Annotated in this window: 103 protein-coding genes and 1 pseudogene (1 of these 104 running past the window's edge); 32 read left to right on the top strand and 72 right to left on the bottom strand. The window is 59.4% G+C overall.

The features are described 5' to 3' along the window. Positions 1-55 carry the beginning of a UvrD-helicase domain-containing protein gene (locus tag HMPREF2681_RS01140; protein ID WP_070545727.1) on the bottom strand. The gene continues 2645 nt to the left of window position 1, outside the view, so only the first 55 of its 2700 coding nucleotides appear in the window; its start codon is at positions 53-55; the stop codon falls past the left edge of the window. Positions 56-120: 65 nt separating this feature from the next. Between HMPREF2681_RS01140 and HMPREF2681_RS01135 the strand changes: the two genes are divergently transcribed. After that, positions 121-495 carry a chorismate mutase gene (locus HMPREF2681_RS01135; protein WP_005509925.1) on the top strand — a complete coding sequence of 125 codons (375 nt, stop codon included), beginning with the start codon at positions 121-123 and terminating at the stop codon, positions 493-495. A gap of 22 nt (positions 496-517) precedes the next feature. Here the strand turns inward: HMPREF2681_RS01135 and HMPREF2681_RS01130 are convergent, their stop codons facing one another. Next, entirely contained in the window at positions 518-1999 is a 1482-nt protein-coding gene (locus tag HMPREF2681_RS01130) for an NAD-dependent succinate-semialdehyde dehydrogenase (protein WP_070545724.1), read from the bottom strand. A 224-nt stretch (positions 2000-2223) separates the two neighbouring features. On the opposite strand from HMPREF2681_RS01130, the gene pgi reads away from it, so the two are divergent. From pgi to HMPREF2681_RS01105, 5 genes are all read left to right on the top strand, one after another. Further along, entirely contained in the window at positions 2224-3861 is a 1638-nt protein-coding gene (pgi, locus tag HMPREF2681_RS01125; RefSeq protein WP_070545722.1) for a glucose-6-phosphate isomerase, read from the top strand. A 168-nt stretch (positions 3862-4029) separates the two neighbouring features. After that, positions 4030-4785: a 3'(2'),5'-bisphosphate nucleotidase CysQ gene (locus HMPREF2681_RS01120; protein ID WP_038627816.1), complete on the top strand. Its 756-nt coding sequence runs from the start codon at positions 4030-4032 to the stop codon at positions 4783-4785. A 16-nt stretch (positions 4786-4801) separates the two neighbouring features. Then, positions 4802-5638 (top strand): thymidylate synthase, encoded by an 837-nt coding sequence (locus HMPREF2681_RS01115; RefSeq protein ID WP_070545720.1) that lies wholly within the window; start codon positions 4802-4804, stop codon positions 5636-5638. Positions 5639-5661: 23 nt separating this feature from the next. Continuing rightward, on the top strand, positions 5662-6192 hold the full coding sequence (locus HMPREF2681_RS01110; protein WP_070545717.1) for a dihydrofolate reductase: 531 nt from the start codon (positions 5662-5664) through the stop codon (positions 6190-6192). 139 nt (positions 6193-6331) lie between these two features. Beyond that, complete coding sequence (locus tag HMPREF2681_RS01105) at positions 6332-6610, top strand: mycoredoxin (protein ID WP_038627805.1); 279 nt, start codon at positions 6332-6334, stop codon at positions 6608-6610. Between the two features lie 122 nt (positions 6611-6732). Here the strand turns inward: HMPREF2681_RS01105 and HMPREF2681_RS01100 are convergent, their stop codons facing one another. Then, positions 6733-8142, bottom strand: a complete 1410-nt coding sequence (locus tag HMPREF2681_RS01100) for an NAD(P)H-quinone dehydrogenase (protein WP_038627803.1) — start codon at positions 8140-8142, stop codon at positions 6733-6735. Between the two features lie 75 nt (positions 8143-8217). Beyond that, positions 8218-9444 (bottom strand): M20 family metallopeptidase, encoded by a 1227-nt coding sequence (locus HMPREF2681_RS01095; RefSeq protein ID WP_070545714.1) that lies wholly within the window; start codon positions 9442-9444, stop codon positions 8218-8220. A 196-nt stretch (positions 9445-9640) separates the two neighbouring features. On the opposite strand from HMPREF2681_RS01095, the gene HMPREF2681_RS11000 reads away from it, so the two are divergent. Further along, positions 9641-10324 (top strand): hypothetical protein, encoded by a 684-nt coding sequence (locus HMPREF2681_RS11000; protein WP_141746264.1) that lies wholly within the window; start codon positions 9641-9643, stop codon positions 10322-10324. A 9-nt stretch (positions 10325-10333) separates the two neighbouring features. Here the strand turns inward: HMPREF2681_RS11000 and upp are convergent, their stop codons facing one another. Continuing rightward, entirely contained in the window at positions 10334-10969 is a 636-nt protein-coding gene (gene upp / locus HMPREF2681_RS01080) for a uracil phosphoribosyltransferase (protein ID WP_049171962.1), read from the bottom strand. A gap of 347 nt (positions 10970-11316) precedes the next feature. On the opposite strand from upp, the gene HMPREF2681_RS01075 reads away from it, so the two are divergent. The 3 genes from HMPREF2681_RS01075 to HMPREF2681_RS01065 all read left to right on the top strand — a co-directional run bounded on the left by HMPREF2681_RS01075 (position 11317) and on the right by HMPREF2681_RS01065 (position 14057). Then, positions 11317-11637 (top strand): hypothetical protein, encoded by a 321-nt coding sequence (locus tag HMPREF2681_RS01075; protein ID WP_070545709.1) that lies wholly within the window; start codon positions 11317-11319, stop codon positions 11635-11637. Continuing rightward, positions 11637-12680 carry a C40 family peptidase gene (locus tag HMPREF2681_RS01070; protein WP_070545797.1) on the top strand — a complete coding sequence of 348 codons (1044 nt, stop codon included), beginning with the start codon at positions 11637-11639 and terminating at the stop codon, positions 12678-12680. The genes HMPREF2681_RS01075 and HMPREF2681_RS01070 overlap by 1 nt, the downstream gene beginning before the upstream one ends. Positions 12681-12815: 135 nt before the next feature. Next, positions 12816-14057, top strand: coding sequence for a hypothetical protein (locus tag HMPREF2681_RS01065; RefSeq protein WP_070545707.1), 1242 nt, complete (start codon positions 12816-12818; stop codon positions 14055-14057). Positions 14058-14087: 30 nt separating this feature from the next. On the opposite strand, the gene HMPREF2681_RS01060 is transcribed toward HMPREF2681_RS01065, so the two are convergent. Beyond that, positions 14088-15317: an adenosine deaminase gene (locus HMPREF2681_RS01060; protein ID WP_049190312.1), complete on the bottom strand. Its 1230-nt coding sequence runs from the start codon at positions 15315-15317 to the stop codon at positions 14088-14090. 153 nt (positions 15318-15470) lie between these two features. Between HMPREF2681_RS01060 and HMPREF2681_RS01055 the strand changes: the two genes are divergently transcribed. Next, positions 15471-16721: a D-alanyl-D-alanine carboxypeptidase family protein gene (locus HMPREF2681_RS01055; RefSeq protein ID WP_070545795.1), complete on the top strand. Its 1251-nt coding sequence runs from the start codon at positions 15471-15473 to the stop codon at positions 16719-16721. Here the strand turns inward: HMPREF2681_RS01055 and HMPREF2681_RS01050 are convergent, their stop codons facing one another. The 3 genes from HMPREF2681_RS01050 to HMPREF2681_RS01040 all read right to left on the bottom strand — a co-directional run bounded on the left by HMPREF2681_RS01050 (position 16722) and on the right by HMPREF2681_RS01040 (position 19393). Further along, positions 16722-17747 (bottom strand): YhjD/YihY/BrkB family envelope integrity protein, encoded by a 1026-nt coding sequence (locus tag HMPREF2681_RS01050; protein WP_049193273.1) that lies wholly within the window; start codon positions 17745-17747, stop codon positions 16722-16724. Between the two features lie 62 nt (positions 17748-17809). Beyond that, positions 17810-18865, bottom strand: a complete 1056-nt coding sequence (gene trpS / locus HMPREF2681_RS01045) for a tryptophan--tRNA ligase (protein WP_049171954.1) — start codon at positions 18863-18865, stop codon at positions 17810-17812. Positions 18866-18961: 96 nt separating this feature from the next. Next, on the bottom strand, positions 18962-19393 hold the full coding sequence (locus tag HMPREF2681_RS01040) for a hypothetical protein (RefSeq protein WP_016422144.1): 432 nt from the start codon (positions 19391-19393) through the stop codon (positions 18962-18964). Positions 19394-19583: 190 nt separating this feature from the next. Here HMPREF2681_RS01040 and HMPREF2681_RS01035 point away from each other — a divergent pair, with 190 nt between their 5' ends. Further along, positions 19584-22271 carry a DUF6541 family protein gene (locus HMPREF2681_RS01035; protein ID WP_070545705.1) on the top strand — a complete coding sequence of 896 codons (2688 nt, stop codon included), beginning with the start codon at positions 19584-19586 and terminating at the stop codon, positions 22269-22271. Positions 22272-22299: 28 nt separating this feature from the next. Here HMPREF2681_RS01035 and HMPREF2681_RS01030 read toward each other — a convergent pair whose 3' ends face one another. Further along, entirely contained in the window at positions 22300-23256 is a 957-nt protein-coding gene (locus HMPREF2681_RS01030; protein WP_049171950.1) for an exodeoxyribonuclease III, read from the bottom strand. A gap of 43 nt (positions 23257-23299) precedes the next feature. Continuing rightward, positions 23300-24610: an MFS transporter gene (locus HMPREF2681_RS01025; protein WP_016422141.1), complete on the bottom strand. Its 1311-nt coding sequence runs from the start codon at positions 24608-24610 to the stop codon at positions 23300-23302. A gap of 396 nt (positions 24611-25006) precedes the next feature. Here HMPREF2681_RS01025 and HMPREF2681_RS01020 point away from each other — a divergent pair, with 396 nt between their 5' ends. The 4 genes from HMPREF2681_RS01020 to HMPREF2681_RS01005 all read left to right on the top strand — a co-directional run bounded on the left by HMPREF2681_RS01020 (position 25007) and on the right by HMPREF2681_RS01005 (position 31639). Next, entirely contained in the window at positions 25007-25996 is a 990-nt protein-coding gene (locus tag HMPREF2681_RS01020) for a hypothetical protein (protein WP_049171948.1), read from the top strand. Between the two features lie 265 nt (positions 25997-26261). Further along, on the top strand, positions 26262-28484 hold the full coding sequence (locus HMPREF2681_RS01015) for an NADP-dependent isocitrate dehydrogenase (protein WP_070545703.1): 2223 nt from the start codon (positions 26262-26264) through the stop codon (positions 28482-28484). 650 nt (positions 28485-29134) lie between these two features. Further along, positions 29135-30457 carry an O-acetylhomoserine/O-acetylserine sulfhydrylase gene (locus HMPREF2681_RS01010; RefSeq protein ID WP_070545700.1) on the top strand — a complete coding sequence of 441 codons (1323 nt, stop codon included), beginning with the start codon at positions 29135-29137 and terminating at the stop codon, positions 30455-30457. 45 nt (positions 30458-30502) lie between these two features. After that, the gene (locus HMPREF2681_RS01005; RefSeq protein ID WP_048731552.1) at positions 30503-31639 is read left to right on the top strand and encodes a homoserine O-acetyltransferase MetX; all 1137 of its coding nucleotides are present in this window, start codon (positions 30503-30505) and stop codon (positions 31637-31639) included. Between the two features lie 6 nt (positions 31640-31645). Here HMPREF2681_RS01005 and HMPREF2681_RS01000 read toward each other — a convergent pair whose 3' ends face one another. From HMPREF2681_RS01000 to HMPREF2681_RS00980, 5 genes are all read right to left on the bottom strand, one after another. Continuing rightward, positions 31646-32014 (bottom strand): DUF3017 domain-containing protein, encoded by a 369-nt coding sequence (locus HMPREF2681_RS01000; protein WP_005510063.1) that lies wholly within the window; start codon positions 32012-32014, stop codon positions 31646-31648. Between the two features lie 20 nt (positions 32015-32034). Next, complete coding sequence (locus HMPREF2681_RS00995; RefSeq protein WP_070429823.1) at positions 32035-32892, bottom strand: bifunctional methylenetetrahydrofolate dehydrogenase/methenyltetrahydrofolate cyclohydrolase; 858 nt, start codon at positions 32890-32892, stop codon at positions 32035-32037. A 67-nt stretch (positions 32893-32959) separates the two neighbouring features. Next, positions 32960-33499 (bottom strand): tRNA (cytidine(34)-2'-O)-methyltransferase, encoded by a 540-nt coding sequence (locus HMPREF2681_RS00990; RefSeq protein WP_016422134.1) that lies wholly within the window; start codon positions 33497-33499, stop codon positions 32960-32962. Between the two features lie 31 nt (positions 33500-33530). Continuing rightward, the gene (locus HMPREF2681_RS00985) at positions 33531-35495 is read right to left on the bottom strand and encodes an alpha/beta hydrolase family protein (RefSeq protein WP_016422133.1); all 1965 of its coding nucleotides are present in this window, start codon (positions 35493-35495) and stop codon (positions 33531-33533) included. An 18-nt stretch (positions 35496-35513) separates the two neighbouring features. After that, entirely contained in the window at positions 35514-38753 is a 3240-nt protein-coding gene (locus HMPREF2681_RS00980; RefSeq protein ID WP_049170054.1) for an error-prone DNA polymerase, read from the bottom strand. A 247-nt stretch (positions 38754-39000) separates the two neighbouring features. On the opposite strand from HMPREF2681_RS00980, the gene HMPREF2681_RS00975 reads away from it, so the two are divergent. The 3 genes from HMPREF2681_RS00975 to HMPREF2681_RS00965 all read left to right on the top strand — a co-directional run bounded on the left by HMPREF2681_RS00975 (position 39001) and on the right by HMPREF2681_RS00965 (position 41679). Beyond that, complete coding sequence (locus tag HMPREF2681_RS00975) at positions 39001-39867, top strand: MetQ/NlpA family ABC transporter substrate-binding protein (RefSeq protein ID WP_070545697.1); 867 nt, start codon at positions 39001-39003, stop codon at positions 39865-39867. Positions 39868-39931: 64 nt separating this feature from the next. Continuing rightward, positions 39932-40981 (top strand): methionine ABC transporter ATP-binding protein, encoded by a 1050-nt coding sequence (locus HMPREF2681_RS00970; protein ID WP_070545695.1) that lies wholly within the window; start codon positions 39932-39934, stop codon positions 40979-40981. A 65-nt stretch (positions 40982-41046) separates the two neighbouring features. Then, positions 41047-41679 carry a methionine ABC transporter permease gene (locus HMPREF2681_RS00965; RefSeq protein WP_224433327.1) on the top strand — a complete coding sequence of 211 codons (633 nt, stop codon included), beginning with the start codon at positions 41047-41049 and terminating at the stop codon, positions 41677-41679. 24 nt (positions 41680-41703) lie between these two features. Here the strand turns inward: HMPREF2681_RS00965 and HMPREF2681_RS00960 are convergent, their stop codons facing one another. Further along, entirely contained in the window at positions 41704-42615 is a 912-nt protein-coding gene (locus HMPREF2681_RS00960; protein WP_070545690.1) for a sucrase ferredoxin, read from the bottom strand. Positions 42616-42778: 163 nt separating this feature from the next. Here HMPREF2681_RS00960 and HMPREF2681_RS00955 point away from each other — a divergent pair, with 163 nt between their 5' ends. After that, positions 42779-43459, top strand: coding sequence for an AMIN-like domain-containing (lipo)protein (locus tag HMPREF2681_RS00955; protein WP_049190345.1), 681 nt, complete (start codon positions 42779-42781; stop codon positions 43457-43459). 39 nt (positions 43460-43498) lie between these two features. Here HMPREF2681_RS00955 and HMPREF2681_RS00950 read toward each other — a convergent pair whose 3' ends face one another. From HMPREF2681_RS00950 to HMPREF2681_RS00940, 3 genes are all read right to left on the bottom strand, one after another. Continuing rightward, the gene (locus HMPREF2681_RS00950; RefSeq protein WP_070545687.1) at positions 43499-45163 is read right to left on the bottom strand and encodes a Y-family DNA polymerase; all 1665 of its coding nucleotides are present in this window, start codon (positions 45161-45163) and stop codon (positions 43499-43501) included. Beyond that, a complete protein-coding gene (locus HMPREF2681_RS00945) occupies positions 45163-45858 on the bottom strand; it encodes a hypothetical protein (RefSeq protein ID WP_070545793.1) in 696 nt (231 codons plus the stop codon). The genes HMPREF2681_RS00950 and HMPREF2681_RS00945 overlap by 1 nt, the downstream gene beginning before the upstream one ends. Positions 45859-46063: 205 nt before the next feature. After that, entirely contained in the window at positions 46064-46369 is a 306-nt protein-coding gene (locus HMPREF2681_RS00940; protein WP_038629377.1) for an antibiotic biosynthesis monooxygenase family protein, read from the bottom strand. A 65-nt stretch (positions 46370-46434) separates the two neighbouring features. On the opposite strand from HMPREF2681_RS00940, the gene HMPREF2681_RS00935 reads away from it, so the two are divergent. Further along, the gene (locus HMPREF2681_RS00935) at positions 46435-47196 is read left to right on the top strand and encodes a hypothetical protein (RefSeq protein WP_070545684.1); all 762 of its coding nucleotides are present in this window, start codon (positions 46435-46437) and stop codon (positions 47194-47196) included. A gap of 4 nt (positions 47197-47200) precedes the next feature. On the opposite strand, the gene guaA is transcribed toward HMPREF2681_RS00935, so the two are convergent. The 4 genes from guaA to guaB form a co-directional block, all read right to left on the bottom strand. Further along, complete coding sequence (gene guaA, locus HMPREF2681_RS00930) at positions 47201-48775, bottom strand: glutamine-hydrolyzing GMP synthase (RefSeq protein ID WP_070545681.1); 1575 nt, start codon at positions 48773-48775, stop codon at positions 47201-47203. 13 nt (positions 48776-48788) lie between these two features. Continuing rightward, positions 48789-50537 carry an FAD-dependent oxidoreductase gene (locus HMPREF2681_RS00925; protein ID WP_070545678.1) on the bottom strand — a complete coding sequence of 583 codons (1749 nt, stop codon included), beginning with the start codon at positions 50535-50537 and terminating at the stop codon, positions 48789-48791. Positions 50538-50656: 119 nt separating this feature from the next. Next, positions 50657-51805 (bottom strand): GuaB3 family IMP dehydrogenase-related protein, encoded by a 1149-nt coding sequence (locus HMPREF2681_RS00920; protein WP_048760740.1) that lies wholly within the window; start codon positions 51803-51805, stop codon positions 50657-50659. Positions 51806-51855: 50 nt separating this feature from the next. Beyond that, a complete protein-coding gene (gene guaB / locus HMPREF2681_RS00915; protein WP_016422119.1) occupies positions 51856-53385 on the bottom strand; it encodes an IMP dehydrogenase in 1530 nt (509 codons plus the stop codon). A gap of 263 nt (positions 53386-53648) precedes the next feature. Here guaB and HMPREF2681_RS00910 point away from each other — a divergent pair, with 263 nt between their 5' ends. Further along, positions 53649-54017, top strand: coding sequence for a DUF5319 domain-containing protein (locus tag HMPREF2681_RS00910; protein WP_038629374.1), 369 nt, complete (start codon positions 53649-53651; stop codon positions 54015-54017). A gap of 137 nt (positions 54018-54154) precedes the next feature. Next, positions 54155-54478, top strand: a complete 324-nt coding sequence (locus tag HMPREF2681_RS00905) for a WhiB family transcriptional regulator (RefSeq protein ID WP_016422117.1) — start codon at positions 54155-54157, stop codon at positions 54476-54478. Between the two features lie 119 nt (positions 54479-54597). Here the strand turns inward: HMPREF2681_RS00905 and groL are convergent, their stop codons facing one another. From groL to HMPREF2681_RS00855, 10 genes are all read right to left on the bottom strand, one after another. Then, positions 54598-56202 (bottom strand): chaperonin GroEL, encoded by a 1605-nt coding sequence (gene groL, locus HMPREF2681_RS00900; RefSeq protein WP_070545675.1) that lies wholly within the window; start codon positions 56200-56202, stop codon positions 54598-54600. A gap of 19 nt (positions 56203-56221) precedes the next feature. Next, on the bottom strand, positions 56222-56521 hold the full coding sequence (gene groES, locus HMPREF2681_RS00895) for a co-chaperone GroES (RefSeq protein WP_005510054.1): 300 nt from the start codon (positions 56519-56521) through the stop codon (positions 56222-56224). Positions 56522-56677: 156 nt separating this feature from the next. Next, complete coding sequence (locus HMPREF2681_RS00890) at positions 56678-57322, bottom strand: hypothetical protein (RefSeq protein WP_049193258.1); 645 nt, start codon at positions 57320-57322, stop codon at positions 56678-56680. A gap of 103 nt (positions 57323-57425) precedes the next feature. Continuing rightward, complete coding sequence (gene tsaD, locus HMPREF2681_RS00885; protein ID WP_049193324.1) at positions 57426-58505, bottom strand: tRNA (adenosine(37)-N6)-threonylcarbamoyltransferase complex transferase subunit TsaD; 1080 nt, start codon at positions 58503-58505, stop codon at positions 57426-57428. A 58-nt stretch (positions 58506-58563) separates the two neighbouring features. After that, positions 58564-58992 (bottom strand): hypothetical protein, encoded by a 429-nt coding sequence (locus tag HMPREF2681_RS00880; protein ID WP_042388422.1) that lies wholly within the window; start codon positions 58990-58992, stop codon positions 58564-58566. Between the two features lie 55 nt (positions 58993-59047). After that, positions 59048-60784, bottom strand: coding sequence for a pyruvate dehydrogenase (locus HMPREF2681_RS00875; protein WP_016422112.1), 1737 nt, complete (start codon positions 60782-60784; stop codon positions 59048-59050). 38 nt (positions 60785-60822) lie between these two features. Next, entirely contained in the window at positions 60823-61302 is a 480-nt protein-coding gene (gene rimI, locus HMPREF2681_RS00870) for a ribosomal protein S18-alanine N-acetyltransferase (protein ID WP_049190359.1), read from the bottom strand. Further along, the gene (gene tsaB, locus HMPREF2681_RS00865) at positions 61299-61949 is read right to left on the bottom strand and encodes a tRNA (adenosine(37)-N6)-threonylcarbamoyltransferase complex dimerization subunit type 1 TsaB (protein WP_049190362.1); all 651 of its coding nucleotides are present in this window, start codon (positions 61947-61949) and stop codon (positions 61299-61301) included. The genes rimI and tsaB overlap by 4 nt, the downstream gene beginning before the upstream one ends. A 30-nt stretch (positions 61950-61979) precedes the next feature. After that, a complete protein-coding gene (gene alr / locus HMPREF2681_RS00860) occupies positions 61980-63593 on the bottom strand; it encodes an alanine racemase (protein WP_070545672.1) in 1614 nt (537 codons plus the stop codon). After that, the gene (locus HMPREF2681_RS00855) at positions 63590-65260 is read right to left on the bottom strand and encodes a bifunctional ADP-dependent NAD(P)H-hydrate dehydratase/NAD(P)H-hydrate epimerase (protein ID WP_016422108.1); all 1671 of its coding nucleotides are present in this window, start codon (positions 65258-65260) and stop codon (positions 63590-63592) included. The genes alr and HMPREF2681_RS00855 overlap by 4 nt, the downstream gene beginning before the upstream one ends. Positions 65261-65284: 24 nt before the next feature. Here HMPREF2681_RS00855 and HMPREF2681_RS00850 point away from each other — a divergent pair, with 24 nt between their 5' ends. Together HMPREF2681_RS00850 and HMPREF2681_RS00845 are read left to right on the top strand one after the other, a co-directional pair. Beyond that, on the top strand, positions 65285-66346 hold the full coding sequence (locus tag HMPREF2681_RS00850) for an esterase/lipase family protein (protein ID WP_070545669.1): 1062 nt from the start codon (positions 65285-65287) through the stop codon (positions 66344-66346). Between the two features lie 218 nt (positions 66347-66564). Further along, positions 66565-67917: an HNH endonuclease signature motif containing protein gene (locus tag HMPREF2681_RS00845; RefSeq protein ID WP_049169963.1), complete on the top strand. Its 1353-nt coding sequence runs from the start codon at positions 66565-66567 to the stop codon at positions 67915-67917. Here HMPREF2681_RS00845 and glmS read toward each other — a convergent pair. After that, a complete protein-coding gene (gene glmS, locus HMPREF2681_RS00840; RefSeq protein ID WP_049193252.1) occupies positions 67900-69774 on the bottom strand; it encodes a glutamine--fructose-6-phosphate transaminase (isomerizing) in 1875 nt (624 codons plus the stop codon). The two genes, HMPREF2681_RS00845 and glmS, sit on opposite strands and share 18 nt — an antisense overlap. 111 nt (positions 69775-69885) lie before the next feature. Here glmS and HMPREF2681_RS00835 point away from each other — a divergent pair, with 111 nt between their 5' ends. Then, entirely contained in the window at positions 69886-70737 is an 852-nt protein-coding gene (locus tag HMPREF2681_RS00835) for a dienelactone hydrolase family protein (protein ID WP_049169967.1), read from the top strand. Between the two features lie 15 nt (positions 70738-70752). Here the strand turns inward: HMPREF2681_RS00835 and HMPREF2681_RS00830 are convergent, their stop codons facing one another. The 18 genes from HMPREF2681_RS00830 to eccCa all read right to left on the bottom strand — a co-directional run bounded on the left by HMPREF2681_RS00830 (position 70753) and on the right by eccCa (position 91858). After that, a complete protein-coding gene (locus HMPREF2681_RS00830; protein ID WP_049190377.1) occupies positions 70753-71034 on the bottom strand; it encodes a hypothetical protein in 282 nt (93 codons plus the stop codon). Next, a complete protein-coding gene (locus tag HMPREF2681_RS00825; protein WP_246815962.1) occupies positions 71034-72302 on the bottom strand; it encodes a procyclic acidic repetitive family protein in 1269 nt (422 codons plus the stop codon). Before HMPREF2681_RS00825 ends, HMPREF2681_RS00830 begins: the two co-directional genes overlap by 1 nt. A gap of 32 nt (positions 72303-72334) precedes the next feature. Further along, positions 72335-72670 carry a hypothetical protein gene (locus HMPREF2681_RS00820; RefSeq protein ID WP_049169972.1) on the bottom strand — a complete coding sequence of 112 codons (336 nt, stop codon included), beginning with the start codon at positions 72668-72670 and terminating at the stop codon, positions 72335-72337. Between the two features lie 100 nt (positions 72671-72770). Continuing rightward, positions 72771-73961, bottom strand: coding sequence for a hydroxymethylglutaryl-CoA synthase (locus HMPREF2681_RS00815; protein WP_070545663.1), 1191 nt, complete (start codon positions 73959-73961; stop codon positions 72771-72773). Positions 73962-74172: 211 nt separating this feature from the next. Next, the gene (locus tag HMPREF2681_RS00810; RefSeq protein ID WP_048731505.1) at positions 74173-75228 is read right to left on the bottom strand and encodes a hydroxymethylglutaryl-CoA reductase; all 1056 of its coding nucleotides are present in this window, start codon (positions 75226-75228) and stop codon (positions 74173-74175) included. A 93-nt stretch (positions 75229-75321) separates the two neighbouring features. Beyond that, positions 75322-76419 (bottom strand): phosphomevalonate kinase, encoded by a 1098-nt coding sequence (locus tag HMPREF2681_RS00805; RefSeq protein ID WP_070545660.1) that lies wholly within the window; start codon positions 76417-76419, stop codon positions 75322-75324. A gap of 12 nt (positions 76420-76431) precedes the next feature. Further along, positions 76432-77409 (bottom strand): diphosphomevalonate decarboxylase, encoded by a 978-nt coding sequence (gene mvaD, locus HMPREF2681_RS00800; protein WP_070429834.1) that lies wholly within the window; start codon positions 77407-77409, stop codon positions 76432-76434. After that, complete coding sequence (gene mvk / locus HMPREF2681_RS00795; protein ID WP_101687816.1) at positions 77406-78431, bottom strand: mevalonate kinase; 1026 nt, start codon at positions 78429-78431, stop codon at positions 77406-77408. The genes mvaD and mvk overlap by 4 nt, the downstream gene beginning before the upstream one ends. A 4-nt stretch (positions 78432-78435) precedes the next feature. Further along, the gene (idi, locus tag HMPREF2681_RS00790; RefSeq protein WP_016422095.1) at positions 78436-79092 is read right to left on the bottom strand and encodes an isopentenyl-diphosphate Delta-isomerase; all 657 of its coding nucleotides are present in this window, start codon (positions 79090-79092) and stop codon (positions 78436-78438) included. Positions 79093-79108: 16 nt separating this feature from the next. Next, a complete protein-coding gene (gene glmM, locus HMPREF2681_RS00785) occupies positions 79109-80452 on the bottom strand; it encodes a phosphoglucosamine mutase (RefSeq protein WP_016422094.1) in 1344 nt (447 codons plus the stop codon). Positions 80453-80554: 102 nt separating this feature from the next. Then, the gene (locus HMPREF2681_RS00780) at positions 80555-82243 is read right to left on the bottom strand and encodes a VanW family protein (RefSeq protein WP_049193322.1); all 1689 of its coding nucleotides are present in this window, start codon (positions 82241-82243) and stop codon (positions 80555-80557) included. Between the two features lie 43 nt (positions 82244-82286). Next, positions 82287-84209: an acyltransferase family protein gene (locus tag HMPREF2681_RS00775; protein WP_070545657.1), complete on the bottom strand. Its 1923-nt coding sequence runs from the start codon at positions 84207-84209 to the stop codon at positions 82287-82289. Positions 84210-84429: 220 nt separating this feature from the next. Then, positions 84430-84990, bottom strand: a complete 561-nt coding sequence (rpsI, locus tag HMPREF2681_RS00770) for a 30S ribosomal protein S9 (protein ID WP_016422091.1) — start codon at positions 84988-84990, stop codon at positions 84430-84432. Beyond that, positions 84987-85430 carry a 50S ribosomal protein L13 gene (rplM, locus tag HMPREF2681_RS00765; RefSeq protein WP_005509852.1) on the bottom strand — a complete coding sequence of 148 codons (444 nt, stop codon included), beginning with the start codon at positions 85428-85430 and terminating at the stop codon, positions 84987-84989. The genes rpsI and rplM overlap by 4 nt, the downstream gene beginning before the upstream one ends. A gap of 318 nt (positions 85431-85748) precedes the next feature. After that, on the bottom strand, positions 85749-86036 hold the full coding sequence (locus HMPREF2681_RS00760) for a WXG100 family type VII secretion target (protein WP_016422090.1): 288 nt from the start codon (positions 86034-86036) through the stop codon (positions 85749-85751). A gap of 73 nt (positions 86037-86109) precedes the next feature. After that, the gene (locus tag HMPREF2681_RS00755; RefSeq protein ID WP_005510029.1) at positions 86110-86436 is read right to left on the bottom strand and encodes a WXG100 family type VII secretion target; all 327 of its coding nucleotides are present in this window, start codon (positions 86434-86436) and stop codon (positions 86110-86112) included. Between the two features lie 206 nt (positions 86437-86642). Further along, positions 86643-88031, bottom strand: a complete 1389-nt coding sequence (locus HMPREF2681_RS00750) for a type VII secretion-associated protein (RefSeq protein WP_070545656.1) — start codon at positions 88029-88031, stop codon at positions 86643-86645. Further along, entirely contained in the window at positions 88031-91858 is a 3828-nt protein-coding gene (gene eccCa, locus HMPREF2681_RS00745) for a type VII secretion protein EccCa (protein WP_168164887.1), read from the bottom strand. The genes HMPREF2681_RS00750 and eccCa overlap by 1 nt, the downstream gene beginning before the upstream one ends. A 194-nt stretch (positions 91859-92052) precedes the next feature. On the opposite strand from eccCa, the gene eccD reads away from it, so the two are divergent. Both eccD and mycP read left to right on the top strand, forming a co-directional pair. Continuing rightward, complete coding sequence (gene eccD, locus HMPREF2681_RS00740; protein ID WP_224783772.1) at positions 92053-93468, top strand: type VII secretion integral membrane protein EccD; 1416 nt, start codon at positions 92053-92055, stop codon at positions 93466-93468. 14 nt (positions 93469-93482) lie between these two features. After that, positions 93483-94721: a type VII secretion-associated serine protease mycosin gene (gene mycP, locus HMPREF2681_RS00735; RefSeq protein ID WP_222865101.1), complete on the top strand. Its 1239-nt coding sequence runs from the start codon at positions 93483-93485 to the stop codon at positions 94719-94721. On the opposite strand, the gene eccB is transcribed toward mycP, so the two are convergent. Beyond that, positions 94680-96122 (bottom strand): type VII secretion protein EccB, encoded by a 1443-nt coding sequence (eccB, locus tag HMPREF2681_RS00730; RefSeq protein WP_070545647.1) that lies wholly within the window; start codon positions 96120-96122, stop codon positions 94680-94682. The genes mycP and eccB overlap by 42 nt on opposite strands. 114 nt (positions 96123-96236) lie before the next feature. Here eccB and HMPREF2681_RS10870 point away from each other — a divergent pair, with 114 nt between their 5' ends. After that, positions 96237-97391 carry a hypothetical protein gene (locus tag HMPREF2681_RS10870; protein ID WP_083301569.1) on the top strand — a complete coding sequence of 385 codons (1155 nt, stop codon included), beginning with the start codon at positions 96237-96239 and terminating at the stop codon, positions 97389-97391. A gap of 589 nt (positions 97392-97980) precedes the next feature. Here HMPREF2681_RS10870 and HMPREF2681_RS00720 read toward each other — a convergent pair. The 9 genes from HMPREF2681_RS00720 to map form a co-directional block, all read right to left on the bottom strand. Further along, positions 97981-100122 (bottom strand): DUF6541 family protein, encoded by a 2142-nt coding sequence (locus HMPREF2681_RS00720; RefSeq protein WP_070545641.1) that lies wholly within the window; start codon positions 100120-100122, stop codon positions 97981-97983. A gap of 59 nt (positions 100123-100181) precedes the next feature. Further along, positions 100182-101072 carry a tRNA pseudouridine synthase A gene (locus HMPREF2681_RS00715; RefSeq protein ID WP_048731480.1) on the bottom strand — a complete coding sequence of 297 codons (891 nt, stop codon included), beginning with the start codon at positions 101070-101072 and terminating at the stop codon, positions 100182-100184. A 293-nt stretch (positions 101073-101365) separates the two neighbouring features. Then, entirely contained in the window at positions 101366-101836 is a 471-nt protein-coding gene (rplQ, locus tag HMPREF2681_RS00710) for a 50S ribosomal protein L17 (protein WP_016422080.1), read from the bottom strand. Between the two features lie 37 nt (positions 101837-101873). Continuing rightward, positions 101874-102899: a DNA-directed RNA polymerase subunit alpha gene (locus tag HMPREF2681_RS00705; RefSeq protein WP_016422079.1), complete on the bottom strand. Its 1026-nt coding sequence runs from the start codon at positions 102897-102899 to the stop codon at positions 101874-101876. A 73-nt stretch (positions 102900-102972) separates the two neighbouring features. Beyond that, entirely contained in the window at positions 102973-103578 is a 606-nt protein-coding gene (gene rpsD, locus HMPREF2681_RS00700) for a 30S ribosomal protein S4 (protein ID WP_005509964.1), read from the bottom strand. Positions 103579-103602: 24 nt separating this feature from the next. Then, complete coding sequence (gene rpsK, locus HMPREF2681_RS00695) at positions 103603-104007, bottom strand: 30S ribosomal protein S11 (RefSeq protein ID WP_016422078.1); 405 nt, start codon at positions 104005-104007, stop codon at positions 103603-103605. Positions 104008-104010: 3 nt separating this feature from the next. Then, positions 104011-104379 (bottom strand): 30S ribosomal protein S13, encoded by a 369-nt coding sequence (rpsM, locus tag HMPREF2681_RS00690; RefSeq protein WP_005509836.1) that lies wholly within the window; start codon positions 104377-104379, stop codon positions 104011-104013. 296 nt (positions 104380-104675) lie between these two features. Next, positions 104676-104897, bottom strand: coding sequence for a translation initiation factor IF-1 (gene infA / locus HMPREF2681_RS00685; RefSeq protein ID WP_016422077.1), 222 nt, complete (start codon positions 104895-104897; stop codon positions 104676-104678). A gap of 284 nt (positions 104898-105181) precedes the next feature. Beyond that, on the bottom strand, positions 105182-105982 hold the full coding sequence (gene map / locus HMPREF2681_RS00680; RefSeq protein ID WP_049190406.1) for a type I methionyl aminopeptidase: 801 nt from the start codon (positions 105980-105982) through the stop codon (positions 105182-105184). Between the two features lie 137 nt (positions 105983-106119). Here map and HMPREF2681_RS00675 point away from each other — a divergent pair, with 137 nt between their 5' ends. Further along, a complete protein-coding gene (locus HMPREF2681_RS00675; RefSeq protein WP_070545638.1) occupies positions 106120-106701 on the top strand; it encodes a hypothetical protein in 582 nt (193 codons plus the stop codon). A gap of 171 nt (positions 106702-106872) precedes the next feature. Here HMPREF2681_RS00675 and HMPREF2681_RS00670 read toward each other — a convergent pair whose 3' ends face one another. Further along, positions 106873-107424, bottom strand: a complete 552-nt coding sequence (locus tag HMPREF2681_RS00670) for an adenylate kinase (protein ID WP_005509947.1) — start codon at positions 107422-107424, stop codon at positions 106873-106875. Next, the gene (secY, locus tag HMPREF2681_RS00665; protein ID WP_048731466.1) at positions 107424-108761 is read right to left on the bottom strand and encodes a preprotein translocase subunit SecY; all 1338 of its coding nucleotides are present in this window, start codon (positions 108759-108761) and stop codon (positions 107424-107426) included. Before secY ends, HMPREF2681_RS00670 begins: the two co-directional genes overlap by 1 nt. Before the next feature lie 348 nt (positions 108762-109109). Between secY and HMPREF2681_RS11305 the strand changes: the two are divergent. Continuing rightward, positions 109110-109769: pseudogene (locus tag HMPREF2681_RS11305) on the top strand (6-carboxyhexanoate--CoA ligase); the annotation flags it as partial. A gap of 48 nt (positions 109770-109817) precedes the next feature. Then, on the top strand, positions 109818-110969 hold the full coding sequence (locus tag HMPREF2681_RS11300; protein ID WP_370647672.1) for an aminotransferase class I/II-fold pyridoxal phosphate-dependent enzyme: 1152 nt from the start codon (positions 109818-109820) through the stop codon (positions 110967-110969). A 103-nt stretch (positions 110970-111072) separates the two neighbouring features. Here the strand turns inward: HMPREF2681_RS11300 and rplO are convergent, their stop codons facing one another. The 7 genes from rplO to HMPREF2681_RS00625 all read right to left on the bottom strand — a co-directional run bounded on the left by rplO (position 111073) and on the right by HMPREF2681_RS00625 (position 115016). Then, positions 111073-111519, bottom strand: coding sequence for a 50S ribosomal protein L15 (gene rplO, locus HMPREF2681_RS00655; RefSeq protein ID WP_016422071.1), 447 nt, complete (start codon positions 111517-111519; stop codon positions 111073-111075). A gap of 7 nt (positions 111520-111526) precedes the next feature. Then, positions 111527-111712, bottom strand: a complete 186-nt coding sequence (gene rpmD, locus HMPREF2681_RS00650; protein WP_005509843.1) for a 50S ribosomal protein L30 — start codon at positions 111710-111712, stop codon at positions 111527-111529. Between the two features lie 5 nt (positions 111713-111717). Further along, on the bottom strand, positions 111718-112335 hold the full coding sequence (rpsE, locus tag HMPREF2681_RS00645) for a 30S ribosomal protein S5 (protein ID WP_005510059.1): 618 nt from the start codon (positions 112333-112335) through the stop codon (positions 111718-111720). A 34-nt stretch (positions 112336-112369) separates the two neighbouring features. Beyond that, the gene (gene rplR, locus HMPREF2681_RS00640; protein WP_048760670.1) at positions 112370-112768 is read right to left on the bottom strand and encodes a 50S ribosomal protein L18; all 399 of its coding nucleotides are present in this window, start codon (positions 112766-112768) and stop codon (positions 112370-112372) included. Further along, positions 112768-113304 carry a 50S ribosomal protein L6 gene (gene rplF, locus HMPREF2681_RS00635; RefSeq protein WP_048760667.1) on the bottom strand — a complete coding sequence of 179 codons (537 nt, stop codon included), beginning with the start codon at positions 113302-113304 and terminating at the stop codon, positions 112768-112770. Before rplF ends, rplR begins: the two co-directional genes overlap by 1 nt. Before the next feature lie 15 nt (positions 113305-113319). After that, positions 113320-113718 carry a 30S ribosomal protein S8 gene (gene rpsH, locus HMPREF2681_RS00630; protein ID WP_005509822.1) on the bottom strand — a complete coding sequence of 133 codons (399 nt, stop codon included), beginning with the start codon at positions 113716-113718 and terminating at the stop codon, positions 113320-113322. A 401-nt stretch (positions 113719-114119) separates the two neighbouring features. After that, positions 114120-115016, bottom strand: a complete 897-nt coding sequence (locus tag HMPREF2681_RS00625; protein ID WP_070545633.1) for a GDSL-type esterase/lipase family protein — start codon at positions 115014-115016, stop codon at positions 114120-114122. Between the last annotated feature and the right edge of the window lie 327 nt (positions 115017-115343).

Here is a 115343-nt window from a genome sequence, read left to right as displayed (position 1 = left end):
TGCGGCCATCGTCAGCATTGAAGGACCCGAACAGCATTCCAGTTTCATTTCCCATGATGGCTACTACAGTAGCCGAGCCCCCGGATTGGACTGTTCGAATCCTTTGGCACAATAAGAACTATGAGCGAAAACCCTGCGGACACTCCCGCCGCACACACCGATAACACCGACGGCGCTGAGCACAGCCAGCAAGCTGCGGCAGTATCCCCTTTTGAAGTCCGCACCCCCACCGGCACCGATGACCCGTTGAGCTCCGCGGAGATCGAACAGTACCGCAAGGAAATCAACCGCCTTGACGGGCTGATTATCGATGCCATTCAACGCCGCACCGCAATCAGTAAGGCCGTCGGCAAAACCCGCCTGGGATCTGGCGGCACACGTCTCGTGCACGGCCGAGAGGTGCAGATCATCAACGAGTTCCGCGACGCACTTGGCCCAGAGGGCCCGGCAATCGCGTCGGCGCTGCTGCGCATGGGACGCGGTCGCCTGGGCTAACCCTCGCCAGCTACTCGCCCGTCTAGCCTTCCAGGGAAATCAGCTTTTCCTCTAGGAACTCATCGATACCGGTGAAGCCACCCTCGCGTCCAAGGCCGGACTGCTTGACACCACCGAACGGCGCCGACGGGTCCGACAGCGATCCCTTATTGACCGCAACCATGCCGGACTCCAACGCCTCTGCCGCACTAAGCGCCTTGGTCAGGTTCTCACTGAACACATACGCAGCCAGGCCAAAGATGGTGTCATTTGCCTGCTCAATCGCACGGTCGTCGTCTGTGAAGGTTGTCACCGCAACCACTGGACCGAAAATCTCTTCGCGGACAATATCCGCATCCTCGGGCACATCGGTCAGAACTGTGGGCTCGAAGAAGTAGCCGTCGGAAAGCGCGCCGCCGAGATCTGGAATCTTGCCGCCGCACTCGACCTTCGCACCGCGCTTGATCGCATCATCAACCAGATCACGAACCTTTTCCTGTTGATCGCGCAGCGCGAGTGGCCCAAGGTCCGTCGCAGGGTCGGTGCCCTCGCCCAACTTCAGTTCCGCAAAACGCTTGACGACGCCCTCGACGAACGCATCCTTCTTGGATTCATGAACAATAAAGCGATTCGGGGCGATACACACCTGGCCGCCATTGCGGAGCTTGGCGTCACTGACTGCCTGCACAGCCTTATCAACATCACCATCAGAGAGAATGACAAACGGAGCATTCCCGCCGAGCTCAAGGGAAACTTTCATCGAAGTTTCCGCGGCCTTCGCAGCGAGCATCTGGCCAACTTCGGTGGAACCGGTGAAGGTGAACTTGCGCAGGCGGTCATCGGAAAGCAGGGCCGAAACGTTGGCTGAGTGTCCTGTTGGCAGCACGGAGATTACGCCTGCGGGGACACCGGCTTCGATAAGCAGTTTGCCCAGGTAGAGCATGGTCAGCGGAGTTTTGGACGCCGGCTTAATAATGACCGGGCAGCCGGCGGCGAGTGCCGGGGCGATCTTGCGGGTACCCATAGCCAGCGGGAAATTCCACGGCGTAATAGCCAAAGCCGGGCCGACCGGCTGCTTAATCACCGCGACGCGCGAGGTTCCGCTCGGAGAAATTCGGTAATCGCCGGAGATACGCACGGCCTCCTCAGCGAACCAACGAAAAAACTCGCCACCGTAGCCGACCTCAGCCTTGGAATCCGGCAACGCACGGCCCATCTCCAGGGACTGCAGCTGGGCCAACTTGTCTGCATCCCGACGGATGAGTTCAAAAGCGCGGTAAAGAATCTCGCTGCGCTTGCGGGGCGGGGTTACCTTCCACTCCTTCTGGGCTGCGACGGCGTCGTCAAGCGCCTGCCTGGCGTCCTCCTCTGTGGCGGAGGCGACCTGGACCAGCGGCTTATCTGTCGCGGGGTTAACGACATCGAAGGTCTCACCATTCGACGCGGGACGGAACTCGCCGCCGAGGAGAAGGCCTGTGGGGACATCTTTGAGGATGTTGTCGTAATCAGGGGTGAAATCAGTCATATTTTCCAGGGTAGGTGCCTTTGCTGAAGCGGGCTAGGGACTCGTAGGTGGCGGATAGTCGACGGATGGTCGGCGCATAGGCGGAGCATAGGCACCGCGGAATCGAGCTGCCAGCAGATTGTGGTCACGCCTGATCGAATACTGTCGCCCGGCGAGAGCGCCAAAACGCAACTAGTCTGGGGAGGTATAAAGTGCATTTCGTCAAAACTCACCTGGGAGCAGGAATGACTGTAGATATCACCGCAACCGAACAGTGGGCTCAGCTGGCTAAGCGCGTGGACAATGTTCGCGCCACCTCGCTGCGTGAGCTTTTCGCCAATGAAGATGGCCGCACTGAGAAGCTGACTTTCGATGCGGGCACTCTCCACGTTGACCTTTCCAAGAACTTGATGTGCCTCGACGGTTTTGCCGAGCTGGTTGAGCTCGCTCGCGCCGCTGGCATCGAAGAAGCACGCGAGAAGATGTTCCGCGGTGACAAGATCAACACCACTGAAAACCGCTCCGTGCTGCACACAGCGCTGCGCCTGCCAGCAGAGGAAAATCTGACCGTCGGCGACCAGGATGTTGCTGCCGACGTGCATGAGGTGCTCGGCCGCATGCGCGACTTTGCTCGCAGCCTCCGCAGTGGAGACTGGCTGGGATACACGGGTCACACTATTAAGACTGTGGTCAACATCGGCATCGGTGGCTCCGACTTGGGCCCGGCAATGGTGACCAAGGCGCTGCGCACCTACGCCACTGCCGGCATTGATGCCCGCTTTGTCTCTAACGTTGACCCATCTGATCTACATGCGGTTCTGGATGAGGTCGATCCGGAGTCCACGCTGTTTATCGTCGCTTCCAAGACCTTCACCACGCAGGAGACGCTCTCCAACGCTCACGCAGCTCGCCGCTGGCTTATCCAGCAGCTGGGTAGCGAAGATGCCGTCGCCAAGCACTTCGTCGCCGTTTCCACGAATGCCGAAAAGGTCGCCGAATTCGGCATCGACACTGAGAACATGTTTGGCTTCTGGGACTGGGTCGGCGGCCGCTACTCCGTCGACTCCGCCATCGGCCTGTCCATCATGGCCGTCGTTGGTCCGATGGACTTCATGCGCTTCCTGCAGGGCTTCCGCGCAATGGATGAGCACTTCCTCAACGCTCCGCTGGAGCAGAACGTGCCGGTACTGATGGGCATGCTGAATGTCTGGTACTCAAACTTCCTCGACGCTCAGTCGCATGCCGTGCTGCCCTACTCTGAAGATCTCTCTCGCTTCCCGGCGTACCTTCAGCAGCTCACCATGGAATCGAACGGTAAGTCCGTGCGTACCGACGGCAAGAGGGTGGACTACAACACCGGAGAAATCTTCTGGGGTGAGCCGGGAACGAACGGCCAGCACGCTTTCTTCCAGCTCCTTCACCAGGGAACTCGCCTAGTTCCGGCTGACTTCATCGGCTTTGCCCGTCCACGCCAGGATCTGCCGACGGCTTCCGGCGAAGGTTCTATGCACGACCTACTGATGAGTAACTTCTTCGCACAGACCAAGGTGCTGGCCTTCGGTAAGACCGCAGAAGAAATTCGCGCAGAGGGCGTTGCCGAGGAACTCGTAGAGCACAAGGTCATGCCAGGTAACCGTCCGACCACGACCATCATGGCCGAGGAACTGACCCCGGACGCTGTCGGTGCGCTGATTGCACTCTACGAGCACATCACCTTCGTCGAGGGCATTGTTTGGGGCCTGAACTCCTTCGACCAGTGGGGCGTCGAGCTGGGCAAGCAGCAGGCTGGCGACCTACTGCCTGCTGTTACCGGTGAAGTTGCACCGGATTCGGGCGATGCCTCCACCGATGCGCTGCTGACCTGGTACCGCGACAAGCGCTAACGTCTTCTGGCCAACTGGCCTAGATAACTAACAGTCCGCCCTCGGCTTGAACTGATTCTCGCTGCGGGCGGACTTTTGTTATTTATATGGCCACTCGGTTGCGGTGAGGATGGGGCGCGGCATCCCGTCGCAAAGCGGGGTTGGGAAAAAGCTAATAGTATCTAAGTCATGTCTGCCTACATTGAAGATGATGTTCTTGCCTATCGACTTGCCGTGGGCGCCAGTGAAATTCTCAAGGGTGTCCGCAACGTAGGCCTGCTGCGTGGCCGCATTCTGGGAGATGCCGGCGACGCACTGGCACAGGAGTGGATTGCCCGCGTACTGGAGCAGCACCGTCCGGACGACGGACTGCTGTCGGAGGAAGCCGCGGATAACCGTGAGCGCCTGGACTCAAAGCGGGTGTGGATTATTGACCCACTCGATGGCACGCGTGAGTTCGCTTCGGGCCGCCAGGACTGGGCAGTTCATGTCGCTCTGGTAGAGGACGGTCAGCCGACCCACGCTGCTGTTGGTCTGCCGGATCACGGCCAGGTTTTCCACACGGGTGAGGCCAAGGCTGTCCAGGGGCCGCGTGCGGGCAAGATTGTCGTATCGCGTACTCGCCCACCGGCTGTGGCGAAGTACGTCGCTGACAAGCTGGGCATGGAGCTGGTAGAGATGGGCTCCGCTGGTGCGAAGGCAATGCACGTACTGCTCGGTGACTACGACGCCTACATCCACGACGGTGGTCAGTACGAGTGGGATTCGGCAGCGCCGGTTGGTGTCGCTAAGTCCGCCGGTTTGCATGTCAGCCGCCTAGACGGCTCCGCGCCGACCTACAATAATGTCGATACTTTCCTGCCGGATATGCTGTTCTGCCGACCGGACCTGTCGGAGGAGATTCTGGCAGCGGTGAAGGAATTCAAGAATCAAGAGCAGAAGTAGGTAAGCTAGGGCGGCTATGACCGACTCCACTGACATCACAACACAGGCTCATCAGGGCATTCAGACTCCGTACGAGGATTTGCTGCGCGAAATTCTCGCTGACGGAGCAGCTAAATCAGACCGCACTGGCACGGGCACTCGCTCAGTGTTCGGCCGCCAGCTGCGCTTTGATCTGAACGAGGGCTTCCCACTGATCACCACTAAGAAGGTGCACCTGAAGTCCATCGTGTACGAGCTGCTGTGGTTCCTCCGCGGCGATTCGAACGTCCGGTGGCTCCAGGACCGCGGAGTGACTATTTGGGATGAGTGGGCAGACAACAACGGCGACCTCGGCCCGGTCTATGGCGTGCAGTGGCGCTCCTGGCCCACTCCGGATGGGCACCACATCGACCAGATTGCACAGGCGCTGGAGACTTTGAAGTCCAACCCGGATAGCCGCCGCAACATCGTCAGCGCATGGAATGTCTCCGAGATTTCCAATATGGCGCTGCCGCCATGCCATCTGCTGTTCCAGTTCTACGTCGCAGATGGCAAGCTCAGCTGCCAGCTCTACCAGCGCAGCGCGGACATGTTCCTGGGCGTGCCATTTAACATCGCTTCCTATGCACTGTTGACGCACATGATGGCGCAGCAGGCGGGCTTGGACGTTGGTGAGTTCATCTGGACCGGTGGTGATTGCCACATCTACGACAACCACATTGAACAGTGCGAACTGCAGGTCTCCCGTGAGCCACGCCCCTACCCCACGCTGAAGCTTCGGAAGGCCGACAGCATTTTCGACTACGCTTACGAGGACATCGAGGTCATCGGCTACGACCCGCATCCTCTGATTCGCGGTCAGGTGGCTGTCTAAGTCAGCGAAAGGTGAGTGTCGACATGAACGAGTCCACCGCTTCCACCAGCGCAAAGCCCCCGTTTGTAGGGATGATTTGGGCGCAGTCTCGGGCCGGCATTATCGGCGACGGCGCGACTATGCCCTGGCATCTGCCTGAAGATCTTCAGCATTTCAAAACAACGACGATGGGCGCACCAGTCATCATGGGGCGTCGCACGTGGGACTCGCTGAATCCCAAGTTCCGTCCACTCCCGGGTCGTCGAAACATCGTCCTTTCGCGCTCCGTGTCCGATTTCCCCGGCGCTGAATCCGCAGCCAGCCTCGAAGCGGCACTCGCAGCCGTCGCCGACGAGCCCGCAGCATGGATTATCGGGGGCGGACGTGTCTATCGCGATGCACTTTCGCTTGCCGACGAATGCGTGGTCACCGACATTGATACTGATGTCAATGTCCCGGTACCGGTCATGGCTCCCGACCTCTACGACTGGGTTCGTGTCGAGGATGGCCCGTGGCAGACGTCAACGACCGGCCTACGCTACCGCTTCTGCACGTGGCGGCGTCTAGAGGATTAGCTTCCTTTAAAAGCCTCGGAAGGAAAGCCTCCGAAGAGCATCTGGGAAGGGTGCCGAGCAAGGCTCTGAGGTGGGGCTACTGCCCGGCGGACGTATTGCGCAATGGAATATCGGCCTTGGTCCGCGCGTTGGACTAAGTATGACTGATGTGAAGACTCCACAGACCACCGAACACGTGACCATTTACGCTGCGGCCTGGTGCCCTTTCTGCCAGAACCTCATTGCTGGCCTGAAGGAAAACGGCACTCCGTTTGAGGCTTGGGACGTCGAAAAGCACGACGACCTTTCGAAGTGGGTTGAGTCCGTCAATGACGGCAACCGCGTTGTGCCGACTGTGCTGTACTCCGATGGCGAGCACGCCACGAATCCGTCTGTGGAGGAAGTCACCGCTAAGTACGCTGAACTCTCCAGCAAGTAAGCGCAGCATAAGCGCATCGGTACGTTCTTATTGCACAGCCAAAAAGCCGAGCCCCACTTTCGGGGCTCGGCTTGTTTTAATTACGAGTGCGGCCGGTCATGTTGCCAGTCGCGATACCAGCATTAGTCCAGATCGTCGTGTGCCATCAGCTGACGAGCAGCCTCAGTAATCGAGCCAGACAGCGACGGGTAGACAGAGAAGGAGCTTGCCAGGTCATCGACGGTGAGCTGGTTGGAGACACACACAGCAATTGGCAGAATCAGCTCCGAGGCGGTCGGAGCGACCACCACACCACCGATAATCATGCCGGAATTCTTACGGCAGAACAGCTTGACGAAGCCGTGGCGCAGCGAGCGCATCTTCGCACGCGGGTTACCTGCCAGCGGGAAAACCTCAACACGAGCGGAGACCTCACCGGACTCAATCTGAGCCTGGGAGACACCAACAGTCGCAATCTCCGGGCGGGTGAACACTGCCGAGGAAACGGTGCGCAGGCGAATTGGCGAAACACCTTCACCGAGGGCGTGGTACATCGCAATACGACCTTGCATAGCTGCAACGGAAGCCAGCGGGAACAAGTCGGTGCAGTCACCGGCAGCGTAGATACCCGGCACGTTGGTGCGGGAAACACGGTCAACGTGAATGTGGCCAGACGGGGTCATTTTCACACCACTTGCGTCCAGACCCATATCCGCAGTGTTCGGAATCGATCCGACGGTCATCAACGCGTGGGAGCCGAAGACCTCACGGCCGTCGGAAGTGACGACGCGAACGCCGCCGTCCTCAGTGCGTTCGACAAGATCACAGCGGGCGTTCTTCACAACGTCCACACCGCGCTCCAGCAGGACCTCCTCCAGGGCATCTGCAGCGTCAGCATCCTCGTGCGGCAGGATACGGTCACGCGAAGCGACCATGGTGACCTTCACACCCAACTCGGTGAACGAGGATACGAACTCAGCACCGGTAACACCAGAACCGACCACAATGAGGTGCTCCGGCAGCTCCTCCAGTTCGTAAACCTGACGCCAGGTCAAAATACGGTCACCATCAGGAATTGCACCCGGCAGAATACGTGGGGACGCACCGGTGCAGACCAGCACCAGGTCGGCTTCAAGAGTGACCTCGCCGCCCTCGAGCAAGTCGACGGTGACGTAGTGAGTTACACGGCCCGGGTCGTGGTCATCGAGACGACCGCGGCCCTGCAGCATTTTGATGCCCTCGCGCTCCATCTGTGCGCGAACATCGTCAGACTGCTGCTGCGCCAGGCGCTTAACGCGCTCGTTGACCGCAGTGAAGTCGATTTTACGCTGGGAGAAGTCCGGGCGAAGACCCATCTCGTCCGCACGGCGCATATCGGTACGAACGCCCGTCGCCGCGATGAAGGCCTTAGAGGGAACGCAATCCCACAGGACGGAAGAACCGCCCATACCGGCATCCTCAACCACAGTGACTTCAGCACCGTACTTGGCGCCAACCAGCGCTGCTTCGTAGCCGGCTGGGCCGCCGCCAATGATTACGATCCTCTGTGCCACAAATCCTCCAAAGTTGCCGTGGATATCACAATGTAACTACCGCGGGAGGCGTTTTCCCCGCTTTGCCCCAATAGTCTAACGGACAGTCATGGTTGACTGCGCGCCATCCTCATAGCGTGCGACGATGCCAGCGAAGAGTTTCACACCAACGCCCAGGCAACGCTCGTCCACGATTAGATCATCTCGGTGCAAATCGTGCTTGTCTCCACGACCGGACCAGCAGCCCAGACGAGCCATCGCACCCGGGACGTGCTCGAGATACCAACCGAAGTCCTCGCCGCCGGACGACTGTGGGGCCTGAATGACAGCATTCTCGTCCACTCGTCGCACCGCTTCCGCAATCAGGGCGGTGCAGTATTCGTCGTTAAGCACAGGCGGCACGCCACGCTCGTAGTTGATGGTGCAATCGGCGCCGGTCGGAGCGAGGACCTGTTCAATCAGTTCGCGCACCAGTGGATCGATGTCGCGCCAGGTCTTGATGTCCGCGGTGCGCAGGGTGCCACTGACGCTGCCTTCCGACGGAATCGCGTTGTGCGCGTACCCGGAGTGAACGGAGCCGAACGTCAGCACGGTGCCTGTACGAGGATCGACGCGTCGCGACAGCAAGCCCGGCAAATCTACAATCAATTTACCCAGCGCATAGACAACATCGGCCGTCATCTGCGGACGGGAGGTATGCCCGCCCGGACCATGCACCTGAATCTCCAGGGTGTCAGCTGCAGAGGTGATGGCACCTGTTCGAACGCCAACGTGACCGACACGTAGTTTCGGCTCACAGTGGACAGCAAAAATACGTTCAACCCCATTGAGCGCACCGGCGGCAATAACTTCGGGCGCGCCGCCAACCATGACTTCCTCTGCCGGTTGGAAAATGAAACGCAGCGGAGTAGGCAACGTGTGCTTCTCGTGGTACTCAGCCATGGCCAATGCCGTCGCGAGCGTAATCGCGGTGTGAAAATCATGCCCGCAGGCATGCATGACGCCATCGTTGGTGCTGGCAAACTCCAGCCCCGTGGTCTCAGTAATTGGAAGCGCGTCTATGTCACCGCGGAAAGCGAGACGCCCTGGGAGTTCACCTCCGGCGTCACTACCGGCGAGTTCGGCTTCACCAATGTCAACCATCAAGCCGGTGTTGGGAAACAGCACTGGTTTCAGCCCTGCAGCACGCAGCTTCTCCTCCACAAAAGCCGTGGTGGCGTGCTCCATGTGAGATAGCTCTGGGTGCGCATGAAGATGCCGCCGCCACTCGAGAATCTCGTTCGCGTGCTCAGCCCACCAGTGCTTAATAAACTCCTCAATCACAACTCTCCAGTGTAAGCGCTCCGCCGACAGGCCGTAACAAGAGGCCTACCGACGACTGCGCCAGCGATAGCAGTGGCCGGCAAGCGCTTGAATGTCAGCGCCAGACGTACACATGACCAGGAGCCACTTCTTTAACTTTGACCTCTTCAATTATCAGATGTTTCACATTTTGAGGAAGTCTGCGATGATAATAGGCATGTCCGGCAATGGCACACCTAAGTCTCTCAGCATCCCCATCATCATCGTGGCCACAGCACTCGTGGTTGTCATCGGCATCGCCATCGGCCTGTCGCTGAACAATAATGATGAGCCCCAGCGTCCGGAGGTCCCCTCCTCCTCGCAGCCGACGTCGCCCAGTTCGACACCGCCGTCCTCGACGAGTTCGACTTCTACGAGCAAGACGACCACCACGACGACAACTCCGTCGAAGACCTCCGAGACGTCGTCAAGCACGCCGAGCACTTCGACATCTTCCTCGTCGTCGACGCCGAGCACCACGTCTTCATCATCAACGACGACGAGCTCCGAGCCGACATCAGCTCCAGAGGGACAGGACTTCGGCACTGGGCGCTCTGACTTGGACGGCCTGGGCTTCGTGGGTAGCTCCGCACGCTGCGACAGCGGCGACCGCGCCTTTGCTGTTGTCGCCGCTGAACAGGGAATTAAGGCTGCTGCTTGTGAGACACGCTCCGGCGAGAAGTACTACCGCTCGGATACACCACAGGGTTCCGGATCGATGGACATCATCGTCGATGAGGGCGACCGCGTTGTTGCACAAAACGGCTCGTACAAGTACCAGATGTCCCCCTCCGGAGTTCTTGTGACCAAGGACAACGAGGTCGTCAAAAAGTACGCCGCAGAAGCCTGGGGCACCGCCTAAGAGATCAGCTTAAAGATCAATGTTGCGGGGACCGTAGAGGCGGTCGCCCGCATCTCCCAGCCCCGGCACGATGTAGGCATCCTCGTTAAGATCCGGGTCCACCACAGTGGTGACAAGACGCACCGGGAAACCGGATTCCTTCAAGGCGTCGACACCCTGCTGTGCAGAAATGATGCACACGGCCGTGATGTTGTCCGCTCCGCGATCCGCCAACAGCTTCAGGGCATGCAGCAGTGAACCGCCGGTTGCCAGCATTGGGTCGACCAGGAAGACAGTACGACCGGACAAATCCTCCGGCAGCGCCTCGAGGTACGGCACCGGCTCATGGGTTTCCTCATTACGAGCCAAGCCAATAAAGCCCACCTGCGCATCCGGAATCATCGACAGCGACGGATCAATCATGCCAAGCCCCGCACGAATGACGGGAACAATAATCGGCGGATCCTGCAGACGGTAACCCGGCGCGGTGGTGATTGGCGTCTGAACATCGAAGTTATCGACGGGCAGCTCCCGGCTTGCCTCGTAAATCAGCATTGCGCCCAGATCGGCGAGTGCCGCACGGAAGCCCGCGTTATCAGTGCGCGCGTCGCGCAGAATGGTCAAACGTGACTGTGCCAAGGGATGGTTGACAACGGTAATCTCCATGCCTTCCAAAATACATTGCTTTGCTTTTGCCGCTCTGGTGCCGGCATCGCAAGTTTCTGAAAACGTGTTCCCCAAAAAAGATGGAACCGAATCGGCCTTTTTCGCGCCTAACAATACGAGGGCTTTTTACTGCGCTCCATTTGCGTAAGCCCGCTTATTACCAAATCCACTTGCCACTCAGCCGCCGTCCGAACCCCGCTAGCCGTTCTGCCACAGCACTGAGTGTTTAACCACACGCGAATTTCCTAGAGAGGCCGTAAATCTTGTCCCGTCCATCACTCCATAGTCCCCACAGCCAATCATTTCTCTCTCCGGCCACTAGCGGCAATGACTCAGTCTTTACGCTGGTGCCAGAGCTTATTTCTGCCAATGCCGCGCGTCTTGACGCATTGTCGCAGCAGGACGGCGGCACTGACTTGGACATCAGCGCACTGCACTCGCTTGGCGACGTCCCGTTTGCCGGCCCCTTCTGTCACGCTGCAGCCACTGCTCTACAGCGCCAACATGAGCATGTGGCTGAGCTGAATGAGTACGGCACCAGCGCTGCTCGTGCACTGAACGCTCTTGTCTCTGCGGTGTCCACTGCTGAAGATGCAGGCGCACATGCGTTGCAGTCCATCTCACCGAAAATGGGAGCCGTTGCAGCTCGCGGGATTGGCGGTGCGTGATGCTTCCCACCAATCTGCTTACGGAGGTCCCCAGCGCGATTGCACAACAGCTAAGTCCTGCCATCGCACCCGCACTGGCGGGACTTGCTGGGGCCGCAATCCCCGCCGCAAGTACTGCCTGGCGCTCAGTGGCAGATTCCGTTGACCGCAACTGGGGCGATGGTGCTGGTTCCGGGGCAGGAGCCGCGGGAACAAGCCTCAAACGGGCTGCAAATGCAGCAGCCGACTTGGAAGCTCGCGCCGGAACCATTGACAGTGACATTGCCAAGGGCCTAGCCGCAGTAATGTCAGCGGCCACTGATTTGGCCCGGATTGCCATAGATTTTGTTACTTCCGCCATGGGCTCGCTGACTGCGACGGCTGCGGGGCCCGCAGGTCTCGCCGCAACCGGTGCCAGCCTAGTCTCAGCGGCCAGTTCCGCGATCTCACAGGCCATTGCGCGGCTTATGAAACTAGAACAAGAACTGCGGCCTCTGGTGCAGTCGCTGATACAGCAGGCAAGCGCCGCGGTGGACACCCCTACCCCACCCCGTCCGGCGCAGTTGGAGGCCCCAGCAACCACTCAAGCCGCCCTCGCTTCTACGCCTACGAACACCCCAGGATCGGCCAGCGCTACCGATGCTGCAGATGGTTCGGAGGCGTCGTCCGATTCGGGCGGCGCGCCGGTGCCTGCGGATGCGGGGGCTGGCGCGCCGACACCAGAAGCCCAAGCTGCGGTGAAGGCTGCACTCAGTGCCGTCGGAACGCCCTATGGTTGGGGCGGAAATACTCCGGGGCAGGCGCTCGATTGCTCAGGCTTGACGCACTGGGCCTACGGGCAAGCTGGTGTTGATATTCCCCGCACGGCAGAAGCACAGGCCGTCGGCCGACAGGTGAGCCAGGATGAACTGCTGCCTGGCGATCTTGCAGTGTGGGACGGCCATGTCGCCATGGTTATCGGCGACGGAAAGATGGTCGAAGCGGGCGATCCGGTACAGGTAAACCCCGTGCGTACAACCAACATCGGCATGCCGTTTAAGGGGTTCTACCGCCCGACCGGATAGTGCGGTGGGTATCTGCGTCGTAAAACTTCTAAGATAGGACTACGCAAACTTGCCACCCGTGGGGGCGCTGCAGGTATGACAATTTTTGAGTTTTTTTAATAATCACCGACAAGCAGAAGGGCTGCGACGAAAACTATGGCCAGGAAAGGCATCGTTCCTATCGAACTCGAGCTGACCTCGGGCACCTTTTACACGTTGTGGGCTCCAAGCTGGCGTGAAGGTGGCTCCGAGTGGCAGGCTCTGCTCGGCCGCGGCGATGACATCTATTTGTTCTCATCTGCGGCAAAGCTCCTGGCTTTCCTTCAGTCGGATGCTCCTCACGACTTCACGCAGCACCCCAGCTGGCGCAACTTCAACCAGCAGCTACCGGGAGCGGCCATCGCGGCGCCACGCCACCGCTATGACCTGATTGGGCTGCCAGAAATTTTGGCCGGCCGGGCCGACTACGACCATGTTTCGCGCGCAGACCGCATTCTTGCCATCACTCGCTCGATTGGTGCGATTGCGGATCTCAATCCAATCAACCAGATGTTCGCCTCTCACTCTGTCCTGGCTGCCACGCAAAATGGTGCTGATCACTTCCAGGGCAATGGCGCCGCTCAGTGGTCGGCTATCGGCAATGTCATCTTGACCAACTGGGACAATTGCATTGACGCTATCGACGCCATCGGCGCAAATACTCCGAACATCGATGAAGAGTCTGAAACCACTGCTGCAGCCGCACTAAAGGAAGCGGAGGCCGCGGAGCGTGAGCGTCGTGAAGCCGCGGAGAAGAAGCGCGAAGAGGAAAAGAAGTCCGCAGAGGAGACCGTCGGCGATCCGTACGATCAGACGGTGTGGGCCAACGCTGGCATCGACCCGATCAAGATCTCCATCGCTGGCCGCACGCTCTACACCTTGCGTTGTTACATGGGGCGTCGCCCGCTATTCCTGGGCAGCGCCGGTGAGATTCACACGTTCTCGCAGCCACGCACGATGGTGCGTTGGCTGCTGGAGAACAAGCATCACGACATGTCGGCGCTGACGACGTGGGATGAAATCATCACTGCAGCCAACGCAGGTGAGCTAGAGGCCGTGGTGCACGAGGACAATGAGTACTCGTTTACCGGTCTGGCCGAGGATATTGAAAAGGGCCCGAACGCCGTGGACACCGCCCAGCTCGCCCGCGCGTACGAGCTACTCGCAGACGCCGCTGACTGGGCTGGTGATGATGCCGTGAACGAGGTACTGGCGGGCAATCAGCAGCTGCAGTGGCTGCTGAACTTCCTGCTGGACACCGGAGAGCTGTCCGAGCCAGTTCCGCCTTACGACGATGAGGCCAAGGGCTGGAGGCAGTTGGAGAAGGACTTGGCCGCTCGGTTTACGACCAAGATTTAGCTCCCACCCAGCAAAGCTGGCCGGCGCTGGCTAGTCCAGCGTCAGGTTCAGCTCATCTTCGGCACCGAAACCCGGACCGTTGACATCAGTTTCGATGTCCTCGTCGCTGTTGTCGATAAGCTGCAGGTAAGCGGGGTAAATAATGGTGTCCATGATGTGTTCGCGGGTCGGCAGATCCACGAATGCATTGTTTAGCGCATTCGAGGTCAGTTCGAACAGCTCGCTGTAGCCGTAGCCGAAGTTCTCCACCAGCTCCATGCACTCCCTGGTCATGGAAGTCGCACCAATCAGACGGTTATCCGTGTTGACGGTGCAGGCGAAACTCATATCGTCGAGAAGCGAGAACGGGTGATCCGCAACGCTGTCACAGACACCCGTCTGAACGTTGGAAGTCGGACAGATTTCCAGCGGAATCTGGCGGTCACGAATAGCGGAGGCAACCTCCTGACATTCGATGCCCTCGAGGGAAGCACCGAAGTCCTCGTAGATGCGCACACCGTGACCCAGGCGGCGAGCACCTTGCACGACAGCGTCCTGCAACGAATCCACACCGGCGTCTTCACCTGCGTGAATGGTGACCGGAATGAGGTTCTCCCGCAGCATAGTGAATGCTTCGGCGTGGTTAGCCGGCGGGAAGCCGTTTTCCGGTCCAGCGATGTCAAAACCGACAACGTACCCGTCGGAGTTCTTCCCGTAGTTGTCGATGACCAGCTGTGCGACTTCCTTGGAATTGTTATTCTGGCGCATCGCACAGACCAACAGACGTGCGGTGATGTGCTTTCCCTCAGCGGCGGCATGGGCTTCACCCTGCGCCAGGCCTTCGACCAGAGCGTCGATAACAGCCTGCATATCCAGGCCCTTTTCCAGATGGTTTTCCGGAGCGAGGCGCAGTTCAGCGTAGACAACGTTGTCGGCAGCCAAATCCTCAACGGCCTCACGCGCCACGCGCGTCAGCGACTCAGGGGTCTGCATGACGGCGCAGGTGTGCGCGAAGGCAGTCAGGTAGCTCGGCAACGAGCCAGAGTTGCCGGTGTCAATGAACCACTTCTCCAGTTCATCCGCGTCGGTGGTGGGCAGCTGATCGGTGTAACCGCAGTCCGCGGCCAGGTCGATAACGGTCTGCGGGCGCAGGCCGCCATCGAGGTGATCGTGAAGCAGTACCTTGGGTAGGCTGGCGACGACCTTGCGCATCTCATCGAGATTCGATGCCGAAGACTGTGTGTCCAGAGACTGAGCATCACTGTGCAAAGAATTAGTCATAATGGCCAGACTATCGGTACTGCGCCCTCCGCTTCTACTTCACTGCCGCGGAATCGTATTTCTGCTTTTCACAAAGGCTTTTTCCCCCGTTTCCCCCATCCACACACGAGAAATACGTCATTCCGAGTGACGTTTTACTACCCTTATTTCATCATGTTTCCCTCTCGCCGCTACTCGTCTGCCGTTACGCTGCTAGCCACCAGCGCTCTGCTTCTGCCGAGCACTGCCCCCGCAGCCATGGCGCAGAGCACCTCGCTTACCGACGACACTCCGATTGTCGGCCCCGCACCTGACATCCGTGACACGGAGGGCTGCCCCTACAAGACCCTCCCACCAGCACCAGTGGACTCCTCGGAGGTTCCGGCTCCCGGCGAAACATCTCCCGCTCCACTTCCGGTTCCTCAAAAGCCGGCTGGAGGTAGCAAAATGTCCGCCTGCGGCATTGTCAGCGGTGAGGGGTTTGACGTTCCGAAAGACCTCTCCGCCTCTGCATGGACGGTGTTCGATTTGAAATCCGGCGATGTCCTTGCGGCGAAGGACCCGCACGGCCGCTACCGTCCGGCATCGATTATTAAGGTGTTGCTGGCGATGGAGGCGCTCGAGGATTTGAAGCTCGACACCTCGGTTAAAGCGACATTCGAGGACGCGAACATGGAGGGCTCTCGTGTCGGCATCGTCGAGGACGTGAACTACTCGGTAGAAACGCTCCTGACTGGCCTGTTGCTCAACTCCGGCAACGATGCCGGCCACGCGTTGGCCCGCGAACTTGGTGGCATGGATAAGACCACCGAAAAGGTCAACGCCCTGGCAAAGAAATTGGGGGCGACGGATACGCGAGTGGTCAACCCGACTGGTCTCGATGCTCCGGGCCAGATGACGTCGGCATACGACATGTCACTGTTCTTCCAGCACGCATTCAACAATGAGACCTATCGCAAGCTCTCGGCCACCCGCCTGGCCACCATCCCCGGAGACAAGGCTCTCGAGGTTGATGACTTCGAAATCGCCAACGACAATCAGCTGATTGCCCAGGACTATCCCGGCGCGCTTGGAGGCAAAACCGGTTTTACCGACGATGCCCGTCACACCTTCGCTGGGGTGGCTGAGCGCGACGGCCGTCGTCTCGGCGTCATCGTTCTCGACGCCACTGTGGAGGATTCACCGCGCCCCTGGGAGCAGGCGGCATCGCTTCTCGACGCCGGCTTCGCGGCCCCGCAGGACAGCTCTGTCGGTGTCCTCGAAGCGGAAGCGACTGAGGATACGTTGGTAGAAAAATTGCCCGATATCCTGGACGACGAGTCAACAGGAACCGGGCTGAAAATTACTGTCAGCGCTGCCATCGTAGGTGTCATCGCATTGATTGCGATGGTCACCTACCGCTTCGGCAGACGCAATCGCGGTTAGTTATTTCGAACCGAGCAGGCGGTTCAATCCGGACGGATTGGCCGCTTCCGCACGGACGTTAATGACAGCAGGAGCGGGTGCATCCAGCTCCTCGTCGGCAAGCGCTTCTTCGGTCGTCGCGGTCCAGGCAGTGGCGTACATAGTGATGCGCCAGATGAGGTAGAAAACGACCATCAGACCGATGACCGGACCGAAAACTGCACCGGCCGGGTTCGACAGGGCGTTGGAGAAGAAAACGCTACCGAGCTGCTTGACAACCTCAAGGCCAATCGCACCGATAATCGCACCCTTTGCCGCAGAGCGGAACGGGGCGCCCCCGCGCGGCAGGAAAGCGAGCATCCAGAAGAACAGCAGCCAGTTGGCGACGAGACCAATGGCGATGGCAATCAATCCTGCGATTATTGTGATTCCCGGGACATGGGCCAGACCAATCTTGTCCAGCAGGGACTGTGTCAGTCCGGAAGAGCCGGCCGCGGTGACAGCGAAGGTCAGCAGGATCATAACCAGCATGCCCAGCAGACGCAGCAGGTCGCGAACCTTTCCCATCACGAAGTTGCTAGCGCCCAGCGGGCGCTTCCACAGCTGTGTCACTGCGTTGGAGAGGTTGCTCATCCAACTAAGACCCGACCACAGGGTGGCAATGAAACCGACGGTGAAAACGCCACCGGCCTGATCGATCGCGCCTTCAATAATTGCGTTGATGGTGTCGCCCATTGACCCATCGATGGAGTCGGTGATAGCGGACTGGATTTGCTCAAGCAGCTGCTCATTGCCACGCAGCACAAGCGCGAGGATGGCAAATGCCGTCATGATTAGGGGGAAAATCGACAGCACGGAGAAGTACGTGACAGCGGCGGCAAAAAAGTTACCGCCCTGCTCGGAGTAGCGCTCCTGCATCCGCATAACGTGATCGAACCACGCCCACTTTTCGCGGAGGCGGTCGATTGCGCTCGGTTCATCGGCGTGTACACGCTCGATGCCATAGCGGTCCGTTCTCTTCGGATCTTTTTGAGTAGAGGTTGCCATGTCCCCTACCTTAACGTGCCAGCTTTCGGTACGGAGACTGAAGCGCAGAGTCTACAGCTGAATTAACGGTTGGCGGCCTTCAGGAACCCGACTCGCTCGTACACATCTGCAAGTGTCTTGGCGGCAACTTCACGGGCACGGTCAGCGCCTTCGGCCAGGATCCGTTCCAACTCACCACGATCGGCCATGAGCTCCTCATAGCGTGCACGCAGTGGCGTGGTGAATGCCTCCAGCGCATCTGCGGTATCAGCCTTCAGCTGGCCGTAGCCAGCGCCTTCGTAGCCGGCAACGAGCTCGTCGACAGGCTTGTCGGTCAACGCCGACTGAATGACCAGCAGGTTGGAAACGCCCGGCTTGTTCTCACGGTCGAAGCGGATCTCTCCGTCATTGTCGGTAACGGCCGAGCGAATGCGCTTGGCGGAGACCTTCGGGTCGTCCAAGAGGTTAATAATGCCCTTCGGATTTGCACCCGACTTGCTCATCTTCGAGGTCGGATCCTGCAAGTCGTAAATTTTCGCGGAGCCTTCCATGATGTGTGGATCCGGCACCACGAAGGTCTTCTTGTAGCGGGAGTTGAAGCGCTGCGCCAGGTTACGCGTCAGTTCGAGGTGCTGGCGCTGATCCTCCCCCACCGGCACCAGCTGTGGGCGGTAGAGCAAGATGTCGGCAGCCATCAACATGGGGTACGCGAACAAACCAGCGGAGGTATGTTCCGCGCCCTGACGAGAGGACTTGTCCTTGAACTGCGTCATACGGCTGGCTTCACCAAAGCCAGTCAAGCAGGTCAACACCCATCCGAGCTCCGCGTGCTCGGGCACATGCGACTGCACGAAGAGCACCGACTTCTCCGGATCAATACCGAGTGCAATCAGCTGTGCGGCACCTGCGATAGTGCGCTGACGCAGCTCCTTCGGATTCTGCTCGACAGTGATGGCGTGCAGGTCTGGAATGAAGTAGTAAGCGTCGAAGTCATCCTGCAGATTAATCCAGTTCTTCAATGCACCCAGGTAGTTGCCCAGGTGGTAGGAATCTGCGGTCGGCTGAATGCCGGACAGAACGCGCTGCTTACGAGCACTCGGTGCAGGATTAGTTGCCTCAGGACCCTTGCTTTCACTCATAGCCAATAAGTCTAGCGCGAGGCCCGCAGTTGAGAGTCGACGACGTACCCGTTTCGACAACACCACGGGCTTTTGCAGGAAACCGACTGCCAAAAGCTAGCCCCGACGCCCCTCGTCCCCCTGCTCCACAAGCATTCGATCGGATAGCAATTTGACGGTGCGCGCCGCAGCGGCTGGCGATTCCTCGGGGTACAGTGCGCGCACCAACGTGATCGCTGGGCGAATGCCGTGTTCAGAGAGAACACGGCGAACACGCTCACGCTCCCCCTGGGTCAACTCGAGCGGGGCTACGGGTGGCCTACGGGTGTAGGACACGACCATCACGGCTCCCAGCAGAACAATGAGTCCGAGGGAAATCCACAGTGGCCACGCGTAGGCAAAAGACAGCACGATAAACGCAACAATGACACCGGAAGTCACGACCACTGGGACATTGACAGCAGTGCCAGGGTCGTTCTGCAGACTCCGTGCGATGGCTTCCAAATCGGCCATCTGGTGCCGCTTGTTATCGCTCTCGCCGTTTTTCACTGGGGATGTCCTCTCCTTTCCTGGTCCGCACCGAGCTCGCTTCAAGTCCCGCGCAGATTCGCGCTTGGGTTTTACAGCGGCTGAAGTCCCATCAGTCCTTCTTCAAATCTTAGGCGCTCGCGTCCCAAGTGCCGAACTAACCCACAGGTATTATTGGACTAATTCAATTCTCTTATCCGTCAGGAGTCCCATGCTCGCTGCCATTGCGGTTGCCGTCTTCATCCTGCTGGTCCCAGGCGCAGTTCTCGGTTGGGCCAGTGGGCTACGTCCCACGCTCGCGTTGGCATCTGCCGGCCCATTAATGCTGGGTGTGACCGGTTTTTCCGCATGGTTGTCTCACGCGCTCGGGCTGGATTACACCTGGCTCTTCGTGGCCGGCATGTGGGCATGGTTCTGTGCTATTGGCTATCTGGTGCGCAGATTCGTCCCCCGAGCAACGCCCGAAGACGGCTTCGATTCCGGCGTTGTCACCGCGATGATTGTCGTCGGAGTTACGGTAGTCGGCTCGATGCGCGCCATGCTCGTGCTTAACGACGTCCCCGGCGGCCCCGGCGCTATCCGCGAAGCCTGGGACATGCTCTGGCATACCAACTTCCTCCGGTTCATTGACGAACATGCAATAGCCTCGCCCACCGCGGCCGGTGACCTGATGAATCAGGAGACCGGGGCCGAAATGTTCTACCCCACCGGCTGGCATGCCATGGCGGGGCTGCTGCCCGGCTCGGTCTTCCTCGATTCCAACGTGTTTGCGTTCTTGGCCCCGGCGCTGCTTGTTCCCGCAGCAACTGCGGTGCTAGCCCGCACCGCAGTTGGTCCTAAGTGGGCGGCCTATGCCGGTCCCGCAGCTGCCGTCGCGACGCTGATGCTTCCGGAGATTTGGGTGGCCCTTTGGCGCACCTCCTCCATGCCGTATCTGCTCGCGGTGGCCGCTTTGCCGATTGCTGCGGCTTTGACCATGCGGGGCTATATTGTCCCCGCTGCGCTTGCCCTGGTCGGCACGTTTATCACCCACCCGGCCGGCGCAATTGCTGCCGTGCTCTTTGTTGGCTTGTGGTTGATTACCCAACCGAGCGTCAGTGGCCTAGTTCGCACGCTAATTATCGGCGCGCTCGCCCTGGTGATGACTCTCCCGGCAGCTTTGTCCGCGAGGGGGCAAGGCGAATCCGTTGCGGGCTTTACCGGCCAAATTGAGATTTCCCGCTCCGAATCACTGTGGCGAACTCTGATTGGGTTTTCCCGCTATGCTGACGAGCCCATCTTTTCCCGGACTGTTCTGGTTCTTGTGCTCATCGGCCTGGTGGTGGCGCTTGTCTCTCGCCTGCCAGACAGCCCATGGGCTCCGTGGCCGGCACTGGTTTTCGGGCTGCTCTTTGTGGTGTCCGACAGTGCGCAGTCCCGTTGGTCTGAGCCGTTCGGCACCTATCTGAAGTTTATTGGCACTTTCTTCTACGACATGCCGTACCGCATGCAGGCGGTTATGGGAATTCTGCGCGCAGTGCTGGTCGGCTACGCAGTCGCGGCTGCCGTTGTCGGGATTGTGGCTGCGGCGCAGTGGATCGTCGCGAAGCGAAATCAGCCGGTCAAGTCGTGGAATCCTGCGCTGGCGATGGGGCTCGTAGCGGCACTGGCGATTGTGCCTGCGACCTGGGCGAGTGGGCCTGCTCAGCGCGAGGCAATTCGCCAGAGTTTCGGAAGCACGTTTGTGACCGCTGCGGATATGGAAGCTATTGATTGGCTGTCCGCACAGCCGCATGCGTTTGAGGGGCATATTCTCAATGACCGTCGTGACGGTTCTGCGTGGATGTATGCCATCGCCGGACTGCCGACCCTGTTCCGCCATTTCTCCTTCTCCGACAAAACTGCCGAGGCGAGCAACAAGCTGCCGATAAACGTTGACCTGCTGGGCTCACATCCAGAGTTCGATGCCATGGCGAAGAAATTGGGAGTGCACTACATCATTAGTTCCCCGCCGGGTGTGAACACGGATGGCACGGAGGCGCTGTCGATGCGTTCCTGGGCATGGCACGCGCCGGGGCTCACGCCTGTGTATCACGACAGTTCGGTGATGATTTTCGCGGTCAACAAGATGTTTTCACCTGAAGAGTTGCACGCTGTTGTCAACAGTTCCCCACACCGCCCGGCGCGCCCCAATCCGCTGTGGATGCCTCCGCGCCAGCCAATCGTCCCCTCCCCCGACGAGGCTGTCGATCCGCTCGCCGGCGCGCGCATCACCGTCGACTCTCGCCGCGAGGCCATCGAGGCTATCAACGCCGACCTGCCTCGCGCGCTGCGTTTGAGTGGGGATACTTCCGCTCACATCGACAGCATCGTGCAACGCGCCAGCGACAAGCTCCGTCAGCGCGGCGCAATCGTTGGCGCGCATTCGCTTGCCGACGACACGGCGAGCGCAGCCACCGTAATCGTCGGTCGCTCATCAGAGGGCCAGACTCTTTCTGGGGATAACATCGGCGATCGTGGCTTTTCGGTATCCGCTGTGGTGAAGTCTCTCGAACCTGAGGACGATGCTCCTGCCGATTGGCAGTTGGCGGCGGGTGTGCGCGACGGAATGGTGTACCGAGGTTTCAATCCGCACAGCAGTTACAGCACAAACGGGGTGCCAACCGAGTTTCGCACCGGCCTGGCGCCGGCAGTGGCGGTGAACCAGAGTTCGCGGCCACATGCGCCGACAATTGCGCTATCGCTGGGAGCGGTGGGCGCTGAAAAACTCACCCGCGATTTGGCCGACCCCGCTATGCAGGACAAATGGGCCGACGCCATCGTTGACGGCATCGCCTCGATGTTGCGGCAGAACCGGCATCTCGTAACTGCTCCCGAGCCGGAGTTGATCCCAGAGTTCGCTGACCTCGGAGCACACTAGTCCGCTCGGGTTTAGGCGTATGCCGGGTTTAGGCGTACTCCACGATCACCGGCGCGTGGTCCGTCCAGCGAAGGTCGTAGGCGGCAGGCTTATCCACTACCGAGCTGACGGCACGCTTGAGCATTGGTTCGGTTACCGCCTGGTAGTCGATGCGCCAGCCGGCATCGGTATCGAACGCCTTACCGCGGTAGGTCCACCAGGACCAGGGGCCGTCGGCCTCTGGGTGCAGACGGCGAGTGACATCAAACCACACCGGATCTGCATTGAGCTTCGGGGCCTCCCACACAGAACCATCGGAGAAGGCACCGGATTCCAGCTCCTTTTCGCTGGCCTGAACCTGCGAATCCTGGGGAACCTCATCGGGCCAGCAGCCGAAGACCGAGTCCATCCAGGCACGCTCCTGCGGTAGGAAACCGCTCTTGCGGCGGTTGGTCTTCCAGTTCTTCAAATCCTGTTCGCGGTGGCAGATGTTCCAGTCGCCGCCGATGACTGCGTGGTGACCGTCGCGCCCCTTGGCACCCAGTTCCGCCAGGTAGTCGGAGAAGGCATCGAGGAAGCGGTACTTCTCATCCTGCTTCTCGCTCAGGGCAGCACCAGAGGGCAGGTAGAGGCTGGCAATCTGGACATCCACATCCAGGCCGGTGTCCGCTGCCGGGGCAATACCACTGATAAACCGACCGGATTCTTCGAACTCCTCGGAGCCGATGCCCACCTGGACGTCGTTAAGCGGAAAGCGCGAGAGAATGCCCACGCCGGCGCGCCCCTTTGCACCCAGGTTTTCAGCGCCGACCCAATGCCATCCGGCATCAAAAGCGGGCGCGAGGGCCTTGCGTGCCTGGTCGTCGGTGGCGCGGACTTCCTGCAACAAAACGACATCGGAACTGGTGTGCTTCAACCACTCCAGCAATCCCAGGTTGGTTTCGCTGCGCTCCTTGACGGCGGCGCGGATGCCGTTGACATTGATTGTCGCGATTGTAAGGCTCATGCCCTCATACGTTACCTATGCGTGCACTACGCCTTGAAGACCCCTAGCGCAGTTCGATGCGCTCAGCCTTCTTCGCCTGTGAGCGGCGGTAAAGAACAATGGTCGGCAGAGCGATGAAGATAGCCAACATCGCCAACGTCGCGCCGCCCAAAGCCGGTGCGCGGTAGCCATAACCGGACGCAATGACCCAACCACCGAGCGCCGCTCCAAAGGCGTTGGCCATGTTCAATGCGGCCTGGTTGAGAGCTGCCGCCAGCGTCTGTGCGCGACCGGCGACATCCATCAGACGGGTCTGCAGATTTGGCACCAATACCGATCCCAGCAGACCGATAAGGAGGAAGTTGATCGTGCCCAGCACAGCATTCTGTGAGGTGAAGTAGAAGACGCTGAGCATGATTACCATCAGCACCAGCGCAACCATGATGCCCCACTCCCCGATGCGGTCGGAGAGCCAGCCACCGATGTAAGTACCGACAACCATGCCGATGCCGTAGGCCATCAGCACAATCCAGATGTGGTTTTCGCTCATGCCCGCTTCGCGAGTCATAGTCCAGGTGATGTAGGTGTAAACCGCGAACATGCCGCCGAAACCAACGGTGCCGATTGCGACGGTCAGCAGCACCTGCGGTGTCACCAGAGCCGAGAGCTCATCCATCGGACGTGTCTTCGGCATGCGGTTCATATGCGGCACGGCGAACCACAGCGAAACAAATGCAATCAGCCCGATGACCGCGACAAACGCGAAGGCGCTGCGCCAACCGTAAATCTGTCCCAGCACCTGCGCGGCCGGCACACCAATCACAGTCGCCACCGACAACCCCACGCCCGACAGAGCCACCATCTTGCCGCGCTGTCCCGGCTTAGCCAGGGAGGCAGCCACCAGCGCCGCCACCGAGAAATACGCGCCGTGCGGCAGACCGGCGATGAAGCGCGAGACCATGACCGCTTCGAAAGAGCCCAGTGTGCCTGCCCAAACCGTGGCACCATTGCCGATGGTAAATGCCGCCATCAGCAGCAGGAGCATGCGCCTGCGCGGAATCGAGCCGGTCAGCACGGTAATTAGGGGTGCGCCCACGACAACACCGAGTGCGTACATCGAAATCATGCGCCCTGCGGCATCCTCATCACGTCCGAAGGCATCAGCGATGTAAGGCAGCAGGCCCATGGCCACAAACTCGGTAACGCCGATGCCGAATGCACCGACCGACAGAGCCACAATCACCAAGATTCGGCGTAGATCAGAGATGTCGTCCTGCACCGGAACAGGACGGCGATGCGAGCTAAACGCTCCCGCACGACGCGCACGCGGTTTGTGGTCGTCGTTGTGGGTTGTTACTTCGCTTGACGACGTCATTGCGACCGTCTCCTTTTCTCTTCTTACGCCAGTTGGTGGACTCTCAGTTCCCCTCGACTTTCGACCCAAGACGGGCTCGCAAAACCGTGAGGGGAGCCGCAAGGGAAAAATGAGACTCTACTCCGCAACACAAAAATTTCGCTATTTAATCCGCCTGTTCCCCGGGTATTTGTGCGCGGAATAACATCTGCGGCCATTAGTGGAAGTCGCTCACTCAAGTTCTTCCCAATGCATTTTGTAATCGGCATTGTTTGCCGAGGACTACGAATTCCCTTCGAGCGTGACGGACTTCCTACCATCGAGCGCTCCGGGTCTTCGATGCTGCCGTACTAGCTACCGGGTAAATTGTTTTAAAAGATATTTCGAACTGCAATACCGATAGGATCTTGATTCACTATGGGCGACCGCTATAACCTCTACGAGTCTCTGACGCTGGATAGCGAAGCCAGCACCGAAGAGCTCCATGCAAATCTTTCTAATCAACTCTCCGAACTGCGAGATGCTGGCGTCTCGGAGTACTCCGGCGAGTTCCAGGAGAAGCTCACTGCGCTGCAAGTGCTTGGCGATGAGGGACGTCGTCGCGAATACGACGCTTTGCTGGCCGATGAGAACGCCACCATCACCATTGCGACGCTGCGCGGGCTGGCAAATCGCCCGGCACCCACTGCGCAGGAATCCTCGTTCCAGACGCAAACCCAACAAGCACAGTGGTCCGCCCCAACTCAAACCAGTCCTGCGACAGTAACCACCACGGTGACCACGGATGTACCACCGCTGCCTGCAAACGCCACACTGCAGAACATGTGGCAGCGCATGCCACTCATCCCCCGAATCACTACCGGCTTGGTCGGTTTTTCAACTCTGATTGGCATCATCGCAGTTCTGTACGCAATCACGCTCGGCATCCAGGGCGCCAACGATCTCGGCAGCCTAGAGTCATCGTTGGGTGATTCTTGGGATGACATCGGCTACATTATGGGCGCTGCAGCCGCCCTCGTTCTTGTTCCAGTCCTCTTACTGATGGGAATGATGCTTGTCACCTTGACCGCATACTGGATTCACTCCATCCTCCGCGGTGAAGACTCGACGGCACCAATCTTTTTCTGCGTCACCGTGGCACCACTGGCGTTGGCTATGACCATCATCCCCCTCCTGTTCTTGAGCTCCTGGGTGGATGTAGTCCTCTTCCTCGCAGGTGCCATGCTGATCGCGGCTTGCGTTCTTATGTTCCTCAAGGACATGCGCGCATGGTTCCGCGGCCAGAAACTGGTCAGGACTACCCAGTCGGCCCCGGGGCAGGGCTATGCTCCGCAGTACCCACAGTCTCAGAACACTCAGGGCTACCAGTTCGGCCAGAACAATCCTCCGAACAATACACAGAACTAAATAGGCTGCCCTGAACAACCGCGCCGGCGTGCACGACACCCCAGCGCGGTTTTTCGTATTTGAAGGGTTTGAGCGCGGGGGCCGTCGTAAAGCGAAAAATGGAATGAAAAGCGGCGAATAAGCGACAAATAATTGCGCATTTCGTGACTTACCTCACATAATTGCGTTATTCATATCACTATCACTGTTTTTGCGCTATGCCCCGACACAACCCAAGATTCAAAACTGGGTTATCGTGGAACAAAACAGATAGGAGACATGAATTATGGCGACAATTATTTGGACCCGTACTGACGAAGCCCCTCTGCTGGCGAGCTACTCGCTGAAGCCAATCGTGGAGGCATTTGCAAGCCAGGCTGGTGTCAATGTTGAAACCCGCGACATCTCCCTCGCAGGCCGCATTCTGGCTCAGTTCCCGGAGCGTCTTTCGGACGAACAGAAGGTAGAGGATGCGCTGGCAGCCCTGGGCAAGCTGGTCAAGGAGCCGGACGCCAACATCATCAAGCTGCCGAATATCTCTGCATCCGTCCCGCAGATTAAGCGCGCTGTCGCAGAGCTGCAGGAAAAGGGCTATGACATTCCGAAGTACAAGTCGCAGCCGGAAGGCGACGAGGAGACCGCCGACCGCGCCAAGTTCGACAAGGTCAAGGGCTCTGCCGTTAACCCGGTACTGCGTGAGGGCAACTCCGACCGCCGCGCTCCGGAGCCGGTGAAGAACTACGCCCGCAAGCACCCGCACCGCATGGGCGCTTGGTCTGCAGACTCCAAGACCAACGTCGCCACCATGGCCTCCAACGACTTCCGCCACAACGAGAAGTCCGTTGTCATGCCGGAAGATGACAAGCTGACCTACCAGCTCGAGGCTAACGACGGCCAGATCATCACCCTGAAGAAGGACATGCCGGTCCTCAAGGGCGAGATTATTGACGGCACGGGCATGAACGTCCACATCCTGGACAACTTCCTGCGCGCTCAGATTCGTCGCGCACAGCGCGAGAACATCCTGTTCTCCGTGCACCTGAAGGCCACCATGATGAAGGTCTCCGACCCGCTGATCTTCGGCGAGGTTGTCAAGGCCTTCCTGCCATCTGTTTTCCCGAAGTTCGAGTCCAAGCTGGCTGCCGCCAACCTGACTCCGGACAACGGCCTGGGCGCCATGCTCGATGGTCTACACAAGCTTGACGACGCTACTGCGGCGGCCGTCAAGTCCGCTATCGAGAAGGACCTGAAGGAAGGTCCGGCCCTTTACATGGTCAACTCCGATAAGGGCATCACCAACCTCCACGTTCCGTCTGACGTCATCGTTGACGCTTCCATGCCGGCCCTGATCCGCAACGGCGGCAAGGGCTGGGGTCCGGATGGTGAGGAGCGCGACACCCTCGCAGTCATCCCGGACTCCTCCTACGCAGGCGTCTACCAGGCTGTTATCGAGGACTGCCGCGCCAATGGCGCTTTCGACCCGGCCACCATGGGCTCTGTCCCGAACGTCGGCCTGATGGCTCAGAAGGCTGAGGAGTACGGCTCCCACGACAAGACTTTCCAGATTCCGGTTGACGGTGTCCTGCAGGTCATCAACTCCGCTGGCGAGGTTCTGATTGAGCACCACGTCGCCGAGGGTGACATCTGGCGCTCCTGCCAGACCAAGGACGCCCCAATCCGCGACTGGGTGAAGCTGGCCGTTAACCGCGCTCGTATCACTGGCGACCCTGCAGTGTTCTGGCTGGACCCGCAGCGTGCGCACGACAACAACCTGATCAGCAAGGTCAACGAGTACCTGGCAGACCACGACACCGAGGGTCTGGATATCCGCATCATGGATCCGGTGTCCGCTACCAAGTTCTCCCTCGAGCGCATCCGCCGCGGCGAGAACACCATTTCCGTAACCGGTAACGTTCTGCGTGACTACCTCACCGACCTGTTCCCGATCATGGAGCTGGGCACCTCCGCCAAGATGCTGTCGGTCGTGCCGCTGATGGCCGGGGGCGGCCTGTTCGAGACCGGCGCAGGCGGTTCCGCACCGAAGCACGTCCAGCAGGTTCAGGAAGAAAACCACCTGCGCTGGGACTCCCTGGGTGAGTTCCTGGCACTGGCCGAGTCCCTGCGCTACGCCGCTGAGCATGACGACGACCCACGTCCACGCGTCCTGGCTGAGGCCCTGGACAAGGCAACCGCTACCCTGCTCGACGAGGGCAAGTCGCCGTCCCGCAAGGCTGGCGAAATCGACAACCGCGGCTCCCACTTCTACCTGGCTCTCTACTGGGCACAGGAGCTGGCCAAGCAGGACGAGAACTCCGAGCTGAAGGAAGTTTTCGCACCGGTCGCTAAGGCTCTCACGGAGAAGGAAGAGTCCATCGCCAAGACCCTGATTGATGCTCAGGGTTCCCCAGCTGATCTGGGTGGCTACTTCCTGCCGGACGATGAGAAGACCTCCGCAGTTATGCGTCCGTCCGCTGAGTTCAACGAGATCATCGACGGTCTGAAGAAGTAGGACTAGCTGCTTGCTCCTGGCTGGTCTGGCTGACCTGGTTGGCCCAGGCTGGTCTAGGCCGACCTAGGCTGACCGCCGGTTTCGGGCGATAGCCCCTCGCTCATGTTGCATTTGATGCACATGGCGCGAGGGGCTTTTTCTATGCCCTGACTTCCGTAACGGTCTTGACAGTACCCAGTGCTTTTCGGCGCTTTACGGTACCCTTCGCCCATACTCAGTCCCCTGTTTGGCTCACCTCGACACTCGGCACCGCAGCGCCCGATGCCCCGGCACCGCAGTGCCTCACCCCATGAGTTACTGACTACCTTTATGACACTTTTGTCCAAAAAATTGCCTTCAAACTGTCATAAAGGTAGGCACTAACTCCTTCGGCAAACCGCCACCCGTCGAACACCACTCGCCACGCACCACCCACCACCCACCACGCGCCACCCACGCCCCCATATACAGCAGCCTCCACCCCCCACAACCGACCACGCCCCAGAACTAATCAAACCAATCCGTACTAAGCGGGCTATAGCACTCTCGACACAGATGCACACACCCTCTTACCTTGGGTTTTTCCAAAACTTTGCAATAGACAGCTTGGTTCACTATTGTTTGTAAGCAACGTTTTGAACAATCTCAAAAACCGCAAGGAAGTATCTGAAATGACCACCAAGTACGACAACAGCAACGCCGCCAACTGGGGCCTGTCCACTCGCGCTATTCACGCCGGTTTCGCTCCGGACGCACAGACCTCCGCGCGCAACCTGCCGATTTACAACACCTCCTCCTACGTCTTCGATTCCGCTGAGCACGCTGCCAACCGCTTCAACCTCTCGGATGCAGGCCCGATTTACTCCCGCCTGACCAACCCGACTGTGGATGCCGTCGAGCAGCGCATCGCCAGCCTCGAGGGCGGCGTCGCTGCCGTACTGTTCTCCTCCGGCCAGGCAGCTGAGACCGCTGCTGTCCTCACCCTGGCTCGTGCAGGCGACCACTTCGTCGTTTCGCCACGCCTCTACGGCGGTACTGAGACGCTGTTCAAGGTCACCCTGCCGCGCCTTGGCATCGACTGCACTTTCGTCGAGAACCCGGATGACCCGGAGTCCTGGCAGGCAGCAGTTCAGGACAACACCGTCGGTTTCTACGGTGAGTCCATTGCCAACCCGCAGATCGATGTCCTCGATATCCCGGCCATCGCCGAGGTTGCACACCGCAACAACGTTCCGCTGATTGTCGACAACACGGTTCCGACCCCGGCCCTGCTGCGCCCGCTCGAGCACGGTGCTGACGTCGTGGTTTCCTCCACCACCAAGTTCCTGACTGGTAACGGCTCCTCCCTTGGCGGTGTCATCGTCGACGGTGGCAAGTTCGACTGGACTCAGACCCGCAACGGCCGTTCCATCTTCCCGAACTTCACCGAGGCCGACGAGGCTTACCACGGCCTGAAGTTCGCCGACCTGGGCGCCCCGGCCTTCGCACTGCGTGCTCGCGCTGGCATTCTCCGCGACACCGGCGCTGCCCCGGCTCCGTTCAACGCCTGGGTTCTGGCTCAGGGCCTCGACACCCTGGCTCTGCGCATCGAGCGCCACAATGAGAACGCCAAGGCTGTCGCTGAGTTCCTCGAGAACCACCCGCTGGTCGCCAAGGTCAACTACGCTGGCCTGCCGAGCTCCCCGTGGTACGAGCCCCTGAACAAGCTGGGCCTTTCCGGCGCCAGCGGCGTGCTCTCCTTCGACCTGAAGGATGCCGACACCGCCAAGGCTTGGAAGTTCATTGACGCTCTGAAGCTGCACTCCAACGTCGCCAACATCGGTGATGTCCGCTCGCTGGTTGTCCACCCGGCCACCACCACTCACTCCCAGTCCGATGAGGAGGGTCTGACTCGCGCCGGTATTTCCCAGGCCACCGTTCGCCTCTCTGTCGGTATCGAGAACATCGATGACATCATCGCCGATCTCGAGGGCGGCTTCGCAGCACTCGCGTAGACCGTTTGTACACGGACACAGAACGGACTAAGTAGTCTATAAGGCATGAGCTTTTCCCCATCTACCCCGGCCGCCCTCCCACCCGAGGGCGAGCCGGGGCGTGTCTTTATCGGCGATGTCACAACCGAGGCTGGCGCGGTCATCCCCGACGTCACTGTCGAGTTCGAACGCTGGGGTCGGCTTAACGACGACTGCTCGAATGTCATCCTCCTCGAGCACGCTCTAACCGGCGACGCCCACGCTTCCGGCCCCTCGGATGAGTACCACCCGACTGCGGGTTGGTGGAACGGGATGATTGGCTCTGCCCGCGCACTGGATACCGACGAGTACTGCATTATCTGCACCAACGTCATCGGTGGCTGTCGCGGTACAACCGGCCCTTCCAGTCCACATCCGGACGACGGCAAGCCCTGGGGCTCTCGCTTCCCCGCAATCTCCGTGCGCGACACGGTGACGGTGGAGCACCTGGCGCTGCAAGAACTGGGAATTTCCCGCCTCCAAGCTGTCATTGGTGGCTCCCTGGGTGGGGCTCGCGCACTTGAATGGTCACTGATGCACCCGGATTTCGTCGGCAAGGCATTGGTGATGTGTGTCGGCGCACGTGCGTCTGCTTGGCAGATTGGTATTCAGTCTGCGCAGATTCAATTCATTGAGTCCGATCCCGATTGGCATGGCGGCGACTACTACGACCGCGGTGTGACTCCGGCCCGAGGTCTGGGTTTTGCACGCAGGGTCGCGCATTTGACGTACCGTGGCGAGCTGGAGATGGATGACCGCTTTGGCGCGGCAGCGCAGCCCGGTGAGGATCCGTTGGGCGCGATGCGCACGGAAGATCGATTCCAGGTAGAAAGCTACTTGGATCATCAGGCGAAGAAGCTGGCTCAGCGTTTCGATGCCGGCTCGTATGTCGTGCTCACCGATACCTTGAATCGGCACAATATTGGCCGTGATCGCGGTGGCCTCAACGAGGCGCTGCACTCGTCAACCGTGCCGACCATGGTTGCCGGTGTGGACACGGACATTCTCTACCCCTTCCACCAGCAGGAGCACCTCGCCCGCAATCTGGGCAACTGCTTGGGGCTGGAAAAGATTGAATCCGCCGTGGGTCACGACGGATTCTTGACGGAGTTCGAGCGAGTGGATTCGATTGTGCGTAGTTTCCTCGCTCGCGATGTCAGTTAATGTCAGCTAGCTTCCCAGCGCATCCACGCTGACTGCGAGGAATACGATTCCCATCCCGATTATGGAGCAAAACCATAGGTCAAAGGCCCGGGATCGTACGGAGAACACACCTAAAATGCTGTCAGGCAGGTACTGCCTAGCCACGCCGAGCAGCATCATTGTGCTTCCCAGCATGAATGTGGCGCGTCGCCACCGCTCCAGCCCCAGGAACACAACGAAGGCGGACATGCCGAAAAAGAGCGCGCCGTAAATCGTATACTGCACCCACATTGGCCACGATGCCCCCGGCGGCGGGGTCTTTGGGCTGTGCGGGTTCAGCATTGGATCCGGCAGGTCTTCCCGCCGGGCACGCTGCGCAATTTCCCTTTTCGACACGAGTTGTTCCTCCTGGCTGACTAGGCCAGGCCAGCGAGCTTTTCAGCGCGCTCGACGACATTGCGTACGAGGAAAGCGCGAGTCAGTGGGCCGACACCACCTGGGTTCGGGGATACGTAACCGGCAATGTCCCAGACGTCATCAGCAACGTCACCGGCCAGCTTGCCGTCGACACGCGAAACTCCCACGTCGAGCACAGCGGCGCCAGGCTTGACCATGTCTGCAGTAAGCATATGAGCGACACCAGCAGCGGCGATGATGACATCAGCCTGACGGGTTTCAGCGACCAAGTCCTTGGTGCCGGTGTGACATAGTGTCACGGTAGAGTTCTCGCTGCGGCGAGTGAGCATCAGGCCGATTGGACGACCAACGGTGACACCGCGGCCGATAACAACAACCTTGGCACCGTTGAGCTCGACGCCGAAGCGTCGCAGCAGGTGGATACAGCCGTTTGGGGTACACGGCAGTGGTGCTGGCTCGTTGAGGACCAGCTTGCCCAGGTTTACCGGGTGGAGGCCATCGGCGTCCTTCTCCGGATCGATGAGCCCCAGAATACGGTTTTCATCCAGGTGCTTCGGCAGTGGCAACTGAACAATGTAGCCTGTGCACTCCGGGCTTTCGTTCAGCTCGTTAATTACTGCCTCGAGTTCTTCCTGCGTGGTATCAGCAGGAAGGTCACGGCGGATAGAGGCGATACCAATCTGCTCACAGTCACGATGCTTCATCTTGACGTAAGAGTGGCTGCCTGGATCATCACCAACCAACACGGTGGCCAGCCCCGGGGTGTAGCCGGCTTCCTTTAAACGCTCAACGCGCTTTTCCAGGTCTTCAAAGATTTCGTCTCGGTAGAGTTTGCCATCAAGCTTTGTCGCTGCCATGGCATTTATCTTAGGCACAGGAGCGAATAATGCCCAGAAACGCCTCGTAGCCGCTCTCGCCTTGCCCCTATTTACCGCCCATAAAGCCCTGCTGACGCCAGACTTCATAAGCAGCCACTGCTGCGGCGTTGGAAAGATTCATGCTGCGACGAGCTGGCAGCATCGGAATTCGGATTAATTGTGTAATTCGCGGATCATCGAGCACTGACTGTTCCAACCCGGTTGGCTCTGGACCAAAGAGCAGTACATCGGTGTTCGTGTACTCAATATCTGTGTGCCACGTGTCAGCGTGTGCGGTAAAGGCAAAGATGCGGCACCCTTGGCTGGCAAAGGCCTCCAACGCTTGATCGATGGAATCGTGAATACGCACATCGGCCAGGTCATGGTAATCCAGCCCGGCGCGACGCAGATTCTTGTCATCGAAGTTGAACCCCAATGGCTTGGCCAGATGCAGCATAGCTCCAGAGCCCGCACACATGCGGATAGCGTTTCCGGTGTTCGGCGGGATGACAGGCCGGTCAAAAAGCACGTGGCAGGTGTGGCTCGTAATCCAGTCTGTGGAGTTCGTTGGCTCGGAGTTCGTTGGCTCGGTCGTGGCGCTATTCATTTCTTCCGTCAGTTCTTTTCCGCTGTTTCTTTTACTGCTCGTTGTTGGTTTCTGCTGCCGCTGTCGTGGCAGGCGCCGCATCGCACACACCGTGCTCGGTGAAAAACGCGATGATGGTCTCACCGATGAGCGCTCGGCTCCTCGGCTTCGAGAACTTATGGCCCTCTCCCTCGACCACTAGAAAATCGGTGGCCACGCCGTATGCGTCCATGGCGTTGCGCATCTGACCGGACTCTCGCGGAGGCACGTTGGTATCCCACTCGCCGTGGATAAAGAGCGTTGGAACCTTCATTTCCTCCGCACGGTGCAGCGGCGAGATATCGCGCAGAAGCTCAGCATCCTGGTACGGGTAGCCGTATCGAGGGAACGCGGCCTGCGCCAACCAAGGCTCGGTGGATTGGTAGTAGGTTTCAAAACTTGTCATTCCGCAGGCATCGACGATGGCCGCAAACTGATCCGGGTACCATGCCGAGGCCAACAGCGACATGAAGCCACCGTAGGATCGCCCGCCCAGAGCAATGCGTTCTGGGTCCGCCAACCCGGCATCAACGAGGAAGGAACGCGCCGCTGCGATATCCGCAATAGCGGCAAAGCGCCCATAGCGGTCGCCCGCGTGCTCAAATGACCTACCGGACCCCGAGGAACCGCGCACATTAGGAGTGAACACCACGAAGCCCGCCTCCACAATGCTGGCTAGAACATCGTGGTGGATGGGTTTCGCCTGCAGTTCTGGTCCGCCGTGGATGTGGATGAAAGCCGGCGGTAGCGCGTTTCCGGAGACGTCATTAGAACTATTGCGCACCGACTCCGGAAGGTAGAGCCAGCCAGACAGTTCCAACCCATCGCGGGAGACAAAGTAGACCAGCTCTGGAGCCGGCATGGTCTCCAGATTCTTCTCTTCCAGAGCCAAAATCCGTTCGGTGCGTTCCATATCCAATGGCTCAATGACACCACCGATATTGCGCAGAATCTCCACCGTTGGCGCAAGGCCTGGCCCTTCTACTGTCAGGGAGATCAGCTCACCGTCACCGGAGATTGACAGCTCGCGCGCAACCATGCCCGGCAATTCCACATTGCGGCGCACCATCACCCGCATGTCGTCAGTCTGCGGGTGAAGGCCAAGGGTAAGCACCTCAAGCGTGCTGACCCCACCGCTGTTCCACAGCACAGCCGCAGTGGAGGAATCCTCACTGATGACAAATTCTTCGACGTCTTGATCCGGATTGCCAATGAACTCCTCGACATCAACTTCGATGCCGATCTTCATATCCAAAATCTCCGCTGCGGTCGATTCCGCTGTGCGCGGCTCAGTAGTGCTGATACCGCTATCGGGAGTAATACCCAGGCGCAGGATGCGACGCTGTTCCGCGCCATGATCTGAGAGCACGAACGCGGTCAGCTTCTCCTGCCCCGGATGCGCCAATAAGACACCGGCATCTGTGGTGGAGCCGGGATCGGACGGCAGCAGCGGCTGCCACTGCTGCCCCGGTCCGACCAGCAGTAGCTCACGGTGACCTCGTGGCCCCACCCGCACGAGGCCAAACCCACCTTCAGCCGCTACCAGCTGGCTGTCAGTGCGTTTATCAATGACCTCATACTTTGAGTCCGTCGGGTTGACCAAACGCGCATAGTTAATGCCCTGGGCATCGACCGCGTTCATCGCTAGGAGATCATTATCCCATTCCACCAGTGTGGCGCGCATATCCGCATCCATACGCAGGGGGCGGGCACCGTCGACCTCCGGATTGGTGGATACCAGCCAGGTCTGCAGTCGCTCCGTACCGTACGGAGAGACCTCGCAGGCGATCCACTTTCCATCCGGGGAGTGCAGCACCCTGGTAACCGGGCCTTCCACCGGCAGTTTCACGGGGCGCTCCACACCTAGCCCCTCCGGAGTAATCTCCTGCTGTACCGCACGCGGGTAGCCGCTATCGCGGACAATAAAGGCGATTGCACTCCCATCCGGTGCTAACGAGGATTCATAGGTCTGGCGCATGACAATCCATTCTAGTAGTCAGCGAAAATCTCTACTTCGACCTGCCACCACCGGCTGCCCCAGAGCCTCGGACATATCCACCAGACGATCGGCCACGATTGTCACCGCACCAGAGGCTGTCTGCGCGATACCGCGCACCACCATCGCCCGCGAATTCACCGCTACCGGCCGAAAACGATTCCACAGCCCCGGTGTACACAGCACATTCACCAGCCCAGTTTCGTCCTCCATTCCCAAAAATGTCACTCCGCCAGCTGTCCCTGGACGTTGCCTATGTGTCACGACTCCCGCCACTTCTACTCGTGTTCCGTCGGGCACTGCTTTCAGTTCTGCCGCAGGCACCACTCCACGTTCCTGCAGGTCTGCCCGCAACGCGGCCACCGGGTACTGCCCCGGGGTCACTCCCGTTGCCATCAAATCGGCAGCTGCCAGCTCAAACTCCGTCATGCCGGGCAACGCCGGTGCGTCGGCAAGCGTGAGCCCCGGCAGCATGCCCTCACTTTCCGTCGCCGCCACGCCCGCCGCCCACAGTGCTTGACGACGGTCAATCCCCAGCGACCCAAGTGCTCCTGCGCGCGCCAGTGCTTCCATGTGCCCAACACCCAGCCGAGCTCTGCGGGCGACATCTGCTGCGTTGACAAATGGCCGCGCTGCGACGATACGTTCCGCCACGTCATTGCCCACACCGGCAATGGCACCGATCCCCAAACGAATACGACCATCGATGACGCTGGCTTCCACGCCTGAAACTGCGATATCCGGACCATCGCAGCCGATACCGTGCCGGCGGGCATCGGCAATCAACGACTGCGGAGAGTAAAACCCCATGGGCTGAGCACGGAGCAACGCTACACAGAACTCCGCCGGATAGTGGTACTTAAACCAGGCCGAGAAATACACCAAGGAGGCAAACGACTGCGCGTGTGATTCAGGGAAACCGTAGGCGGCAAAGGCCACTATCTTGTTCCACAGTTGTTCCCCAATATCCGCATCAATGCCACTGGTGCGCTCCAGCCCAGCCAGAAAACGGGCATGGAGCGCTTCCATTTTGGCCACTGAGCGCTTCGACCCCATAGCGCGGCGCAGCGAGTCCGCTTCCGCCCCGCTGAAATCCGCCGCATCGACGGCCATTTGCATCAGCTGCTCTTGAAATAGCGGAATGCCCAGTGTCTTCCCGAGAGACTTCTCCAACACCGGATGCTCATAGGTCACCGGTTCGAGTCCATTTCGGCGGCGAATGTAGGGGTGCACGCTACCGCCTTGAATGGGGCCTGGGCGAATGAGTGCCACCTCCACCACCAGATCAAAGAACTCCCTCGGCTTCAGTCGGGGCAAGGTGGCCAGCTGCGCGCGCGATTCCACCTGAAACACGCCCACCGCGTCCGCGCGTGCCAACATCTCGTAAACCTCCGGTTCAGCGACATCTATTTCCCACAGGTTCACTCGGCGCCCATGCTGTTCATAGACCAAGTCAATGCAATGGTGGATGGCCTCCAGCATTCCGAGGCCAAGCAGGTCGAACTTCACCAGTCCCGCTGCCGCACAGTCATCCTTATCCCACTGCACTACTGAGCGCCCCTCCATGCGTGCCCATTCCACTGGCACGACATCCGCAATCGGCCGATCACAAATCACCATTCCGCCAGAGTGAATGCCTAAATGACGAGGCTGCCCACGAAGCTGCTCCGCCAGTTTTCGCACCGGCTCCGGCGGACACGCTTCCCGGTCTCTGACCCACGCATCGATAACGCCCGGCGAGTATCCCAACACCCGCGCCGCATCGCGCAATGCGCCGCGCCGCCGGTAGGTAATGACATTGGCTACCTGCGCGGCATTGTCACGACCATACTTTTCATAGACGTATTGGATAACCTCTTCCCTACGACCAGACTCGATGTCTACATCAATATCCGGCGGACCATCCCGTTCTGGCGACAAAAACCTCTCGAACAACAGCCCGGCACTAATGGGGTCAACATTGGTGATCCCCAGCGCAAAACACACCACCGAGTTAGCGGCCGAACCGCGCCCCTGCGCCAGAATTCCCGCCCGGCGACAGAACTCACAGATGTCGTGCACGATGAGGAAGTAGCCCGGAAAGCCCAACTCTCGAATCACAGTCAGCTCATGTTCTAACTGCGCCCACGCCCGCGCTTGCACGGAGCCGTCCCCAGCTCCATCGACCGGACCATACCGCCGCCGTGCCCCCGCACGGGCAATTTCCCGCAGCCAGGAGTCCTCATCGTGGCCCTCTGGCACTTCCCAGCGAGGCAACTCAGGCGCAATGAGGTCAAGCGTAAAAGCACACTCACCTGCAATGTCCTGTGTTGACCGCAGCACCTGCACCCCCAGATACCGTGTTGCCGCCGCTAGCTCCTCCCACGAACGCAACCAAGCTCCGCCTGCCGGCTCCAGTCGTGACTCGAACCCGCCTAAGTCCTCTCTCACAGCAAGAGCCTGTTTAGCCCCAGCCAACCGGCTTGTCGCAGGCGAAGCTGACGTCGCAGCAGAGGAAACCACCTCCCGCAGGCCATACTTCACAGCTGCGGCTGAAATAGCTTCCGCGTCATCGGCCGCCTGCGCGGTGGGGCTCACGCGGTGTTCGAGTGCCACATTCTCCGCACCGAAGGCCGCAATAAGTTCTTCCAGGTCGCCGAGCCAGTTAACGTCGGCAAGCACCTGCCAGAAACCACCTGCAGCCTCCCCCAACTTTGGCAGTGGAGGATAGCGGACGACGGACTTCTCCCCTGCCGACATATGCGCATCACACAGCGCGTGGCTCAGGCGCCGATAGCCCTCGGGCCCCCGCCCCAGCACCGTGAGGGGCCGCTGCGGAAGCCCCAGCTCCGCGCCGATGATTGTGGCAATACCAGCCTCCGCTGCAGCCTCGGCAAAACGAGCGATTCCATAGAAACCATCGCGATCTGTCAGCCCCAACACGTTTAACCCCAAACGCACAGCCTCGGACACCAATTCTTCCGGATCCGATGCGCCATGCAGGAACGAATAACTCGAACGACAGTGCAATTCCGCCTTAATATCCGCAGGCGTAAATGACATGCCACCTCTGCCACCAGCGCCGCTTTCCGGAGCTTCAAAAGCCCCAACGATGGAATCTGACAGCTGTCCCCGCCAGCCGTTGAAGCTACCATTAGGCTGTAGTTTTCCTGAAAATTTACCCGATAGAATACGCTCAATCCGCGACCAGCTCAGTGGCCGACCGGACTGCTCCGACTGTCCGTCCGAGATGTTTTCCATGCCATGAACATTAACCCACCCTACGGACTGCATTCAAACGTATTTTCGATTAGTATGTGCATTAAGCGCCACCCCCGGGACGCATCCGTAAGTCACACCTCAGCCACGTTCGACTGTTTAGGCTGAAGTTGAATTTTCAGCACTACCTGGGCAAGTGCTAGCCTTAACCCCAGAATTAAAGACAGCTTGGTCTAGTTCTGCCTTAAAACTTCAGCTAACAAATCCCATTAAATAAGGAGACCCCTCGATGAACCTCAAGCGTTTTTCCGCCGGTGTACTTACTGTCGCGTTCGCCGCAACCGGCCTTACCGCCTGTGGCAGCTCGGATGACGCCATTCGTATCGGCACCACGGATGCCGGCAAGAAGGCCTGGACCGTTTTCGAGCAGAAGGCTTCTGAACAGGGCATCGATCTGGATGTTCAGCCCTTCTCCGACTACCAGACCCCGAACCGTGCACTCGATGAGGGCCAGCTCGACGTCAATCTCTTCCAGCACATCAAGTTCTTGGCTGAGTACAACGTCGGCGCTAAGTCGGACCTGACTCCGATTGGCTCGAGCGAAATTGTCCCGCTGGCTCTGTTCTGGAAGGACCACAAGTCGGTTGATGAGCTGGAGAAGGGCACCGAGGTCGTCATCCCGAACGACCCGTCCAACCAGGGCCGCGCTATTAACGTGCTGGTTCAGGCTGGCCTGCTGAAGCTGAAGCAGGATGACCTGCTGACCCCGTCCCCTGCTGACATCGATAAGGAAGCTTCCAAGGTCACGGTTCTGCCGGTGGATGCCGCTCAGACTCCGGCCGCCTACGGTGAGGGCAAGCCTGCCATTATCAATAACTCCTTCCTGGACCGCGCTGGCATCGACCCGAACACCGCCATCTTCCAGGATGACCCGAACTCCACGGAGGCAGAGCCGTACATCAACGTCTTTGTCACCAAGGCTGAAAATGCTGACGACCCGAAGTACGCGGAGCTCTCCAAGATCTGGCACTCCAAGGAGGTCCAGGACGCAGTCGCAGAGGACTCCAAGGGCACCTCGGTTCCGGTTGACCGTTCGGCTAAGGAGCTGCAGGACATTTTGGACCGCGTCGAAGAGCAGCAGCGCGAGCAGAACTAACGCCACTGCCACTTAAGTACCGCCCAACACCAGGGAACACAGACCAAGGGGCACTGATTCATTCGTGACCAACAGGGGAACGAAGCTCGAATTCCGCGAGCTGAACAAGCAATTCGGCGACGTCACCGCGCTCGCCGACATCAACCTAACCGTTGAACCCGGCGAAATCCTCGGCGTCATCGGTTATTCCGGCGCCGGTAAATCAACGCTCATCCGTATGATTAACGGCCTGGAAAAGCCAACATCAGGGCAGGTTTTGCTCGATGACACCGACATCGTCGGCATCTCCGAGCGCCAGCTACGAGGCCTGCGCCGCAATATCGGCATGATCTTCCAGCACTTCAACCTCTTCCATTCGCGCAACGCGATTCGCAACGTTGAATACCCGCTGGAACTGGCCGGGATGCCGAAGGCCAAGCGCCGCGCTCGCGCCCAGGAGCTGTTGGAGTTTGTCGGCCTCGGCGACAAAGCGGAGTCCTTCCCAGAGCAGCTCTCGGGTGGACAGAAGCAGCGTGTCGGCATCGCCCGTGCGCTCGCCACCGAACCGACGCTCCTGCTTGCCGACGAAGCCACCTCGGCACTCGACCCGGAAACTACTTCCGGTGTCCTGGATCTGCTGCGTCGCATCAATCGCGAAATGGGCGTCACTATCGTGCTGATTACCCATGACATGTCGGTTGTACGCGGTATCGCTGACCGCATGGCCATCATGGAAAATGGTCACATCGTCGAAACCGGTACGGTCCACGAGGTCTTCGCCAATCCCAAGACTGAGGTTGGCCGCCGCTTCGCCACCACCGCACTGCGCGATGTTCCAATTGGCCGTGAACGCGATTCGGTGAATCAGTCTGCCGAGAGCGCAGCGGCTCGCCTGATCACCATCACTATCAATGACGGTGTTGACCTCGGTGCTCTAGCACAGGCCACTAGTGCCCACGGTGTCGCCGCCTCGGTGGCACACGGTGCAGTCGCCAATGTGCAGGCGAAGTCCTACGGTCGCCTTACTTTGCGGTTGACTCCGCTGACAGGTGATTCCGCCTCGGATTCCTCTGATTTCGATGCCGCCATTGCTGCCATTTCCGAACTGACACAGGTAGAGGAGCTTGCATCATGATCGGTCTCTTAAACTCTCTGCCATCGGTGAGTGGCAAGGACACCAACTGGGAGAGCCTCGGCCCAATGCTGGGCGAGGCATTCGGCCAGACGCTCTACATGGTCTGTGTCGCCATGCTGATTGGTGGTGTTGCAGGTCTGGCAATCGGCGTGCTGCTCTACACCACCCGCGACGGTGGCGTGTTGCGCAACAAGTTTGTCTACCAGGTCCTCAATGTCCTGATTAACTTTGTTCGCCCAATCCCGTTCATCATCTTGGTTACGGCCATCGGCCCACTGACAAAGAACGTGGTCGGCACCACGATCGGCACCGAAGCCGCGGTGTTCGTCATGTCGATTGCCGCCACATTCGCCATCGCGCGACTGGTGGAGCAGAACTTGATGTCCATCGACCCCGGCGTGATTGAGGCCGCCCGTGCGATGGGCGCAAGTCCGTGGCGCATCATCCGTACGGTCGTCGTGCCGGAGGCACTGGGCCCACTGGTACTTGGCTACACCTTCGCATTCATCGCCGTGGTCGACATGTCGGCTATGGCCGGCTACATCGGCGGCGGCGGACTGGGCAACTTCGCAATCACCTACGGCTACCAGGCATTCGACTGGAACGTCACTCTGGTGACAACCCTGGTCATCATCTTCATCGTCCAGTTGGCGCAGATCTTCGGCAACTGGCTCTCCAAGAAGATTATGCGCAGGTAGCCGCACACATTAGCTAGCCATTAGCTAGCGGCGGGTTACTTCGACCGCAGCCCAGCCCTTCTTTGGCCCTGGAGCATCACCGCAGGAAGACACAACACCTTCTGTGGTGATTTTCTCCAGGGCCACTTCGTATTCCACGACCTTGTCGCGGTCGCTGGGGCCGTCGTAAAGCACGACGACCGCAGTCGTACCGTCGACGTCAACGCGTGCGACGTCGTCTACGCCCCACGTATCTGCTTGACGACGCACAGCCAACTCGGCTGCCTGCCCCTGCGGGGTGTAGATACCACGGCCGCGGCAGCCCTCTGCATGCACGATGCCCCGCTGAGCGTCTTCGATAACCCCCTTGGCGTCCACCGCACTCAGACGTCCAAAGCTGTAATTCCATGGCAGCAGTACGCTAGCCGGCGCAAAGCGGTGCCCCTTAGAGTGGGAAGTTTCCCACACGACCTCTGGGTAGAGGTTGTGCATCGCCGCAGCGAGCGGGCGACCTTTAATCGCACAGCAACGATCGCGCTTACCGTGCGTACAGATGAGAAACAGTGGATGGTCTAGACGAGTGGCCCCCTCGGTGGGCTGTCCAAGCCGGATATCCAGAGTCATCAGGCCTTTAACATCGGCAACCATGCGATGTTCGAGGAAAACCTCAGAGCCATCCGCTGACTCGCAATGCGCGATATAGACGTTAACGCCATCACACGGCTGCTGGCCGATTCGGCCTGGTTTGCGAATTAGCTGCAACGCGCCACCGCGCTCAGATAACCAGGCTTCTACCTGACCGGTGATCTCTGCTCCCCATACCCCGCCGTCAAAAATATCGTGAGACCAACCGAGTTGGTGCTCCAACGCAATAAAGAGCTTTCCGGCTTTTGCAGTACCGGGAAGCGGCTCAGCCATCTGAGCGGAACAGGTGGTATCAAATTTGGCCTGGCTCATACACCTAAGCGTAATTGAGTGCCTCTGCGATTGGGTCTTAGGTCGCAGCGTTCACCCCTGTTTTATTACTATTGTGCAACACTTTGACAACAAATAACTTTGACCTCGACTTTTGCAGTTCAACTTGTTGAAATTCCGCAACTGCGCACATACCGTCGGACGTATGAATACGAAATCGCTGGATGCTTCGCGCACTCGTACCCGTATCGCGGCATCCCTGTGCCTCGCATTGGGTCTAGCTCTCGGTGCCTGCTCCTCTGACTCCTCCTCAGACTCGGCTGCTGCACTGTCTATGAAAACTGACTCAACCGCTGGCACCTCCGATTTGTCGAGCAGCTCTAGCAGCTCCACTAGCTCGTCTGCGGCGGCGCAGACCACCATGGATGACGATGCTGCTCCGGAGGGCGATTTCAATAGCTCTTCTGCAGAAGCTGCTCCTTCCGATGGCGCTTACTTGGGTATTCAAGATGTCCGCGTCGGTTCCCACGACGGTTATGACCGTATTGTCTTTGAACTCACCGGCGAGGGCACACCGGGATACTTCGTCCGTTACGAGGATGTCCCAACCCAGCAGGGCTCCGGCAAGCCGATTTCTGTCGACGGCACAGCCAAGCTGGTAATCGACTTGCGGGGCATGGGCTACCCCTTTGATTTCCAGATGGAGGACTTCCCCTCTGACTCGGTCAAGCCGACATCGACGTCCGTTATTAAGGAAGTCGTCGGTGCCGGAACCTTCGAGGGGCAGACTCAGTATGTCGTCGGGCTCAAGGGAGATAAGACCCCGTTCAAGGTTTTCTCGTTGAGCAATCCGAACCGCCTGGTTATTGACTTCCAATCGAAGTAATCGGTTTGCCCACCGACGCACTCCTCCTCCACTGCGTCTCTACGCGTAAGCCCCCTCGATTCTCCATGCGCCGGCATGCCCTATGAGCAACCAGGCGGCGATGGTACCGTCATTCGCCATCGCACGGATTTGTATTCTTGCCGCTCGACGAGCCTCATCGGGCACCCACCAGCGCTCATCAATCGGCCAGGGCCCAGCCCACGATGACACGCGGTACGTTGTCACTCCATGCCGCACCAGAGATGGTTCCGCCGTCATGGTCGCTCGCCCAGTTACGCCCACGGCCTGCCCATTGGCATCGAGCACTTCCACCTCAGCATTAGCAGTCGCGGGAATAGTTGCCGGATTGGGGGCAAGAACGGCTCCCGGCCACGGCTGATTATTTTCCGCGGTTTTTGTGCTTTTGGGTTTTTCTCCGAAAGCGACAAATCCCACTCTTTCCCCTGGGCCACGCCCGCCCTGCATGATTGGTTGCTGTACTGCCTCTGACCCCAGTAACCCCTGCACACGCTCGGCAGCCCGGCGCGCTTTGGCTCGCGCATCATCGCTGCCGTGCCACAGATCCTGTTTTACAGTACCGGCGGCGACCACATCCAGTGGCTCTAACTGCAGCTCTACAATTCCGCGGCTGTCATCTCCATCATTTTCCTCAGCGCCGTCAACAGTTCCAGCAACAGTGCCGCTGCCTCCTCGTGGCTGCTGCCGATTCCTGTTGTTCAGCCAGCCATCCAGCTGCCACCGAACCCTGTCAGCCGTAGTCTGTTCTGCCAATGGCTCAGTGCAGCGCCATACTCTGCGCACCTCTGAGCCGTCACTAAATTGCGCTACCACTGCTAAGCGGTAACACGAATACCCATGGTTAAAAAGTTTTTCATGCAGTTGCCCAGCTAGAAAGCGCGCGACGAATGAGGCCTCATCCACTCTTCGGAGTGGACTCTCCCAAGACTGGTAGCTCACCGCCAGTCCTGGTGGCAAAGATCGCGGCGCCACCAACCGCACTTCCCCACGGCAGGCCAAATCGTGCCATCTAGCCCCCTGCGCCCCAAACCTGTTGGCTATATCCCGCTTCGGTAACGCAGCGACATCCCCCAATGTGCGCAGGCCGAGTTCCTGCCACGACTTCGCAAGCTCTGCGGGCATCTCCAGTGCACTTTCCGCCCTCAGCTCCACCAGAGAGATTCCCTGCCGAAATCTTTTGCCTTCATCCTCCCCGGGAGCTACCAGCACTCCCCTGCGCGCTGCCAAAATAGCTGTCACAATATCGTCCGCGAGCCCCAAGCTGCAGTCCACGCCCGGTACCGCAGCGGCATCAAGCAGCTTTTCCAAGGCCACATCCTGGCCACCGTAATAACGCATTACCCCTCGCGCTGCCACAACCGCCAAGCCTGGCCGTAGAGCTTCGACCCCAGCTGCCACCGCCTCCAACCGTTGCAGCACGGACTCGAATTCCGCAGCGTCGCGCATCGCACTTTCCTCGACAATCTCCAGCTCCGGGCACAACGCTTCCGCATGGCGACGGCTTTGCCCGCGCCGTACCCCTGCACGGCGCGCACTCGGAGAACAAGCAGCTACTCCGCTATAACCCACGATCGCAACTGGACTGAGCGGATTAGCCTGCGACGTCACAGATGCTAGATGCGCTGCCTGCACTGGCCAATCAGGAAGCCAGAGCGCCACCACACGGCTCGATTCCGCCGCTGCCATTAGGACCTCCTCTGTGCGGGAAAGGCCACCACATTGTTCTGTTCCACCTGTTTCCCCACCCGCCAACGGCACTGCCTCCGCGGAAACCGCGTCCCCGACACACTGACTTGGTAATCCACTGCCCGAATCCGGCCATAACCAGTACCAAGCCCGCAAACACCAGCAACAGAGCTGGAAATTTCTGACTCAGCGCCCGGCCACTGCTGCCCGACAAAAACCAGAGCACAACCACTCGTGCGCAGTCGTGCCTGCAGCGGACGTGCCTGCGACGGCGGCGGAGTGCGCGCCAACGAAGCCACCACCAAGTCAACGCCGTCCGCCAACAGCCCAATTACTTCAAGCGGCTGCATTCCAGGATCTGGCACACAGACAATGTTCGATAGCTTCCCGCCCAACTCCACCACGGAGAGCAACCCCTGTTCAGCGAGTCCAACTAGCGCAACATGACCTGTCTTCGTAACTTCCGCGATTAGGCCTGCCAATACCGCACCGGGCTGTTCAATGACACTGACAGCCCCTTTTCGCACTGCTCCCGCCAACGTATTTTCCAACGCCTCCGGCACCGGCAGAGCCTCACCGAGCCCAAAGGTTGCACCAGTTGCAGTCCCACCAGACTGGGCTGCCATCGCCTGCCGCAATGCCGCAATAGTCTGTTCCTTAGACTGCCCCGCAGCAATATTGACCGCCGTTGTCACTTCTTGTTCCACCTCATCCCGCTGCTATCTCACTGCCATCCCACTGCCCCCGCCCACCACGAACACTGCTCGAATATTCTTTCCCAACAAGCGGATTAAACATTACCCTAAATAGCACGTACGTTCGATATTAATGTGCGAAGAAAAGCGCCGCACACCACCGCGCGACGCTCTAACCTCAGCCGAGTACTACATTTCGTACTACTTAGGCCTTCACATCGAGAACTACATCGAATTCGAGCAAATCAGCCGACGACGACACCGGCTTGCGCTTTTCGCCCTCATGCGAAGCCTTGAAGGCACGGCCCTCACGCCACCCCTGGTAGGCCTCCTCACTCTCCCACTCGGTAAAGACGAAGTAGCGGCTCTCTCCTGCAGTCGGACGCAGCAGTTGGAAACCAATGAAACCCGGCACATCGGTCATCTTTGAAGAGTTAGCGGAAAAGCGACGTTCGAGCTCTTCTCCCGCACCCTCAGGAACGGTAATAGCGTTAATTTTTACAATGCTCATGGCCTTAACACTAGCCACACAACTCTCAACAATCTATAGCTCCACCGTTACTAAACTTAAGAAGTATGACTGAACGCAGCCGGCACCAACACTCTTCAGGCTCTTACCAAGACGCGGCCCACCGCACGACAAAATTTATCAATAGTCCCGTGCGCCTGGGGACGGCAATTGGTGCCACCACCGCAGTAATCGCACTGCTCGCACTACTTAAAGCCCACATCATCGGCTCCATTGGCTGGTGGATCATGATAGCGCTTTTACTGGTACTCATCGGCACCACGCTTTTCGTGCGCCAGGCAAAAACACCCACCAAAGAAACTCGGCCATCCTTTTTCGCCGAGCCAATGCGTGAGTCACCAAACGACCTCTCCTGGAAAAGCAGCGTAAGCGTGATGCTGATGCTCCCCGGCGCATGGATTATTGCCGCCGTCGCCGAGCGAATCTCCTCTACACCGGTCGCTTGCATCGTGACCCTAGTTCTGGCCGTCATCACCGCTACCTGCGCAATCCTTCCGCGACAATTCGGATTCCTCCCCCTCGCTGCACACCTTCCTGACAATTTCGCCCAGCGTTGCCCCTACCCTGCCGACTCACCAGAGGCCCGCATCCTCGCAGTCCTCTTCATCGCGCGTCTACGTCCCGGTTACGTCTTCTTCACCGACCAACTCCCCTATTTCGCCATACTTGACGACGATGCCGTGAGCGCAGCTCTCCACACCCTAGCCGCCGATAAGCGCATCACCATCACCAAGAACCATTCGGCCTTGACGGAAAAGGGCCGTGCCCGCGAGTTTGCACAACTCACAGACACGGCCCTTGCCAACTAGTGGCTTACTCCCACTCAATGGTTCCCGGTGGCTTGGAAGTCACATCCAGGACCACGCGGTTGACCTCAGGCACCTCGTTGGTGATACGGGTGGAGATTTTCTCCAAAGTGTCGTACGGAACGCGGGTCCAGTCAGCGGTCATCGCATCCTCAGAGGAAACCGGACGCAGCACGATTGGGTGGCCATAAGTACGACCATCACCCTGGACACCGACCGAGCGGACGTCGGCAAGCAGGACGACCGGGCACTGCCAGACAACCTCGTCCATACCTGCGGCCGTCATTTCCTCGCGTGCAATGGCGTCGGCGCGACGGAGGGTATCCAGACGCCCCTCATCGACAGCGCCGATGATGCGGATACCAAGACCCGGACCCGGGAACGGCTGGCGAGCGACGATTTCTTCCGGCAGCCCCAGTTCGCGGCCGACCGCACGGACCTCGTCCTTGAACAGCAGGCGCAGCGGCTCAACGAGGGTGAACTCAACGTCATCCGGCAGACCGCCGACGTTGTGGTGGCTCTTAATGCTGGCGGTACCAGAACCGCCACCGGACTCAACCACATCCGGGTACAGGGTGCCCTGGACCAGGAAGTCCACGGTCTCGCCCTCCGGAGCGCCCTCCAGCGCCTGTGCGACAGCGCGCTCGAAGGAGCGGATGAACTCACGGCCGATGGTCTTACGTTTGGTCTCCGGATCGGTGATACCAGCCAGAGCATCCAGGAAGACCTTGGAATCGTCGACGGTAATCAGCTTCGCACCAGTTGCGGCAACGAAATCCTTCTCAACCTGCTCGCGCTCACCCTGACGCAGCAGCCCATGGTCGACGAAGACACAGGTCAGACGGTCACCAATAGCGCGTTGCACAAGCGCGGCGGCAACTGCGGAGTCAACGCCGCCAGACAGACCGCAAATTGCGCGACCGGTCTCACCGACCTGATTACGGACCTGCTCAATCAGCTCTTCCGCGATGTTAGCGGCAGTCCAGTCCGGCTCCAGGCCAGCAATCTCATACAGGAACTTCTCCAGAACCTGCTGACCATACGGCGAGTGGTTGACCTCCGGGTGGTACTGCACACCGGCCATGCGCTTTTCCAAGCACTCGAAAGCCGCTACCGGAGCACCCTTGGTGGACGCCGTAACGGTGAAGCCCTCCGGTGCCTTAGACACCGCGTCACCGTGGCTCATCCACACCTCGTGTGTCTCCGGCACACCAGTGTGAGCGACACCGCCACCATCGACGACGTTCAGCTGCGTGCGGCCGTACTCACGGTCACCGGTAGCAGCAATCGTGCCGCCGAGCACCTCAGTCATCGCCTGGAAGCCGTAGCAAATACCAAACACCGGAATGCCCAGCTCAAGCCACTCTGGGTTGAGCTTCGGGGCACCTTCGGCGTAGGCACTGGACGGGCCGCCGGACAGCACCAGCGCGGCCGGGTTCTTGGCCTTAATTTCTTCGGTCGTCGCATCATGCGAGACCACTTCGGAATAAATTTTTGCCTCGCGCACACGTCGCGCGATGAGCTGCGCATACTGCGCACCGAAGTCCACGACGAGGACGGGCTTAGTCACCTGTTCAGACACGCCCTAAAGCTTATCAAGACTTACGGACTGCGGGCATACCCAGGTTCAGTGCAGCCGGAGCATCTTCCGGCACAGCCGGGTTCACCGGAGCAATCGGATCCAGGCGCACGTAGGACTCACCCTGCGCCGGACGCTGATCTTCCTCACCCTTATCCGGCCACAGCGACGTTGCACGCTCCGCATTCGCGGAAATCGACAGTGACGGGTTCACTCCCGGGTTGGCTGCCATCGCCGAACCGTCGTGAATCGAGAGCGTCGGGTAACCCCACACACGCAAGTACGGATCAACAACGCCGTTTTCGGGTGAATCCGAAATCGTTGCGCCGCCAATGAAGTGAGCTGTCAAAGGAATATTTGCCAACTCACCGATAGTGCCCCCAGCCAGCACACGACCATTCCGACCACGTGCACTGAGCTTGTCCGCCGCACGTTGCGTAGCTTCGTTACCCGACGGAATCCACGTCGGATTCGGCTCCCCCTCGCCCTGCTTACTCATCAGGAAACGCACCGGCCCGATCTTTTGCAGGTACGTCGTAATCGAGTTGTCGCGATTCTGCATCACCAGAGAAATCACGGTGCGCTGCGACCACTTACGCAGATTCACGAGCTGCGTCAGGTAGTTAGGATGCTTTACGACGGTTCCCACAGCCTGCAACCATCGCGGAGTCCGACGACCTCCTTCGGTCATAATCATCTGCAGCATTGCGATGGCATTAGAGCCCTTACCGTAGCGCACTGGCTCGATATGGGTGTCCTCGTCCGGGAAGAATGACGAAGTGATGGCTACACCGTTAGAGAAGTCATTTTCCGGGTCCACCTTCGTACCCATCGCGCCCAAAATAGCCTCGGAGTTGGTGCGGGTCAGCTTGCCCAAAGATTTCGGCAGCAGCGGCAAGTGCCCATCGGCCTGCTGGCGATGCAACAAATTCTGTGTGCCCCAGGCACCGGCGGCGAGAATGACGCGCTTAGCGCTAAACTGCTGCTTGTCCTTAGCTACCCAACGGCCAGTGCGCTCAGTGTCAATAACCCAGGAGCCATCAGCCTGAGGATGCAGGCCAGTAACGGTAGTGCGGTCAAAGACCTGCGCACCAAACTTCTCCGCCAAGTAGAGGTAGTTCTTAACCAGGGTGTTCTTGGCATTGTGACGGCAACCAGTCATGCACTCACCACATTCCGTACAAGCAGTACGGTCCGGGCCGATCCCCCCGAAGTAAGGATCGGAAACTGTTTGCCCTGGCGCACCCTGTCCACCTGTCTTGGCTCCGAAGAACACACCCACCGGAGTCGAGCGGAAAGTATGACCCACCCCCATATCTTCGGCTACTTCACGCATGACGACGTCGGCAGGCGTGTCGGATGGGTTGGTGACCACCCCGAGCATGCGAGATGCATTGTCATAGTGCGGAGTGAGTTCTGACTCCCAGTCGGTAATGTGCCCCCACTGACGGTGCTGGAAGTATTCAGTACCCGGCTTATACAGAGTGTTTGCGTAGTTAAGAGAACCACCGCCGACGCCGGCACCAGCGAGAATCATGACATCTTTCAACATGTGCACACGCTGGACACCAAAGAGACCCAGCTTCGGCGCCCACAGGTACTTGTGAAGCCGCCAGCTGTTTTTGGCAAAGTCTTTATCTTCGAATCGTCGACCGGCTTCGAGAACTGCCACTCGGTAGCCTTTTTCAGTCAACCGCAAGGCAGAAACGGAACCACCGAAACCGGAACCGACGATTACAACATCGAAATCGGGTTGTTTACTCATGGGAAAAGCCACCTTCGTTAAGGGCGTAACGCTAATGCGCGGAACATATGTTCCTAACCCTAAGCGGAGGTGGCTTTTCAGTAAGGTAGTTTCACGAAAAAACTATCCGATTACTTTAACTAAAAACCCTTTGGACGTACCGATAGCTCAACGCGGTGGAAGGACTTCAGGTCGGTAAAACCGCACTTGGCCATTGCGCGGCGCAGGCCGCCGGCGAGATTGCGATCACCGAACGGCGAGGCGGACGGCCCAAACAGAGCCTCTTCCAGACTGACCAGTTCCCTCTCATCTTCGACGACCTGCCACACGGCACCGCGCGGGTACTTCGGGTGTGCCGCGACAGACGGCCAGGCGTAGCCCTGCCCCGGAGCCTCATTGACGGTTGCCAGCACGCTGGACAGCGCCACAGCATCTGCGCCACAGGCGATTGCCTTAGCAATGTCCCCGGCGGTATCGATGCCACCATCAGCAATGATGTGGACGTAGCGACCCTCGGTCTCATCGAGGTAGTCCTTACGAGCAGCTGCGGCATCGGCAATAGCGGTGGCCATTGGTACGTCGATGCCGAGCGCACCCGGGGACGTCGTAAAGCCCGTACCGACAATCACACCAGCGGCACCGGTGCGCATCATGTGCAGCGCAGTCTGGTAGTCGACGACACCGCCGACGATAACTGGGACATCCAGGCTGCCGATGAAGTCCTTGAGGTTCAGCGGCTCACCCTGAGCAGTGACATGCTCTGCAGAAATCAGTGTGCCCTGGATAACCAACAAGTCGATGCCAGCCTTGATAGCCAGCGGAGCCAGCTCACGGGCGTGCTGCGGGGAGACACGAACTGCAGTAATCGCACCGGTTGCACGAATCTCCTTGATGCGCTCGACCAGCAGATCGGTGTCAATCGGAGCAGAGTGCAGTTCCTGCAGCTTGCGATTCACTGCCTCGGAGTCGAGCTTGGTGGTGGCGTTCTTTGCCAGCTCCACCAACTCGGCAATCTTGTCCTGCGCATCGGTGTGGCGAGCCCAAATGCCCTCGGCATTGAGAACCGCCAAACCACCCAGACGAGCAAATTCAGCGACGGATTCCGGGCTGGCGATGGCATCCGTCGGATGCATCATCATCGGGAGTTCGAAATCGTAGGCGTCAATTCGCCAGGAGGTATCGACGTCCTTGGACGACCGAGTACGACGAGTGGGAACGAGTGCAATATCGTCCAACTCGTAGGTCCGGCGTGCCTCGCGGCCAATACCGATTTCAACGATGTCGCGCATGAGCTTTCCTCACATGCCCTTTCCGTGGAATTTAACTCGACTAAGCCAGTTTAGCGCTGGTAGTAGTTCGGCGCTTCGACAGTCATCTGGATATCGTGCGGGTGCGACTCGCGCAGGCCTGCAGCGGTGATCTGGACAAACTGTGCGTCGTGCAGCTGCTCGACGGTAGCGGAACCGGTGTAGCCCATAGCTGCGCGCAGACCACCGACCAGCTGGTGAACGATGGAGTCGATGCTGCCGCGGAACGGAACACGGCCCTCGATACCTTCCGGAACCAGCTTCTCTTCGCTCTTGACGTCAGCCTGGAAGTAGCGATCCTTGGAGTAGGAGCGCTTCTCACCGGTCAGGCCGCGGCCCTGCATGGCGCCCAGCGAGCCCATGCCGCGGTACATCTTGTACTGCTTGCCGTTGACGAAGGTGACCTCACCCGGAGCCTCAGCGGTACCGGCCAGCATCGAACCGAGCATGACGGAGGATGCACCGGCCGCCAGAGCCTTGGCGATGTCGCCGGAGAACTGCATACCGCCATCGGCGATAATCGGAACGCCAGCCTTCTTAGCTGCGACAGAGGCTTCCATGATGGCGGTGATCTGCGGGGCACCTACACCTGCGACAACGCGAGTGGTGCAAATCGAGCCCGGGCCGATACCGACCTTGATGGCATCTGCACCCGCGTCAATCATGGCCTGTGCAGCGCCACGGGTAGCCAGGTTGCCGCCGATAATCTGGATGTTCTCGCCGAATTCCTTCTTAACGCGGGAGACCATCTCAAGTACACCTGAGTTGTGGGCGTGAGCGGTATCAACAACGAGCACGTCTACGCCTGCGTCAGCCAATGCGTGTGCGCGCTTCCAGGAGTCCTCGCCGGTACCGATGCCAGCACCGACCAGCAGACGGCCGGAACCATCCTTGGAAGCATTCGGGTACTGATCCTTCTTGACGAAGTCCTTGACGGTAATCAGACCAGTCAGACGGCCTTCGCCATCGACAATCGGCAGCTTCTCCACCTTGTGAGCGCGCAGCAGGTTCAGCGCCGCATCGCCAGACACACCCTGCTCAGCCACGACGAGCGGCATCGGTGTCATGATTTCGGAAACCTTGCGGTTCAGGTCTGCCTCAAAACGCATGTCGCGGTTGGTGCAGATACCGACCAGCTTGCCGTCCTTATCGACGACCGGCAGGCCCGAGATGCGGTAACGAGCGCACTTGGCATCTACCTCGGCGATGGTGTCATCCGGGGAACAGGTCACCGGGTCGGACACCATGCCAGCCTCAGAGCGCTTCACAATCTCGACCTGCTGAGCCTGCTCCTCGATAGACAGGTTGCGGTGCAGGATACCCATACCGCCCTGGCGGGCCATGGCAACAGCCATGCGGGCCTCGGTGACGGTGTCCATAGCAGCGGACACAACCGGAATGTTCAGACGCAGCTCACGAGTGAGCTGCGTCGAAGTATCAACGCCGGAGGGGATAACGTCCGAAGCATCCGGCAGCAGCAGGACGTCATCGAATGTAAGGCCGACTAGTGGAATCTTGTTGGGATTGTCTCCGCCGAGGCTAATTCCCGTGGGGTTGGTCATGGACTCCTCCTGCTCCACCCTTGCCGACATCCGGCCAGGGGCGCTATCGCTTCGTGGTTGCCAAACGTTATATACAGGGTAGTCCTTCAGTGATGAAACGCGACAATTAGGCGGAGCGACAGGTGCCCGACAAGGGTTAGCCGAAAGCTAGCTGAGGGTTATTCCAAGGTGAACTAAACCCCAACTAAGTGCATCGCCAATCGACAGGATTGCCGTACAGAGCTGTTACGGTAGTGGTTGTGAACCACAACTTTTTCTCATCCATGCCGCGGGATCCGTTCGAAGGAGATCCCAATGACCCGGCAAGCTTTCTCGAGCCGGATGAGCCGTTTGCTCCACTGACAGACCAGGAACGTCGAGAGGTTCTTGAAGATCTGGCCGCAGTTCGCCTATTCCGTACCGCTTTGAGCCCAGAGGGATTACTGGGCGTCTGCATGTTGTGTGAGGACTGCGGTGACGAGCACTTTTATAACTGGGAGGTTTTGGAAAACCACTACCTGATGCTCCTGTCTGGACAGGCATCTCCGGTTCACGAGCCACAATTCGATCCAGACCCCTCCCGTTACGCCCCATGGGACTACTGCGCAGGCTTTGTCGACGGTCTGCGTTCTCGACGACCTGGCCGTTTCTAAAAATTTGGTAAGAGTTTGACGGAATTGTTTGCATAGTATCCCGGCTGGCCTCCTTAGGTTTACCAACCGTTCATTGTTGGCCTCCACACTTGAGCTCACTGCTTCAAGAAAGCTCAATGAAGGAGACATCAATTCCGATGACGTACATCGACCACTTGCCCGGGCCCAATGCGGATTTGTGGGATTGGCAGCTGCACGGCTCTTGCCGCGGGCAGGACTCCGCGACCTTCTTCCACCCGGAAGGCGAGCGCGGACGCGCACGCAGCCTGCGTGAAGCCCGTGCGAAGGCTATCTGCCGTTCTTGCCCTGTTCTTATGCAGTGCCGTAGTCACGCACTCAAGGTTGGTGAGCCATACGGTGTCTGGGGCGGTCTCAGCGAATCTGAACGAAATGAAATCCTTCGAGCTAAGCCGGCCGCACGTGAACGCGAACTTGAACGCGTTCTAGTTACTGCCATGTAGTCCCTCCCCTCTCTCGGACTCCAGCCGGTTCACATAAAAACCAAAATGCTCCCCACCCTCAGATTGAAAGGTGGGGAGCATTTTACGTGCCAAAGGCCCGGGCACTAGCTCACTTGCGATTAGTGAGCGTGATCGTGCTCTGGTTCCTCTTCCGGCTTATCCACAACGGAAGCCTCAGTGGTCAGCAGCATACGCGCCACGGAGGTTGCGTTGACGACTGCGGAGTGAGTGACCTTGACCGGGTCAATGACGCCGGACTCAATCAGGTTCTCGTAAGTGTCAGTAGCAGCGTTGTAGCCGTTGCCGTTCTCCAGCTCACCAATGTGGTAGACAACGACAGCACCGTCCTTACCAGCATTCTCAGCAATCCAGAAAGCCGGACGGGTCAGAGCCTTGGCAACTGCACGGACACCGACTGCCTCGTCGCCCTCGAACTCGTCAGCGAATGCCTCGAGTTCACGGGAAATCTGCACCAGTACGGAACCGCCACCGGCGATGACGCCTTCCTGAGCTGCCGCACGAGCAGCGTTAATGGCGTCCTCGACACGCAGCTTGCGCTCGTTGACCTCGGTCTCGGTAGCAGCACCGACCTTAATGACAGCCACGCCGCCAGAGAGCTTCGCCAGACGCTCTTCCAGCTTCTCGCGGTCCCAGTCAGAGCCAGTGCGCTCAATCTCGGCACGGATCTGGTTACGACGCTCTTCTACGGCCTCAGCGGTGCCAGCACCGTCCACCAGAACGGTCTCGTCCTTGGTAATGGTGATACGGCGTGCGTTACCCAGCACCTCAAGTCCAACGTCCTTCAGCTGCATGCCAGTGTCAGCCGTAACGACGGTTGCACCGGTGACAACTGCCAGGTCATCCATGAACGCCTTACGACGGTCACCGAAGTACGGTGCCTTCACTGCGGCAACCTTCAAGGTCTTGCGCATAGCGTTGATAACCAGCGCGGACAGGGCCTCGCCCTCGATGTCCTCAGCCATGATCAGAGTCGGCTTGCCGGACTCGGCAATCTTCTCCAGAATCGGCAGGAACTCCGGCAGGGAGGAAATCTTCTCGCGGACCAGCAGCACCTGTGCACCGTCAAGAATTGCCTGCTGAGCCTCGACGTCGGTAATGAAGTACGGCGAGAGGAAGCCCTTGTTGAAGGACACGCCCTCGGTCACGGACAGCTCGGTGGCAATCGACTGCGACTCCTCCACAGAGACGACGCCGTCCTTGCCAACCTTGTCCATGGCACCTGCAACCAGGTCACCAATTTCAGTGTCGCGCGAGGAAACGGTTGCCACCTGTGCGATGGCAGCAGAGCTGCTGACCGGGGTGGCGCGCTGCTTCAGCAGCTCAACCGCCTTGTCGGATGCAGCGTGAATACCGCGGTTCAGCGAAATCGGGTTTGCGCCGGCTGCAACGTTGCGCAGACCCTCGTGGACCAGCGCCTGTGCCAGCAGCGTTGCGGTAGTAGTACCGTCACCGGCAACGTCATTGGTCTTGACCGCAACGGACTTAACCAACTGCGCGCCGAGGTTCTCAAACGGATCCTCAACGTCGATGTCGCGGGCGATGGTCACACCATCATTGGTGACCAGCGGACCGCCGAAGGCCTTGTCCAGGACAACGTTGCGACCCTTCGGGCCAAGCGTGACCTTGACTGCGTCGGCAAGCGTGTCCACACCGCGCTTGAGGCCTTCGCGAGCCTCTTCGTTAAAAGCAATAAGCTTCGCCATGTGTGGGTACGTCCTCCCTTTAGTTCTCGATAACAGCCAGGATGTCGCGTTGCGACAGCAGCAGGTACTCTTCGCCCTGGTACTTCAGCTCAGTGCCGCCGTACTTGGAGAAGATGACGATGTCACCCTCCTTGACGTCCATAGGAATGCGGTCATCGTCATCGGCCCAACGACCCGGACCAACTGCGATAACGGTAGCCTCCTGCGGCTTCTCCTTAGCGGAGTCCGGGATAACCAGGCCAGAAGCCGTGGTGGTCTCTGCTTCGTTGATCTGGACGAGGACGCGGTCCTCCAGCGGCTTGATGTTGACGTTCGCCACGATGAATTCCTCCATACATGCGGTGATGTGATGTTCTTGTGCCGGTTGGTCTGCCGTGCACAGCCGTCGTCGCGGGTGAACAACTGTGTGTCAAACAACCTTCGTTAGCACTCTACCCCTGCAAGTGCTAACACTCAACAATAGTGAGCGCTAATGCTAATTGGTCAGCTTGTCGGGGTTACACGCCATACGACCGAACGCAGTAACCGTCATTCCGTGTTCCTTGATGTACTCATCGCTAAAGCACGGGCCACCAGAACCGGTTGTGTAACGACTGTCTGGCTCCCTCCTTTGCCAGGCACCTTCGTCCCATTGGTAGACCGCCAGTCCACCACTGTTTGCGCGCCCACCCAGCGCCCACCATCCGTCACAGGCGACGATCGTAAAGTTTTCCTCCGTAGTCGGGAACGCCGACGCCTCGCAATCCCCACTAATCGGATAATCGGGCGCAGCCGTACTCGTGGTTTCCCTCGTCTTGGTTTTCTCCGGCGACTTCACCTTCACGGTCTCCGTCGCAGTCGCAGTAACAGTGAGCTTCGGCGCTACTTCATCCTTGGCACCTGCACCAAACCATTGCTCACCTCGACCACTCACAACTAGGTAAAGCACCACTGCTACAGCGACGATCACCACAAGCAGCAGAGCGATGACTGCCCATAGCACTCCCCCAGCACGACCGCGCTGATGTTCAACTTGCGGTGCTTGCGTTGTTTGCGGTTCGCCCTGCGGTGCAAACAGCTCAGTCTGATTATGCGAATTATCGGATGGCTGAAGTTCCCACTCGCTGTAGTCTTTACTCATTTTTGGGCAAGCGCTTTCCTGTAATTGTCCTGCGATCCATGGCAGAGAAACAAGTCAAAGTCAGTTAACGAAATTTAACATGGATCCGAGGGGCAATCACTGCTTATTGCATTACAGGATCTTCCACTGGCATCGATGGGTCGGTCGGGCAGGCGTAGCCAGAGGGCTTGACCCCCGCGGCAATGAGGTAGGCGGCAGCTGCGCCAATCATGACACCGTTGTCGGTGCACAACTTAATCGGTGGCACGTGCAGCGTAATTCCCGCCGAGGTAGCTCGCGCCGCTGCGAGTTCACGCAACCTCGAGTTCGCAGCCACACCACCACCGAGCAGCAGCGTAGTGGCCCCCACATCCTGAGCTGCGCGAACGGCCTTCTTGGTCAATACATCGCAGACCGCCTCCTGGAAGGAAGCACAGACGTCCTCTACGGAGTATTCACGACCTTCCTTCTCCGCCTCCTCGACATAGCGGGCCACGGCGGTTTTCAAGCCGGAGAAGGAGAAGTCATGGCGCGCATCCTGCTGGCGCATCATGGCGCGAGGAAACGCGATGGCCTTGCGGTTGCCCTGCTTAGCCAACTTATCGATAATCGGGCCGCCCGGGTAACCCAATCCGAGCAACCTCGAAACCTTGTCGTATGCCTCTCCGGCCGCGTCGTCAAGCGTCGATCCGAGCTCTCCCATCGGACGACCAACCCCCTGTACGCGCAGCAGCTGCGTGTGCCCGCCGGAAACTAGCAGCGCCACTGCGTTGGATAGATCTGCGCCATCGAGAGCTCCGACAGCAACGTGGCCACCAAGGTGATTAATGCCGTAGAAAGGCACACCCCAGGCGGCGGCATAAGCCTTCGCGCCTGCCGAACCGACCAGCAGCGCACCGGCGAGACCGGGCCCCACGGTAGCGGCGACGGCATCTGGGATAAAAGTATCGATACCGAGCTTGGCAGCTGCTTGCGCGCGCGCCTCGGAGACTACTGGCTGCAAGGCTTCCAAATGAGCGCGGGAAGCAATCTCCGGGACCACACCACCGAAGCGGGCGTGCTGCTCCATGGAGGATGCGACGACGTCGGCAAGCACTTCCACCTCGGGAATGGCGGGGGTGCTGGTGTCGGTGTCGTCGTAGCGCACACGCATCACTGCAGCGCCAGTCTCATCGCAGGAACTCTCGATTGCCAGCAGGGTCAACTCGGTCATAGCAGTCATGGTACTAGCGCACCACCGGGTCGCTTACCAGCGACCGAGTTTAAATTTCGAGGCGACCGAGGTTCCGCACAGCGGCACGCCAGAGAGCGTATTCCTCTGGGTAGTCATCGCGGTAGTGGCGCACGGCGCGCATACCGTGCTTAATACGCTCGATTTCCTCGTCGCCGATATCCTTGCCCTCGGCGTCGACAAATACGACCGTTCCGCAAATTGCGGTGGTGGGGTCGGTAAAGAAAGCCGAGTTGCCCGTAGCAGCCTCATTGCGGCCGAGGGACGCGACCGGATTCGGTTCAGCGCCCTCAGCCTTGGCCGTCGGGTTGTAGAGAGCGGCGTAATCGGCGCCGTCTTCCTGAAACGCCACCGAAACACGGTCGGAGGAAACTCCGCCGAGGAATGTAGCAGCGGCCTCCAACTCAAATTCGACGATGCGATGCGTCAGGTCAGGGTTCACCAGAAAACCTTTAATCATGGAAACAGAGGTACCGCACCGCACCCGCTCCCGCATCTCGAGAGCGCTACCCCCACTATGGCCGCGGGATGTTGCGGAGGTTCGACCGTGCCATGTTGATCATCTGACCAACGCCGCCGCCGAAGACGGTGCGAGTAGCGGCCTTGGAGAATCCCATCAGCATGTCCCAGGTGATATTTGCCGGGATGGACAGGGCATTCGGGTCGGTGATCATGTCCACCAGCACCGGGCCGTCGTATGCCAGCGCCTCCTGAATCAGGCGAGGCGCATCGGCCGGATCTTCAATTCGGATGGCCTTGATACCCAACGACTCTGCGACTCCGGCGTAGTCCACTGCGTCGTGATCGGTCTCGTGCTCCGGCAGCCCCTGAACCAGCATTTCCAGCTTGACCATGCCGAGCGAGGAGTTGTTGAACACAAACATCTTGATGGGTAGCTGCTCCTGCTTCACGGTGATGAGCTCACCGAGCAGCATTGACAGGCCACCGTCACCGTTGAAGGTAATGACCTGACGGTCCCGGTCAGCAGCCTGCACACCAATGGCCTGCGACAGTGCATTGGCCATAGTGCCGTGACGGAAAGAACCAATCTGCTCTCGCTTGCCATTCGGCGTGACGTAGCGTGCAGCCCAGACATTGCCCATACCGGTATCGACGGTGAAGACGGCATCGTCATCGGCGTACTTATCAATCAGGTCGGCTACATACTCCGGGTGAATCGGGCGCATGTTCTCAACGTCGTGGGTGTATGCCTCGATGACGTGGCTGAGCAGGCGCTCGTGGTTCCGCAGCTGCTTGTCCAGGAAGGAGCGATCGGTCTTTTCATCCAGGTGCGGCAGGATGGTTTCGATTGTGGCAGCCACATCGCCGACGACTGGGTACTTCACCGTGGTACGACGACCGATGGCACGACCATCGATATCGACCTGTGCGACGTTCTTAGTCGGCAGGAAGTCGTTGTACGGGAAGTCAGTACCGAGCAGAATCAACAGATCAGCATCGTTGGAGGCATCGTGGCAGGCGCCGTAGCCCAGCAGGCCGGACATACCGACGTCATAGGGGTTGTCGTACTGGATGTACATCTTGCCACCCAGCGCATGTCCCACCGGCGACTTAATTTTCTCCGCAAGCTTGAGCACCTGTTCGCGGGCGTCCTTCACGCCTGCGCCACAGAAAAGCGTGACCGTTTTAGCCTCGTTGATTGCGTCGGCAAGCGCGGCGGCCTGACCGGCGTCAGGGAATACGACTGGGCGACCGCTGCTGATTGTGGAGGTGACGAACTCATCATTTTCCACTTCATGCGTTGTAATGTCGCCCGGCAGAACCAGCACGGAAACACCGTGGCCAGTCATGGTCGACTGGATAGCGTGATGCAAAACAACGCCACCCTGCTCAGCGGAGTTGACCATCTCGCAGTAACCGGAGCACTCGTTGAAGATGAACTCCGGATGGGTCTCCTGGAAGAAGTTCGAGCCAATCTGGCGGGAAGGAATGTGCGATGCCAGCGCCAGCACCTTTGCGCCGTTGCGGTGGGAGTCATACAGGCCCTGAATGAGGTGGGTATTACCCGGGCCGCAGGAGGCCGCACACACTGCTAATTCGCCGGTGACCAGGGACTCCGCGCCGGCGGCGAAGGCGGCAGCCTCTTCGTTGCGAACGTGCACCCACTCAATGGAGGACTCGCGCACAGCGTCGACAATGGGGTTCAAACTATCTCCAACGAGTCCGAAGATTCGCTTGACCCCCTGCTTCTCTAGGGTTTCTACGAGCTGTTTTGCAAAGGTTTTAGCCATGTGCCTGGTTTAACGCAGATTAGTCAATACGTCAACATCTAGCTGGCCAACTCAGGCCGACACATCGTGTACGCATCCGCCCCAGAGCCCGGATAATAGTTCTTTCGCAGCCCCATATTTTCGAAGCCATAGCGCCGATACATAGCGATTGCGGGTTCGTTATCTGTGCGAACTTCCAAAAACACCGGGCCCGGATCCTCCGCCACAGCTGCCATCAGCGCGTCCATCAGCTGCGTCCCAAAGCCCCGGCGCTGCCACTTCTTCCCCACCCCGATGGTGTGAATCTCGTATTCGGCGGCCCCCGCAGGCCCCAGCTTGGTAATCCCCGCATAGCCGCACAGTTCTTCGTCCTCGTCTACATCTGCAATCAGCCCGACGTAGAAATTGTTCGGCGCGGCCAGCTCTGCCATAAAGGCCGATTCCGGCCAGGGATCGTCGCCGGCAAACAGCTCCGCCTCAATCGCCGCACACGCCTTGGCCGCAGGAGGTCCGAGACGCACTAGCTTGACGACGCTCATCTCATAGCCTTCGGGACAACGGCATCCGGACGGCGCAAGTACAGCGGCACCAGTGGGCCCGGCGCGGAGTCAAAGTCGACCGCTTCAACCATGGCTGTCGGAGTGGGAAAGACTTGTTCGGCAGCAACCTCAAGCCCGGCAATTTGCTCGATGTGGCTGAGACTGCCGCGGGCCTGGCTCGGCGCGAAGTCGGCGGCTTCTGCTGCAAGTTCTTCCTTGAGCAGCTCCATGACGTCGGCTGGCTTGGCCACTGCCGGACCGAAAACCCGCTGGCCATCGCGGTAGGCGGCGAAGTACACCTCGCGGCGGCGGGCATCGGTGACGACCAGTTCATCGCCAACCCCACCCGCAAGCGAATCCAGGCTGCAGATGCCGTAGCAGGGAATTCCCAGAGCGTCGGCGAAGGAGGCTGCGGTGGCCATACCAACGCGCAAGCCCGTAAACGGCCCCGGCCCACAGCCGACAACCACGGCATCTAGCTCGGTTGCCGCCACCCCACTGTCAGTGAGGCACTGCTGAATCAGCGGCACCAGCACCTCGTTGTGCGCACGGGCATCCAGGTGCAGCTTTTCGGCCACGGTTTCACCATCGCGGACAATTCCCGCGGTGACCTGTGGAGTCGATGTGTCAACGGCCAAAATGTTCATACTCAGTAACCTACTTGAACCGACTTGAAGCTACTTGCTCCACGTCCAGGTGACGACGCGGGCATCGTCGTCACGCGAACGATCGATACTCACCTGTAGATAGCGCTCGGAGAGCACCTCGGCGAGCCCCATTCCCCACTCGGCGACCACGACGCTGTCCTCAAGGTCGGTGTCCAAATCGAGCGAGTCCAGCGCATCGAAGGCCTCGCCATCGGAGCCGGGTCCCTCTTCGCCGAAGAGTCGATAGGCGTCGACGTGGATGAGGGTGACGCCGTCGGTTGCCAGCGGACGGTGCTCGCGGGCGATTGTGAACGTCGGCGACGTCACGCGACCGCGCACATTCATGCCGCGGGCGATGCCCTGCGTGAGGGTCGTTTTGCCCGCGCCGAGTGGGCCATCGAGAATCACCAGATCCCCAGCTGCCAACTCCCGGCCAATTTCCTCGCCGAGGTCACGCATGTCCTCTGCGGTTGGCGCGATGCGGCTGCGCACCCACTTTCGCTCGCTGCGTCCCTTTGGCGCAGTGAGGATTTCGTAGTTAATGGTGCCGGATGCCTTCGCGAGGTCATCGAGACCGGGCTCCCCCAGTGCGGGATCACCAACGATAACCGCAGTGTCGCCGGCCTCGACATCGGTGTCGGGTCCCAGGTCGACGACGAATTGATCCATACACACGCGCCCTACCTGCGGATAGCGTGTGCCATTGATGCTGACCTCGAAATGCCCGGAGGCCGAGCGCATCATGCCGTCGGCATAGCCACAGGGCACGATGCCGACGGTGGTATCGCGGTCAGCTGTCCACGTCTGCCCGTAGGACACCGACTGCCCCGCCGGCAGCTTCTTGACCAAAATGACCGACGCCTCCCACCGCATCGCCGGACGCAATCCATGGGTGGCACCCACAATTGGCTCGCCACCATAAATCGCCAGCCCTGGGCGCACCATGTCGAAGGCCAGGTCCGGACGCGACAACGATGCCGGCGAATTCGCCGCATGGTTAATCAGCTCGTCCAGCCCCGCCTCACGCAGTGCCGCAATCGCAGCACGGAAATTCTGCGCCTGCTTATCGACGCTCTCGTTGCCCGGCTCATCCGCGCACGCAAAGTGCGTGAAAGCACCGGTGATATTCAGAGCACCGGTCTTGTGCAGCTCAACCAGCTGAGCGACCGCATGCTCAAAGTCCCCATTGGCCATAGAGAATCCCGAGCGGCCCAAACCCGTATCGACCATCACCGTCACACGTGGTGTCACCGACAGCGCCCGCCCGGCATTGGCCACGGCCAGCGCATGAGCCATCGACGGCAGACCGAGGTCAATATCTGCAGCCACAGCGCGCTGCACCAACGAGGTGGCTGCTGCGTCCCAGATCCAGGCGAGGATGGGGATGGTGTGGCCGTCGTCAAGCGTGGCGCGGAGTTCCTCGCGGAGGGAGAGCGCCTCGTCGATTGTTGCGACACCGAGCTGCGTTGCCCCGCCGGCCAGCGCGGCACGCGCGGTCTGCAGCGCACCCTGCGAGTAGCCGTCCGCCTTGACGACGGCCATGAATTCCGACACCCCTGCGATGGCCTTGACGGTCTTCACATTGTGGGTGATCGCGTCGAGATTAACGGTATGGGTCAGGATGGCTGGTGCCGAGGAAGTCATAGCCGTATTTTGCCACTGCTGCCTTCGTTGGTGAACCATGCGGTGGCATCTCGGATGGATTCGGCGATGTCCTGGGCGCTGCAGGGTGCTGGTCCGAACTCTGTCTGCGCGGCCAAAAATGCGGCGCGCGCATGAATAATTGCTGGTAGATAGAGGGCTTCGCCACGCGCTACCCAGGCGCCGAGGAGCCCGGACAGTACATCGCCAGAGCCCGGCGTGGCTGCCCAGGAGCTACCCGCGTCAATCACGACTGTGCGCTGCGTTGTCGGATTGACCATCACAGTGCGGCGTCCCTTGAGCAACACTTCGGAGGAGAACTGCTCGGCAAGTTCACGCGCATCTGCGATGGGGTTAGTGACCTCGTGCCCGGTCAGGCGCTCGAATTCACCGGCGTGCGGCGTGAGAACAGTGCGCAGGTTGCGCTCCTGGCCGCGCTCACGAACGAGCTGTCGGATGTCCTCATGCTTCGACAGCAGTGTCAGTGCGTCAGCGTCGATGACCACTGGTTTGTCAGTGGCCAGAATGTCTCGCAGTTCCTCGGCGGCTTTCTCATCAGTGCCCCGACCGGGACCGACGACCCAGGCATCGACGCGTACCTCTTTGCGATCCACCGAGTCCTGCTGCGTAATGACCGTCGGCAAGGCTGCGGTGATGCGGTTACGTGCGGCCGCGTCGCCGACATAGATGACCGCGGGACTGGTCGCATGCACGGCAGCGGTGACGCACAGCTGACCTGCGCCGGGATACGCCTCGCTACCGGCGGCGATTCCTGTAACTCCAGTGGAGTACTTGTGGTCTGCAGCACCGGGTTCGAGCGGGGTCATCGCGCCAAGTGGTGCCGGAAAGCTCCCGCCTAGGGCTTCGTAGAACTCCACGGTCGGAGTCTGGTGGTGGACGGCATTGTAGGTACCGTTTTCATAGAGCGTCTGCCCCAGTCCTGGAAGTTCGAGGGAGAAGGCATCGAGCGCAATTTCGTGTAATTCGACGGTGCCACAGGATTCGGACAGCGAGTGCGCGTAGCGCAGACCGCCGAAAGTCACCGTTGTCGTGGCCTCGACGTGAGATGGCAAGTACGGGTTCTGTCCCTCCTCCAAATCAGGGTCTGGATTGATGGTCTGGGCAGGCGGGTCAAAAGTACGCCCAGTATCGGCTTCTACGCCGCTCGGCACATCAACCGCGAGAATGGGAACTTTGCCCAACCGCGCTTCGCGCACCAACCACGCGGCCTCTTCACGCAGCGCGCCGTGACCTCCGAGCCCCACGATGCCGTCGATGATCAATGCGTAGTCTTCACTAATCGACCACAGAATCTTCGATAAATCCGTCTCCCGGTCACACCCCAACGGCAGCACCCGCCCACCTGCGAGTTCAAAAGCTTTCAGCGCCCGTTCATGCGGCTTCGAGCCCAGCAAAACCGCATCCACGCCATGCCCATCCGAGGACAAGTTTCGGCCAGCATAGAGTGCATCGCCACCATTGCCTCCCGATCCGACCAACAGCAGCACGCGACCGCGACCAGGCTCCGGAGATGCCTCTGAGAGCATCCGCTCCGCCACCTCCGACACAGCGGCGGCTGCGTGGCGCATGAGTTCGTCGTCACGCGTTTGTGCGTCCAGATAGGGCTGTTCCGCGGCGCGAATTTCGGCAGCTGTGTAGCAGTACGTCATAAACCCAGCCTACGATTAGCCCCTATGGATGACTACTCCCCGAGCACGCGAGTTTTCGGCCCTCTACTGCGCGCCTTTCCGCAGGCATACCTGCGCTCGTTGCGTCATCCCGAATGGATCCCCCACGGCGTGCAGGACGTTCGCGAAATCCTCGACGGCAAAGTCACTCCTGACCTGGACAGATACAACGGTCGCACACCAATTGTCCTGGTTCACGGCACCTGGATGAACTCGTTCAACTCCTTCGCCATGTTGGGGCCGTTCCTCGCCCGGAATCGCCCCGTATTCTCACTCGATTACGGCTCCGACCCCGCCGCGCTGGTCAGCCGTCTCCGTAGCGTCAAAGCCACCACCGATTTGAGCGATGCGCTCGCTGAAGTCACCGACCTTCTCGACCGCTTCCGTGCCCACCTCTCCCTACCCCGCATCGACCTCATCGGTCATTCCCAGGGCGGTCTACACTGCCGCAGCTACGCCAACGCGAGCATCGATTCGCTTTACGACGAAGCTCTGAACCGTGGCCTCAACGAAGAAGCAGCCGAGCAGTACGCCTCCGACAACAGCCCCGTGCGGGCAGTCATCTCTCTTGCGGGAAACCACCGAGGCACTACTGCGTGGGGCATGCGCCGAAGGCTCAGTGCCCTTGAGCGATGCGGCCTACCGATGCACAAACTCGTCGACCGCCTTGTCGGCCGTGCCTGCATTCAACAGCTGCTGGACTCTGACTACATTGCGACTCTGAACCGCGCAGCGCGTGGCATTACCCGACGTGGTCCGCACTACCTGAATATCGGCACCCCTTTTGACACCGTGGTTCGCCCGTGGACCGGCGCCTTTTTGCCCGAACAAGAGGGTCACCACATTACGAACGTCAACAATGCCACTGGCGGTGGCGACTGGTCTGATCACCTCGCACTGCTCTACTCCCCCAATACGCTCGAACGCATTCACGAGTTCTTGGAGGAACTGGATGGCGCTGAAGCTGGTGATGTTCCGCATCATCCGCGACAGCGAGTCCTGCCTTTGTACGGCGCCCTGCCGAGGGGCCTCGGACGGAGGAGGCTCGGACGGAGGGGCCGGATCTAATTCAGCACAGAATTTTAGAACATATTTCCAGAATTCTATTGACAGTTTTTCAAACAGGTGTACGATTTGGGTTGTAGGGAAAATTTGTAAGCGAAAGTTCTTTGTCCGGTGCACAGGGGTTGGCGGGACTGGTTGACACAGCCTCTCCATGCTTCTCTCCACCACAGAACTCAATCTTCAATTCTCCGGCGGACACGTAGTAATCAGGGGGATAACCAATGTCATCGCCGCCCACAGAACTTCCAGCACCAGGTCAAAAGCCCTCATGGGCCAACCAGCAATCCGACGACCCGATTAGCAGCGCGGCCCGTGCCATCAACGCCGCAGACCTTCAACTGATCGATATCTGCGCTCCCGGTGAGGAGGTCGATGTCAATCACCATCTTGCCCGCATAAGCATTCGAACCGGCCTTAGCCGCGGCAAGTGTTCTACGCTGTGCGAAATTGCGCTGATGTTCGAACGCCTACCAAAAGTCCGGGCTCTCATCGAATCCACCTTCTGTTTCTCGTTAGCCCATCTCCGCGCCATCGCCAATGGCGTTGCCGGGCTGTCACCAGATCAGTTCGACACGGTAGAGCCCCATCTTTTGGAAATGCTCACTCCGACGCGACCTCGACAAGCAATGGTTGGTGTCTACACGCTGTCTCGTCTAATCGGCGACTTGGTTTCTGAGTACAACGACTGCGCCCGCAACGACGGCACCCAACGGGTTCCAGAAGGCGAAGCGGTCGCACTCTCCGACACGGGCGATGGCAAGCACAAAAAGGTCACAGCAATCCTTGAAAACGACCGCGCGACCGAGCTCATGGCCAGGATTCAGGGGATTCGCAACACAGCAATCAATCGTGGTGAACAGTGCACGCAGGCGGAAGCGCTACTACAGCTGGCACAGAAATCGACCAATGCCGAGATTGTCATCAATGTCTACCGCGAGGTCGGCGGTGGGCCAGCATGGATTGATGGCGTCGGCTGGTTGAGCGAGGTAGCCACCGAAGAATGGCTTGCTCGCGCAACTCACATCCGTATCTCCGCCGACAGCAAGGTGGATGGTTACCGCCCCACCGAGAGCCAGGTGGCTCGCGTCCGTGGGCGTGACGGTACCTGCCGCTTCCCCGGCTGCGACGTCCCGGCAGCCAAGTGCGACCTGGACCATATTCAGCCGTACAACCACGACAATCCCAAGCAGGGCGGGCCGACTGACACTGAGAATCTGCACTGTCTCTGCCGCCGACACCACAATCTAAAAACGCACGAGGGCTGGGATATCGACAGATACCCCGACGGAACAGAAGTGTGGACTTCCCGTAATGGGGACACCGCGACTAGCGTTCCGGTTGGGCCGCTAAAGAACGTCGGCAAGCAAACTTTTCATCAGCGTGTGACACGGAAGATGAAGACGATTCAGAAACGCAACCTCGATTGGATGTTGTCATTTTGCCATGTATCCGATGAGGTCTGGGACCTATCCGAGGAAGAAGCAAAACGCATCGAGTCCCTCACGGATGAAGAACTCGATGCGGAGATTGAGCAGTACCGACGAAAGCAGGACGAACTACTCGACGGTGACTGACTTAGCCAGGTTGCGCGGCTTATCGATGTCCTCGTTACCGCACTGGCGAGCGATCTCAGCTGCCAGGAACTGCATCGGAATCGTAGACAACAGCGGCTGGAGCAGCGTGGACGTCTCCGGGATTTCAATCAGGTAGTTCGCAAAAGGAACCACCGACTGATCCCCTTCTTCGGCAATCACGATGGTCTTGGCACCACGGGCACGAATCTCCTGGATGTTGGAGACAATCTTGGAGTGCAGCACGGCGCGCCCCTTCGGCGATGGCACTACGACGACGACCGGAAGATCATCCTCGATGAGTGCAATTGGGCCATGCTTGAGCTCGCCTGCCGGGAACCCCTCTGCGTGAATGTAGGCAAGCTCCTTGAGCTTCAGCGCACCCTCAAGTGCGACTGGGAAACCAACGTGACGGCCGAGGAAGAGCATCGTCGGAATAGCACCGATTTCCTTGGCCGTGTCGATGAACTCATCGCCCTTAGCGACGACCTTGTCAATCAGTGCCGGGATGGTCTCCAGCTCTTCAAACTCGCGAGTGACCTCGTCCGGGTACTTAGTGCCGCGTGCCTGGGCAAGAGCCAAACCGACCAGGTAGTTTGCGGCTACCTGCGCCAGGAACGACTTGGTTGCAGCAACACCAATCTCCGGGCCGGCGTGCGTATAGAGCACGGCGTCAGACTCACGTGGAATCTGTGCACCGTTGGTGTTACAGACAGCCAGCACGCGGGCGCCCTGGCTCTTTGCGTGTCGCACGGCCTCAAGGGTGTCAGCAGTCTCGCCCGACTGCGAAATAGCGACCACCAGCGTCTGGCGGTCCAGCACCGGATCGCGGTAGCGGAACTCGGACGCGACCTCAATCTCGACCGGGATACGAACCCAGTGCTCAATGGCGTACTTGGCCAACAAACCGGAGTGGTATGCGGTACCACAGGCGACGACGAAGACCTTCTCGATGTCACGCAGATCTTGGTCACTCAGGCGGGACTCGTCGAGAACGATGCGGCCGTCAACGAGGTGACCGGCCAACGTATCGCGGACGGCGGCAGCCTGCTCGTGGATTTCCTTCATCATGAAGGAGTCATAGCCACCCTTTTCGGCTGCGGCGAGATCCCAGTCGATGGTGAATGGTCGACCCTGCTGCTCGTTGCCGGCGAAATCCAGAATGCGGTAGTCATCTGCGGTGATGATGACGACGTTGTCCTGCCCCAGCTCCACGGCCTCGCGGGTGTGCGCGATGAAAGCCGCAACATCGGAGCCGAGGAACATTTCGTTTTCGCCCACCCCGACAATCAGCGGAGTGGAGCGACGAGCAGCGATGATGCGATCCGGGTGGTCTGCATGAGTAAACAGCAGCGTGAAAGCACCCTCGAGGCGGTTGAGCACGGACAGCGCAGAGGCCTCGAAATCACCAGCGGTAGATCCGCCGTCGGAACCGTCCAGGGCACGGGCGAGCATGTGCGCGGCGACCTCGGAGTCGGTTTCGGACTTCAGCTCAATGCCGGCATCCTCCAGCTCCTGACGTAGCGGAGCAAAGTTCTCGATAATGCCGTTGTGGACGATAGCCACCTTGCCGTCATAGGACTGGTGTGGGTGGGCATTCTCATCAATTGGGCGACCGTGGGTAGCCCAGCGGGTGTGCCCAATTCCGGTGGTTCCAGTGATTTTGTCGCGCCCATCCGCATCAAGGGCAGCCTCGAGGTTGGCGAGTTTACCGGCCTTCTTCTCTACAGTGATATGCCCCTGATCGTCGACAATGGCAACCCCCGCGGAGTCATAGCCACGGTATTCCATGCGTCGTAGCGCATCGACAGCAATATCCAGGGCGGGCTGATGGCCCACATATCCAACGATTCCACACATGTCCTACAGAATAACCCGCGAAGCGGAAAATCGTCATAACGAAATAGACATTCTCGCTCATCCTGGCACTTTTTCAGCAAAGGTATGCACCTTATAGTTAAGCTATTCACTGTGGCTGACAACTTGAAGACTCTGACATCTAATCTTTCCAAGCGTGGACCGCACCGCGTCATGGTCGGTGATCTCGCTTTTACTGGCCTGCCGGGAAAGGTCTACACGCCTGCCGAGGGCAATGGCATCCCCGGTATCGCCTTCGCACACGATTGGCGCACACCGATTGAGGAGTACCACGCCACGCTGCGTCACCTAGCTTCGTGGGGCATCGCGGTCGCTGCTCCGGACACCGAAAATGGCATCGTGGCAGATCACCGTGGTCTCGCCAACGATTTGGAGACAGCGCTCCAGATTCTCGCTGGTGTCCGCCTCGGTGAGGGCAAGGTCGTCGTCCACCCGAAGAAGCTTGGCGTTGCCGGTCACGGCATGGGCGCGGGTGTAGCCGTCCTCGCCGCTGCTGGTCACGACCTCATCTCCGGCGTTGGCTGCGTCTTCCCCGCAACTACCGCGCCTTCCTCCAGCGCCGCTGCAACTAATGTCTCGGCCCCGGGCCTCGTCCTGGCCCCTGGCGAGGATCAGTGGCTCGATCGCGGCAACCCGGCTCGCCTGGCTGTTCAGTGGAAGGGCGATGTCGTTTACCGCGAAGTAGACAAGGCTGACCAGGGCAGCTTCTCGGAAACAACTCTTCTCCGTCGTCTAGCGGGCTTCTCTTCCTCCAAGGTGAAGTACCAGGAGGTCGCGCGCGCCGCGCTCACAGGCTTCCTGCTGGCCACGGTCGGTGACGACAAGAAGTACTCAGATTTCGCAGACCCGACCGCCACTATCAAGGGCACAACTAACCGCGACATGGAGTGGCTCATCAAGGAGCTGCCGGAAAACCCGGAGCACTCGCTGATTCCCGGCAAGTAGTCACTAGGCCACGCTTCAGGACACGCCCCGAATCGACTTCACCGTCGGCGTCCCTTTCCCCGCCCGCCCGAACAACCGCGTAACGGTTCCCTTCGGTCGGGCGGTTTTTTGTTGCTTTTCGACGCCCGCCGCCACCTCCCTCTCCTTAATTTCGCGTGCTTTACGACGCTCCTCCAAACCCTGCAATTCTTTCTGTGCCCTCTGTACCGCCGTATCGAACTCCTGCCTAGTCATTGCAGCAGCGTCGTAATAGGCCTGCCCAATCCGGTCATATTTCGCGGCATGCTTACTCCCCATTACCACTCACCTGCCGTTGGCGAATTGACCGCGCCCACAAGCTCCTGGGCGTTGGGCTGCTCAGGGGGCTCGGGCACAGCTGAAGCAGATTCCTGCACTGATGCTGCCGAATCCTGGGCTGGTGCTGGCTGCGGCTCTGCTTGTGGTTCTGGCTGCGGTTCCGCTCGCTGTTCTGCTTGCGTCTCCTGTGGCAGCTCGATTCCCAAGTGCTTTAGTTTCTCAGCTGGAGGAGGCGGTTCAGGAACATTTTCAGGTTCGGGCTCGGGTTCAGGTTCGGGCTTGGGTTCGGGTTCAGGTTCGGGCTTGGGTTCTGGTTCGGGTTCCGGCACACAGTCCTCCGGCGCAGGAGCTGGTGCTGGTGCTGGCGCTGGCGCAGGCGCCTGTTCGCACACTGGCTCTTCCGTCTCCGTGCACATGTCTAAGTTGAGCAGTGAGGACGCGACACTGCCCGCAACACCCACAGCCCCCGCAATTCCAGCGATACTGGCCGCCCCGGCAGCGCCAATGGCACCTCCAACGGATATCCCAGCAGCAACGCCTGCCTCTATCCCAGTATCAACGTTGGCAACGACCCCAATTCCACCAGCGATAGCACCGTTGCCACCGGTCACAGTAGCTCCTTCGCCACTCACAGACTCAGCCACCTCTGCACAGGCCGCCGAGGTAGCACCCGAACTGGCAGGGACAGTAGGAGGCTGCGGCGGGGTGGCGACCACTGCGGCCTCAGTGTCACACGCTGCCTGCTCAAGACACTGTTCGATGCATGCATTGCGTGCATCGTAGAGCTGACCAGTGGAGTCGACGAGACTGTTACACACCTGCTGGGCCACTTGTGCGGCTTCGGCGCCGACCTCCGGATCGTCGACAAGCGCTTCGCACTGAGAGAGGATGCCGTCGGTTTGCTCAGCCATATCTTCGGCCTGCTTCTCGCAATCCTCAAGGACCTCGTCGACTTTCTTGCCGCACTCGCCGACGCTCTGCGCGCCATTGGCGGACTGCTCATCCTGATTCGCACAATCCTGCGCAGCTTTATCGCAGCGCTCCTTGGCGGCGTCGGCGGCATCGCCTTTCAAACCGCCCCAATCGAAAGCCATAGCAATAGTTATCGCGGAGGCTATCAACCCCACGGAGTTAGAGAACTTGGACAGGGCGCTGCCCTTCCAGCCGTCAGCGCGTCGCACCTTATCCAAGACTTTGGGCAGATTCTTGCCGATGCCGCCAACCCCGCGCTTGGCTCCAATACGGCTTCCACGGCCAATAACACGCACCAATATCGGAAGAATTCGAGCAACCCATGGCATCAGTCCACTACCTCAATTCCACCGAGGTCGGCGCTCCCGGCGCTGTCACAGCCTGCAAAGACACGCCACTGTTCCCGCACTGCCGGAGCATGATTGCCAAGTCCCGCGTACATCGATTGCCCGTGCTCACGCAGCCTCGCTGCCGCCTGCTGCAGACGGCGCCCCTGGGCGGCAAAACCCTGGCCACAATCTGCTGCGGAAATATCAGGAGCGCTTCCCCACCGCTCATGGCCTTCACGGCCGCGCTGCTCGATCTCTCGGGCAGCCGCTGTCACTGCATCTTCCGAAAAGTGCAGCAAGCCTCCGCCACTGCCTCCAGTAAAACGTGCGGACACGAAAAATCCCCTTCCCCGCGAAAAACAGTTCTTATTACTGTTAGGCGCGAAAAAAGAGGATTCGGTTCCGTCTAAGTACTAGCGCGGGTGCCCCCGGGGGCTAACGAGCGCGGTAGATGCGCTTACACCCCTCAACACCGGTGAAGCTGAATGGGCCGGTGCCAATCAGGGCGTCGTCTCCCAGGTTGGAGTACTCACCCGGATCTTCATGCGTCACCTGAGCGTGGCGGTAGTAGGTCGGATCATCGAGCTTCACGCGTTCATCCAGTTCACGAGCATTATCTGCGGCGCGCAGCTGGGACTCGTAGCCCTCGACCACATTGCCGGTGAGGAACTCAGCAACCGAGCCGGAACCATAGGAGACAACAGCGACCTTCTTACCAGCCAGGTCCTTCTCGGTGTCCAGCAGCGAGAGCAGGCCGAAGTAGGCCGATGCGGTATAGGAGTTACCGATGATGCGGTTGTACGCGGTGGTTGGGCCGAGCTGGCGGGCCTCGTCCTCTGCGGTGAGCTCCACGCCGTTATTGGCCGAAAGCTGCCGATGCGCCTTGTAGGCCATCTTGGTAAACGGCTGGTGGTAGCTGAAGTAGTCAATCTCGCTGAAGTCCACACCGCCGCGGGCACGGTAGTCCTCGTAAGCACCCTGAACAGCGTCGATGTAAGCACTAATAGAGAGCTTGCCCTCCACCAACGCCTGGCTGCGGTGGTTCGGACGCCAGAAATCCATAACTTCGCGGGTGAAGACGCCCGAAGCGGCATCGATAGCCAGGATGCGCGGATTAGCGGTCACCAGCATGGCTACAGCACCTGCGCCCTGGGTCGGCTCCGCAGCGGAGTCCAGGTCATAGCGGGCAATGTCGGAGGCGACAACGATGACCTTCTCCTCCGGATTGCGGGCCACCAGAGCGCACGCGAACTGCAGCGCCGCGGTACCGGAGTAGCAAGCCTGCTTCAGCTCGACAGATCGCGCGTGCGGGTCAAGACCGACCAGCTCGTGGACATAGACAGCAGCGGCCTTCGACTGGTCGATACCGGTCTCAGTGGCGAACATGATGGTGCGCACGCCGTCGATACCGTGGCGGTCGACGATCTTCTTCACCGCGGTCGCGGCCATCGTCACCGGATCTTCATCAGAGGCAACCACGCTGGAGCGTTCCTGCCCCAGGCCCTTGTGGTACTTTGCCGGTTCCGCTCCGAGTCGGGGCGCAATATCGGCGAGGTCAATGCAGTACGAACCCGTCGCAAAGGCGATGTCATCAATACCGATCGGGGTCACATTGCTTGTTGTCATCAAAACCGTGCCTTCACTACCTCTACAGATTTTTAAGAAATAACGGGCAACGAAACATCCCCCATGTCATCAGAACGGCCATCAGAGCAGTCATCAGACCACGGGATATTTTGCCCACAAAATGTTAATTGCCTACTACAGAAATCTAGCGCGTTTACCTGAGATTTGTCTTAGGTTTTGCGAATTGTCGCAAACGACTATTCACAAACCACTACTTCGCACGCTCGATAGAAACGTGCGCCTCCATCAGCTCACCCGGGTTCGTCTGTGCCGCGAGCAGGGAAAGCTCACCACACCAGACGATTGCCGCGCAGCACGCTGCTAGACGACGGGCATTCTCGCCCGGCTCACGGTCCTCCTTGCAGCCCAGCGCCGTGAGATTCTTCTCCACGAAGTCCAAGCCCTTGCCGTTGCCCACGGAACCGACGATCAAATGTGGCAGGGTGCAGCTAAAGCGCACGGAGCCGTCGTCAAGCGCCTCTACCTGCGTCAGCCCCTGCGAGCCTTCGACGATATTCGCAGCGTCCTGACCGGTAGCGAGGTAAAAGCCCAGCAGCATATTGGCGTAGTGCGCATTACCGCTGCGCAGCGAACCGGCCATGATGGAGCCGACGAGGTTCTTGCGTTCGTTGAGCTCAGCCAGGCGCTTGGCGGTAGTGCGCAGACGCTCGCGGACAACCGGCTCCGGAATGACGGCCTCGGCGATCACGTACTTACCGCGGCCCAGAATGCCATTGACGGCGGAGGTCTTCTTATCGGTGCAGTAGTTGCCCGAGATGGAGCCATAGCCCAACTCTGGCATCTGCTCCATCAGGTAGGACATCAAACGCTCAGACGCCAGCGTGGCCATGTTGTGGCCCGAGGCATCACCGGAGAAGAATTCAAAGCGGACAAAGAGAAGACGCGATGCGATCTGGAAGTGAATATCTACCAGCTTGGCAAAACGCGAAGAGGACTCCACGACCTTCTTCAGCTCGTCATAACGAGACAGGATGTTGTCGCGCGCAATGACGGCATCCGCTGCCGAGTCGAGAGTGAAAATCACCGATCGGGTCATCTTCTCACCGACGAAAGTGCAGGTAATGCCACCTTCGATCATGCGGGAGACCTTCGCACCGCGACCACACGACGGCCACAGCGGGGTCTCGTAAGTCGCCAGCGGAATCTTCACCTCGTCATTCATGACGTTGCCACTAATGCGCACCGGACCAATCCAGCTCAGCGGTACGTGTGCATATTCCAGGTCGTGCGAGCTCTTTTCAGCCATTGTCCTATGCGACCCTTTCTAGCTGCATGCAGCTTCGGTTCCCAGCTTCTGTAAATTTCAGCTGTCTTAAATTCTACGGTCAAAAAACTGTGGTCAAAGTTGAGCGGCCAGCTTCAGCGGCAACGGCTGGATGCCAGCTGCTTGCCAGCGCGCGGTGATGTCTGTGGCAGTCTCTCGGGTCGAACTCTCAGCATCGGCACCATTTGAGGCTCCCACCAGCGCAATTCCACAGTCGCCACCGCCGGAGCCACTGCTCTTACCCGCAGCGCCCGCGGCATCGGCGATGTCGGCGAGCGCTTTCAGCTTCTCCGTCTCGATGCACACCGCACGCTCGCGCTCGTAGGCCTGCAGCAGCGCCCGATTCTCGCGCAGGCAGGCAAACGCCGCGGTGCGGTCTCCGTCGGCAAGCGCCTGCCAGAGCTTTTCGCTTATCGACGAGACCCCGCGCACAAAATCACGGTCTGCGCCACCGGCCTTCTTCAACTGCGAGTCCGTCTTCACCGGACTGCCCGTCCAGCCGACCAACAGTTGTAGCCCCCCGAGGTCGGCGCGGGCATCAATGCGAAGATTCGGCCACGGTGCCGCCACGGCGGCGACAGGATCGGCCGCCACGAGTTCTGCGAGCGCTGCCGGATTCGGGCGGCGGTAGAGTACCGCCCCTCCGTGCGCGGAGCAGGCGATATCGCCGCCGGAGCCCGCCGCACCGGCCAAGAGCGTGGCCACCATCGCAATCTTGTAGACCCGCAGCGAATCGAGCTCCAGACCAAGGTGTGCCCCTAGTGCGCGAGTCACAGCCACAGCGACAGCCCCGGAGGATCCCAGGCCATACTTCGCACCGCTGGCGGAGTCATCGAGGTCCGATTCGATAACGATATTGATGGGGCTCTCTGGGGTGTTTTCCAGCTCGCCCGCGGCAATGCGATAGACCAGCGAAATCGTATGGGTAGCGATGTCATCTGGCGCATCCACGTCAATGACGCGCCCCTGCGGGCCGTAATAGCTGGAGTACACGCGAGAGACCGGCTGCGATGGGTCGGCACCGTGGCACCGAACCGTCACATAGCGGTTGACTCCTGCGATGACGGCCAGACCCTCGACATCCATCACCGCATACTCACCAGTGAGGTACAGCTTGCCGCAGCCACGGCCGATGGACTCGCCTTCGATAGGTCCGCCTTTAGCGTTGCTCAACTACTCCCCCAGCTACACCAGGTATGCGCCAGGGCCTGAGCCGGAAACCAGCACGTCAATATCCTCGAACTCTGCGCGGAAACGATCCGCGATGGTCTCGGCATCGCCGCTGCGGCACAGCACCTTCACGTTCGGCCCGGCATCCATGGTGGCGTAGCACTCGGTGCCCTCGTCACGCAGCGTAGCGACGAGATTGAGAGCCGCCACTGAATCCGGATTCCAGTAACGCACCGGAGGAAGAGCCCCCAGCATAGTGGCGTGCATGCGCATGGCATTGGCCTCGGCAAGCTCGCCGACCGCAGTGAAGTCCGCAGCGGCGATGGCGGCCTTCATGTCCTCGATATCGCGGGGCACCTGCTCCACCCAGGCCGGGAAGAACGGTGATGTCTCGACCGTGCGACGCATGGCGGCACGGCTGTCAATCTTCTTGCGCCCCGGGGCCAAAACCGCCACGACCAGGGAGAGGTCCAGGCCGGAATCCGGCAGAGCCACTGCGTGGCTGGAAGCATCGTCATCGCCGGGCAGCCACTCAACGAGGCCGCCGAAAATAGAGCGACAGGCCGAGCCCGAACCGCGACGGGCCAGAGCCGAGAGCTGTTCCGGGGTGTAGTCCAGGCCGTAGGCCTTCGCCGCGGCCAGCGCGAGCGCGCCAAAACCCGACGCGGACGAAGCCAGACCCGCACCCGTCGGAATCTCGTTGGTGCTGGTCACCTCTGCGAAGCTAGTGCTGCCCGCACGCTCGCGGACCAAATCCAAAAACTTCTGGACACGGGAGAGGTCCTTACCCACCATCTCCTGGCCGTTCAGAGTGCCCGAGTCGGCGGTGACGCTGGGATCGTCGATAAGCGACACCGTGGTCGTCGTCGGAGCGATGCCCAGAGTAAGGGACAGCGAACCTGTGGCCGGTAGCTGCACGGCCTCATCGCGCTTGCCCCAGTATTTAATCAGGGCGATGTTGGGATGAGCGACGGCGGTAGCGGTCGTGGTCACGAGGGATTTACCTCCACAGTCCAAGTAGCAACGGCATTGGCGCCCATCATGGCATGGCTAATCAGTTCCGCGTGATCGGCGGACTCTGCCAGCGCCATCACACAGCCACCGCAACCGGCACCAGTGAGCTTTGCCCCGTGGGCACCTGCCAGTCGGGCGGCAGTGACGAGATCGGTGATGGACTCATGCCCAACACCTAGTTCTTCTAGCGCTTCCTGCGCCGAGTCCATGCGATGTCCCAGACGGGCAAAATCGCCCTTGGCCAGGTTGTGCACCGCGCCATCGGCCAGCTGCCCCAAGTGGTCCAACAACTCTTGGCCGTGGACTCGGTGGGAATCGACGAAACCACGCACGCGGGCAACGGCCAGCGACGTCGAACCACGCACACCGGTATCCCCCAGCACCAGCCACATCTTCTTGGCCACCTTCAGCGGATGGAACTCACCCTGCTTGAAGTAAACCGGACGCGATGCGCGGGCAACCGTGGCATCCAGGCCAGAGGGGTTACCGTGCGCCAGACGCTCAGCTTCCTGCACCAGGTCAAAGCGCTGACGCTCGGTCAGAGTGCCATCGGCGAGGTCACGCACTGCGTCGATAAGCGCATGTGCCACTGCGGCAGAACCACCCAGCCCTGCAGCGGGTGGGATACCGGAGCGGAGACGAACCAGCAGGTCGCGTTCGGGAATACCGAAGGTGCGCAGGCCAGCGCGGAGTGCAGCGGCGATGGAGGCAAAGCGCTCCGGCAGCTCGTCGATGTCGATGACCTCGCCGTCCATGGAAAACAGGACGGGAGAATCCTCCACGCGGTCAATCCACGCCATCGTGCGCAGCGACGTCACCGGCAGCGCAATAGCCGGCTTGCCGTAGACGACAGAGTGCTCACCCAACAAAATCGACTTGGCATGGCCTTCACCGAATGCGGCACCCTGTTCATTGGCCAGGGCATAGAACTCCCCGGTCTCCAATTCCTCGGACTTGTCGAGGCCGAAGTCGTCGACGCTGGCGTTTTCTACGCTGGTCACGAAGCTACACATCCTTTTCCGAAACCGACTGCGCGGCAGCCTGCGCCTCCGCTGGGCCATGGATACCCGGCACACCCGCAATGTCGAAACCGTACTTGGAGAACTTCTCCGCCCCGACACCCCAGACGTGGTTAAACCACTCCGTCATCGGTTCGTTCGCACGACGTTCTGCGAGCTCCTGCGGGGTCACGTACACCACTTCATCGACCTCATCGGGGTTGATATCCACCGACTTCGGATCGACGATGCCGGCGTACACGTGGTTGTACTCGTGCTCCGCCAATCCCGAACGATCATCGATGACCTGGTAGATAACAATGCCGATTTCCTCCAACTGAGAGACATCCGCACCGAGCTCTTCCTTCGCACGACGCTCAACGGCATCGGCCACCGGCTCCCCCGGCAGTGGGTGCGAGCAGGTCGCATTCGTCAGTAGCAGTGGTGAGTGATACTTCGACTCCGCACGGCGCTGCAGCAGCATGCGTCCCTGCTCATCGAAGAGGAAAAGAGAAAAAGCACGGTGCAAAATTCCCGGTGGAACGTGTGCTTCAAGCTTGCCGACGGTACCGAGAACCCGACCGTCACGATCGACCACCTCTACCTGGATGTCGGCTTCACCCGGGGCAAAGCGGGCTTTAATGTCCTCTGGCGCGTCATTCATTTCCACACTCCTGACTCTAGACTGCGGCCACAACCGCAGCTAACTCCCCGGCAATCTTGCGGGCCGATTCCGCATCGGCGGCCTCCACCATGACGCGGAAGAGCTCCTCGGTGCCGGACGGGCGCAACAGCACGCGACCGGTGGAACCCAGCTTCTCCTCGGCTGCATCGATGGCGGCCTTGACCTCATCAGACTCCAGAATTGCGGCCTTGTTGGACACCGGCACGTTGATAAGAGTCTGCGGCAGCACCTTCATTACGGAGGCCAGCTCAGCCAGAGACTTACCGGTGCGTGCCATCCGCGCCATGAGGTACAGACCCGTGAGGGTGCCGTCACCAGTGGTCGCATGATCCGGAATGACCACGTGTCCCGACTGCTCACCGCCGAGCGAGTAACCGCCAGCGTTCAAATCAGCCAGCACATAGCGGTCGCCGACCTTGGTGGTACGCAGGGCGATATCGTTTTCCTCCATCGCCAGCTTGAGGCCGAGGTTACTCATCACAGTGGCCACCAGCGTGTTGTGGTGCAGTAGCCCCTCTTCCTTCATGGCGACGGCCAGGATGGCCATGATTTGGTCACCATCGACGATGTTGCCCTGCGAGTCCACAGCCAGGCAGCGGTCGGCATCGCCATCGTGAGCCAGCCCCAGATCCGCGCCGTGCTCCAGCACTGCCGCGCGCAAAACCTCAATGTGGGTGGAACCGCAGTTGTCGTTGATGTTGTAGGAGTTCGGCTTGTCATGAATAGCGACGACGTCGGCACCGGCGGCCGCGTACGCCATGGGGGCGGCCTGCGAAGCAGCACCATTTGCACAATCCACCACGACACGAATGCCGTCGAGCTTGGTGCTGACCGCACGGGAGAGGTGGAACAGGTAGCGGTCGAGCCCGTCTGGGGCCTCCTCGATGACACGCCCCACTCCGGTGCCCGTGGGTCCGGTCTCCGGCAAGTTGTGGAGAGCGTGTTCGATTTCCTTCTCCACCGCGTCGTCAAGCTTGGTGCCGCCCGCGGCGAAGAACTTGATGCCGTTGTCCGGCATGGGGTTGTGAGAAGCCGAAATCATCACACCCATGTCGGCACCGTAGTCGTCGGTGAGGAAAGCGACAGCCGGAGTGGGCAGCACGCCGACACGCAAAACGTCGACGCCCTGGGAAGCCATGCCGGCAGACAGCGCTGCGGCGAGCATCTCACCGGAGACACGCGGATCGCGGCCAACAATGGCCAGGGGACGACGCCCCGACGGATTCGTGCCGCTAGTCAGCACAGTGGCCGCAGCAGCGCCCAGCCGCATTGCCAGCGGTGCGGTCAGAGTCTTATTCGCCAAACCGCGGACGCCATCAGTTCCGAAAAGACGTGCCATTGTTGCTAGACCACTCCTTGGGGGTTTTATGAGTTTTGGTATCGCGGACTATTGCATTGTCAATGCTGTATTACTTTAGCCGGTCGCGCAGGCGAATCCAGACTAGCCACAGGACACAATTGGCTGCGGGTCATAAACCGTAGTCTGAGTTTCACGCGAGATTTCCGCGCCCGAGAGGTCCCGAATGACGCGTGTGTCGGAAGTGGTAAAGCCCTGCGCACCCGACGACGGCTGGCAAGAGCTGCCACTGACCTGCATACGCTGCGGTTGCGTGTATGCCCAACGGCCACCATTGATGGACTCGACGTTGACCTTCTTCACACCCTTGATGCGCACAGTGACGTCGGAGCCAGTAGTAACGGCTTCGATGAGAATCGGAGTGTCGGAACTGTTCTTAAACGCTAGGTCGATTGCGCCCTCGTACACCGTCGCCTCACGGCCGGCCGGGTAACGCGAAATGTAGTAGCTGTGCGGGGTGTGCGCGACATCCTCCATGCCCGCAAAGTACGAAGCATTGTACAAAGTGGTGGCGAACTGGCTAATGCCACCGCCGACAGCCTTATCCGCATGGCCGTTGAGGATGATGCCCGACTCGACAAAACCCTGCGCAGTACCGCGCGGCCCCGTGTAGCCGTTCAGGCTGAATGTATCGCCCGGCGCCACGAATGCGCCGTTGACCATCTGCGACACCAGGGCAATGTTTGTTCCCGATGCCGAGCTGAAGCCACCGGTGGTGAACTCACCAATGACATCATCGAAAGTGGCACTTTCCGCTTGTTCGGTGGTGTAGGTGGCGGGCTTGTCCTCGTAGACCGCATCGAACTCGCGCTTATCCGTCGAAGTCACACGCTCGGCGAAGTCCTTCATAGTTTCATCCCACTTCACGGCTACGCCATCAACCGAGGGGACCACTTCACGCGCACCACCGCTAAAGCGTATCGACGCATTGCGCTTATCAACCTCGGAAGCAGCCAGCCCCTCCTCGAGGATCTCGCGTGCGCGGTCGACATTGATATCGGCGGCCAATCCACCGTCGCGCGGCACAAAGCTGATGATTTCAGCCATGCGCTCCGGCGGAATTACACCATCTTTGCCATCGCGGCCCTTGGCAACAATGGGGCCCGACACCGCATCGGCGGCCTCTCCTTCAGCTGCCTCACGGACCTGATCCTCACCGATAGCCGGGTCGTGCGCGGTGGTCTCTACATCGATGCCCTCCGGCGACAACCACTTGGCGGCCAAATCCCCGCTGACCGCATTGCGGTCGACATCTTGGCCGATGACCGGTGGAGTTGTTTCCACGCGGCCGTCGACAAGCTTGACCTCGCCATCGACGGGAGCAATAGTCAGTTCGCCGACGAGACGGTCGACCTGCGGCTCGAACTTAGAGCTATCGATATCGCTGACCAAATCCAGCTCACGGGTAGTAAAGAAACTGCGCACCCAGGTAACTGGGTTCGCCGTCTGCTTACCCGCCTGCGCGACCGTCTTCTCCCAGTCGATGCTCAGCCCCGCCTCCTCGGGCAGAACCTCCGCCGTGCGTTCGCCGGCACGAAACGCCACTGGATGAGTGGAAAGATCACCGAGCTGCTCTTCGAGCTTCGCCTCAGCGTGATTCGCGCTCAGCGTGCTGATGTCAATACCCGCGACGGTAGACCCGCGCGGGACATGGTCCTTGTTCAGCACGTAATCGACAGCGTAAAACACACCGAAGAGTGCGAAGATACCGAGGACGATGCCGAGGAAAATCTTTAATCCACGGTGACTGGAGGAAGACTTTTGTTTGGCCACAGCCACTTACTTTACCGTGGAAACACTACTAACTAGATTTTTATTAGATTCCGCAGGTGTCCGGAATGCGTTTCTTGTTCTTCGCATACTGCTGGAAAGCATCGACCACGGCATTGGCATAGACCTCGGCGCCATCCGGGGTCGGGTGGATAAGGTCCGCGCGCAGCTTGGACAAATCATCACGCACACCATGACACCAGTCAGACACATAGACATTGTCGCGCTTCTTTGCCGCGTCGAGGACTTCCCTCTCCGACTGCGGCATCCACACACGATCACCGTACGGGTTGATGAGGACAATGATGCGGTCTTCACCCAGCGAATCGAGGATCTCATCCAACAGGTGTTCGTCCGATGCCGCAGCCGACTGATTGATACCAAGACCCAGCACGACGAATGGATCGAGCGTACCCGCCGCCTTCATACTGGCGATAATCTCTGGCGCAGCCGGATAACCACGAGAAACAGCCGCATCGATATAGATACCGGGCAGCTTCTCTTCCAACGCGGACGCCGAGGCGAGCATCACAGAGTCGCCGATAGCGGTGATCTGGTCACCACGCGGCATAACGCGCTTGGCCAACTCGGCTTCCTCCGCCTTTTGTGCCTGTGCACGGCGCTCAGCTGCCTCCTGTAGCTGTGCCTCCAAACGCGTCATCTTCGGCGCCGTGGCCATTCCCACAACTGCACCAACCACGACGACCAGCGCCAGCCCTGCTGCAACGCGCGGCTTCCAGGAACCGGCAAACTGCGTGCCCGAAAACTGCGACATCCAACGGCGGTAACCCATCCGGCGAATTGGCGATTCCACATTCTTGTACGACCAGTTCGCCAAAAGCAGCGATAGCGCGATGCCTGCGAAGGCAGCGAGGTTCTCATACTGCATGGCCTCATTGCGCTCCAGCAGTTCGCGGATGAGCACGATGACCGGCCAGTGCCACAGGTACAGCGAGAAGGAAATCTTTCCCAGCCAGCACAGTGGCTTGAACTCAAAAATCTGACGCACGGGTGAGACACCGCGAACGACAAGATAGAGAATCGCCACCGACAGCAACGAGGCGAACACCAACCCACCGCGGTAAGTCGCCGACGCAGTATCCGACATCATCAGCAGAACCAACGAAAGGAAGATCAGCGGCAGCGAGGCCACTACGAAAGCTTGGGCAGAACTGCCAAAGAAGTCCCGCAGCAGGGGTTCTGTGCGTGGCCAGGAGTCCGCTTCCGCGCGTGACGACGTCGACGTCAACCACAATGCGAGGGCCGCGCCAAACAGGAGACCAAAGGCGTGAGTATCGGTACCGTAGTAGACCCTCGTGGGGTCGACCTTCGGATCGTAGAGCGAGACCATCCACACGAAAGAAGCAACCGCCCCAATGCCCGCCACTGCTGCCAGCCTGCGAGATGCCAGCTTCAAGGCGAGAAGAGCCACAAAAATCAATGGCCAGAGCAAGTAGAACTGCTCCTCCACCGACAGTGACCAGTAGTGCGCTAACAGCTGCACTCCGGAATCCGCGAAATAGGACTGAGAGCCCGCAATCTGCGTCCAGTTATTGACGAAAAAGACCGTGCCGAGAAACTGCGTCGACAAGCCAACAGCGGGATCCCCGCCGACCAGACCTGCGACGGCGATGGAAATAAACAACACGAACATCGCAGCCGGAGCGATGCGGCGCAGCCGACGAAGCCAGAAGTCCTTTAGATCGATGCGCCCAGTGACCGCGCGTTCGCGCACCAGAAGCGAGGTGATAAGAAATCCGGAGAGCACGAAGAAGATATCCACACCGATGTAGCCACCGGGCAGCACATTATCGAAGTAGTGGTAGATCACCACTGTGGCAACGGCCAGACCGCGCAGCCCATCAATGCCTGGTACGCGTCGAATGCGGAAGGGATGCTTCGCCACCGACGACGAGCTAGAGGAGCTCTTCGCGTCGGAGGTCTTGGTGGCTGTGGTGCTCACCGCCATACGATTTCCTTCTTCCCATCGCACTGCAATCGCACTTTCATCGCACTGCAATCGCACCGCGATAAACGATTCTCGTGGCAGTTTTTAACGGATAAAAGTCTAACGTACGGGGCTTGTCTCAAAAATGCAGCCATGCCTGGTCACGGCGGACTTTAACCCAAAAAAGCACCTCGGCTTGCGTGTAATACGCAAACTGAGGTGCTTTTCGAAGCAGTAAAGCTTAACGCTTGGAGTACTGCGGTGCGCGACGGGCCTTGTGCAGACCAGCCTTCTTGCGCTCGACAGCACGAGCGTCGCGGGTGAGGAAGCCAGCCTTCTTGAGAACGCTGCGCTCCTCCGGGTTGAACTCGTTCAGGGCACGAGCAATAGCCAGGCGCAGAGCACCGGCCTGACCGGACGGGCCACCACCGTTGATGTTGGCCTTGATGTCGAACTGGCTCTCGCGCTCGACCAGGACCAGCGGATCCTTGATCTCCTGCTGGTGCAGCTTGTTCGGGAAGTAATCCTCGAGCTCGCGGCCGTTGCAGACAATCTTGCCGGAACCAGCGGTCAGAACGACGCGGGCGACAGCGCGCTTACGACGACCGACAGTCTGAATCGGACGATCCAGGGTCAGCGGTGCAGCCGGAGCAGCCTCAGCCTCGGTCTCGGTAGCAACTGCGTCGCCGATGGAAGAGGTGAACTCTTCAGTGGCAGCAGCAGCGGCAGCCTGAACATCATCGTAGGAAGCCTCGGTGGCCTCTACGTTCTGGTTCTCATTGACGTCCTGTGGGTTGGTCACTGTGCCACCGCCTTGATCTCGTAGTTTTCAGGCTTCTGACCGGCGAACGGGTGCTCGGAACCGGCGAAGACGTGCAGCTTCTTGATGGACGCACGCGAAAGCTTGTTGTGCGGCATCATGCCCTCAATAGCCTCAGCGATAACACGCTCCGGGTGAACCTCGAGGGAACGACCCAGGGTCATCGACTTCAGGCCACCCGGGAAGCCCGAGTGGCGGTAGCGCATCTCACGTTCCCGCTTGTTCGAGGAGACGTGCACCTTATCGGCGTTGATGATGATGACGTGGTCACCGCAGTCGACGTTAGGGGCGAAGTAAGCCTTGCCCTTACCGCGCAGCAAGTCTGCGGCGTGAGTAGCCAGACGGCCGAGAACAACGTCGGTAGCGTCGATGACGTACCACTTGCGCTCGATGTCACCGTCCTTCGGATGGAAAGTAGACAACATGACTCCTTTTAGGGTCCGTGTAGATTTGCCAGCCACCGTGCACACTGTTGTTATTCCCCGGCGGCCGGTGGAGACCCGAGGCAACATTCACGTGTGCGCACACAGTTTGACTACTCTACCTTGAGATGGCACTAGAACAAAAAATGCCAAAGCCAGTCTCAGCCGCAAACTGCTGAGACTGGCCTTTCCCCCCCTGGAGTGCTGCTAGCAAGAATACTTCAAAGGCAGATACCTAACTGAAGATCTCAATTGAGCAATGTCCTCCCCTCCCCCGGTTACATAGCTCAATCAAAAGTGCCTCAAGCAGGAACCAAGCTATCCCCAGCTAGCTGCCGCGCGGCGGTTAATATCCGCCATTCGCTGGCTACCTGCGCTGACCGTATCCGCGATAGTCGTGAGAATCATATTGAGCTCCTCCGCTGCTGTGTCCCATTCACGCTGAGCCTCCTGGTAAGAATCCGAAGAGTCACCCTCCCACGTAGAGACCATCGGCGCGATGCGCTTCTTCAAATCTCCGAGCAGCCCGTTGATGGTGCCAGAAGTGGACCGAATGTCATCGGCAGCACCGTCGATGCCGCCAAAACTGTACCTAATTGGTTGCATTAAGAACCCTTTCCCCAAAAGGTGATGTGTGTTGTGTGATTCAGTGTTGTGGTTGTGCGATTCGATAAAACGTTTAGAGGTTCAGCAACGACGCACCCGCTGCTGCCACCTGCTTGAACGACGACGCCCCCTCGTCCTCGCCCGCATCGAAGCTGCTGGAATTTGCGCGGATGTTATCCGCGATATCCGTCAGCGCATTGGATAGACGCATAGCTGCGTCATCCCAACGAAGCATCAGATCATCGAAGCTGTCTTTAGCCTGGCCCTTCCATTCCCCCGCCAGACCGTCCACGACGCCTCGAATGCGACCCAGCTCGCCCTGTACTTCCGAGTTGACGCCATCGACGTCCCCCGCGGTAGTGGTCATTTGATCTGATTCGGCTGCAAATAGGTTTGCCACTGTTTCCCCCTTATTCGTGTTGAGTGACTGATTAACGACGGCATTTTTACCTCCCCGCGCGAGCCAGCCAGCTTCCCGCGTTAAAAACCCGTCATATTGTTTGGCGCGAAAAACCCCGATTCGGTTCCATTTTGGTTTTCCAACCTTTACCCCTGCCTACCCCCCCCCGCCCATCCCCTGGTCACCTTCTCTACGCCCCTTGCGTATTACGGCACCGGCCGAGCGCTTACTACTGCCTGGTCGCATACGGGCCGTACCGGCGTAATAGTCCTTCCTCTGAACTGGCACCCCACACTGACTTGAGTTCCGTCCATCACTTTGTGATGCCAGAGCACTATCGAATTACCTGACGGCAGCCGCTCCTCTACGACTACGACATCGGTGCCCAGTACTTGCCTGCGTTCCGGCGCGGACTTTGTCTCATCCCCGGCAACGGAGCTACTCAAAGCTGCTGCTAGATGTTCAAGCGCCATGTCCTGCGAAAGCGGATTAGCGAGCACCAATACGCGCATATCTCCGCCATCCACCGCAATCAGACGGTCGAACGGACTTGCCGAATCAAGCTCCCACCCGCCGGGAAACCGAGCTTCCACGCCTGCATTGGCCAGCGTGACTACTGGAGCAGAATCGGGAACCGGTTTCGATGTGGGTGGAGGCGTAGTTACAGGCGGCGTAGTTACAGGAGGAGCCTGTGCGTGCGATGTCTCACGCTGCTTCTGCCTCCCCTCGTTCTCCCTGCCTATGCCGCCACTAATGAGCCATGCAGCAATCCCAACAATCAGCACTACCACCGTCAACAAACCAACGGCAGCTACTGACACAACTGTGCTTTGATTCGACACTGCGCTGGCTTCTACCCTGGCTGCAGGACGCCTCCCCGCGAGATCCTCCAATTGCTCCACTTCACCGGCTTCAGCGTCGCCGATGCTTTTCAACCAGGCCGGATTTACGCACTCCCCGAGCCGCGAGGCTGGACAGTCGAAGACCAAAAACCCACGGTCGCGCAGACGATCGACTAGTAGAGCTCGCCGCGGGTTCGCTAGCCCAGGTGGAACTTCGCCGACGATGAACTCAATATCCTCCTGCCAGCGGGGCGGATACTCGGTAATACCGCGCCCACCGCTAACTTCCACATCATCGGGTATCCCCTGGGGCGCATCCGGATACATGGTCAGCTGATAAGCCAGCGCAATGACTGTTTCCACCAATGGTGCGCTGTCGTTCGCTCCGACCAAATGTGTCATCCGACTGGCAATGTGGCCCCCGCTCAGACGAGTGACACAGACACGCGTTTCCTCTACTTCCACCAACACGCTATGAGACACAGTTGCCTCATCGAGTTCCACAACGGCGTCGGCAAGCGTCAGGATGTACGGATTGAGTTCAGCAGCCAATAGCGCGGAGGCCAACCGGCACTGTCGCACAGCACCCCAATAGCTGGGCACAATGACTGTTTGCATGCTCTCGAGAAGCGGTCTAGGGCCATGCACCGCCGGTTCTGCGGTGTCTGCAGGTGCCGCGAGTCCCCACAGGTGCCAGGTGCCGTGGCGCAGCGTCGGGGTCTGGGTGGTGGAGGAAGATTCGACCCGAATCATCAACTGTCCTCCTGGTCACCAGCGGTATCCAACCACCCCAACTGCACAACCTGCGGACTCTGGCCGTGCGCCACCCAATAGCCACGGCCCGGCGGCTGCTCGCAGGGCTTTACGCCGAGGATGGGGCCGTCGTCGCGTGTGCCGTCCATAACAAAGACGCTGGCACCCTGGTCCTTAACCGCACCCATGACCGGGTCGTGGAGGGATCGCAACGCCCCGCTGATTCGACGGGCAAAAAAGATATTGAGCCCAATGTCGGCGGCGTGAGCGATGACTTCTGCCAGCGGCTGCAAGGGGTTACCCCGCGAGCCGGCCACGAGGTCATAGTCGTCCACGATGACATTGATGGTTGGACCACTCCACCAATTTCGGGCCTTCAACTGCGCTGGGGTGATATCCGGTTGCGGGAGACGGGCCTTCAGTACCTCTGCCAGCTCTGCCAGCATGGGTGTCGCCACCGCAGCCGAGCCCGCATAGCCGGCCAGCCGCTCTTGGGGCACGGCCTCCATTAGCCCACGGCGGTAGTCAATTACGACGAATTTCGAGTCCGACTGCGAGTACCGCAACTGGTGAACGATGCCCCTCAACGCGGCGGTTCTGCCGCTGCCTGCCGAACCGAATATCAGTAGGTGACGATCCTTTTCTGGGTGGAATATCACCGCGCCCAGACCGGCTTCTTCGAGCCCCACTGCAATCGCACCTCTCGTCGCGGCCGCTGGTCGTGGCAAACGCGCAATATCAATCCGCCGTGGCAACAACTGGAGCTTTGGTGCCTGCTCACCGTGCGGCGCTGTCTCTGCAATCCGCTTAGTGTCTGCAGCGCCGGTGAGAGCTACCAGCATCGCAAACCCGCCCGGCGCGACTCCGCGTCCTGGGCTCTCCGGCACCAGCTCTGCTGCCTTGCGGTCAATCATTGAATCCATCGACTCCGCCTGCCGCAGCTCAATCCGAGTACCAATCAGGTCGCGAACGGCAGGTCTCATGTCCGTCCAGCGATAGGCCGTGAGCAGGACATGAATTCCCACCGCCAATCCATCTGCAACCAGCGCCTGCACATCGTCGCTCAGCGCCGGAAACTCCGTTTTGAACGCACCCCAGCCGTCAATGACCAACACCGAATCCGGCTGTCCTGCCGCCCGTGCTGCTTCCGGAGAGAGCCATCCATTAGTGCGAAAGAGCTGTTCCCGACGACTTACCTCACGACGCAAGAAACCAATCGTACGGCGAATAAGCTCCTCGTCTCCGCGGTGTGCAACCGACGCGACATGCGGCAACTCAGCCAGGTCGCTCAGGCCGCCCGCACCACAATCGACGATATAAAAATGCAGGTCACGAGCGCTGATACCGTCGGCTAGCGCGAGGATCGCTGTGCGTGCGGCAGTGGTCTTTCCTGACCGCGGCGCTCCGACGATTGCCATGTGCCCGCCGGTTGTGCGCAGGTCAATACGCAGTGGGTCCTGACGCTGAAACAGCGGCTTGTCCACCAGCCCAATCACACCGGTCAATCGCTGTCGCGGCAGCTGCTCGTCGGGCTGAAGCTCGATGGCCTCCGGCAATGGTGGCAGCCACACCCGATGCGCACGTGTCGATACGTGCGACACCGCTGCCACCACGGCACCGAGCACCGTCTGCTCCGATGTCTGCGCAGGCGGATCGGCCATTCCACCATCGCTTGACGACGCACCGAAAGCCTCCCGCGTCCAATTTTCAGCGGTAAATTCAGCGACAGCTACGGCCTGGCCCTGCAGCCCCTGCTCTGCCCCAGCCGTCGCACCGTCAATAGGCTGCGGACGGACCACCGGGCCGGAAACATACGCCGACCGAAACCGCACCGGCTCGGCGGCAGCAGATTTGATATATCCAATGCCCGGGATGGCCGGCAGATGATAGGCGTCCGGAACGCCCAGCACGCTGCGGGACTCCGCGACGGAAAAGGTCTTCAACCCAATACGATAGGAAAGATGGCTTTCCAACCCGCGCAAGCGGCCTTCCTCCAGACGCTGACTGGCCAGCAGCAAATGCATGTGCAAACTGCGCCCCAACCGACCAATCGCAACGAAGAGCTCAGCAAACTCCGGGCGTGCGGAGAGCAGCTCTGAAAACTCATCCACCACAATCAGCAACGCGGGCATGGGTGGCGCATCTATCTGCCCAGCGCGCCGGGCTTGCTCATAATCGCTGACACCGGCGAAATTCCCTGCAGCGCGCAGCTGCTCTTGGCGCCGCGTCATCTCACCGCGCAGTGCGTCTTCCATGCGGTTGACCAGGATAAGCTCCTGCTCCAAGTTGGTAATCACCGCCGAGACATGAGGCAATTGATCCAGTCCCAGAAACGTCGCCCCGCCTTTGAAGTCCACCAGCACAAAGTTCAACTGATCCGGGCTGTGCGTAGCTGCGAGCCCTACCACGGTCGTTCGGAGGAATTCCGACTTACCCGACCCTGTGGCACCAACGCACAGACCGTGTGGCCCCATGCCGCCCTCAGCACTCTCCTTAAAATCCAGATAGACCGGAGCACCACCGTCATCAGCTCCAACAGGAATGCGCAGACGAGCACTGCCGTAGCGCGGTCGGTAGCGCAGAGTTGTCGGAGGCGGGTACAGCCCGAGCTCCTCCATGACCGGGTCTTCCGAGGTCTTAACAGAATCATCTGCGCTTGTTGGCACTTCAAAACGCGCCAAGCTCCGCCCAAGCACCTCCGCTTCTGCTGGACTCAGCTGATCAGGTACGCCAATCTCCTCCCGTCCGGACGCAGTTTCCGCATGCACAGCAGTAGCGGAAACAACCAGCGCGATGCCATGGTGAACCGCTGCCTCCCACAACGTTGACTGCGCTTCCACGACGGTCAGCAAAACTACCGAGGTCTCCGACCCCGCCGCGTCAAAAATCGGTGTCAGTTCAGTGACATCGTGCTGTCCGTTCGAATCCGCCAGCACAATCAGCACTGCAGCTGGCAGTATGTCGATAGCCGTGAGCAGCTCAGTCAGCTGCGCACACGTCGCCGCCCGCAACCGCGCTGGGCCACAGGCATCAGTAACTGCGGGGTGTCCGTGGTGTGGCGTCCATTTCAGCCATTCCCACTCATCTCCCACAACTGCAATCAGGCAATCCTCCGGATGATGCAGCGCAGCAGCTTGGGCGACCATTGCTCGAGCCAGCCCCTGCGCCGCGGTATCTCCAGTGAGCGCGATGATCTCAAAGGCTGACACATCTATGGCAAAGGGCACGCCCTCAACCTGACGAGCCGATCGAATAACTTCCCGCAGTGCTACGGCGGAAACCGGATCCAGTTTCTCCGGCGCCGGAATTGCCGGTGGTGTTACGGGCGTTGCGGGCTGCTGCGTTGCCACCCCGATGCGCAGCTGCAAGAAATCCGGGTCCCCCTTTCGGCGTTCGCACGCCCGCCCCATCGCCCCCAGCTGCCACAGAGTTCCAGGCCGAGGGTGGATAAACTGCGCCGATTCACGCTGCATCCTCGCTGCTTTCGCCACCGCGCGGCGAATACTGGACAAATGCCTCTGATAGTCCTTCCGCACCGGTGCCATGTCCTTATTTCCCGCCCCGCCCGACACCATCATGCCCACAGTGGAAAACACCATCATCAGCGGAAACATAAACGACATCGGGTTACGTCCCATCCCAGAGACAAACATCAACACCACCATGCCAACCACTGCCACGACCATGATTAACGGCATGAGTGCACGCATCAGCGGCACCGACTGTGGTTCCGGCGCTTCCGGTGGCGCATCCGGCGCGATTGTGCCTGTCATAGGCTGCAGCCCCGCTTTTCGGGTAGCCGAAATCTCCGCCTGTGCACTAGTCACAAAAATCCCCCCCGCTATGTGTCGCCCCTTGTGTTCACTCGACGGCCAATCCCCCGACCAATCGGTGTACGCATAGCTTAAAACACACTCCGGATTCTCGCAGCGCATGACCGAAACTGATAGCGGGGGCACGCGCAGTTACTACTCCGAGTAGCGCTCTAGCGAGTTGTACGACACTCTAGAGGGACTAAAGCATGCAGAATTCATGGGGGAAATACATGCTGGGGGAACTCATTCGCGTGCGCATTGATGCCGCACACATGCCCGAAGACACCAACCGAGCACACGCAGACCTTGCATTACCGACCAACGTCGCAATCGCCGCACTTGTACCGGATATCCTGCAAATTTTCGATATCGACATTGCGGACTTCCCGCTGGCACAGTGGCAGCTACGGACCGCCACTGGCACGATTTTGCTTGCCGACGACACCCTGAACGATGCCGGTATTGCACCAGGCGAACGCCTGGTTGTTATCAACGACCCAGGTCCCGTGCCCAAACCTCGGCTCTTCGATGCCGCCGATGCTATTACCGACACCACCTATACCGACGGTATCGGGACGGCTGATTTGGTTGTTGGCTGTACCGCAGCCCTCGTGGCCACAGCTTCAATCGCAGCTGCCTCATTGAGCTTGAGCAGTACCGATTCCACACTGGCCGCGGCAATCAGCTTCATCGCGCTGCTGGCAGTAGCCGGTGGACTGCGCCTGGCTCTGTTGCGTAGCGCAAAACCGGCGATTGTCATGTCCCTGGAGCTGCAAGTGCTCATTCTGGGCACCTCTTCGGGGCTCTGCTTCGTTGGCCTCGACCTACACCGCATACTCACCGACTGGCCGCCGACTGCTGCGATTAGTGTCGCGCTTGCCGTCATCGGTTTGATTTTTCTCATTTCCAACACCGGCGACGGCGACAACCGCATCACCGTTACCCTGGGCGCGACGAGTCTCAGTGCTGCAGTTACCTTCGGTATTTACGCTGCGGCTGTCGCACTTTTCCACAACTCGGTTCAATCAGGAGCGCTCACCGCTGCTAGTGCAGTCATCCTGATACTGCTGGCACCTTCCATCGCTATCAAGGCTGCCGGTATTCGCGTACCCAAAGTCCCTGCCGCCGGCGAGAGCTTCGATGACAGCGAAACTCCCGAAATATCCCACAACGCACCTAAGCGAGCGGGGTGGATTCTCGATGGCATCCTCTGCAGTGGCACCGGAAGTCTCAGCATCTTCACCCTGGTGGTACTTTTCTCCGGAGCCTATGCGAACAAGTGGTGGCCTCTAGGCATGGCTGCTGCTGTCATAGTCTTTTGTGCAATTCACTCCCGTGGCCAAGCCCGGAAAGTAGCTTCCACCTGTACTGCTTTAGCTGGTCTTGCCGTCATTGTGGCCGTCGCCTTTCAACAGTGGTTCGAGGGCAATTGGCCAGTCGCCGCTGGCCTGGTCGTCCCCATGCTTGCAGCCACCGCCTTAGCCGCATTTCCCGCGTCACGCATCTCACCTACAACGCGCCGCATAGCTGAGCTAACCGAGGCCTGCAGTATCGCCGTTATTTTGCCCATTGCGGCCATCATTGCCGAATTCCCTGAGTTCGTAAGTGGGTTCTTCCAGTGAAAAACCCACTTTTCATGAATGCCATAAAAACTCGTCTCACCGCCACGACCGCACTTTCCACAGTGCTTATCTCCACGTTGACGGCGGCCACCGCAGTAGCACCGTCGGGCATCGCACCAATAGCGGCTGCCCAGGACAGCCAGGACTGCGTGGCCACGATGCTGTCGTCGGAAAGCGCACTGCATGAACCGACGGTGATCGAAAAAGCTCTTCGGTTTCGCCAAGCATGGCAACTGACGACGGGTGCGGGGATTACGGTGGCGGTAATCGATACCGGGGTCTCACCCAATGAGCGCCTGGGCGAGGTTCTCGACGGTGGCGATTTTGTCGACGGCAACAGCGGGTTCGTAGACTGCGACGGTCACGGAACTCTAGTAGCCGGCATTATTGCAGGCCGGCCCGGTGCCGATGGTTTCGCCGGACTGGCGCCCGACGCGCACGTGTTGTCGATAAGACAAACAGCCGATGGCGAAGGCAATTTGGAGTCGCTGGCACAAGCTATCGACAGGGCCGTCGCGGAGGGCGCGCGGGTCATCAATATCTCGCTCACATCGTGTGCCCCGGCAGGCGTAATGCCCCAAGGTGCAACAGATGTTGCCGAGAGCGTCGCACGCGCGGAAGTCTCAGGCGCAGTAGTGGTCGCAGCGGCAGGCAATAAGGGCGATAGCTGTCAGGACGGATCCGTAGCGTGGCCCGCAGTTCTGCCGGAGGTAATCGCAGTATCAGCAGTACAGTTCGACGATGCCGGCCAAGCACAACCCGCGGAGTATGCAATCACGGGACAATGGGTCAATGTCTCCGCTCCCGGCGGCCCCGTACTCGGTCCCGATCCGCGCACCCCCACCGGTCTCATAGACCGCCACGTGTTCGGGTCTGGGGAGAACACCCGAGCTCAACAGATTGCCGGCACCAGCTTTGCCACGCCAACCGTGTCGGGCACAGCTGCCCTGCTGCTGGCACGAAACCCAGAGCTTTCCCCAGCACAGGTTCGCGACATCATCCTTAGTTCCGCGAGCCCAATTAGTTCCGGGCTCGGCCTTGGTCGCGGCATCGTTGCACCTTATGACGCTCTGATTTGGACCACTGTGGACACCGCTGCGCAGCACGCAGCCAACCCCGCTGCCGCACCGGCTCCGCCGGATCTGCTTTCTTCGCAGGAGCGCAATGCACCGCTCCGGGCGACTGGACTGCTCCTGATATGCGCACTGGGCCTAGGTGCCTGGCTGCTCTCGCGTCCCGGACAGCGGCCCTAGCGCCGCCTGCTTACTCAGCTCAGGGCCTCCGCGCAACGCGGCCACCACTTCCCAGTCCACTGGTCGCGTGCCACCGCTATCGGCATTGGTTGATGCATTAAACCCGAGGGCGGCCAACGTCGTGCGATCGTGCACAGCAAAGCGCATCCCCTCTGGAGAAATGACGTGTACGGCCCCATTTACGCTTACTGCAATCGAGCTGCGCTCACGGCTGCGACCATCCACGAAACCGTCGACGGCCGCACCCGAACCGTCGGCATGCGGGTAATCCACGTGCCGCCCCTCCGGAGCATGCTGCGACCACTGCACGAGAGCTTGCGGCCGTCCTGCTATCCGGCCGGCACACAACCAGCCATCAGCATCGGCAAACGTCAGCGGCTTTTCAGGTAGCCCCGGGACTGCTGGCGCATTCGCAACGGGAACTGCCGCCAGCTGCCCCTCACTGGCCTGCAGAACTGGGCTATGCGCAGCTAATAGCTCTCCTAGCACCGGGGAGAGAATCGCGGCACCGTCGTCAAGCACGATAACGCGCCGCTGCCCGACCTCAACCACATTGCCGACTGTGTCGAATGGAGCGGCGAAGTGCGTGGGTGCGCCGCGGTTCGGGATTGCTGGCGCGGCCAGAATCGGAACCTCCGGAATCGTTCTGAGCAACGCAGGGCTGACAGGCCGGACTGCGGCGCGTTCCAACCCCAGCGCTCGAGAAACAGCGGCGTGCTCCGGGTGGTTGACATCCAGCCGCGAGCGGTAGCCCTGCGTAATCAGCCAGAGGTTTTGGCCATCGGCAACGACGGCACTGTCCGAGTGGGTTCGGGTAAGCTGCTGCGGTTCCGCACGGACTTCTTCAAGACGCGCAAGCGACTCTGCAACAATCCACGGCTGCCCGAGGTCTTGCACCGTCCGCTCGCATAAAGACAGTGCCAACTCCGGCGCACCTGCACTGCCCCTCTTGGCAGCTCCCGAGGCACCAGAGCCTGCCGGCGCGGCCGGAACTGCTGGTGCGCCCTCAATCCCGACAGCAAAACTGATGTCCTCTTTGTCCAACTCGCTACTGCGCACCCGTTTCGGCTCAGCAGGATTGCCCAAAATTAACCGCGCCGATGCGAGATTCGCGACTGGATGCAATCGACCATTGACACGTACATGTAGGCCCTCCGACCCCGACACGACAATCAGCTGCTCATTGGAGCTAGAACCGCCCTGCGGTCGCACCAACGACAGCACCGCCGTACCGGCGGCCAGTAAAACCACCAGCGCACAGCCGATAAACAGTGCTCGGGTTCGCGTGCGCAGAGGGTCATGCAGCATTCGCGAATCCGCACGCACAAGTGCATGCTCAATCCGACGAATCAAGAATCGATGACCGCTGACCTGGCTAGGCGTGGTCGGTGTACGTGGCATGAGTTTCCCCCAAAACTATTCCCCCAAATAATCTCTACCCTGCAGAGTAAGCCAGGCCGCGCTACTGTGCGACCAGGGGAATTTTAGTGGGGAACATATTGGGGGGATTTTCACATGCCATTGTCATTGTGGCTGCTCATTACAGCAATAATCATCACTGCAGGCGCGCATGTCCCTGTGCGCGGACGCAGCCTTCGCGACCGGCTGCGACGCACCGAACCAGGACAGCTCATCGGACTACGTCTCACACCAGGCCTGCGTAGCCAGCTAAGCGCTGCGGATATCGTCTCGCTTGCCGACGACAGCCCAGTGACCCTGGATGCGCTGTGTTTTTATCACATTGCGCCGGAAGTCCGCGGAGAGCATGCGCACCGCTACTTCCGAGCAGCCGAGCGCTCCGGCACAGCCCCTGAACCCTGGACACATCTGGTGGCAACTCTTCCGGTGGAAGCCTCCGCTGACCAAGCCCTACGCTTCCTCATCCACCGGCTGGGAACCCTTGGTATTCGCGCACGGCGATTGACGGCACCGGAGTGTGCTCTGACTGAGAGCTCTGCGGAGGTAGTGCAGCTGCGCCGCACTGGACGCTCTCATCATGTGGCGGCGTTGGGGCGCAAACCGCACCTGTGGTTAAGCCGACAACGCGACATCGCTATCACTAATGGTCCGGCGCAGGTCATAGGAGCCGGGAGCAGTGGACAAACCATCACAATGTGTCCCGCGAACCTCCCCCGATTGGAGGTCGACTGCGGAAATCAGGACTTTTGTGAGCTGCTCATCGGAATGCTCTCGCTCGGCTATCGAGTCGGAATTCGCACGTCCCGTCCACATTTCTATACTGTGGCCCTTGATCTGGGCGCAGTACTTCTCGCGCGAGCTGGAGACGACACCGTCGATGTGGTTGTTGTCGAAGAGTATGAGCCCGACCTGTGTACTGGAATCGCGAGAATCATCGAGGTCAGTCGTACAGGTTCGCCCACGGCAGCAGCAGCGGAAATGCCAGCTTCGTGCCCTCGACTGGCGATGGGCGAATTCACCTGGACGCTATCTACCGCCCGCACTACCGATGAACTGCAGCCACTGGCTATGCGGGCAACTAGCGGTTCAGGCCCGGAATCAACGCACCCAAATCTGGCAGACCGCCCGGCGCCTGGGAGCCGTCAGGCTCCCCCTGCCCCGCTGGGTCATTCGGAGCGCCATTTTCTTGGCCACCCGGCTGACCGCCTGCTGCAGGAGGCACATCCTCCTTCGGCATCTGTGCACCGGTGACATTGCCATTGTCGATAGTGGCAGCGCCCGCTGGTCCCGAGCACTCCAGAGTAGACGGGCCATAGGCCGCGCAGTTGTAACCGAATGCGCTCAACTGAGAATTCGCTGGCAGCGTCTTCATCTCACCCGCCGGCGGGAACGTCAGGACCTCGTAAGTAACTCCCCCCGGGTTCCAGGACACAGCATTGGCGGGAACCTTGTTTCCCGTGCCGTCATCGACCATCGGAGGATTGGCAAGATTCACCTGGCAGGCCAAGTAGGCGTCACCGCTCAGATCGTTGAGGAAGCAGCGTGTCGTGCCATCCTCCAACTGAAAGAGTCGAGTATTTGGGCCGTCCGCCGGGGTGTAATCCGCATCATTGACCTGGGTGATTGCAGGAGTTTCCGTCGGCGTCTCTGATTCTGTCGGTGTCGTCGACTCCTCAGTCGGCTTCGGCGGAGTCGAGGATTTAGTCTTTGCGGAAGAACTGACGGAGCGATTCGAGACTTCCGGCTTAGCCGGCTCGTCGTCTCCACATCCGGCCAGCGCGAAAGTCATCATCACACCGGCTGCGATCGTTGCCATAAATTTATTCATCCGCATGGTGTCCTAACCTACCCGACCATCGCTCCATCCCCTAGTAGCCGAGGGAGGAATTACTTCCGGAGAACTAGCTCGCATCTCGTCGATGCGTTCTGGCGTAATCACGTCATTGAAGGCGAAGATAGTTACTTCCCTATCTCGATAAACAGGGGTTACCCCTGGAGCTACCCAGAGCCCTTCACCAGGAAACTCTAAATCCTCCTTGGAATCCCAAATACCCGGGGGTGACAAATAGATGAATCCCACGTTCAGCTTTCGGGCTGAGCGATCGACATCGTTCACCCCATCCGGCCGGTCGGGGTCTGGAAAACCGAGGTAATCAGCGTGCCAATACAGCATTGAGGTGGCAGTCCACTTATTCGCCACTGGCCAGTCATAGTGCGGGAACACTACTGGCAAGTCATTGCGAGCGTACATCCAGCTGGACCCCTCCGGCGGATTGGTAAACGTGCGGTACTTATGTGCCTCCGGCTGCTCGGCCAACCAATCAAATGCCTTCAAGTCAGCCTTGGAAATGATTTGCCATTCCCTAGGGCTCTTGTAGGCGAAATCCGCAGCGCTAGCATTAGACGCCACTCCATAGACCACAAGTACAGCAGAGCTCACCGTCGCTAAGCTCAACCCCAGAACCCGCCCCGTCGATGGCACCTTTGACTCACTAATTCGAGCCGCCCACGCGCAGCCCCACGCAACGGCGATACCCGCAAACGCGGAATACAGGTACGCGGTGACCATCACCAACCGGTGAGGCGTCGAATAGTGAAGATCCGTATACAGCGCGAGAATATCGCCCGGCACGCCACCAAAATGATTGAGCGCGTGGGTCGTCATCAACACCGAAACAAACCAGGCCGGTACTACCCACACCCGTCGGCGCGAAGTATCTGCGAAAACCAAAAACGCCATCCCGATGAAACCAAGGATGATAATTGGCCAGAACGGCCGGAATTCCTCAGTGTGGCGAGTCAGCATTGTGGCGCCTCGATACCACGCATCGAAACGATCGAGGTCGTCTACTTCAGCACTAACCGCGCGCACATCCTCGGTCTGAGAAGTTCCCGTAAGCCACTGCGGCAGGAGAACTGCCACTGCTGGCACGAAGGCGGCTGCAATCACCGCGACGTCGTAAAGCCTGGCGCGAACCGCACCCAGTTCAGGATGCGCGGGACGCGGCAGGCGGTAGCACAACCACCAAATTGCACCGAGCATAACGACTGTAGGTACCGATGCCGGATGGAGCTCTCCAATACCGATTATCGAAAGCGCGGCGCTCAAGATGCGCTGAGGTGCGTGCGGGAGCGACGTAACAAAGGCAAAAACGGTAATCGCTAGCGCAATCGAGACCTGGTACGGCCAGGCCCCCACGAAGACCCCGACGGGCATCAATACCGGAAGCGCTGCGGAAACAAGCGCTGCAACCCCTGCAGCAACGGCAGTGGACAGCTTTCGGCGATCAATAATTCGCCAGGTCAGCGCCGCAGCCGCCGTAGGTATGGTCACGGCCGGAATGATAATGCCGAGGTAATTGACCGCCTCGGTGATTGGTAGACGGACAATCAATACCCAAAGCGCACCGAACGCATGCCATGCGGCGGGATAGTAGGACACCGCCTGAGTTTCCACATTCTGGATCTCGCCCATCCTAGTGGCCGAGGCCATGCCGTCTTCCGTAATCGAACGGAGCACACTTGCATGCCAGAGTGTGTCCCAGCCTTGCTGGATGGTCGCCATCCCCTCGGACATTGAAGCGATGCGGCCGATAGCGGTCCACGTGAGAACCGCCGCTGCGATGATGACCCCGATACTTGCGATTAGCCCATAGCCCAACTCGCGCCATCGACTTGCGGCGGGCGGCTGCGTCTCGGCCGACACTGAGCGATCGACACTACCGCGCCGCCGCCGAATCAAAGCGCTGCCGCCACTCCAGCAAAGCGCGAGAAGTAGTGTCACGGCCCAGCAGATAGACGCACTGACCAAGGTGAAGCGCACATCGATAGCGCCGAGCGCCCACCCTGCAGTACCTGCGATACCAAACGTCACCGCAGGACCGAGGGCCAGAGCCCACGGAGTACGAACGCCGCTGGCTCGCACTACAACAGCGCCGGGGATTACGAGCAGCGCAACCAAGCTAACAATTGCCCACACCACTACCGAACACTCCTCCTACGGTCACTTTCTTCAGGGAATATTACCGAGAGCTTGTACATTTAAGCCTCGTCCACATCTGTCCGGGCATCACGACGCTCGCGGGTCTGCTCCGCCCTGGCCGCCAAATCAGCATCGCCGGGGTAATCAACACCTACCAGGCTGAGCCCACGCGCCTCTGCCACCGGGACCAACGGGGAACGCTTCTCTTCACTCAACAACTGTTCAGTGAATCCAACCGCACGTCGCCCCTCACCGACACTAAGGCAGGCCCCAACCAGTGAGCGCACCATAGACCAGCAGAACGCGTCGGCAGTCACATGGGCCTCGTACAGCTCTGGTTCTTCCCGCGTAGATACGTCGAACCACTGGAACTGCTGTAAATCTCTAGTGGTCGTCGCATGCGGCTTGTGTCGGCAAAAAGCGGCAAAGTCATTGAGCCCCAGTAGGGCATCAGCCGCCACCTGCATGCGGTTGATGTCCACTGACCGCCGCCAGTGGGCCGTATCGCGAGCACGGGTAGGAAGCGGGCCACTGACGCAACTAGTGACACGGTAGACATAGTGCCGACGTAACGCGGAAAAACGGGCATCGAAACCCGGGGGCGCAAACGAGGTGCCCCGAAGCGTCACGTCCGCGGGCAATAGTCGCGCTACACGACGAACCAAATTACCCGGATCCCCTGCGATAGAACGTGTGTCTAAACAGGAGACAGGAACATCTGCGTGAGCCACCTGCCCGGAGGCATGGACACCAGCATCTGTACGACCGGCCACAGTCAGTTGCACTGGAGTGCGCAACACCTTCTCCAGAGTGGATTCCAACGTCGCCTGCACAGTCCGCACCGGTTCTCCCGTGGGCTTATCGCGCTGAGCAGCCCAACCGTGGAAATCTGTCCCGTCATAAGCAATGTCAAAACGCAACCGAACCAGGTCGGAGTCGGTGCTCCCCATAGCGGCACGATCGGGAGAATCGCACGGGGCATCCGGAGTCGTTGGAGTAAGTGATGTCACGGTTAACAGATTGTAGCCGGGACCCCGGATTAGAGAATCAGCAGTTTCCACCGCAGGGTCTCCGTATAGCTCTCAATGTTGGTGCGTAATCCGTCGGTGTAACCGGAGGCAGAACTGGGGACGGGCGCTATGCACCGTCGTTAAGCACAAAGAACCCCCGGGAGAGCGTTCAGATATGAACTGCTCAACGGGGGTTCAAAGCTGTGAAGGCCAGAAGCCGTCGGCGAGGGGAATTACTCCTCCTCTGCAGCCTCAGCCTCAGTAGCCTCAGCCTCTTCGGCCTTTGCCTCTTCAGCCTGCTTGGAAGCAGCGGCGCGAGTTGCGCGAGTTGCCTCAGCAGTTGCGGTCTCTTCCTCAACCAGAGCGATCAGAGAAATCGGGGCATTGTCGCCCTTGCGGTTACCCAGCTTGATGATGCGGGTGTAGCCGCCGTCGCGATCAGCGAACTGCGGACCGATCTCGTCGAACAGCTTCTTAACTGCGTAGTTGTCGTTAAGCAGCTTTGCAACGTTGCGGCGATCTGCGAGAGTGCCGCGCTTTGCCTTGGTGATCAGCTTCTCAACGTACGGACGCAGCAGCTTGGCCTTGGTGTCGGTGGTCTTAATTTTGCCGTGCTCGATGAGCTGCTTCGCGAGGTTGGCCAGAATCTTCTTCTGGTGCGAAGCGGAGCCGCCGAGACGGGAACCCTGCTTAGGGGTAGGCATAGGTATCTCCTCGTTTTAATGAAGTCGCGTCGGTGAACTACTCGTCGTAGCCAGCGCTTGCGCCATCAGTCCAGTCAGCGTCATCGCCCGAGGCAGCGTCCAAATCAGCGACAGCAGCCGGGTCGAAGTTGTTCGGGGAATCCTTCAGAGCGAGGCCAAGCTCAGCGAGCTTCTCCTTGACCTCATTGATGGACTTGTCACCGAAGTTGCGGATATCCAGCAGATCCGACTCGGTACGAGCAGCGAGCTCACCGACAGTGTGGATCTCCTCACGCTTGAGGCAGTTGTAGGAGCGCATAGAGAAGTCCAGATCCTCAATCGGAGTCTGGTACGCAGCGACATCCTCAGCCTCGCGCGGGCTCGGGCCAATCTCGATGCCCTCAGCAGCCTCGTTCAGCTCACGTGCCAGACCGAACAGCTCAACCAGAGTCTTGCCTGCCGACGCCATTGCGTCGCGGGCGGTGATCGAGTTCTTGGTCTCGACATCGATGATCAGCTTGTCAAAGTCGGTGCGCTGCTCAACACGAGTAGCCTCCACCTTGTAGCTGACCTTCAGAACTGGCGAGTAAATCTGGTCCATCGGAATGCGGCCGATTTCGCCACCGGAGTTCGGGGTCGCCGGCACGTAGCCACGACCACGCTCAACGATCATCTCAATATCCAAGCGACCGGAATCATTGAGAGTAGCAATGTGGTGATCCGGGTTATGAATCTCCACACCTGCTGGGCACTCAATGTCTGCAGCGGTCACCGCGCCTGCACCTTCGCGACGCAGGTAAACGGTAGCCGGCTCATCGAACTCGCTCGAGAGCACCAGACCCTTGATGTTCAGGATGATGTCGGAGACATCTTCCTTCACGCCCGGGATAGTGGTGAACTCGTGCAGCACACCGTCAATGCGGATGCTGGTGACTGCAGCGCCCGGAATGGACGACAGCAACGTACGACGAAGGGAGTTACCGAGGGTGTAACCGAAACCCGGCTCCAGCGGCTCGATAACGAACCGGGAGCGAGAGGAATCAATGTAGTCCTCAGTCAGCGTTGGGCGCTGGGAAATGAGCATTTTCGAAAATCCTCCAGGTGGCGACCGCTATATGACGCCATAGGGAATGAATGGATGCAAGCGAAGTTGGTTATTACTTCGAGTAGAACTCGACGATCAGCTGTTCCTGAAGCGGAATGTCGATCTGTGCGCGTTCCGGGGTCTGGTGCACGAGGATGCGCAGGGACTCAGGAACAACCTGAAGCCATGCCGGGACGACAGCGTCGACCAGGTTCTCCTGTGCCTCTTCGAACCAAATCATCTTCTGCGACTTCGGGCGCACGTCGATGATGTCGTACTGGCTTACCTGGAAGGACGGCACGTTAATCTTCTTACCGTTAACGGTGAAGTGGCCGTGGGAAACCAGCTGACGAGCCTGGCGACGGGTACGAGCCAGACCAGCGCGGTAGACAACGTTGTCGAGACGCGACTCCAGCAGGACGACGAGGTTATCGCCAGTCTTGCCCGGACGACGGTGAGCCTCGGCGTAGTAGCGACGGAACTGCTTCTCCATCACGCCGTAGGTGAAACGTGCCTTCTGCTTCTCCTGGAGCTGGAGCAGGTACTCCGACTCCTTGATACGAGCGCGGCCAGCCTGCCCCGGAGGGTAGGGACGACGCTCAAAGTTCATGTCGCCACCGACGAGGTCGACGCGGAGACGACGGGACTTACGGGTTGCGGGACCGGTATAACGGGCCATTTCTGTTCTCTCCTTACCCTATTCCTAGACGCGACGACGCTTCGGCGGACGGCAGCCGTTGTGCGGCTGAGGGGTCACATCCGAGATCGAGGACACCTCAAGGCCAGCGGCCTGGAGGGAACGGATGGCGGTTTCGCGGCCCGAACCCGGACCCTTAACGAAAACGTCAACCTTCTTCATACCGTGCTCCATGGCCTTACGAGCAGCGTTCTCGGCGGCCATCTGAGCAGCGAACGGAGTGGACTTACGAGAGCCCTTGAAACCGACGTGACCAGAGGAGGCCCACGAGATAACAGCGCCCTTCGGGTCCGTGATGGACACGATGGTGTTGTTGAAGGTGGACTTGATGTATGCGTGGCCCTGAGCCACGTTCTTCTTTACAACGCGACGGCCGGTACGACGGCCGCGTGCGGACTTCGGAGCTGCCATGTTTTACTTCTTCTTTCCGGCGATCGTCTTCTTCGGACCCTTACGCGTACGAGCGTTGGTCTTGGTGCGCTGACCACGGACTGGCAGGCCACGACGGTGGCGCAGACCCTGGTAGGAACCAATCTCAATCTTGCGGCGGATATCAGCCTGAACCTGGCGGCGGAGGTCACCCTCGACCTTCCAGGTAGCTTCAATCACGTCACGCAGCGCAGCAACCTGCTCATCGGTGAGAGCGTCGGTGCGCAGATCCGGAGAGATGCCGGTCTTCTCCAGCAGCTCATTGGCACGGGCGGGGCCGATGCCATAGATGTAGGTAAGAGCGACCTCCATACGCTTGTTGCGTGGCAGGTCAACTCCAGCAAGGCGTGCCATACGGCAATTTCCTTCCGGTTGATGCGGTGGTTTACTCCACTGCCATCCTTCCCAGACCCGGCTTACTCGGTCGGACGCCGAGTCGCGCAAGTGTTATAGAAAGGCTCCAGCCACCGTTGCCGGAGGTATTCTCGCTTACTTCTGTGGAAAAGCTTTCATAAAGAACCGCCGCGCCGAACTGCTGAGACACCAGGTCTCAACATCACGCGGCCGTCACCAGAAGCAGCTAGGACGGTGGAGTTTCTGTCTAGTTAGTAAATAAGCCCATAACCACTACCAACAGTGGTCAGGTCGATTTACTTGTAGCGGTAGACGATTCGCCCACGCTCGAGATCGTACGGAGAAAGCTCCACTACGACTCGGTCTTCCGGGAGAATACGGATGTAGTGCTGGCGCATCTTGCCACTGATATGGGCGAGCACCTTGTGCCCGTTGTCCAGCTCCACTCGGAACATCGCGTTCGGCAAGGGCTCGACGACGCGACCCTCAACCTCAATTGCGCCTTCCTTTTTAGCCATGTCCTCCACGTCTCTCTGGCGGATACCCGGGACAATCCCGGCACCAGTTGGGAAATCTCTACTCTGCCTGGTGTTTTAGCAGTTCCGTGCAGGGATAATCATCACTGCAGCGACACTGCGCCCACACCATCGCCCAACTTTACACGCGACCTGCGTTTTTACCAAATACGACCACTATGGGACCGGTTGCAAGCGACGGCAGGCGGATTCGCTCCCCGCGCTCAGAATTCATCGCAGCCTTTATGGCAACATTCTGACCTTTCGCGTGGCCTCTCACGCACTAGTTATTCATATCGAGGAGTCAAAATACGGGGGCCGTCCGCTGTGGCGGCAACTGTGTGCTCCCAATGGGAGGCCGGCATTCTATCGGCGCTGACGACCGTCCAGCCGTCGTCAAGCTCATCACTACCCCACTCGCCGCCGAGAATGAGCATCGGTTCAATGGCCAAAACGGAGCCTTCGACGATGCGGGGCCCCTTTCCTGCTTTGCCTTCGTTGGGAAGGAAGGGATCCATGTGCATCTCGCGCCCAATGCCGTGCCCGCCGTATCCATCGACGATGCCGAGTTCAATATCGTGGCGCAGTTCAGCCTCACGGGTGGCCATTTCAAGCGCATACGAAATATCGGTGAGGCGAGCGCCCGGCACCATGGCCTTAATACCTTCGGCGAGGACCTCTGATGTCGCAATGTTCAGCTTTTCGACATCGTCACTCAGCTTTCCGACGCCGAAAGTAAGTGCCGAATCGCCGTGCCAGCCATCCAGGATTGCGCCACAGTCAATTGAGACTAAATCACCATCGGCGAGAACCGTAGACGAAGACGGAATGCCGTGGACAATTACTTCGTTCACTGATGCGCAGACAGATGCCGGGAAGCCTTCGTAGCCAAGGAAGGACGGCGTTGCGCCAGCATCGATAATGACCTGGTGCGCAATCTCATTGAGATCTGCCGTGGTGACCCCTGGCTTAGCGGCGTCTCGGCAGGCTAGCAATGCACGACCGACGATCTCGCCGGCCGCTTGCATCGCATCCAATTCTCCCTCGGTGCGGGCAGGAACTACTTTGCGGCGGCGTCGAAAACTCATCACGCTGGTTGAGTCTACTCTGCCCCAGAAGGGAACCACCGGCTAGCTGTACCCCGCCACCTACGAGGGCGCCGCTCGGATCGCTGCCACTTCCGAGAAATTTACACCCAAAGATGAGCTGCCCTACGATAACTGGCATGCATTCACTGTTGAAGTCCGCGCAGACTGCGGGCGTTGTTATTGCTGCCAGCTCGCTTTTCCTGGTTGGCGCATGCTCAAGCAACCCCGAGCCGTCGCCGGCGCCGACTGTCCCCTCCACTTCCCCTGCCGCAGAATCGCCGGAGGCCCCTGGAAGCACCTCGGGTTTCATGGGCACCTCTGCACTGCCTGAGTCGCTCCAAAACTTCACACCTGATGCAATTAAGGAGGCGATTGGCAGCTGCGTCGAGTCGGATGACTCTAAACCCGTCATTTTTGGCAGCGAGAGCGTACATGGCTTCACCTGCGTAATGGCGGTTGGCGACGGTGGCACCGCAATGCTCAGTACTGCCGAGGACCCGGCCACTGTCGAGCGCATTAACGAAAAGGCTGAGTCCGTCGAGAGCTACACGCCATACGAGCTACCCGGCAAGCACGCATTTAGCGGCATCAGCAAGGGGTCCCCTTTCGTTATGGTTATCGACGAGGATAACCGCATCTACCAAGAGTTCGTTTTCGCGAATATTGGCGCCGAGGCTGCACAGCCACTTATCGACGAAATCATTCAAGACTTCCAGTAGCCCTCACTATCGGCTGCCCCCACCCCAGCCCCAACAGCCACACACAAAAGCCGCCCTTCCAAACCTCAACGGTTCGAAAGGGCGGCTTCAACAACCATCTACAACCGGCAAACCCATCGGCCCCAGCCAGCGAAAAAGCTAGAGCGTCTAGTTACCCGGTGTGCCAGGAGCCTAGTTCAGCTTCTCCAGCTCAGCCATCGTGCGCTCGTTAATCTCCTCAACGGATCCCTCAGCGGCAATCTTGATGATCTTCTCCGAGTAGTAATCCAGCAAAGGAGCGGTCTCATTGGTGTACACATGCATGCGGTTGCGGATGACCTCTTCAGTGTCGTCTGCGCGACCACGGGCCAGCATGCGCTCGACGACGACATCCTCAGAAACGTCGAACTGTACGACCGCATCCAGCTCAGTGCCGAGGTTGGACAGCAGACGCTTCAGCTCTTCTGCCTGACCAACAGTGCGCGGGAAGCCATCCAACAGGAACCCCTTGGCAGCGTCGTCCTCATTCAGACGGGACTCGACCATACGCACAGTCACGTCGTCCGGAACAAGGTTGCCGGCGTCGATGTAGGACTTCGCCTCAATGCCAAGCGGAGTGCCTTCACCGATGTTTGCGCGAAACAGGTCACCGGTGGAGATGTGCGGGACACCGAGCTTTTCCGAGAGGATAGCTGCCTGAGTGCCCTTGCCTGCACCGGGAGGACCTACAAGTACGAGTCGCATTACTTCAAGAACCCTTCGTAGTTACGTTGCATCATTTGGCTTTCAACCTGCTTGACCGTCGTCAGCGCAACACTGACCAGAATCAGCAGGGCTGTACCTCCAAACATACCGCCTGTACCGGAGTTCGCGTCGCCAAGCCCCATATCAAGAGCGACATTTGGCAGAACAGCAATCAGCGCCAGGTACAGCGAGCCGACAGTCAGCAGGCGAATCAGGACGTAGGACAGGTATTCAGCAGTCGGACGTCCCGGGCGGAAGCCCGGAATGAATCCACCGTATTTCTTCATGTTCTCCGCCTGCTCGTGCGGGTCGTACTGCACGGAGGTGTAGAAGAAGGAGAAGAAGATGATCATCAGGAAGAACAGCAGAATGTACTGCCAACTGGACGGCGCCAGCAGGTACTGAATGACATTGCGCTGCCACCAGTTGTCCATGTTCGGATTCGACTGACCGGACTGAACAATCTGGGTAATCAGAACCGGCACGTAAATCAGAGAGGACGCGAAGATGACAGGGATAACACCGGCCTGGTTCACCTTCAGCGGCAGGTAGGTGGAAGATCCGCCGTACTGGCGACGACCAACCATGCGCTTTGCGTACTGCACCGGAATACGGCGCTGTCCCTGCTCAATGAAAATAACGCCGATGATGAGAATCAGCACGGCAACAATCACGGTGGCGAACACGACACCGGTAGTGGAGCGCAGAATGTTCGCTCCCTGCGCCGGCATACCAGCGGCGATACCGGAGAAAATCAGCAGCGACATACCGTTGCCGACGCCTCGGTCAGTGATGAGCTCACCCATCCACATGACCAGCACGGCACCGGAGGTCATCACAACGACCATCACCACGAGGTCAAAGACACCCGCATCCTTAACCAGCAGCGACTGCGAGCCACCCAACAGGGCACCTCGGTCTGCCATGGCCACAATGCCTGCAGACTGCAGCAACGCCAACGCCACTGTGAGGTAGCGGGTGTACTGGGTCATCTTTGTCTGACCCGACTGCCCTTCCTTCTTCAACTGCTCGAAGTGTGGAATCACCACCGTGAGCAGCTGGACGATAATCGAGGCCGTAATGTACGGCATAATGCCGATGCCGAAAATCGCCATCTGCAGCAGAGCGCCACCTGAGAACAGGTTAATCAGCGAGTAAACGCTGGACTGATCTTTCGAAATCTGCTCGAGCTGCGCGTTGACCAACTGGTAGTCGATACCAGGGGTTGGAATCTGCGAGCCGATTCGGTACAGAATGATCATCGTCAGAGTGAAGAAGATCTTCTTACGCAAATCGGGATCGCGCAACGCCGCAATGAGACCGGAAGCCACGTGCATCCTCCCGAGGTCAAGAAATCCGCTTCTCCCACGCTTTTCCCGAAAGACTTACCCGCTTATCCGCCAGTAGTCTCCCGTTTTAGTTAAGCAACGCGGATGACGTATTCCTCAAACCTTTAATTGACAGTATTTGACGTAGTGAGTCTACCAGCGTTTCTCCACATCGTCGCAATACACCTCCATATCACCGTTAGTACAGCGCCCCGCCAATCACCTCTTTTCGCTTGACGACGATCCCAGCGCCCCCTCCCCTCTGAGCCCACGCCCCTCACTGTGCTCCACCCAATTTTCCCAGACAAAACTTGAACAGTGTTAAAGTTTTGCTCTGTGAGTACCTACAGTATCCGCATGCGATCCAGCGCCGATGGCTGCCATATCTCTGGCGCTGAGCGTCTTGCACCGGTTGTCGAACTACCTCAGCTGGCTTCTGCAATGACTAGCCGTGCACTTCACCACGACAAGGGTCGAGCCGACACAATTCACATCACTGTGGACAAGGTTGAAGAGTCAGCTATCGGCACCGTGCCCGCGTTGACTCCCTTTCTAGAGTCGAACCCCAGCCCTGAGGACGCACGCAATCTCATTGCTCAACGCCTACACGCTGCAGGCATACAGGCAGCCGACATCGCCGTCGAAATGGCCTATTCACTCACAGGTCTCCGCGGTGCCGCTCTTATCGATGCCTCCTCCGGTGAACGGCTCGACCCAAATCCTGCCCGTGGTGTACGGGTTTCCACTTTTGATGCCATCTCGCACCCCAGTAAGGACTGCACCAAGGATCATTTTCACGAGGCGCTCATCCTCGCATCTAAGGTTCACAGCGCCCCGGGTATCGTCGCAGAAATCTGCCTCTCTGATGACCCCTTTTACACGCGGGGATATCTGGCGCTGGACGGAATCTTTCACCGTATCCCCAATATGAAGGACCACGGCAGCACTCTTGGTACTCGCATCTTCATCGTTGAACCCGGCACCGATATCCCCGAGCTAATCGATTACCTGGAGAACGCGCCGGTCTACGTCGAGCTCCCAGCTGACGCCAGTTCCTCGCCGGACGTGACCGCCCCCAACAGCGACCTCTCAGCAATCGCCGCCCAAAGGAACTCGGCCTGGGCCGCTGAAGGGCTTGCCCGCACACTGCGCACTTTCGAAACCGGACAACTGCCACACAGCCGAATTGACGGAACCGACTATCTACTGTTTTCTTCTTCGGACTACCTCGGCCTGTCCACGCACCCTGAACTCATCTCAGCTGCCACCGAGGCAATTGGACATTTCGGCACCGGGTCCGGCGGCTCTCGCCTGACCACCGGCACTAGCATCCACAGCGCACTTGAGAATGAACTGGCGCAGTTCTTCGGTTTCGACGATGCCGTTCTCTTTGCGACTGGCTACCAGGCGAACCACTCAACCATCGCCGCCATTGCCACCGCCGATGTTGAAATCTTCTCCGATGCCGCCAACCATGCTTCCATCATCGACGGTTGCCGCAATGCCCGAGCTAAAGTCACGGTCTTTCCGCACGCTGGCTACCAGGCACTCGACCGTCTCCTCGAAACATCGAGCGCTCGCCACAAGCTTGTCATCTCCGACTCAGTGTTCTCCATGTCAGGCGAAGTCATCGACGGCCCCGCACTCGAGCGCACCTGTCGCCGTCACAACGCATGGTTGATGCTTGACGACGCCCACGGCGTCGGCGTTATCGGAGAGCAAGGCCGTGGCACCGCATCGCACCTGGGCATTCACCCGGACATTGTGGTCGGCACCGCGAGCAAGGCTCTCGGTGTCGAAGGAGGATACGTTCTCTGCTCGGCACCAGTTGGCGAACTGTTACGCAATCAAGCCCGTAGCTTCGTGTACTCAACGTCGATGAACCCCGGTTCCGTCGCAGCTATCCGTGCAGCGTTGAAGCAGTTGGAGGCTGGAGACGTCGTCAAGCGATTGCAGCGTAATATTGCGCGCGTCCGCTCCCTGGTTGGTGCACAGGCCGACCCCGCATCTGCGATTATCCCGCTGCCCGTCGGCGACGAAGCCGAAGCGATGGACGCCTCAGCACGGTTGGCGGAGCTAGGCGTGTACATACCTGCGATTCGCTACCCGACGGTTCCCCGTGGTGAGGCAATGTTGCGATTGACCATTACAGCGCTCCATACGGACGCTGACATCGACCGACTGGAGCAGGCTCTGCGCAACACCGGCCTGCTGTAAGCGGGCGGTTTGCGCTGCCCTCCCCTCCCCTTTCCTCCCTTTCAATACAAAAAGAGCTCTTAACCACTTGGGTTAAGAGCTCTTTTGTTAAAGCTTAAATGCTTTAGGCCTCAGTGACAGAGCCGCCTGCAGCCTCGATCTTGGACTTTGCGGAGCCCGAGAACTTGGTTGCGGTGACGTTGACGGAGACGTTGATGTCGCCGTCGCCGAGGACCTTCACCGGCTGGTTAGCGCGGACAGCGCCCTTTGCAACCAGGTCGGCGATGGTGACGTCGCCACCGTTCGGGAACAGACGCTCCAGATCCGAAACGTTGACCACCTGGAAGGTGACCTTCGCCGGGTTCTTGAAGCCCTTCAACTTCGGCAGACGCATGTGAAGTGGCATCTGGCCACCCTCGAATGCTGCCGAAACCTGCTTGCGGGCCTTGGTGCCCTTGGTGCCGCGACCAGCGGTCTTACCCTTGGAAGCCTCACCACGGCCGACGCGAGTCTTCTTCTTCTTAGCACCCGGAGCCGGGGCCAAGTCGTGGAGCTTAATTGGTTCGCTCATGGTTTACCTACTCCCCCGCTACTTCTTCAACCTCGACCAGGTGACGCACAACGTTCACGAGACCGCGCACAGCCGGAGTATCCGGGCGAACGGCGGAATCGTTGATGCGCTTCAGGCCGAGGGTGCGCAGCGAATCCTTCTGGTTCTGCTTGGTACCAGCGGTACCACGGACCTGGGTAATCTTCAGTGCCATGGAAATCACGCTCCCTGACCTGCGCGTGCGCGCAGCATACGTGCCGGAGTTACCTCTTCGAGGGACTTGCCACGACGTGCGGCGACCTCTTCGGGGCGAACCAGCTGCTTGAGGGCATCAACGGTTGCGTGAACAACGTTGATGGAGTTGTTGGTACCCAGCGACTTGGACAGAACATCCTGAACACCGGCGCACTCGAGCACCGGGCGGACAGCGCCGCCGGCGATGAGACCGGTACCCGGGGCAGCCGGGCGCAGCAGCACGATGCCAGCAGCGGTCTCACCCTGAACCGGGTGGGTGATGGTGCCGGCAATCATCGGGACGCGGAAGAAGTTCTTGCGAGCCTCTTCAGCACCCTTCTGAATAGCTGCCGGTACTTCCTTGGCCTTGCCGTAGCCGACGCCGACCATGCCCTCGCCGTCACCGACGATGACCAGAGCGGTGAAGCTGAAGCGACGACCACCCTTGACGACCTTGGAAACTCGGTTGATAGTTACTACGCGCTCGATGTACTGCGAACGCTCGTCCTGCTGGCGACGGTCGTTACCGCGGCCACCACGACGGTTGTTGTTCTTGTTGTCAGCGGAGTTACGTCCGCCTTCGCGCTTATCGCGTTCCGACATCACGCATTCCTTCCGTTGGACTTGTAAGTGCGCATTAGAACTTCAGACCACCTTCACGGGCAGCCTCGGCCAGAGCAGCAACGCGGCCGTGGTACTGGTAACCACCGCGGTCGAAAACGACCTTCTCGATGCCAGCATCCTTGGCGCGAGCAGCAATCAACTCGCCGACCTTGGCACTCTTGGCCTTCTTGTCGCCCTCGAAGCCGCGGAAATCTGCGTCCAGAGTGGAAGCAGCAGCCAGGGTACGACCGATGGAGTCGTCGATAACCTGAGCGGTGATGTGGCGGGAAGAGCGGTGTACGACGAGGCGCGGTGCCTCGGAGGTGCCGCGGACGTTCTTGCGCAGGCGTGCGTGACGGCGGGCACGGGCGACACGACGACGAGTCGAGATGTCCTTGCCTACCGGGAGGCGCTTTTCGTTGGTGTTGCTCATTACTTACCCGTCTTTCCGATCTTGCGACGGATCTGCTCGCCATCGTAACGAATACCCTTGCCCTTGTAAGGATCATCCTTACGCAGACGACGGATGTTAGCTGCGAGCTGTCCGACCTTCTGCTTATCAATACCTGTGATCGACAGCTTGGTGGTGCCGTCGACGTCGAAGGTGATACCTTCCGGTGCTTCGATCAGGACTGGGTGCGAGTAGCCCAGGGAGAACTCGAGGTCCTTGCCCTTCTTGGCGACACGGTAACCGACACCGAAGATTTCCATCTTGATGGTGTAGCCCTCGGTAACACCGACAACCATGTTGTTGATCAGCGAACGGGACAGGCCGTGCAGGGAGCGGTTCTTGCGGTGGTCATCCGGACGGTTGACAACAATCTCATTGTCCTTCAGCTCAACGGTGATCGGAGCCGGGATAGAGACAGACAGCTCGCCCTTCGGGCCCTTGACGGAAACGTCCTGGCCGTTGACCTCAGCAGTAACGTTTGCCGGGACAACGACAGGGTTCTTACCAATACGAGACATTGTGTAGTTCCCCCTTTACCAGACGTAAGCGAGGACTTCCCCGCCAACCTTCTTCTCGTAAGCCTGACGGTCAGTCAGCAGGCCCTGAGACGTGGAGATGATAGCCACGCCCAGGCCACCGAGGACCTTTGGCAGATTAGTGGACTTTGCGTAAACGCGCAGACCCGGTTTGGAGACGCGACGCACGCCAGCGATGGAACGCTCGCGGGACGGACCGTACTTCAGGTTCAGGGTCAGGGTCTTGCCGACCTTGGCGTCCTCGACAGCGTAGTCCGCGATGTAACCCTCAGACTTGAGGATCTCGGCGATGTTGGCCTTCAGCTTGGACGACGGCATCGAGACAGAGTCGTGGTACGCGTTGTTAGCGTTGCGCACGCGCGACAGCATGTCGGCGATTGGGTCAGTCATGGTCATGATTAGTGACCGTATCCTTTCTCGCTGCGGTTCCTTCTCACCTCGTGGCCAGCTCCGATGACCGTGGAAACAGCAACTGTCACACGGCGAAAGCTTGGGTTGGAGCTATTGCCAATATCGTGATTCCGGCGATTTAAGGGCTACTGTTCGCCAACTCGGTTCAGTAGCCGAGTCAGCTCGCCACCCAAGTGACGCCAGAGACGATGCGAGGCGAGGGGCCTACAGCAAAGTTCTTACATTTACTGTCGCACCTCATATAGAGGGCAGACCTGGTGATACTAACAAACCCCTGCCGAAATGCAAAAACGCCGCGGCCGGACGTTAGTCCGCTCGCGGCGAAAGCATAACCAATTAACGGTGGCGCTTAATTCCCCAGCCGACGTAGTGCCGGCAGGATGAAATTAGTAGAGCTGGTCGGCAATGATATTGCCCATTGCCTTCTCACCAGCCACCGTCGGGTGGTTGGTCATCGGGCCCATAGCCGGGTCCGCGAAACCGACGACGAAACGCTCGTCCTTATTCGGGTTACAGGTGCCGTGGCCGAGGGTTGCCTCGTAGACATCAATGAAGCCAGCGCCTACGTGCTGAGATGCAGAACGAATGCTGTCACGGAAAGCGCCCTGAATCTCGCTGGCACCCGGCGCCGGAATCGGGAAGGTCTGGTTCGAGGTGTTCACCAAGCACAGCTGGTCATTCGTAGCGTACTCAGGGTAGGAAGCCAGGACGACCTGAGCGCCCGGTGCAACCTGGTGGACGCGGTCGCTGAACTGACGCAGCGTCTGCTTGAACAGCGAAGGAGCCTTGGGGTCCGGCTTTGCGACGAGCTCACCTGCGACGTCAACCCACTGAACCCAGTCCATACCGCCGTACATCAGGACAACCTTCTCAGTGCCCGGTCCGATGTCGCCGTACTGGATAGCAACCTCGAGGTATGCCAGAAGCTGGCCCGGGGCGCCACCAAGGCCGTTACAGGACCAGTCGCCCAGGGACTTGTTCAGCTTCGAAGCTGCGATCTTCGGCCAGTTTTCCATGTCGGTAGCACAGTTAGCGACCAGTAAGTTCTGCCCCGGAGCCAGGCCACGCGGGCCACCCTTACCAGCATTAGCGGTAAAGGAGTCACCGAAGGTGACAATCTGCTTGACGCCCTTCGGGCCGGCGTCGCCGATACCCGGGATCGGAATGTTCGGCAGTTCTGGCATTGCCGGCTGTGCGCTGGCAGCTCCTGCACCCAAGCTCAGACCCAGAGCCGCAACAGTTGCGATAGCAGCCGAGCGGACGGCCACGGAGAAGTTCTTCATGTAGTTAATCCCTTTGCGTTTTGATTTAAGCCCAGCCCCGTATGTAGTCACTGGTTCAACCACTGCGGTGCTGAAGTTCTTAAGTCTTGCCCAAATTGATAACGACCACGATGCATTTTGGCGGCCGTCACTATGACGAATGGGAGTTTACAACGAAATCATCACGAACGTCTAACTTTCAGCTGAGAAAGTTTGCGACTTTACTAATTTTCAACCCCCAAAAAGGGTCACCTTTCACACCTGCAACACTGGTAGCTTTCACGTAGACCGCACTGCCCCAGCGCATAAACAGTGGGTTAAGTAAAGAAAAGTGTGTCCGCATGCCAC

This window comes from Corynebacterium sp. HMSC064H12, from assembly GCF_001809925.1.
GTDB classification, from domain to species: domain Bacteria; phylum Actinomycetota; class Actinomycetes; order Mycobacteriales; family Mycobacteriaceae; genus Corynebacterium; species Corynebacterium jeikeium_D.
Note: the sequence above shows the minus strand (reverse complement) of the source record. Positions and strands in the feature narration are given on the sequence as shown.

Coding starts and splice junctions, on each gene's coding strand:
- HMPREF2681_RS01135 (WP_005509925.1), top strand. CDS start 121: ATGAGCGAAAACCCTGCGGACACTCCCGCCGCACACACCGATAACACC.
- HMPREF2681_RS01130 (WP_070545724.1), bottom strand. CDS start 1,999: ATGACTGATTTCACCCCTGATTACGACAACATCCTCAAAGATGTCCCC.
- pgi (WP_070545722.1), top strand. CDS start 2,224: ATGACTGTAGATATCACCGCAACCGAACAGTGGGCTCAGCTGGCTAAG.
- HMPREF2681_RS01120 (WP_038627816.1), top strand. CDS start 4,030: ATGTCTGCCTACATTGAAGATGATGTTCTTGCCTATCGACTTGCCGTG.
- HMPREF2681_RS01115 (WP_070545720.1), top strand. CDS start 4,802: ATGACCGACTCCACTGACATCACAACACAGGCTCATCAGGGCATTCAG.
- HMPREF2681_RS01110 (WP_070545717.1), top strand. CDS start 5,662: ATGAACGAGTCCACCGCTTCCACCAGCGCAAAGCCCCCGTTTGTAGGG.
- HMPREF2681_RS01105 (WP_038627805.1), top strand. CDS start 6,332: ATGACTGATGTGAAGACTCCACAGACCACCGAACACGTGACCATTTAC.
- HMPREF2681_RS11000 (WP_141746264.1), top strand. CDS start 9,641: ATGTCCGGCAATGGCACACCTAAGTCTCTCAGCATCCCCATCATCATC.
- upp (WP_049171962.1), bottom strand. CDS start 10,969: ATGGAGATTACCGTTGTCAACCATCCCTTGGCACAGTCACGTTTGACC.
- HMPREF2681_RS01070 (WP_070545797.1), top strand. CDS start 11,637: ATGCTTCCCACCAATCTGCTTACGGAGGTCCCCAGCGCGATTGCACAA.
- HMPREF2681_RS01065 (WP_070545707.1), top strand. CDS start 12,816: ATGGCCAGGAAAGGCATCGTTCCTATCGAACTCGAGCTGACCTCGGGC.
- HMPREF2681_RS01060 (WP_049190312.1), bottom strand. CDS start 15,317: ATGACTAATTCTTTGCACAGTGATGCTCAGTCTCTGGACACACAGTCT.
- HMPREF2681_RS01055 (WP_070545795.1), top strand. CDS start 15,471: ATGTTTCCCTCTCGCCGCTACTCGTCTGCCGTTACGCTGCTAGCCACC.
- HMPREF2681_RS01050 (WP_049193273.1), bottom strand. CDS start 17,747: ATGGCAACCTCTACTCAAAAAGATCCGAAGAGAACGGACCGCTATGGC.
- trpS (WP_049171954.1), bottom strand. CDS start 18,865: ATGAGTGAAAGCAAGGGTCCTGAGGCAACTAATCCTGCACCGAGTGCT.
- HMPREF2681_RS01035 (WP_070545705.1), top strand. CDS start 19,584: ATGCTCGCTGCCATTGCGGTTGCCGTCTTCATCCTGCTGGTCCCAGGC.
- HMPREF2681_RS01030 (WP_049171950.1), bottom strand. CDS start 23,256: ATGAGCCTTACAATCGCGACAATCAATGTCAACGGCATCCGCGCCGCC.
- HMPREF2681_RS01025 (WP_016422141.1), bottom strand. CDS start 24,610: ATGACGTCGTCAAGCGAAGTAACAACCCACAACGACGACCACAAACCG.
- HMPREF2681_RS01020 (WP_049171948.1), top strand. CDS start 25,007: ATGGGCGACCGCTATAACCTCTACGAGTCTCTGACGCTGGATAGCGAA.
- HMPREF2681_RS01015 (WP_070545703.1), top strand. CDS start 26,262: ATGGCGACAATTATTTGGACCCGTACTGACGAAGCCCCTCTGCTGGCG.
- HMPREF2681_RS01010 (WP_070545700.1), top strand. CDS start 29,135: ATGACCACCAAGTACGACAACAGCAACGCCGCCAACTGGGGCCTGTCC.
- HMPREF2681_RS01005 (WP_048731552.1), top strand. CDS start 30,503: ATGAGCTTTTCCCCATCTACCCCGGCCGCCCTCCCACCCGAGGGCGAG.
- HMPREF2681_RS00995 (WP_070429823.1), bottom strand. CDS start 32,892: ATGGCAGCGACAAAGCTTGATGGCAAACTCTACCGAGACGAAATCTTT.
- HMPREF2681_RS00990 (WP_016422134.1), bottom strand. CDS start 33,499: ATGAATAGCGCCACGACCGAGCCAACGAACTCCGAGCCAACGAACTCC.
- HMPREF2681_RS00985 (WP_016422133.1), bottom strand. CDS start 35,495: ATGCGCCAGACCTATGAATCCTCGTTAGCACCGGATGGGAGTGCAATC.
- HMPREF2681_RS00980 (WP_049170054.1), bottom strand. CDS start 38,753: ATGGAAAACATCTCGGACGGACAGTCGGAGCAGTCCGGTCGGCCACTG.
- HMPREF2681_RS00975 (WP_070545697.1), top strand. CDS start 39,001: ATGAACCTCAAGCGTTTTTCCGCCGGTGTACTTACTGTCGCGTTCGCC.
- HMPREF2681_RS00965 (WP_224433327.1), top strand. CDS start 41,047: ATGCTGGGCGAGGCATTCGGCCAGACGCTCTACATGGTCTGTGTCGCC.
- HMPREF2681_RS00960 (WP_070545690.1), bottom strand. CDS start 42,615: ATGAGCCAGGCCAAATTTGATACCACCTGTTCCGCTCAGATGGCTGAG.
- HMPREF2681_RS00955 (WP_049190345.1), top strand. CDS start 42,779: ATGAATACGAAATCGCTGGATGCTTCGCGCACTCGTACCCGTATCGCG.
- HMPREF2681_RS00950 (WP_070545687.1), bottom strand. CDS start 45,163: ATGGCAGCGGCGGAATCGAGCCGTGTGGTGGCGCTCTGGCTTCCTGAT.
- HMPREF2681_RS00940 (WP_038629377.1), bottom strand. CDS start 46,369: ATGAGCATTGTAAAAATTAACGCTATTACCGTTCCTGAGGGTGCGGGA.
- HMPREF2681_RS00935 (WP_070545684.1), top strand. CDS start 46,435: ATGACTGAACGCAGCCGGCACCAACACTCTTCAGGCTCTTACCAAGAC.
- HMPREF2681_RS00925 (WP_070545678.1), bottom strand. CDS start 50,537: ATGAGTAAACAACCCGATTTCGATGTTGTAATCGTCGGTTCCGGTTTC.
- HMPREF2681_RS00920 (WP_048760740.1), bottom strand. CDS start 51,805: ATGCGCGACATCGTTGAAATCGGTATTGGCCGCGAGGCACGCCGGACC.
- guaB (WP_016422119.1), bottom strand. CDS start 53,385: ATGACCAACCCCACGGGAATTAGCCTCGGCGGAGACAATCCCAACAAG.
- HMPREF2681_RS00910 (WP_038629374.1), top strand. CDS start 53,649: ATGCCGCGGGATCCGTTCGAAGGAGATCCCAATGACCCGGCAAGCTTT.
- HMPREF2681_RS00905 (WP_016422117.1), top strand. CDS start 54,155: ATGACGTACATCGACCACTTGCCCGGGCCCAATGCGGATTTGTGGGAT.
- groL (WP_070545675.1), bottom strand. CDS start 56,202: ATGGCGAAGCTTATTGCTTTTAACGAAGAGGCTCGCGAAGGCCTCAAG.
- HMPREF2681_RS00890 (WP_049193258.1), bottom strand. CDS start 57,322: ATGAGTAAAGACTACAGCGAGTGGGAACTTCAGCCATCCGATAATTCG.
- HMPREF2681_RS00880 (WP_042388422.1), bottom strand. CDS start 58,992: ATGATTAAAGGTTTTCTGGTGAACCCTGACCTGACGCATCGCATCGTC.
- HMPREF2681_RS00875 (WP_016422112.1), bottom strand. CDS start 60,784: ATGGCTAAAACCTTTGCAAAACAGCTCGTAGAAACCCTAGAGAAGCAG.
- rimI (WP_049190359.1), bottom strand. CDS start 61,302: ATGAGCGTCGTCAAGCTAGTGCGTCTCGGACCTCCTGCGGCCAAGGCG.
- tsaB (WP_049190362.1), bottom strand. CDS start 61,949: ATGAACATTTTGGCCGTTGACACATCGACTCCACAGGTCACCGCGGGA.
- alr (WP_070545672.1), bottom strand. CDS start 63,593: ATGACTTCCTCGGCACCAGCCATCCTGACCCATACCGTTAATCTCGAC.
- HMPREF2681_RS00855 (WP_016422108.1), bottom strand. CDS start 65,260: ATGACGTACTGCTACACAGCTGCCGAAATTCGCGCCGCGGAACAGCCC.
- HMPREF2681_RS00850 (WP_070545669.1), top strand. CDS start 65,285: ATGGATGACTACTCCCCGAGCACGCGAGTTTTCGGCCCTCTACTGCGC.
- HMPREF2681_RS00845 (WP_049169963.1), top strand. CDS start 66,565: ATGTCATCGCCGCCCACAGAACTTCCAGCACCAGGTCAAAAGCCCTCA.
- glmS (WP_049193252.1), bottom strand. CDS start 69,774: ATGTGTGGAATCGTTGGATATGTGGGCCATCAGCCCGCCCTGGATATT.
- HMPREF2681_RS00830 (WP_049190377.1), bottom strand. CDS start 71,034: ATGGGGAGTAAGCATGCCGCGAAATATGACCGGATTGGGCAGGCCTAT.
- HMPREF2681_RS00815 (WP_070545663.1), bottom strand. CDS start 73,961: ATGACAACAAGCAATGTGACCCCGATCGGTATTGATGACATCGCCTTT.
- HMPREF2681_RS00810 (WP_048731505.1), bottom strand. CDS start 75,228: ATGGCTGAAAAGAGCTCGCACGACCTGGAATATGCACACGTACCGCTG.
- idi (WP_016422095.1), bottom strand. CDS start 79,092: ATGAATGACGCGCCAGAGGACATTAAAGCCCGCTTTGCCCCGGGTGAA.
- glmM (WP_016422094.1), bottom strand. CDS start 80,452: ATGGCACGTCTTTTCGGAACTGATGGCGTCCGCGGTTTGGCGAATAAG.
- HMPREF2681_RS00775 (WP_070545657.1), bottom strand. CDS start 84,209: ATGGCGGTGAGCACCACAGCCACCAAGACCTCCGACGCGAAGAGCTCC.
- HMPREF2681_RS00760 (WP_016422090.1), bottom strand. CDS start 86,036: ATGCAACCAATTAGGTACAGTTTTGGCGGCATCGACGGTGCTGCCGAT.
- HMPREF2681_RS00750 (WP_070545656.1), bottom strand. CDS start 88,031: ATGATTCGGGTCGAATCTTCCTCCACCACCCAGACCCCGACGCTGCGC.
- eccD (WP_224783772.1), top strand. CDS start 92,053: ATGCAGAATTCATGGGGGAAATACATGCTGGGGGAACTCATTCGCGTG.
- mycP (WP_222865101.1), top strand. CDS start 93,483: ATGAATGCCATAAAAACTCGTCTCACCGCCACGACCGCACTTTCCACA.
- eccB (WP_070545647.1), bottom strand. CDS start 96,122: ATGCCACGTACACCGACCACGCCTAGCCAGGTCAGCGGTCATCGATTC.
- HMPREF2681_RS10870 (WP_083301569.1), top strand. CDS start 96,237: ATGCCATTGTCATTGTGGCTGCTCATTACAGCAATAATCATCACTGCA.
- HMPREF2681_RS00715 (WP_048731480.1), bottom strand. CDS start 101,072: ATGGGGAGCACCGACTCCGACCTGGTTCGGTTGCGTTTTGACATTGCT.
- rplQ (WP_016422080.1), bottom strand. CDS start 101,836: ATGCCTACCCCTAAGCAGGGTTCCCGTCTCGGCGGCTCCGCTTCGCAC.
- HMPREF2681_RS00705 (WP_016422079.1), bottom strand. CDS start 102,899: ATGCTCATTTCCCAGCGCCCAACGCTGACTGAGGACTACATTGATTCC.
- rpsD (WP_005509964.1), bottom strand. CDS start 103,578: ATGGCCCGTTATACCGGTCCCGCAACCCGTAAGTCCCGTCGTCTCCGC.
- rpsK (WP_016422078.1), bottom strand. CDS start 104,007: ATGGCAGCTCCGAAGTCCGCACGCGGCCGTCGTACCGGCCGTCGCGTT.
- rpsM (WP_005509836.1), bottom strand. CDS start 104,379: ATGGCACGCCTTGCTGGAGTTGACCTGCCACGCAACAAGCGTATGGAG.
- infA (WP_016422077.1), bottom strand. CDS start 104,897: ATGGCTAAAAAGGAAGGCGCAATTGAGGTTGAGGGTCGCGTCGTCGAG.
- map (WP_049190406.1), bottom strand. CDS start 105,982: ATGAGTTTTCGACGCCGCCGCAAAGTAGTTCCTGCCCGCACCGAGGGA.
- HMPREF2681_RS00675 (WP_070545638.1), top strand. CDS start 106,120: ATGCATTCACTGTTGAAGTCCGCGCAGACTGCGGGCGTTGTTATTGCT.
- HMPREF2681_RS00670 (WP_005509947.1), bottom strand. CDS start 107,424: ATGCGACTCGTACTTGTAGGTCCTCCCGGTGCAGGCAAGGGCACTCAG.
- secY (WP_048731466.1), bottom strand. CDS start 108,761: ATGCACGTGGCTTCCGGTCTCATTGCGGCGTTGCGCGATCCCGATTTG.
- rplO (WP_016422071.1), bottom strand. CDS start 111,519: ATGAGCGAACCAATTAAGCTCCACGACTTGGCCCCGGCTCCGGGTGCT.
- rpmD (WP_005509843.1), bottom strand. CDS start 111,712: ATGGCACTGAAGATTACCCAGGTCCGTGGTACCGCTGGTACCAAGCAG.
- rpsE (WP_005510059.1), bottom strand. CDS start 112,335: ATGTCGGAACGCGATAAGCGCGAAGGCGGACGTAACTCCGCTGACAAC.
- rplR (WP_048760670.1), bottom strand. CDS start 112,768: ATGAGCAACACCAACGAAAAGCGCCTCCCGGTAGGCAAGGACATCTCG.
- rplF (WP_048760667.1), bottom strand. CDS start 113,304: ATGTCTCGTATTGGTAAGAACCCTGTCGTTGTCCCGGCAAACGTTACT.
- rpsH (WP_005509822.1), bottom strand. CDS start 113,718: ATGACCATGACTGACCCAATCGCCGACATGCTGTCGCGCGTGCGCAAC.
- HMPREF2681_RS00625 (WP_070545633.1), bottom strand. CDS start 115,016: ATGAAGAACTTCTCCGTGGCCGTCCGCTCGGCTGCTATCGCAACTGTT.